The organism is Leptospira fainei serovar Hurstbridge str. BUT 6 (assembly GCF_000306235.2).
GTDB lineage: Bacteria > Spirochaetota > Leptospiria > Leptospirales > Leptospiraceae > Leptospira_B > Leptospira_B fainei.
In genome coordinates this window covers 115,343-230,685 of sequence record NZ_AKWZ02000001.1, presented here as the reverse complement: position 1 = coordinate 230,685, position 115,343 = coordinate 115,343, and the positions used below count along the sequence as shown (strand labels likewise).

General features: G+C 43.4%; 91 protein-coding genes and 1 tRNA gene (2 of these 92 running past the window's edge). 69 read left to right on the top strand and 23 right to left on the bottom strand.

Translation table 11 applies throughout. The features are described 5' to 3' along the window. A protein-coding gene (locus LEP1GSC058_RS00955) for a SpoIIE family protein phosphatase (protein WP_016547525.1) crosses the window boundary here: on the bottom strand, positions 1-692 show its start. It extends 2,455 nt beyond the left edge of the window; only the first 692 of its 3,147 coding nucleotides appear in the window; it begins with the start codon at positions 690-692; its stop codon lies off the left edge, out of view. Positions 693-951: 259 nt separating this feature from the next. Further along, positions 952-1,758 carry a helix-turn-helix domain-containing protein gene (locus LEP1GSC058_RS00950; RefSeq protein ID WP_016547607.1) on the bottom strand — a complete coding sequence of 269 codons (807 nt, stop codon included), beginning with the start codon at positions 1,756-1,758 and terminating at the stop codon, positions 952-954. Between the two features lie 471 nt (positions 1,759-2,229). Here LEP1GSC058_RS00950 and LEP1GSC058_RS00945 point away from each other — a divergent pair, with 471 nt between their 5' ends. The 9 genes from LEP1GSC058_RS00945 to LEP1GSC058_RS00905 all read left to right on the top strand — a co-directional run bounded on the left by LEP1GSC058_RS00945 (position 2,230) and on the right by LEP1GSC058_RS00905 (position 30,022). Further along, entirely contained in the window at positions 2,230-3,078 is an 849-nt protein-coding gene (locus LEP1GSC058_RS00945) for a 3-hydroxyacyl-CoA dehydrogenase NAD-binding domain-containing protein (RefSeq protein ID WP_016547551.1), read from the top strand. Positions 3,079-3,135: 57 nt separating this feature from the next. Then, complete coding sequence (locus tag LEP1GSC058_RS00940; protein ID WP_016547569.1) at positions 3,136-4,275, top strand: acyl-CoA dehydrogenase family protein; 1,140 nt, start codon at positions 3,136-3,138, stop codon at positions 4,273-4,275. 420 nt (positions 4,276-4,695) lie between these two features. Next, positions 4,696-14,748 carry a type I polyketide synthase gene (locus tag LEP1GSC058_RS00935; protein ID WP_016547572.1) on the top strand — a complete coding sequence of 3,351 codons (10,053 nt, stop codon included), beginning with the start codon at positions 4,696-4,698 and terminating at the stop codon, positions 14,746-14,748. A gap of 7 nt (positions 14,749-14,755) precedes the next feature. Further along, positions 14,756-20,695, top strand: coding sequence for a carboxyl transferase domain-containing protein (locus tag LEP1GSC058_RS00930; protein WP_016547759.1), 5,940 nt, complete (start codon positions 14,756-14,758; stop codon positions 20,693-20,695). Positions 20,696-20,980: 285 nt separating this feature from the next. Next, positions 20,981-23,038 (top strand): AMP-dependent synthetase/ligase, encoded by a 2,058-nt coding sequence (locus LEP1GSC058_RS00925; RefSeq protein WP_016547680.1) that lies wholly within the window; start codon positions 20,981-20,983, stop codon positions 23,036-23,038. A gap of 85 nt (positions 23,039-23,123) precedes the next feature. Next, the gene (locus LEP1GSC058_RS00920; RefSeq protein ID WP_016547713.1) at positions 23,124-26,306 is read left to right on the top strand and encodes a SpoIIE family protein phosphatase; all 3,183 of its coding nucleotides are present in this window, start codon (positions 23,124-23,126) and stop codon (positions 26,304-26,306) included. Positions 26,307-26,795: 489 nt separating this feature from the next. Beyond that, positions 26,796-27,830 carry a hypothetical protein gene (locus LEP1GSC058_RS00915; protein WP_016547561.1) on the top strand — a complete coding sequence of 345 codons (1,035 nt, stop codon included), beginning with the start codon at positions 26,796-26,798 and terminating at the stop codon, positions 27,828-27,830. A gap of 167 nt (positions 27,831-27,997) precedes the next feature. Continuing rightward, entirely contained in the window at positions 27,998-28,969 is a 972-nt protein-coding gene (locus LEP1GSC058_RS00910; protein ID WP_016547632.1) for a sterol desaturase family protein, read from the top strand. A gap of 240 nt (positions 28,970-29,209) precedes the next feature. Further along, on the top strand, positions 29,210-30,022 hold the full coding sequence (locus LEP1GSC058_RS00905; protein WP_016547587.1) for a fatty acid desaturase: 813 nt from the start codon (positions 29,210-29,212) through the stop codon (positions 30,020-30,022). A 99-nt stretch (positions 30,023-30,121) separates the two neighbouring features. On the opposite strand, the gene LEP1GSC058_RS00900 is transcribed toward LEP1GSC058_RS00905, so the two are convergent. The 3 genes from LEP1GSC058_RS00900 to LEP1GSC058_RS00890 form a co-directional block, all read right to left on the bottom strand. Next, positions 30,122-30,682 (bottom strand): heme-binding beta-barrel domain-containing protein, encoded by a 561-nt coding sequence (locus LEP1GSC058_RS00900; RefSeq protein ID WP_016547482.1) that lies wholly within the window; start codon positions 30,680-30,682, stop codon positions 30,122-30,124. A 306-nt stretch (positions 30,683-30,988) separates the two neighbouring features. Then, positions 30,989-31,195, bottom strand: coding sequence for a YgaP family membrane protein (locus tag LEP1GSC058_RS00895; RefSeq protein WP_016547539.1), 207 nt, complete (start codon positions 31,193-31,195; stop codon positions 30,989-30,991). A gap of 278 nt (positions 31,196-31,473) precedes the next feature. Beyond that, complete coding sequence (locus LEP1GSC058_RS00890) at positions 31,474-31,980, bottom strand: DUF1993 domain-containing protein (protein WP_016547696.1); 507 nt, start codon at positions 31,978-31,980, stop codon at positions 31,474-31,476. A 271-nt stretch (positions 31,981-32,251) separates the two neighbouring features. On the opposite strand from LEP1GSC058_RS00890, the gene LEP1GSC058_RS00885 reads away from it, so the two are divergent. Both LEP1GSC058_RS00885 and LEP1GSC058_RS00880 read left to right on the top strand, forming a co-directional pair. Next, positions 32,252-33,037: an acyl-CoA desaturase gene (locus LEP1GSC058_RS00885; protein WP_016547480.1), complete on the top strand. Its 786-nt coding sequence runs from the start codon at positions 32,252-32,254 to the stop codon at positions 33,035-33,037. Positions 33,038-33,684: 647 nt separating this feature from the next. Then, positions 33,685-34,605 (top strand): histidine kinase N-terminal 7TM domain-containing protein, encoded by a 921-nt coding sequence (locus LEP1GSC058_RS00880; RefSeq protein WP_016547671.1) that lies wholly within the window; start codon positions 33,685-33,687, stop codon positions 34,603-34,605. Positions 34,606-34,617: 12 nt separating this feature from the next. Here the strand turns inward: LEP1GSC058_RS00880 and LEP1GSC058_RS00875 are convergent, their stop codons facing one another. After that, on the bottom strand, positions 34,618-35,025 hold the full coding sequence (locus LEP1GSC058_RS00875; protein WP_016547590.1) for a helix-turn-helix transcriptional regulator: 408 nt from the start codon (positions 35,023-35,025) through the stop codon (positions 34,618-34,620). 185 nt (positions 35,026-35,210) lie between these two features. Here LEP1GSC058_RS00875 and LEP1GSC058_RS00870 point away from each other — a divergent pair, with 185 nt between their 5' ends. From LEP1GSC058_RS00870 to LEP1GSC058_RS00855, 4 genes are all read left to right on the top strand, one after another. Continuing rightward, complete coding sequence (locus LEP1GSC058_RS00870; RefSeq protein WP_016547552.1) at positions 35,211-36,137, top strand: histidine kinase N-terminal 7TM domain-containing protein; 927 nt, start codon at positions 35,211-35,213, stop codon at positions 36,135-36,137. 438 nt (positions 36,138-36,575) lie between these two features. Then, the gene (locus LEP1GSC058_RS00865; protein WP_039947806.1) at positions 36,576-36,950 is read left to right on the top strand and encodes a hypothetical protein; all 375 of its coding nucleotides are present in this window, start codon (positions 36,576-36,578) and stop codon (positions 36,948-36,950) included. Next, complete coding sequence (locus LEP1GSC058_RS00860; protein WP_016547665.1) at positions 36,934-37,386, top strand: hypothetical protein; 453 nt, start codon at positions 36,934-36,936, stop codon at positions 37,384-37,386. Before LEP1GSC058_RS00865 ends, LEP1GSC058_RS00860 begins: the two co-directional genes overlap by 17 nt. A gap of 258 nt (positions 37,387-37,644) precedes the next feature. Further along, positions 37,645-38,028, top strand: coding sequence for a TIGR04452 family lipoprotein (locus LEP1GSC058_RS00855; RefSeq protein WP_016547718.1), 384 nt, complete (start codon positions 37,645-37,647; stop codon positions 38,026-38,028). Between the two features lie 57 nt (positions 38,029-38,085). Here the strand turns inward: LEP1GSC058_RS00855 and LEP1GSC058_RS00850 are convergent, their stop codons facing one another. From LEP1GSC058_RS00850 to LEP1GSC058_RS00835, 4 genes are all read right to left on the bottom strand, one after another. Further along, positions 38,086-38,514 (bottom strand): hypothetical protein, encoded by a 429-nt coding sequence (locus tag LEP1GSC058_RS00850; RefSeq protein ID WP_016547767.1) that lies wholly within the window; start codon positions 38,512-38,514, stop codon positions 38,086-38,088. Further along, positions 38,511-39,014, bottom strand: a complete 504-nt coding sequence (locus LEP1GSC058_RS00845) for an SRPBCC family protein (RefSeq protein ID WP_016547709.1) — start codon at positions 39,012-39,014, stop codon at positions 38,511-38,513. The genes LEP1GSC058_RS00850 and LEP1GSC058_RS00845 overlap by 4 nt, the downstream gene beginning before the upstream one ends. 29 nt (positions 39,015-39,043) lie before the next feature. After that, positions 39,044-39,406, bottom strand: a complete 363-nt coding sequence (locus tag LEP1GSC058_RS00840; protein ID WP_039947804.1) for an ArsR/SmtB family transcription factor — start codon at positions 39,404-39,406, stop codon at positions 39,044-39,046. A gap of 522 nt (positions 39,407-39,928) precedes the next feature. Further along, positions 39,929-41,500 (bottom strand): hypothetical protein, encoded by a 1,572-nt coding sequence (locus tag LEP1GSC058_RS00835; protein ID WP_016547682.1) that lies wholly within the window; start codon positions 41,498-41,500, stop codon positions 39,929-39,931. A 767-nt stretch (positions 41,501-42,267) separates the two neighbouring features. Here LEP1GSC058_RS00835 and LEP1GSC058_RS00825 point away from each other — a divergent pair. From LEP1GSC058_RS00825 to LEP1GSC058_RS00815, 3 genes are all read left to right on the top strand, one after another. Continuing rightward, on the top strand, positions 42,268-44,574 hold the full coding sequence (locus LEP1GSC058_RS00825; protein ID WP_016547673.1) for a cyclic nucleotide-binding domain-containing protein: 2,307 nt from the start codon (positions 42,268-42,270) through the stop codon (positions 44,572-44,574). A gap of 493 nt (positions 44,575-45,067) precedes the next feature. Then, positions 45,068-47,500: a PAS domain S-box protein gene (locus LEP1GSC058_RS20430; protein ID WP_016547604.1), complete on the top strand. Its 2,433-nt coding sequence runs from the start codon at positions 45,068-45,070 to the stop codon at positions 47,498-47,500. Continuing rightward, on the top strand, positions 47,497-48,696 hold the full coding sequence (locus LEP1GSC058_RS00815; protein ID WP_016547652.1) for an EAL domain-containing response regulator: 1,200 nt from the start codon (positions 47,497-47,499) through the stop codon (positions 48,694-48,696). Before LEP1GSC058_RS20430 ends, LEP1GSC058_RS00815 begins: the two co-directional genes overlap by 4 nt. Here the strand turns inward: LEP1GSC058_RS00815 and LEP1GSC058_RS00810 are convergent. The 3 genes from LEP1GSC058_RS00810 to LEP1GSC058_RS00800 are packed head-to-tail and all read right to left on the bottom strand — an operon-like array spanning position 48,679 to position 51,758. Continuing rightward, a complete protein-coding gene (locus LEP1GSC058_RS00810; RefSeq protein WP_016547518.1) occupies positions 48,679-49,506 on the bottom strand; it encodes a glycosyltransferase family 2 protein in 828 nt (275 codons plus the stop codon). The two genes, LEP1GSC058_RS00815 and LEP1GSC058_RS00810, sit on opposite strands and share 18 nt — an antisense overlap. Then, on the bottom strand, positions 49,503-50,852 hold the full coding sequence (locus LEP1GSC058_RS00805) for a multiheme c-type cytochrome (RefSeq protein WP_016547722.1): 1,350 nt from the start codon (positions 50,850-50,852) through the stop codon (positions 49,503-49,505). Before LEP1GSC058_RS00805 ends, LEP1GSC058_RS00810 begins: the two co-directional genes overlap by 4 nt. 6 nt (positions 50,853-50,858) lie before the next feature. Continuing rightward, complete coding sequence (locus tag LEP1GSC058_RS00800) at positions 50,859-51,758, bottom strand: sulfurtransferase (RefSeq protein ID WP_016547479.1); 900 nt, start codon at positions 51,756-51,758, stop codon at positions 50,859-50,861. A 134-nt stretch (positions 51,759-51,892) separates the two neighbouring features. Here LEP1GSC058_RS00800 and LEP1GSC058_RS00795 point away from each other — a divergent pair, with 134 nt between their 5' ends. Then, the gene (locus tag LEP1GSC058_RS00795) at positions 51,893-52,657 is read left to right on the top strand and encodes a hypothetical protein (RefSeq protein WP_016547570.1); all 765 of its coding nucleotides are present in this window, start codon (positions 51,893-51,895) and stop codon (positions 52,655-52,657) included. Positions 52,658-52,784: 127 nt separating this feature from the next. Here LEP1GSC058_RS00795 and LEP1GSC058_RS00790 read toward each other — a convergent pair. After that, positions 52,785-52,868 (bottom strand) — tRNA-Leu (locus LEP1GSC058_RS00790). Positions 52,869-52,890: 22 nt separating this feature from the next. Beyond that, positions 52,891-53,295 (bottom strand): PaaI family thioesterase, encoded by a 405-nt coding sequence (locus LEP1GSC058_RS00785; RefSeq protein WP_010412271.1) that lies wholly within the window; start codon positions 53,293-53,295, stop codon positions 52,891-52,893. A 110-nt stretch (positions 53,296-53,405) separates the two neighbouring features. On the opposite strand from LEP1GSC058_RS00785, the gene LEP1GSC058_RS00780 reads away from it, so the two are divergent. From LEP1GSC058_RS00780 to LEP1GSC058_RS00740, 8 genes are all read left to right on the top strand, one after another. After that, complete coding sequence (locus tag LEP1GSC058_RS00780; protein WP_016547651.1) at positions 53,406-55,382, top strand: hypothetical protein; 1,977 nt, start codon at positions 53,406-53,408, stop codon at positions 55,380-55,382. 354 nt (positions 55,383-55,736) lie between these two features. Continuing rightward, positions 55,737-56,318 carry a peroxiredoxin gene (locus LEP1GSC058_RS00775; protein ID WP_016547506.1) on the top strand — a complete coding sequence of 194 codons (582 nt, stop codon included), beginning with the start codon at positions 55,737-55,739 and terminating at the stop codon, positions 56,316-56,318. A 180-nt stretch (positions 56,319-56,498) separates the two neighbouring features. Further along, entirely contained in the window at positions 56,499-57,914 is a 1,416-nt protein-coding gene (sufB, locus tag LEP1GSC058_RS00765; RefSeq protein WP_016547588.1) for a Fe-S cluster assembly protein SufB, read from the top strand. A 43-nt stretch (positions 57,915-57,957) separates the two neighbouring features. Beyond that, the gene (locus LEP1GSC058_RS00760; protein WP_016547544.1) at positions 57,958-58,833 is read left to right on the top strand and encodes a tetratricopeptide repeat protein; all 876 of its coding nucleotides are present in this window, start codon (positions 57,958-57,960) and stop codon (positions 58,831-58,833) included. Further along, positions 58,833-59,909, top strand: coding sequence for a 23S rRNA (adenine(2503)-C(2))-methyltransferase RlmN (rlmN, locus tag LEP1GSC058_RS00755; protein ID WP_016547776.1), 1,077 nt, complete (start codon positions 58,833-58,835; stop codon positions 59,907-59,909). Before LEP1GSC058_RS00760 ends, rlmN begins: the two co-directional genes overlap by 1 nt. 31 nt (positions 59,910-59,940) lie before the next feature. Then, on the top strand, positions 59,941-60,237 hold the full coding sequence (locus LEP1GSC058_RS00750; protein WP_039947800.1) for a Cys-rich protein: 297 nt from the start codon (positions 59,941-59,943) through the stop codon (positions 60,235-60,237). A gap of 43 nt (positions 60,238-60,280) precedes the next feature. Then, a complete protein-coding gene (locus LEP1GSC058_RS00745) occupies positions 60,281-61,996 on the top strand; it encodes an ArnT family glycosyltransferase (protein WP_016547532.1) in 1,716 nt (571 codons plus the stop codon). A gap of 288 nt (positions 61,997-62,284) precedes the next feature. Continuing rightward, the gene (locus LEP1GSC058_RS00740) at positions 62,285-62,968 is read left to right on the top strand and encodes a TetR/AcrR family transcriptional regulator (protein ID WP_016547633.1); all 684 of its coding nucleotides are present in this window, start codon (positions 62,285-62,287) and stop codon (positions 62,966-62,968) included. A 445-nt stretch (positions 62,969-63,413) separates the two neighbouring features. Here the strand turns inward: LEP1GSC058_RS00740 and LEP1GSC058_RS00735 are convergent, their stop codons facing one another. Further along, positions 63,414-64,331 (bottom strand): endonuclease/exonuclease/phosphatase family protein, encoded by a 918-nt coding sequence (locus tag LEP1GSC058_RS00735; RefSeq protein WP_016547495.1) that lies wholly within the window; start codon positions 64,329-64,331, stop codon positions 63,414-63,416. 284 nt (positions 64,332-64,615) lie between these two features. Here LEP1GSC058_RS00735 and LEP1GSC058_RS00730 point away from each other — a divergent pair, with 284 nt between their 5' ends. The 11 genes from LEP1GSC058_RS00730 to LEP1GSC058_RS00680 all read left to right on the top strand — a co-directional run bounded on the left by LEP1GSC058_RS00730 (position 64,616) and on the right by LEP1GSC058_RS00680 (position 77,083). Beyond that, on the top strand, positions 64,616-65,122 hold the full coding sequence (locus tag LEP1GSC058_RS00730; protein WP_010412238.1) for a cytochrome c3 family protein: 507 nt from the start codon (positions 64,616-64,618) through the stop codon (positions 65,120-65,122). A 19-nt stretch (positions 65,123-65,141) separates the two neighbouring features. Further along, positions 65,142-68,216, top strand: a complete 3,075-nt coding sequence (locus LEP1GSC058_RS00725; RefSeq protein ID WP_016547690.1) for a TAT-variant-translocated molybdopterin oxidoreductase — start codon at positions 65,142-65,144, stop codon at positions 68,214-68,216. 27 nt (positions 68,217-68,243) lie between these two features. After that, the gene (gene nrfD, locus LEP1GSC058_RS00720; RefSeq protein WP_156860625.1) at positions 68,244-69,611 is read left to right on the top strand and encodes an NrfD/PsrC family molybdoenzyme membrane anchor subunit; all 1,368 of its coding nucleotides are present in this window, start codon (positions 68,244-68,246) and stop codon (positions 69,609-69,611) included. Continuing rightward, entirely contained in the window at positions 69,611-70,162 is a 552-nt protein-coding gene (locus LEP1GSC058_RS00715; protein WP_016547566.1) for a DUF3341 domain-containing protein, read from the top strand. Before nrfD ends, LEP1GSC058_RS00715 begins: the two co-directional genes overlap by 1 nt. Before the next feature lie 10 nt (positions 70,163-70,172). Beyond that, a complete protein-coding gene (locus tag LEP1GSC058_RS00710) occupies positions 70,173-70,775 on the top strand; it encodes a c-type cytochrome (RefSeq protein ID WP_016547486.1) in 603 nt (200 codons plus the stop codon). Further along, the gene (locus LEP1GSC058_RS00705) at positions 70,775-71,998 is read left to right on the top strand and encodes a membrane protein (RefSeq protein WP_016547736.1); all 1,224 of its coding nucleotides are present in this window, start codon (positions 70,775-70,777) and stop codon (positions 71,996-71,998) included. The genes LEP1GSC058_RS00710 and LEP1GSC058_RS00705 overlap by 1 nt, the downstream gene beginning before the upstream one ends. Positions 71,999-72,009: 11 nt before the next feature. Continuing rightward, complete coding sequence (locus LEP1GSC058_RS00700) at positions 72,010-72,492, top strand: Lsa16 family lipoprotein adhesin (protein WP_016547675.1); 483 nt, start codon at positions 72,010-72,012, stop codon at positions 72,490-72,492. Positions 72,493-72,673: 181 nt separating this feature from the next. Further along, a complete protein-coding gene (locus LEP1GSC058_RS00695) occupies positions 72,674-73,462 on the top strand; it encodes an Lp29 family lipoprotein (protein WP_016547573.1) in 789 nt (262 codons plus the stop codon). Between the two features lie 154 nt (positions 73,463-73,616). Further along, a complete protein-coding gene (locus LEP1GSC058_RS00690) occupies positions 73,617-74,429 on the top strand; it encodes an Lp29 family lipoprotein (RefSeq protein WP_016547643.1) in 813 nt (270 codons plus the stop codon). 127 nt (positions 74,430-74,556) lie between these two features. Next, positions 74,557-75,489: a hypothetical protein gene (locus LEP1GSC058_RS00685; protein WP_016547545.1), complete on the top strand. Its 933-nt coding sequence runs from the start codon at positions 74,557-74,559 to the stop codon at positions 75,487-75,489. Positions 75,490-75,760: 271 nt separating this feature from the next. Then, complete coding sequence (locus LEP1GSC058_RS00680; RefSeq protein ID WP_232224580.1) at positions 75,761-77,083, top strand: phospholipase C/P1 nuclease family protein; 1,323 nt, start codon at positions 75,761-75,763, stop codon at positions 77,081-77,083. Between the two features lie 18 nt (positions 77,084-77,101). Here the strand turns inward: LEP1GSC058_RS00680 and LEP1GSC058_RS00675 are convergent, their stop codons facing one another. From LEP1GSC058_RS00675 to LEP1GSC058_RS00650, 6 genes are all read right to left on the bottom strand, one after another. Next, positions 77,102-79,399, bottom strand: coding sequence for a DNA polymerase domain-containing protein (locus LEP1GSC058_RS00675; protein ID WP_016547739.1), 2,298 nt, complete (start codon positions 79,397-79,399; stop codon positions 77,102-77,104). Further along, entirely contained in the window at positions 79,389-79,664 is a 276-nt protein-coding gene (locus tag LEP1GSC058_RS00670) for a hypothetical protein (protein ID WP_039947797.1), read from the bottom strand. The genes LEP1GSC058_RS00675 and LEP1GSC058_RS00670 overlap by 11 nt, the downstream gene beginning before the upstream one ends. Before the next feature lie 2 nt (positions 79,665-79,666). Beyond that, positions 79,667-80,311, bottom strand: a complete 645-nt coding sequence (locus LEP1GSC058_RS00665; RefSeq protein ID WP_016547594.1) for a hypothetical protein — start codon at positions 80,309-80,311, stop codon at positions 79,667-79,669. 470 nt (positions 80,312-80,781) lie between these two features. Continuing rightward, positions 80,782-81,795, bottom strand: a complete 1,014-nt coding sequence (gene corA, locus LEP1GSC058_RS00660) for a magnesium/cobalt transporter CorA (protein ID WP_016547753.1) — start codon at positions 81,793-81,795, stop codon at positions 80,782-80,784. Between the two features lie 55 nt (positions 81,796-81,850). Beyond that, positions 81,851-82,402: a TetR/AcrR family transcriptional regulator gene (locus LEP1GSC058_RS00655; RefSeq protein WP_016547553.1), complete on the bottom strand. Its 552-nt coding sequence runs from the start codon at positions 82,400-82,402 to the stop codon at positions 81,851-81,853. 3 nt (positions 82,403-82,405) lie between these two features. Next, positions 82,406-83,209 carry an aldolase/citrate lyase family protein gene (locus tag LEP1GSC058_RS00650; protein ID WP_016547625.1) on the bottom strand — a complete coding sequence of 268 codons (804 nt, stop codon included), beginning with the start codon at positions 83,207-83,209 and terminating at the stop codon, positions 82,406-82,408. An 86-nt stretch (positions 83,210-83,295) separates the two neighbouring features. Here LEP1GSC058_RS00650 and lepB point away from each other — a divergent pair, with 86 nt between their 5' ends. From lepB to LEP1GSC058_RS00575, 15 genes are all read left to right on the top strand, one after another. Next, complete coding sequence (gene lepB, locus LEP1GSC058_RS00645) at positions 83,296-84,276, top strand: signal peptidase I (RefSeq protein WP_039947796.1); 981 nt, start codon at positions 83,296-83,298, stop codon at positions 84,274-84,276. Positions 84,277-84,286: 10 nt separating this feature from the next. Then, positions 84,287-84,517: an AtpZ/AtpI family protein gene (locus LEP1GSC058_RS00640; protein ID WP_016547485.1), complete on the top strand. Its 231-nt coding sequence runs from the start codon at positions 84,287-84,289 to the stop codon at positions 84,515-84,517. Positions 84,518-84,528: 11 nt separating this feature from the next. Continuing rightward, positions 84,529-84,876 (top strand): hypothetical protein, encoded by a 348-nt coding sequence (locus tag LEP1GSC058_RS00635; RefSeq protein WP_016547630.1) that lies wholly within the window; start codon positions 84,529-84,531, stop codon positions 84,874-84,876. A gap of 119 nt (positions 84,877-84,995) precedes the next feature. Further along, positions 84,996-86,054 (top strand): F0F1 ATP synthase subunit A, encoded by a 1,059-nt coding sequence (atpB, locus tag LEP1GSC058_RS00630; RefSeq protein ID WP_016547707.1) that lies wholly within the window; start codon positions 84,996-84,998, stop codon positions 86,052-86,054. A gap of 40 nt (positions 86,055-86,094) precedes the next feature. Then, a complete protein-coding gene (locus tag LEP1GSC058_RS00625; RefSeq protein ID WP_010412179.1) occupies positions 86,095-86,388 on the top strand; it encodes an ATP synthase F0 subunit C in 294 nt (97 codons plus the stop codon). A 2-nt stretch (positions 86,389-86,390) separates the two neighbouring features. After that, positions 86,391-86,915: a F0F1 ATP synthase subunit B gene (locus LEP1GSC058_RS00620; RefSeq protein WP_016547618.1), complete on the top strand. Its 525-nt coding sequence runs from the start codon at positions 86,391-86,393 to the stop codon at positions 86,913-86,915. A 5-nt stretch (positions 86,916-86,920) separates the two neighbouring features. Beyond that, positions 86,921-87,481 carry an ATP synthase F1 subunit delta gene (gene atpH / locus LEP1GSC058_RS00615; protein ID WP_016547509.1) on the top strand — a complete coding sequence of 187 codons (561 nt, stop codon included), beginning with the start codon at positions 86,921-86,923 and terminating at the stop codon, positions 87,479-87,481. Next, a complete protein-coding gene (gene atpA, locus LEP1GSC058_RS00610) occupies positions 87,471-88,985 on the top strand; it encodes a F0F1 ATP synthase subunit alpha (RefSeq protein ID WP_016547585.1) in 1,515 nt (504 codons plus the stop codon). Before atpH ends, atpA begins: the two co-directional genes overlap by 11 nt. A 13-nt stretch (positions 88,986-88,998) precedes the next feature. Further along, positions 88,999-89,859, top strand: coding sequence for an ATP synthase F1 subunit gamma (gene atpG, locus LEP1GSC058_RS00605; RefSeq protein ID WP_016547603.1), 861 nt, complete (start codon positions 88,999-89,001; stop codon positions 89,857-89,859). A gap of 26 nt (positions 89,860-89,885) precedes the next feature. Further along, positions 89,886-91,289 (top strand): F0F1 ATP synthase subunit beta, encoded by a 1,404-nt coding sequence (atpD, locus tag LEP1GSC058_RS00600; RefSeq protein WP_016547504.1) that lies wholly within the window; start codon positions 89,886-89,888, stop codon positions 91,287-91,289. Next, the gene (gene atpC, locus LEP1GSC058_RS00595) at positions 91,289-91,672 is read left to right on the top strand and encodes an ATP synthase F1 subunit epsilon (protein WP_016547757.1); all 384 of its coding nucleotides are present in this window, start codon (positions 91,289-91,291) and stop codon (positions 91,670-91,672) included. Before atpD ends, atpC begins: the two co-directional genes overlap by 1 nt. A gap of 180 nt (positions 91,673-91,852) precedes the next feature. After that, complete coding sequence (locus tag LEP1GSC058_RS00590) at positions 91,853-94,552, top strand: midas domain-containing protein (RefSeq protein ID WP_016547563.1); 2,700 nt, start codon at positions 91,853-91,855, stop codon at positions 94,550-94,552. Between the two features lie 5 nt (positions 94,553-94,557). Continuing rightward, positions 94,558-96,753: a diguanylate phosphodiesterase gene (locus LEP1GSC058_RS00585; protein WP_039947795.1), complete on the top strand. Its 2,196-nt coding sequence runs from the start codon at positions 94,558-94,560 to the stop codon at positions 96,751-96,753. Between the two features lie 7 nt (positions 96,754-96,760). Continuing rightward, entirely contained in the window at positions 96,761-98,185 is a 1,425-nt protein-coding gene (locus LEP1GSC058_RS00580; protein WP_016547512.1) for an MBOAT family O-acyltransferase, read from the top strand. A 1-nt stretch (position 98,186) separates the two neighbouring features. Next, positions 98,187-99,296, top strand: coding sequence for a hypothetical protein (locus LEP1GSC058_RS00575; protein WP_016547667.1), 1,110 nt, complete (start codon positions 98,187-98,189; stop codon positions 99,294-99,296). 83 nt (positions 99,297-99,379) lie between these two features. Here the strand turns inward: LEP1GSC058_RS00575 and carA are convergent, their stop codons facing one another. Beyond that, entirely contained in the window at positions 99,380-100,489 is a 1,110-nt protein-coding gene (gene carA / locus LEP1GSC058_RS00570; RefSeq protein ID WP_016547629.1) for a glutamine-hydrolyzing carbamoyl-phosphate synthase small subunit, read from the bottom strand. A gap of 179 nt (positions 100,490-100,668) precedes the next feature. Here carA and thrS point away from each other — a divergent pair, with 179 nt between their 5' ends. From thrS to pheA, 16 genes are all read left to right on the top strand, one after another. After that, positions 100,669-102,606 carry a threonine--tRNA ligase gene (gene thrS / locus LEP1GSC058_RS00565; protein WP_016547685.1) on the top strand — a complete coding sequence of 646 codons (1,938 nt, stop codon included), beginning with the start codon at positions 100,669-100,671 and terminating at the stop codon, positions 102,604-102,606. A gap of 168 nt (positions 102,607-102,774) precedes the next feature. Beyond that, positions 102,775-103,362, top strand: coding sequence for a transposase (locus LEP1GSC058_RS20425; protein WP_016547727.1), 588 nt, complete (start codon positions 102,775-102,777; stop codon positions 103,360-103,362). A gap of 161 nt (positions 103,363-103,523) precedes the next feature. Next, positions 103,524-104,276 (top strand): transposase, encoded by a 753-nt coding sequence (locus LEP1GSC058_RS20420; protein ID WP_016547490.1) that lies wholly within the window; start codon positions 103,524-103,526, stop codon positions 104,274-104,276. A gap of 405 nt (positions 104,277-104,681) precedes the next feature. After that, positions 104,682-105,227 (top strand): translation initiation factor IF-3, encoded by a 546-nt coding sequence (gene infC, locus LEP1GSC058_RS00555; RefSeq protein WP_010412119.1) that lies wholly within the window; start codon positions 104,682-104,684, stop codon positions 105,225-105,227. Positions 105,228-105,261: 34 nt separating this feature from the next. Next, on the top strand, positions 105,262-105,465 hold the full coding sequence (rpmI, locus tag LEP1GSC058_RS00550) for a 50S ribosomal protein L35 (protein ID WP_010412116.1): 204 nt from the start codon (positions 105,262-105,264) through the stop codon (positions 105,463-105,465). Beyond that, positions 105,465-105,818 (top strand): 50S ribosomal protein L20, encoded by a 354-nt coding sequence (gene rplT, locus LEP1GSC058_RS00545; protein WP_016547697.1) that lies wholly within the window; start codon positions 105,465-105,467, stop codon positions 105,816-105,818. The genes rpmI and rplT overlap by 1 nt, the downstream gene beginning before the upstream one ends. Positions 105,819-106,086: 268 nt before the next feature. Continuing rightward, entirely contained in the window at positions 106,087-106,830 is a 744-nt protein-coding gene (locus LEP1GSC058_RS00540) for a hypothetical protein (protein WP_016547564.1), read from the top strand. A gap of 2 nt (positions 106,831-106,832) precedes the next feature. Continuing rightward, positions 106,833-107,135, top strand: coding sequence for a cell division protein ZapA (locus LEP1GSC058_RS00535; RefSeq protein WP_016547658.1), 303 nt, complete (start codon positions 106,833-106,835; stop codon positions 107,133-107,135). 1 nt (position 107,136) lies between these two features. Continuing rightward, complete coding sequence (locus tag LEP1GSC058_RS00530) at positions 107,137-107,724, top strand: 5-formyltetrahydrofolate cyclo-ligase (RefSeq protein WP_016547543.1); 588 nt, start codon at positions 107,137-107,139, stop codon at positions 107,722-107,724. A 115-nt stretch (positions 107,725-107,839) separates the two neighbouring features. Beyond that, the gene (locus tag LEP1GSC058_RS00525) at positions 107,840-108,334 is read left to right on the top strand and encodes a chemotaxis protein CheW (RefSeq protein WP_039947843.1); all 495 of its coding nucleotides are present in this window, start codon (positions 107,840-107,842) and stop codon (positions 108,332-108,334) included. After that, positions 108,335-111,517: a chemotaxis protein CheW gene (locus LEP1GSC058_RS00520; protein ID WP_016547662.1), complete on the top strand. Its 3,183-nt coding sequence runs from the start codon at positions 108,335-108,337 to the stop codon at positions 111,515-111,517. 29 nt (positions 111,518-111,546) lie between these two features. Then, positions 111,547-112,620 (top strand): protein-glutamate methylesterase/protein-glutamine glutaminase, encoded by a 1,074-nt coding sequence (locus LEP1GSC058_RS00515; protein WP_016547505.1) that lies wholly within the window; start codon positions 111,547-111,549, stop codon positions 112,618-112,620. Positions 112,621-112,624: 4 nt separating this feature from the next. Then, positions 112,625-112,987 carry a response regulator gene (locus LEP1GSC058_RS00510; RefSeq protein ID WP_010412092.1) on the top strand — a complete coding sequence of 121 codons (363 nt, stop codon included), beginning with the start codon at positions 112,625-112,627 and terminating at the stop codon, positions 112,985-112,987. A gap of 13 nt (positions 112,988-113,000) precedes the next feature. Then, complete coding sequence (locus tag LEP1GSC058_RS00505; RefSeq protein ID WP_016547672.1) at positions 113,001-113,777, top strand: segregation and condensation protein A; 777 nt, start codon at positions 113,001-113,003, stop codon at positions 113,775-113,777. Continuing rightward, positions 113,753-114,322, top strand: a complete 570-nt coding sequence (gene scpB, locus LEP1GSC058_RS00500; protein ID WP_016547763.1) for an SMC-Scp complex subunit ScpB — start codon at positions 113,753-113,755, stop codon at positions 114,320-114,322. The genes LEP1GSC058_RS00505 and scpB overlap by 25 nt, the downstream gene beginning before the upstream one ends. After that, positions 114,309-115,343, top strand: partial view of a prephenate dehydratase gene (pheA, locus tag LEP1GSC058_RS00495; RefSeq protein WP_016547549.1) — the 5' portion only. The gene runs 57 nt beyond the window's last position; 1,035 of the gene's 1,092 nt are visible here — the first part of the coding sequence; its start codon is at positions 114,309-114,311; the stop codon falls past the right edge of the window. The genes scpB and pheA overlap by 14 nt, the downstream gene beginning before the upstream one ends.

Genomic DNA, 115,343 nt, shown 5'->3' with positions numbered 1-115,343 from the left:
TTCGTAACGTTTGCATAAAGGATCACGATTAAAAATAAACCGATCACTAAGGACAAATCGGTAGTTTGCTGATAGGAAGCTCTCGATACCGAACCGTCCCTGCTGAGTGAGTTCATGATTCCCGGAAGAACACCGACGACGCAAAAGCCTATAAGAAAATAAATAACGGCTCTTCTTTCCTTGCCCTTGGATACGAAAGCTCTCCAGATTCCGGCGATGATAAAAAACAAAGTCATCAATAAGATAAAAAGCGAAAACCATTTGTAGAATCCGTGGCTTTCAAAGTCCCAGTAATGGCTTCCGATATTATATGCCTTCGGAGCGTTTAAGGAGGAATAAATATAATAAACGCCGAAGAATGAAGCGATGGTATATAGAATGATTCGAATCGTATTTCCGATCTTTACTCCCTTCGGCTCGGGAAAATAAAAGAAAAAGGTGAAGATCTCGATGAAGATGACCATTGAGGACGGGATAACGATTAATCTATGATAAACCGTCCATTCGGCCGAAGAACTGAACCCGATCACATAACCTAAGTGAAAGAGGAAGAAAAAAAAACTGAATAGACCCAGATGAAGAGCAGGTCGGGTTCTTTCCTTAAGTGAAAGGAAAAATTGTGAGACGAAAAGTCCGAAGGAACTCGCTAAAGCGGACCCAAAGAAATAAAAATTGCATTGAAACAAATCCATACTATCGAAATCCAATCAGCATTAATAAATGAAGAGAGAAAACAATAACGACGAGAAACGATATTTCAACTATATTTCTCTATTTCAATACAGCCGGGCCGGGAACGTATTTTTCTTTTTCGACGAAGTTTAGGTCAAAATTCCTTCACTTAATCAATGTTTCGCTGATCTATAGAAATAGCGATCGCTTAGAAGCTTTTTCCTTTCGAACGTACGATATCGTTTACGCGAATATGTCGGGAGCGAGAATCGATATCGGTCAAATTCCGGTCAACGATTCGTCGATCGATCGAATGCGAGTTCGTTTTGATTTTCGAAAAACGACGGAAGGTCTGTGACCGTAAGTCGCTCTGAACGTCCTGCTAAAATGAGCCGAATCTGAAAATCCTGCTATATGAGCCGCCTCGGTTAAATTCGAGCATCTCGGCATATTCTTTGCCGCTACTTTGAGCCTTAAATTCAATAAGTATTTTCTAACCGAAATGAAAAGTGTTTCTTTGAATAAATGTCTGAATCTATCTTCGGATAAATTTACCAACTTCGCTAAATGCCCGAGCTTAATCTCTTGAGGATGAGGTATATGCGCCAAAGAGTGCAAATGATTCACGACCGTCATAACCCGGTTATCCAGAGCTTTCGCTTCTTTATAAGGTAAAATCGATCCGAAAATCGTATTAACTAGATTTTGTAATATAATAAATGCTTCAGCGTCCGTGGTGTCGTCCGACATTGCTTTCTCAACGATTTCCGATAGATTCGGAATTTTATTCGAATCAAAGACTTGAATCCCTGCATTTAAGCTACCTGCGATTCTTTCGAAGAGCACCGAATCCGGATCTATATTTAAATTTAGAACGTGGGTCTGTTTAGCCATTTCGCGGTACATTTGGTTGGGAGGAATGAAGACTCCCGTGAACTCGATTGCGGGTTTGTTCGGAAGAAAAAGGTGAGCGGGTTTGTCTACCGCAATGAGAATGGAGGCTGCATATAAACTATGCATCGCGCTCGTTTCCTCCCAAGCTGCAAATAAAACATGGCAATCCCAAATATAAAGGGAATTCTTCATTCCAGATCCTCTTAACACAATGCTTCCAGTTTCTATTTTTAGCGAAAGCAAAAGAATTCAACGATCGAGTAAATGTCAATCGCTAGCCGAAACGTTCAAGTATATTTATCAACGCGAGCCGTTACATTCAAGCTTTATCGAAGCAACACATGTATCGTCCTAGTAACGCTGAAGGTAGGCGATCGGGATTGTACGGATGTTAATTATAAACGAATATTTCCATGACTAGCGCTATATTCGCTTCTAATGAAGTTATCTTACTTTTGGATCCGATTTGACATTCAAATCACTAAATATTCTAAAAACCGATCCAGGGGTTAAAATGCGGTATCGTTAAAGTGGCTATCACCCGTGCGGAATTCCGAATTTTTAGAATCTTCATTGATTCGAGGATCCGGGATTTCCGTACGGTTCTTCTTTCGTTAAGCGATCCGGCGATTACCGATCGAAATGTTCTTATAGGAGAGAATTATGAATGAGTTAGGGGTAGTAGGAGCCGGGCAAATGGGTTCGGGAATTTCACAAGTATTAGCGCAATTCGGTTATCATGTACGATTATTCGACATCAGTGAGCAGCAGTTGGAAAGGGCGATCGGCAGCATAGAGCAAAATTTAGGGAGACTGGCTAAGAAGGGACTATTTGCCAAATCGGAGATCAAGGCGGCAATTTCCAGAATCGACAAAGTCAAAGACCTCGAAGAACTACGGGATGCGGACTGTATCATCGAAGCCGTCAGCGAAGACGAAAAAATTAAAATAAGCTTATTCGAACGTCTGGATAAGATTGCAAAAAAGGATTCCATTCTGGCTTCCAATACTTCTTCCATTTCGATAACCAGGATCGCTTCGGCGACGAGTAGACCGGAAAACGTGATCGGATTACATTTCATGAATCCGGTCCCTCTAATGAAATTGGTGGAAATCATTCGCGGTCATAATACTGCCGACGGCACTTATGAAGCGGCTCGAGCTCTAGTACATAGGTTAGGAAAGGAATCCTGTGTGTCGGAAGACTATCCCGCGTTTATCGTTAATCGCGTACTGATTCCGATGATTAACGAGGCCATATTTGCGGTCTATGAAGGAGTCGGAAAACCGGAAGAAATCGATAAAGGGATGAAGCTTGGGACGAACCAACCGATGGGGCCGATCACTTTGGCGGACTTTATCGGACTGGATACGTGCCTTGCGGTTATGAATGTTTTGTTTAGCGGGTTTAAGGAGCCAAAATATAGACCTTGCCCCTTGCTCGTAAAAATGGTCGAAGCCGGACATCTGGGAAGGAAATCCGGAAAAGGATTTTATAATTATACGAATTAGAATTCGTTCATTAATCGAATGAACGGGTTTCTCGAACCAGTAAAGGAAGATGGAATTATGAATTTTGAATTAAGTGAAGAGCATGTAACATTAAGAGAAAGTGTTCGAGAATTCGTGGAGGAGAAAATCAAACCGATCGCCTCCAAAATCGACGAAGAGCATAAAATGCCGGATGATCTGATCTCTCAGATTGCCGAAATGGGATTTTTAGGAAGTTATCTGCCGGAGAAATACCAGGGAGCCGGCTTGGATATTCTTTCTTACGTTATTATAATAGAGGAAGTTTCGAAAGCTTGCGCCTCTACAGGAGTATTGATTTCCGGTCACACTTCGCTTGCTTGCGATCCCATCTATCGATTCGGTACGGATGCACAAAAAGAGAAATGGCTTCCTGACTTGGCGTTGGGTCGCAAAATCGGTTGTTTCTTGCTGACAGAACCGGACGCGGGAAGCGACGTGGCCAATCTTACTACGACATATAGGAGGGAAGGCGATTATTATATTCTGAACGGGAGTAAGAATTTCATCACGAATGGCGCACATCTTGGAACAGGCGTCGTATTTGCCACTTCGGATCGAAGCCTGAAACATAAAGGCGTCACAGCTTTCATTATAGATTTGAAGTCGCCGGGCGTGGTTATTTTGAAGAACGAAAATAAGCTCGGGATCCGAGGCAGTTATACAACGGCTTTCGCTTTGGATGAGGTTCGAATTCCTGCGGAGAATCTTTTAGGAGCGGAGCACCAAGGTTTTAAGATCAGTATGGAAACCCTTAACGGTGGGCGCATCGGTATTGCGGCTCAGGCCTTAGGAATCGGAGAAGGGGCATTCGAAAGATCGATATCATATGCGAAAGATCGTAAACAATTCGGAAAGCCGATCGCCGATCTGCAAGCAATTCAGTTCAAGCTAGCGGATATGTTCACCAGGCTCGAGCAAAGTAAGATGCTTACTTACCGTGCCGCTTGGGCCAAGGAAAACTTACCCAATTATGCCTTGGAATCGGCGATGTGCAAAGTTTCCGCCTCCGAAGCCGCGACATTCGTCACAAAGGAAGCCATTCAAATTCACGGTGGATACGGATTCATTACCGACTACGAAGTGGAAAGAATGTTTCGAGATGCAAAGATTACGGAAATCTATGAAGGGACCAGCGAAATACAACGAGTCGTGATTTCTAAGATGCTTTTACAATAAGGAAAATTCTATAAATCCTAGTTATCCCGGATTCACAAGAAAGGGAAGGTAATTAAGTCTTTACACCCTTCTGTGAGTTATTGATGTCCAATATTTTCGTCGGAAGGATTAAATTAATTATTACTATATACTATATAATTGATTTATAATTATTATGTCGGGCCGAATTCATTTTGAATGATTCGGCTTTTGTTTTTGATATGCTCAAGTTTATTGGAGAATCGAGTATTGAGAAGAGAATTTAATTTGAACGATTCGGCTATGGGTCATCGTTTAGCCGGGTCGTTCAAAGTTTTTTAATTCAATCTGGTTGACTTTGGCGAGGTATTAATTCAATTCATGGATATATCTAAAAGGATATTACTAGAATATTATTAATATATAATATAAAAAATGAAATTTAGAGGAAGGGGAATAGCGATGGAGACGGTGGAAAATCTAAAAAAAAATGAAGATATCATTATGGGTGAATCAGCGAGCGGGGTAGTTCGAAATTTTCTGCCGCGAGACGCGCGAGTAAGCGCTTTATTTGCCGGACAAGGAAATAATCCGTTACCGGAATTGATGTCATTATTCGAAACGGAGGGAGACGGGTCGGAATTCTTCCAGCGACTTTATGCAACCCTAGGAACTTGCATGTCTCAGGTTCAAAAAGAAGGATGGGCCTCTCTGTTCCCCGAAGGTTTCGCTTTACGTGGTTGGTTGCTTGACCCGGATTCCGTTCCAAGAGATTTAATTCAAAAATCTTCATTATACAGTGTTTCTCTCGTTTTTGCGGCTCAGGCTGGAAATTTATTCAGATTTCTCAGGAACGACTCGGATTGGAAACTATTTCGCTCGAATACTGCGGGTATTTACGGGCATTCCCAGGGAATATTCGCCGGGCTTCTCTTATCTTCCTCTCCTAATAAGGAAATCTTTCTAGACAATTTCGAAAAAACGTTTTCCGCTCTTTTTTTTCTGATACTTCGCGCACAAATCGTTTACCCGGAAATGGAAGTGGATCCGGAAGTCCTGAGGCGATTAGCGAAAAAAGGAGAGGCGTATTCTCCTATGGCTCAAATGAGATTTTCGGAGCAAGTCGATTCATTGGATGAAATCTTAAAAAATTATAACTCATCAATCGATTCATCCGATCGGGTTTTTCTTTGTCTGATAAACGGTCCCAACGATCGGGTTTTCGGCGGATCTCCGGAAGCCCTCTTGAAGTTTAGGGATTATTTAACTAGATCCGGATTCGAAGGCGTGAGGACTTGGAATTTTATTAGCGCCTCCATCCCGTTTCATTCTCCATTCCTTGTCGATGTTCCTGAAATGGTCGAAGCCGATTTCGTACGAATCGGATTTTCACCTAAACCGGAGGATCTGGAAATAGCCCTTTACGATACGCGTAACGGACAGGATCTGCGAACTTCCTCCTCCGGGACGAACTTGGCCAACGATTTTGCGTCGATGGTTTCTCGAGATCTATTGGATTGGAATCGAGCTCTTTCTTCTCTTATCGACAGTGCGGGAAAACAACTTCTTGTATCCTTCGGCCCCGGTAATTTTATAGAAAAGCTTTCCGTACCTTTTTTAAAAGGCCGTTCATTCGTAGCAAAAAATCTTACTCAGGAAGAGCGATTTCGCGCATTCTTGAAGAACGATTCTTTTTCCTTTCCTCCTGCTTGGGAAGATTATGCGGTAACGTTCGGAAAACTGGCTAACGGGGAGGAATTCCCTCTAAATAAATACTCTCGATGGACAGGGCGTCCACCGGTGTTCGGCGGCGGTATGACTCCGTCCACAGTGGAACCCGAAATCGTTATAGCCGCTGCAAAAGAAGGCTATGTGGTCGAATGGGCCGGAGGAGGCCAGGTTACGGAGGAACTTTTTAGAAAGCGAATGGAAGTGATTCGCAAAGAGCTTCCGCCGGGAAGAGGAATCATAGTTAACCTTCTTTATCTTGATGCTTATCTTTGGAATCTTCAAGTGCCTCTTGTTAAGAAATGCAAATCGGAAGGAGCCCCGATAGACGGAGTCACGATCTCCGCGGGAATTCCGGAGCCGGAGGAAGCAGTCAGGCTGTTGGAGGAATTTTCCTCATTAGGAATTTGGTTAAATTCATTTAAGCCGGGCACCGTCGATCAGATTCAAAAGGTATTAAGAATTGCTGATAAAGTTCCGCATATCACTTTTATGATGCAGATAGAGGGCGGAGCGGCCGGCGGACATCATAGCTGGGAAGATTTGGAAGAGCTGGTCCAAAGTACATATGGAGAAATTCGGAAAAGATCGAACCTGATTCTCGCAGTAGGGGGAGGAATCGGGTCGCCGGAAGATTCTGCTTTGTGGTTATCGGGCGAATGGGATCTCCGGAATAAAAAACCTGTGGATGCCGTCTTTCTTGGTACTCGTTTAATGGCTGCGAAGGAATGCAAAACATCGCTTGCGATTAAAAAGGAATTAGTAAGAAAATCCGGTCATACCGACTGGAGGAAAACAAAAGAGGGAAAGGATATCGGAGGAGTCATTTCCGGAAAATCTGGATTAGGAGCCGATATATATTATGCTTCTAATACTTGGACAAAGCTTTCCGAGTTGGCCGAAAAAATCACGAAAGGTAAAGAGCCGAAGGAAGCTAGAAACAACGTTTTAGACCATAAAACCGAATTGGTAGAACTTATCAACGAAACCGCCAAACCGTACTTTGGCGATATCGATTCCATGAGTTATAACGACGTGTTGGAAAGATTCGTGGAGCTGACATGTCCCGGGGAACGACTTCAGTCAAGTGAAGGCGATTGGCCGGATCATCCATTTATCGATTTTAGTTTTCGAACTCGCTTGCAAGAACTCTTCTTACGTTTCGAGGGAAGGTTGTTACTTCCTGGTAATGAAGTAGAATCCGCACTTCAGCGAATCGAGGATTTAGATGATCCTAGAGCATTCTTGGATCGCTGGCGAGAAATCTATCCTGTCGGAAACGATCTGTTCATACTTCCTGAAGACCGAGAATTTTTCCTGGAAGTATGCAAGCGTCCGGGAAAACCCGTGAACTTTATTCCGATTTTGGATGAGGATCTAGTGCGCTGGATTCGATCGGATTCCCTTTGGTATTCGCATTGTATCGACATGGATCCGAATGCCTGCCCTTGGATCCCCGGTCCTAAGGCTTTAGTAGGTTTATTAAAAGAAAACGAACCGGTCTGCGATATTCTGAAAAGTTTTGTAGACGGTTTAAAGTCGGGCGCGGAGCCCTTTGTGATAGAACTTTGGAAGGAATTCCTACCTCGGAAGAATTCGGAACCTCTCCAAGGAGTGGAGTTTGTTCGATCGGGAAGTAAGATCGAAGCAATCTTACCAGCGTTGGAGTTTATTAGTAAAGAAACTTGGATCACCTTTTTAAGCCGACAAGGCGAAGGTTTGATATCGGCTCTTCTTGCCTCCGCTAGAATGAATGGAAAAGTTTCCGACATACCCGATTGGTTTTCACCGACGCTATACCGTAAGTTTTCTTGGCGGGCCACGGACTCCGGCGAGCTCATCGAAGTGTGCGCGTATAAAGATGGAGACACCTTGCCGTCTATCATTCTTCGCTTGGTTGGAAAAACTTCCGCTGAGTTAACTCTTTTCTTCTCTCACCCTCAGAATGGAGATTATATCCCCTTTAATAGAAGATTTATGTCAGTGAGTCAACCGGATATTCTATTTCTAGAAGATTTGGAATTCCGTTCCGAATCGATTCGTTCTTTCTATTCAACCGTCTGGAAATTAGGAAATTATCGAGAATTCGAATCGTCCATTCAATTTCCATTATATGCAAACGGTGCTTACAAAGGGAAAAGAAAGGAAGGCGTTATCAACCGGACTGAGATTGTCGATTTCCGAAAGGCGACAAACGATTACTTTCGAAAAGATTTCGACGAAGAAAACGGTCTTCTTTCGCCCTTATCCATGGGTGCGGTTTTCGCTTGGAAAGAACTAGTCGGACCTTTGTTCGCTTTCCCGAAGGCGGATTTATTCCGACTTCTACATCTTTCCCAGAATTTCTCTTGGAAACCTGCCGCCGCAAGCTTGAAAGCGGGCGATGTCGTATCATCCTCGGCACGGATTTCAAAAGTGGAAAAACTTGCGGATGCAACGGCAGTCTTCGTGTCGGGTGAAATTTGGAATCATGAAGTCTGCATAGCAAGTTTCGAGACGGGCTTTTTACTGCGCGGATTGCGGATCGATTCGTCGAGTTTCGATTCTCGGCAGAAAGATCAAAGCATTCTCGTATCCTCGCTTGCGGAAGCCGATGTTCTTCGTCAAATTCCTTGGATTCGCAGAAAAGTCGATTCTACCGAAATTCAACAAGGTGATACTTTACGTTTCCAAACTCAAAAGCGCTTATCGGTTTCGGAAGAAAAGGGGGCCAGGCACGCAATCGAGGGCATCGTTCATAGATTGGACAAACTCGGTAATGAATCAGTATATGCTGATTTTATTATAAACGAAAGAACGATCGGAACCGAAATCTCGTCCTTCGATAGAATTTTTCAGGTCTTTGAGTCGGCTGAATCGCCGATACCTTTGAAGAAAAAATATAAAATCGCATCCGAAGTGTTTCGCGCTCCTAACGACATGAGTTCATATTCCGCCGCTTCGAAAGATGCAAATCCGATTCATACTGATCAGAATTTTGCCCGTCTGGGCGGCTGGGAAAAGCCTATCGTTCACGGACTTTGGACTTCCTCCCAAGTGACGAACTTACTTGTTCGATTTGTATGCGGCGGAGATTCGTCCAGATTGGTTTCTTTGAAGGAAGCCTTCGAAGCTCCGGTTTATCTAAACGAAGAGTTGCGATTGGAGGCCTTTCACGTAGCGCAATCATCCGGGAATAAGGTTATCGAAATTTCCCTCCAGTCCAAAAGCGGCGAGATCAAATTGAAAGCCGAGGCGCTAGTTTCTCCGGCCAAAACTTCGTACGTTTTTACCGGCCAAGGTTCACAATCTCAAGGAATGGGAATGAAACTTTTGGAGGAATTCCCCGAAGCGAGAGAAATTTGGGCGCAGGCTGAACGTACCGCGAACTCCGACTTAGGATTCTCTTTGTTGGAGATAGTCCGCAATAATCCGACTTCGATTCGGTGCGGTGGAAAAGATTGGGTTCATCCCAAAGGGGTTTTGCATTTAACCCAATTTACTCAAGTCGCTCTTGTTGCAAAATCCCTCGCAGACTGGGCTATCCTGAAGAAAAGAGGACATTTAGTTCCTAATTCGCCGTTCGCGGGTCACTCCTTAGGAGAGTTTTCAGCGTTAGCGGCCAGAGGGTTTATCGGTTCGGAAAACGTATTTAAAATCGTATACAATCGCGGTTTTACTATGCAGAGACTGGTTCCTAGGGATTCGGAGGGAAAAAGTAACTATGCGATGAGCGTGGTATTGGGAAACCGCCATGTCGGTCTGAATGAAGCTAAGATCCTGGAATTGGTAAACGAAGCCAAGCAAGAGACAGGCCTTCATTTGGAAGTAGTAAATTATAATATTCGAGATAAGCAATATTCTGTAACTGGTAATATTCCGGCTTTGGAATTATTGGAGGCGAAATCTAAAAAATTTGCGAGAGGCAAAAAGACCACGATTCGGCTGGAAGGAATAGATGTGCCGTTCCATTCGCGCATATTATTTTCAGGCGTTCCCGATTTCCGCAAAACGTTGGAAACGAATATTCCTTTAGATCTACCCTTGCGGGATTTGGACGGGAAATATATTCCGAATTTGGTCGCTCTTCCGTTCGGCGTATCGAAAGAATTCCTTCAAACGTTAGCGGATGTTTCAGGAAGCGAATATATTTCGGCTCTTTTAAACAAGGATTCCGAAGAATTAGATTCGAACGAAGTTAGACGAACGATCTTGATCGAATTACTGGCATACCAATTTGCCATGCCGGTGCAATGGATTAAGACGCAAGAAGTGCTCTTTGGAGAACTCGGAGTCAATCGTTTGATCGATGTCGGAGCGAGAGGAGACCTATCCGGTATGGCAAGGCAGACTCTTAAAGACAGAACGGATTCTTCTAAATTTCAAATCCTACATTTGGAAGAAAATAGAGATGAAGTTTTTTATGAAAGAGAAGACGTTCCCGAAGCAGAATGGAGCGAGCAAATCGAGGATTCCGAAACGCTTTCTTCCAAAGAGAAACAATCCGTTGCTATAGAGAATAATGTCGGAGTTCGGCCCGATATTAAAGAAGAAGTAACGATCGAATCCTCCAGGGTTTCATCTTTCGAAATCCCGAATGTAACTCTGGATCGAAAGGATGCGCTCTTCTCGCTGCTCTCACTTAAAGCAGGCGTTCGTGTGGATGAAATTTCCGAATCAGGGACCATCGACGATTTATTCGGTGGAAATTCCTCGAAACGAAACCAGGCTCTCGCGGATATAGGTTCCGAATTTAGGACCAACGCTTTGGAAGGAGCGCACGAAAAACCTTTGAAAGATTTCGTTCAAGTACTGGCGGATAGGATGCCGTACGAGCAACCCGGGCCGTATTTGAGGAGCGCGTTTGACGAGATGATAAAGAAATTTTTCCCTCCGGAATTCGGACGAAAGGAAATTTTTCAGCATTTAAAAGAAGAACGTATGTTAAACGAAGGTGGAGTCTTTGCCGTAAGCATTTATCTACCGTTAGCGGCTCGTGACGGAGAATCTATTGGAAAAGGATCCTTGAGTTCGATCGGACTCAAAAACAGACTTACCGGTGCGAAAGAATCCTCACGATGGCTGGATCAAGCGGTGGATCTATTCTCTTCCTGGAAAAATATCCAAATTCCTAAACGATCGGCTTTTTCCGGTAACGGCGGTGGCGGAGCGAAAGTGGACGCCGCAGCCTTAGATGCATTGGAAAGAAAGTATTTCGGCCTCGAAGGCGCCTTTGCCAAATCCATACGGGATTTAAGAAAACGACTTTTGGAAGACGATCCATATTCGGAATACTTAATTCAAGATTTGGGTAAGATCGAAGAAGGCCGCTCCATTCCCGACAAAAACGAAGATCGGATCCCTCCGGTTTTTTCCGAAAAGAAAATCGTCTCTTTTCGAAATTCGCACCAATGGGCGAAGAAGAGAATCTTGGCTCTCGCGGCGCGATTTTTGAGAGGTGAAATTCGAGATTTTTCAAAGGAAGATGCTCTCTATTTCGGGAACCAATCCCACTCCGAAATTCTTGATATCTTGGAATATTGGAAAGCGTTTTTCGAGAAGAAAGCCGACAAAACCGTTTTATCCGACGAAAAGAAAAGATTCGAAAATGCGAGCCTGCAATTTTCCCGATTAAAAAACCGTCTTTCCGAAAGAATCGATGAATCTCCGATCTTCGTTTATCCTCGTATCATTCACAGACCGGATTTGAAAGACGGAGAAAACGGTTCCTTGGTTTGTGACGAAGAAGAAGTGGAATTAAATCCGGCTGTCAGTTATTCCAGATTCTCCTTTCTGGAGTCCAGCGAAGATTTCGGATCCACTTTTGAGAGAAACGAATCGGAGACTAAAGAATATTCTAAAATTCTAAACGATCTCTGCCGAAGCGGAATTTCATTTTCAGGAAAGAAAGTGCTAGTCACGGGAGCGGGACCCGGATCCATCGCGTCGGAAATAGTGAAGGCCTTTTTACTAGGCGGGGCGGATATCGTTCTAACTACCAGTTCGTATTCTTCCGAGAGAATTCGGTTTTATAAAGAACTGTATCAGAGATACGGCGTAAAAAATTCCTCTCTTCAAGTCGTTCCATTTTCGCAAGGATCATTTGCCGATATTCGATCTCTTGCGGATTGGTTGGACTCTAAAAATTGGACTCCGGACTTTCTATTTCCATTTGCGGCGATCGGAGAGGAAAATACGGTTTCTGCCTTGGATGATACTTCGCTTCTTTCGATTCGGATTATGCTTGTCGGAGTTGAAAAATTGATCGGAGAACTGGGAAAACGAAGAGCGAATTTAGACGACTCGGGCCGTAAACTAAACGTTATCCTACCTTTGTCTCCGAATCACGGAATATTCGGCAGAGACGGAATGTACGCCGAGACCAAGCTCGGCTTAGAAACTTTGTTTCGGAAGAAATTTTCGGAATCGGCAGATTGGGGTGGCTCGGTGCGAATACTCGGAGGAGTGATCGGATGGGTACGCGGAACCGGTTTGATGGAAGCGAACGATTTGCTGGCTCCTATTTTAGAGGATCAAACGGGGATAAGAACTTTCTCCCGATCCGAAATGGGATTCTTATTGATCGGTTTGGCAGCATGGAGTCTGCAAAACGATTCGTTAGGCGTTGTGAAGGCGGATTTGACGGGAAATTTACGAGATGTAAAGAATCTAGGAGAACGCCTGACTAAAATCCGCGCTGATATAATCGCTCGGAACAAACATACGACGGAAATCCAAAACTTAAACTCGGCATTGCATCCGACTCGTCAGGCTAGAAAGGTTAAGTCCCTTCCGAAACACGGTTTGACATTTCCGGAAATCCCCAATGCGCCGGATTTGGACGAATTTAAAACGATCGCTAAAACCGATCTAAGTAAACTGGTTTGCGTGGTCGGATACTCCGAACTTGGTCCAGGTGGGAGTTCCCGCACACGTTGGGATTTGGAAAAGTTCGGTATGCTTTCTCTCGAAGCGAGTTTGGAGATGGCTTGGATGATGGGTTATATTCAATATCGAACCGGAGAGAAAGGGAAGGTCTGGGCGGACGTAAAAACCGGAGAGGAGGTCCCGGAGTGGGAAGTTAAGGAGAGGTATGAAAGCGAAATCCTAAAACACTCGGGGATTCGAATAGTAGAGGTTAAAAGTTCCGGATTTGATCCGACGGAGATTTCCGTATTCGCCGATGTGGTATTGGAAGAGGACTTCTATATCCCCGTATCCGGTCCGGAAGAGGCCGAAGAATTTCGAAAAGCCGAGCCGGAAATTACGGAAGTCTACAATAATCAAAAATCCGAAAAATGGTTCATTAAAAGGAAGAAGGGATCTATATTAAAAATTCGGAAAGCGTCCGCGATCAAAAGAAAAATCGCCGGTCAAATTCCTGACGGCTGGGATCCCGAAAAATACGGAATTCCTAAAGACCTTATCCGGCAAGTCGATACAATTACGATATATAATCTGTACTGTACTTGCGAAGCATATTTACGTGCCGGACTGGACCCATTCGAACTTTTTGAAACTATTCATCCTAGTCAAGTCGGTACTACCGTCGGATCGGGTATGGGCGGCATGAAGATGCTCAAACGCCTATTCTTGGATTATCGTTTGGGAGATGAAAGACAGCATGACGCGCTTCAGGAAGCTTTGATCAACGTGACCGCTGCCTGGGCTGTAACCTCGTACGCCGGAATTTACGGAACAATGCAGACGCCGGTTGCAGCTTGCGCGACAGGCGGGATTTCCATCGAACTTGCTAGAGACGCGATTCTTTCCGGTAAGGCGAAATTTATGATCGCGGGTGCATTCGACGATATCGCCGAAGAAAGTATGATCGGTTTCGGAGATATGAATGCTACGGCAAATTCGGAAGAAATGACCGAACAAGGAATCGAACCATCCGGTATTTGCAGACCGAACGATATCCGTAGAAACGGTTTCCTAGAGTCGCAAGGCGGGGGAATTATTCTTCTCTCAAGAGGAGATATCGCCCTGCAGATGGGATTACCTGTTTACGGAATCGTAGGATTTGCCGCCTCTCGTACGGACGGTATTCAATCTTCGATTCCAGCTCCGGGAATCGGACTTCTTTCCTTGGCTGCCGACTCCGAAACGGAGTCTTCGCCTCTAAAGGATGCGTTGTTAAGCTTCGGACTAACCGCGGACGATATCGCTTTAGTATATAAACATGATACGTCCACGAAAGCCAATGATAAGAATGAAAATAGGCTCTTGCATACGCTGATGAGAAAATTGGGAAGAACGGCGGGTAATTCCCTCGCAGTCGTTTCTCAAAAAGCGCTTACCGGACATCCGAAGGCGGGCGCGGCCGTTTGGCAAACGATCGGGCTTCTTCAATCCTTAGAGGAAGGAGTGATCTCGGGAAATCGTAATTTGGAGGACGTAGATTCGGACATGAACGTCTATTCGTCGCTTAGTTTTACCGATGAGTCTATTTTCTTCGGAAAAAATTTCTGGAAAGCCGGCATCTTGAGTACATTAGGTTTCGGTCATATAGGAGCATTAGTTCTTTTATTGCATCGCAATTTCTTTTGGGCCGCTCTGAATGAATCCCAAAAGCAAGAGTATAAAAAATTACGAAAGAAAAGGGAGATTTATGCGGGTCGTCGCTACAACGAGATCCGTTTGGGCGCCGGTGTGAATCTCTATGAAAAGAGAACTCATTCATTTGTGGAATCCGACCAAGAAGAGTCCGCTCTTCTGGATGCCTCTTTCAGAGTTACTTCTCCGTCTGCTAAACATCTCTCGGAAGAATCGAAAAAATCCAAGGAAGTCGTCGGGAAAGGTTGAGGAATTTATGAAGAGTGAAGAAAAGATAAACATAGATAATACTCACGATTTTTCCGATATCGAATCGTTCCGCAGCTTACTCCGAACGAAGAATAAGAGTTTATCGGATACTGTCAGAAATCGCAGGGAACGGGAAGGAAGACTTCAGAAAGTCCTTATCGCAAACAGAGGAGAGATTGCTAAACGATTTTTTCTCGCCTTGCATGAGGAGGGAATTCGATCCGTTGCCGTGGTCGCGGATCAGGATCGAGGCCAGTCTTGGTTTGAGTTTGCCGACGAAGTGATCTATATTGGAGAGGCTAAGAATTACGCGAATATTCCGGCGATTTGTGCCGCGGTTTTGGAAAGCGGCGCGAATGCGGTTTATCCAGGGTACGGTTTTCTCTCCGAAAACTATCACTTTGTCGATCGTCTTTGCGAAATTGAGAAATTCTACGGACACGAAATTATCTTCATGGGTCCTAAAGCATCCGTTATGCGAAGTGTCGGAAATAAATTGGATGCGCGAAACTTGGCGATTCAAAATGGAATTCCCCTTTTTCAGGGTTCCGGTTCGATCACCGGTTTGAAAGAGGCGGAATCGGAAGCGGAACGTATCGGTTTTCCGGTAATTCTGAAATTGGATGCGGGGGGAGGAGGAAAAGGAATGATCGTGATACGTTCGATCGAAGAGCTTCCGCCTGCCATCGAGAGCGCCGTTCGAATCGGTAGGAATTCCTACGGAAACGATACTTTCTACTTAGAGAAATACATAGAGCATCCCGCGCATTTCGAAGTTCAGATATTTAACGGGGTTGCGGTCGGTATAAGGAAATGTGCAGTTCAAAGAAGAAACCAAAAGATCATCGAAGAATCGGGAGAATCTTTCTTACCGCCTAACACTCAATTGCAGCTACTGTCTAGCGCGGAAAAACTAGCAAGTATCTCCGGATACTCGGAACGTTGCGGCGCGGGAACGGTCGAGTTCCTATTGGATCGACAAACGGGGCAATTCGGATTCTTGGAAATGAATACAAGACTGCAAGTCGAATACGCAGTCACCGATCAATCCTTGGGGATAGATTTAGCGAAATGGCAGATCTTTCTCTTCGACGAAAGAGAGCAAAAGATTCCGTATCATAGCGTATTACGAATGAGATTCAGAGAGCGCGATCATTCCATACAGTGTAGAATATACGCAGAGGATCCTTATCAAAATTATTCTCCGTCGCCTGGGAAAATACGAGAACTGGAATTGCCTACGTTTAACGGAATTCGTTGCGATTTCGGGTTCAAGAAAGGGGACGTCATACCAGGAGACTTCGATCCGATGATCGGTAAACTCGTATCGTTCGGAAAAGATCGTCCCGAAGCTCTCTTGAGGATGGAACGAGCATTAAGCGAATTGTATCTGAGTGGAATCACTTCCAATATCGAACAATTACTTTCGATCGTTCGACATCACCGTTTCATCGAGGGCGACTATGACAATCGTTTGCTCGAGGAATATCCGGAATTGACGGCGACGGACCATTCATTATTCGAGGATTCCGTTACTTTCGCATGCATCAGCGAGACATTACGATGTAATGGGGAATCCGTTTCGGATGTCTTTAGAAAAAGAGATTTAACAAAAATATTATATTCTCAGGATTTGGACGAATCTCCCTACCGTTACAAAGTATGGATCGACGAAACTTCATATCATATATTTCTGTTAAGGGTCGGCTTGAGGGAATTTCTCGTGGGAGGAGATTCGTTGCCTGCAAGAAAAATCCAAGTGAGTCGTTCTTCATCCGATGGCAAACAATTTTTGGCGGAGTCGAACGGAAGATCGGTGTCGGTCCGAATCGACGCGAAACCGAATTTTCATTTGATTCGATTTTCCGGTTCGAGCGGAAAATTGCATTATTCCCGCCTAAGAATAACCTCGGAGGGCCAAAAGGAAAGCGGAGACGAGCAAGGAGTCTTACGATCGCCGTTTCAAGGGACGTTTGTAAAACTCTTTGAAGATCCTATAAGCAAAAAAAATTGGGCTGAAGGAAGCGTTATTAAACGAGGAGATCCTCTTCTCGTCATTTCCGCGATGAAAATGGAGACCGTATTGAAATCCCCCGCGGACGGCATTGTCAGTTATTTAATTGAAAATGGAAACCTAAGTAAATTGATCCGAGGGGCCACCGCAGCGGGGCAGATTCTCGGGAAAAGCTTTTCCGAAGGCGAGGTTCTTGCAAAAATTACTTCGGAAATTCTTACCAAGGAGATCATATCGGGAAATTCCACGATTGCCGATCGAACTATTTCGACGGATCGATCTCTCATAGAACAGTGGAATAAAATTCCCGAGGCGACGGAAGATCAACTTTCCTTGGCTTTTACGCAGAATCTTGACATAGGAAAACAAAGAAAAGAAATATTAAGAATCCTTTATTCAGTGATTTTGGGATTTTCCGGAGGATCGGAAACCGAAGCAAAAATAACGAATCTGTTTAGTGCGATGGATGTCACTAAAATAGCAAAGGAAAGGAAGGAAGCCGACGAATGGGCCGCGCTACTTACTTTTTTACTCAAATATGTGGTCCTAATTCGGCGATTATTCTCCTCCGACTTCGGATCCTCTCATTCCCATTTCGGAGAATTACAAAGGTCCTTGTTAAATTGGGATACGGAGGGATTCAAACCGTATAAGGGTACATCTAGATTACTCTCGCGAGCCTTTTCCTTTTACGAAGTAAAACCCTGGGTCTCTTTCCGAAGATTGAGAGAACAGGGAGAAGCGTTTTACTTTATATTGATCGCATATAAGAATTTGATGAATTATTCCAAATTATACGCGGATATTTTGGAAAAGCTATCCTTCCTCTTGCCTGCTTCGAAGATCGTTAATTTACATTTACATGAACTTCTCGCTCTTGAGGAAAGAGAAAGGGATCCGATGTTCGAAGCTGTCGTGCGGAGAATCCTTTCGGTGCGTAAAGCCTCCGATTTTAACGCACCCGAAGGAGTTCGTACATTATCAAAACGACATATTTCTAAATATATCCAGTTTATGAAAGATCCTTGGGCTTTGGCGTCCAATTCATCTGCAAAGAAAGATCGATTGCTTTTATCTTTTAGCGAGACTCTTCCTTTAATTCCCGAGAATATACCGGAGAAAATTAGGTCTACGATAGATAGTAAGCTGGAATATTGGAAAAGTCAGGGAAAAATTTCTAGATTGGATTCCTTGATCGAAAACAAATTTCTATATTCTTTTGAAGTTAAAAATAAGATAGAATACGTTTTATTCGTCTTCATTCCCGTAACAAGTTTAAGACGAGAATGGAACGACTTAGATCAAGCATTCCATTTCCCTGAATTGGAAGACCAGGCAATTTCCGGAGCCGCATTGCTGCAATCCTTGAATGCGCTTAGGTCCGCCTCCTCGTTTCGTTTGGAATTGATTGCAATGGAATCTGAAGCACCTTCTAGCGAGAGGCGGATTGATTCGTCGCTAGATTATGAAACTCTAAATCAAACAGCCTCTTCTATGATGGAATTTTTTCTTCATGGAGCGTTCAGCAGCTTAACGCTCGAAATTGGAGACGGCAAGGGCATTCCGAGTAAGAGATATTCTTTCTTTTTCCGCGACGGAAAGTTGCGGATCGATTCGCTTGGCAAGGACGATTTCCGTTTTCCTTATGCCGAGGTATGCGACCCAAAGGATAGAAAGCTTTATGAAAAAGGAAAATGGCCTTTGGAAAGATGGGTCGAGGAAAGTTTTGATCCGGATAGCTTTGAGGAAGTGCTCGTCCCTAATCTGGATTTCGGAGAAACCGAAAACTCCGATTCAGGCGAGCGAATCCCGATCGGTGCAAAGATTTACGTCGGGAGAATCGGCGGAAGCGAAGCTGTTTTCTTTTTAAAGGATTCCCGGATAGCGGGCGGCGCTACGGGAGATAAGGAAGGAAAAAAATATCTGGCCGGGGCTTATATTGCCTACAGAAAAGATGTTCCCTTTTACGTCTGGAACGACGGGGCGGGTGCGAACATTAAGGAAGGAATGGTTTCCTTAAATAGGGCAGCGGAAGGATTCTTTATAAATGCGCTTCTTTCCCATCGGGTGAGCGCTAAGGAATTTCAGTCTGCAATCCGTTCGCATAATGATTTGGAAGTTCGAAAATTGTGCGATCAGTTGGAGAAGACGCTCGGCTGGCGATTTAAAGCGTATCAACCGGAAGATAGGCCGAAACTATGTTTTGTCGTGGCGGTCGGCGTCGGCTCTTCCACAGGATTGGACGTCTATGGATCCTCTCAGGCTTCTTTACAAGTGCTGCTTGACGAAGAGCAATCCTATCGGGTTCTAACCGGCGCGGCCGTTATCGAATCGGTAACCGGAGAAACATTCACGAATTATGAGATCGGCGGCGCAAAGATCATGGGTCGAGGAACCGGGACGGTCGACTTTGTCGCAAACGATAAGTTGCATCTAATCTCCTATATTCGCAAAATTCAATCGGTACTGCGAGAAGTTAATAATGATCCAGGAAAATTAAAAATTAAGAATATATTAAAAATTAGAAATTCAAACTCGGTCGAAGAGATCATTTCCGAATCGGCTTTGGCATCCGTATCGGATGCGGGTGAGTTCCTACCTATAAAAGCCAATTACTCCGGCTCGGAGTCGTTAGTTGCCGGTTTACTCAGATTTGGAGGGATGCCGATTACTGTCTTGGGACCTAGAACCGAATTCGGGTTTCATTCCTTTGCCGCCTTGGTAAAAGCTAAAGAAACGCTGAGAATAGCGAAAAAAACCGGAACAGGCCTATTATTGGTTTATGGCAAAAAATGGTTTAGAAGCGAATACATCGAAGATTCCGAATCATTTCGGGTGCGAAAGGATTTTCAAAAATCCTTGCAAGAATTTGCCGAACCGCTCCTGCATATCGTTAAGGATATTTCCGGAATTTCTTTAACCGAACTCTCTTCGGTCGGAGATGCTTGGATTCTGGTGCGTCCGAACCGACAAAAAAATCGAGGAAACGATGATGCGTTGCGTCAAAATTCCGAAATGGAAAAGGCGGCGACGATAGTAGTGGACACCGACGACGAAGCATATTCTAAAGCCGCTTCCATATTCCAATTAATCCATTACAGAACTATAATGGATTCGGGTTCGACTGAAAAGGAACCTGCATTACCGGAAGATCCTGCAAAATCGTATGATATGCGTCATTTTTTGACGGAATCGATTTTAGATCGGGATTCATTCGTAGAATTCTACGCAATGGATCCTGGGACCAGTTTAGTGACTGGTCTTGGCAGGATTTTCGGAAGAACGGTCGGTATTATTGCGGACCAACCGAAGGATGGAGGAGCTCCTGATGCTTATGGAACGGATAAATTCCGAGTTTTTATGGAGTTTTTAAATAAGTATGATATTTCTCTAATTATGCTGTCCGATGCTCCCGGCTTTGTGCCCGGGACCAAACAGGAAAGATTGAGAATCCAGCAGATCGGCGGCGAGTCGTTAGATGTGAACGTGCTTTCGAAAAATCCGGTGGTTTCGGTCGTGCTTCGGCAAAATTACGGAGGTAGGCAGATACACGCTTTCAGCGGATTCTTAAGGCCGGGGATATCCTACTATTCTTGGCAATCAGGAACATTAGCGGTAATGGGGGCATTCTCCGCCTTTGATCTATTTCAAGGCGCCAAAGTCGCTAAATTAGAGGGAGAAGGAAAAACCCTGGAGATAGAGAAACTTCGAAAAGAATTTCTAGATTCGTTTAAGCAAAAAGCTGAGGCCTCGAACGACGCATTAAAGTCCGGAGTCTTGGACGGAGTATTTGGATCCATTTCCGAATTACGAAGCGTAATTCTCAATGGGCTGGATTCCGCGGCAGAGAAAAGAAGGGCCTGGATGGAGGAAAAGAACGGCAAGCCAATGGAAGAAGTATTTTCAAAATCCGACACTGGAGTTATTGGGTGAGTTATATCGGCTCTTCTAGGAATAACAGTCGCGCCCTTTTTGCCGGATTTCCACCTGCTTATCAATAATGTATAATATATATTTAATATATTGATATTGGATCTCTATCGTAGGATTCTTCACTGAATTTTCAACTATAGCCGCTTCGTACAAACAATTACTTTGCATTAGCCGCTCCGTTCAAGCAATCGGGAAGGAGCGGCTGTATATTCTATTCATTCGAAACGGGTGCTGAATTTGCCTGTTTTAATTATAACAAGAATTATGCTAAAAAGGTTTAGTTAAATGGAAAACTTAGCTCAATTATTCCAACAGTCTGCCCTTAAGTTCGGCGAAAAAAACGCATTCCGATATAAGGATGTTCAAAAAAGACCGGCTTTCCTTAGTTACAAAGAGCTTTATGAATCCGGGTTAAGTCTCGCCGAGGCTTTGATCGAATCCGGACTGGAGGCGAAGGAGAATGTGGCGATATTTTCGGATAATCGCGTCGAATGGATGATTGCAGATTGCGCGATCATCTTATCGGCAGCAGTCACCGTGCCGCGCGGATCCGATATAACCGATTCCGAAATCACTTATATAATCAATCATAGCCAGAGTAAGATAGTTTTCGTGGAAAACGGGAAAGTATTGGAGAAAATTATTAAACAAAAAAATAATATAGATCATGACATAACATTGATTATGATGCAATATTCCCCGGATCAAAACGAAGCGAGCGATGTTTACGAGCTTTTAAGAAGAGGCCGGAAATTGCGCGAACAAGGAAGTCGAAGCGCGGAAGAGCGTATTTCATCCTTGCAATCGGATGATTTATTTACTATCATTTATACGTCCGGAACGACCGGCAAGCCCAAGGGCGTCCAATTAACCCATTCTAATATGATTTTTCAAGTTAGCTCCGTCGCCCCTATCTTGGAAATCACCGAGAATGATCGCGCAATCTCCATTTTACCGATTTGGCATATATTTGAAAGGTTTTTGGAATATTGCTTTTTGCATGTGGGAGGAACGACATACTATTCCAATGTTCAGGATTTAAAACAGAATTTTGCGGACTTTAAACCCACTTTTTTCGGTGCAGCGCCTAGAGTATGGGAGATGATCTGTAACGGAATTCTCGCTAGAATGACCGACCCAGAACGGACTTCGAGATTGGGTCGAATCTTATTCAGCTTAGCTTATACCTATTCCGAAAAGAAGAACGAGGCAAAAGCGTTCTTTCTCGGAAACGAACTGGATTTAAACGGAAGAAATTCTTTCGGAACCTTTTTGAAGGGATTGCGAATGACCTTCGAATATCTTTTTTTCGGTCCATTTACGTTATCCGCCATTTCCTTTCTATGTGCTATGCTGATTCCATCGACAGATGTGACGAACGAAATCAAGATTCCATTATATACGATCGGATTAATCGGCCTTTTATTAAATAGTTTTACGTTGGATAAGCTTGTTTTATCGAAAATACGCAAGGATATCGTCGGAGGTTTTTTGAAAACATCCGTTTCCGGCGGAGGAGCATTGCCTAATCGGGTGGATAGGACGCTCAACCATTTAGGCATCCGCCTATTGGAAGGGTACGGTATGACGGAAACTTCTCCGGTAATATCGATAAGAAGGACGGATAGATTCGTAATCGGTTCCGTCGGCCATATCTTGCCGAAAACAAAACTCCAAATTCGAACCGAAAAGAACGAAGTGCTATCCGAGATAGACGAGAACGGAAAATTTACAAAAGGGAAACCCGGCCAAAAGGGAGTCGTTTTTGCAAGCGGGCCGCATATTATGAAAGGTTACTATAGAAGTCCAGAAATTACGGCGGATGCTCTGAGCGCAGGCTGGATGAATACCGGAGATATAGGAATCGTCAGTTATAATCGGACCTTAACCTTGGCAGGAAGGGCAAAAGAAACTATCGTGCTAAGAGGAGGTGAGAACGTAGAGCCGGTCCCGATTGAGGCAAGACTACAGGTCTCAAAATACATAAGCCAATGTATGGTAATCGGACAAGATCAGAAAAACTTGGGAGCGATTATAGTTCCCGATTTTGAGTCTCTTATCAGTTGGGCGAAGGAGAATTACATTTCCTTCGATTCCAGAGAGGAGCTGCTTCAAAAAAGGCAGGTCATAGATCTATATCGTAGCGAAATAAGAACCCTGAATAACGCTAGAAACGGCTTCAAATCTTTCGAGCAGGTAACGCCTTTTTTCTTAATAGTCAAACCGTTCGAGGTGGGAGACGAGCTGACGAATCTTCTTAAGATGAAGCGAGCAACGATAATGGAAAAATATAGGGATCGCATCGAGGATTTATATACGTCAGGAGAAGCAACCAAGGTTTAAATCCGAAAGGTTTCCTTAGAGCGGAACATTACCGCTTTGTTGCGTATCAAATATTTTTCGTATTAGAAATTAGGAAAGGCTTAAGATGAAATTCGGTTATTTAAATTTCTATTCTTTCGGTTCCATTTTGGCCGCTCTCTTTTGTTTGTATGTCGCATTTTTCTTTTTGAGAATCAAAGAGAGGAGTCAAGCCGCGTTGCATTTGGGAATTGCATCTGGCTTTGCTTTCTTTTTTCATTTCGGATATACGATCGGTTTCTTCACTTTGGAACGATGGGGAATTTATCACCGATGGATAGTTATCCCGTCGGCGTTACTTGTATTCGCTCAGTTTTCCTTAGTCTTCTTTTATTTTCCGACGCCGAGAAAAGAAAGGATCGGAAAATACATTTATTTCACTCTAATCTTAATCGTCATTGCTGTGGAAATTCTGTTTATATTAAATTCCCGTAATTCGGTCGGGCGCTTCGTAAAAGGAAGTCATTATTGGGATTTTGAAACATATTCCTTTTATATGCTATATTCCATACTGGTTCTCTTCTTTAACCTTCTTTGTATATCTTTGGGAGTTTGGAGAGCCCTCGTAGAGAAAGGGAAAGAAAGAAGAGCAGTTATCTATATGCTTTTTGCATTTTGCATTATTCTCGTAATTCCGGCAGTAACCAACGCACTAAATAGAAACGGCTCCATATCTAGAATCGTTTATCAACAAGCGGTGGATTTATCATTCGTAATCGGTTTTTTTCTCCTTTTGGTAATCTATCTTAATATCGCGAAGGAAAAGACCACGATCCTGAATCGTATTGTCGGCATTTCGATGGCTACGTTCTTTCTTGTATTTCAGATAATAGCCTATTTTATTTTGATCGAGTATGAGTTGGTATTCGATCGAATACAATATCAAGAGGCCAAATTAGCGATCGCGACTCGAGAAAAAGCGAAAGGACTCGAATATATAGTTTCGTACGACATGTCCGCAGGAAGTTCGAATCAAATATTCGGAAAATCTGATCCGATTTCGGAATCGGAAAGGGGATTGGAAACAAATTACATACGTCTCTGGAATTTGATTTGCAGTCTGGGGGATCTTCCCGCCGAAGAACGATTATTAAAATCAAAGTCTATACTATTAAATAGTCCTCCTGAGTTCTTCGCATATAAGGCAGGGATTCTGGGATTTCTTTCATCCAAGAAAAATAAAGTAGTATCGAACGTCGAAATGGAAACTTTCTTGAAACGTTTATCTCAGAGGTTGATCGTTTTGAATAGTCAATTCTCTCATGTTCAGGATAAGAAGGACTCGATTCGTATTTCAAAATTGTTTTCCGCCAACGAGCCGGGAGTGGCTGAAATGTTAAACGAACTTTCCATCGTTTATAGGCTTGAACTGAAGACAGGTATGTCAGAGGAAGACTTAAAGCGCCTCGTATTTAATTCCACGCTCCCGGTCTATCGAGAGGGCGAAAGAATATATAGGGGAAACGATTCTTCGATTATCGCCGAAAAAAGTACTCCCTTTAAATACTATGTGGCGTATTATCTTTTGAATAAAACTTCCGGTCGATTATTCGAAACCGGATTCGATTACCGTATTTACAGGGCTTATCTACATTACCCTTCGTTAATTTTGCTTCTCTGCCTCATTTCCATAATGTTCCTAGTCGTTTTTGGTTTCGAACTTTTCTTTAGGTATGCATTAATTATTCCGATGAAGGAAGTTGTGTCCGGTTTGCAGGAAGTATATGCAGGGAATCTTGAATACCGATTGGTCCCTAAAGTCGAGGATGAGATAGGGTTTATCGCGAGGTCATTTAATCATATGGCTGAAAGTATGTTATCTGCGAGAAATAGCCTTCGAAATTATGCCGAGAATCTAGAAATAAAAGTTAAGGAAAGAACGAACGAACTTGAAATAACTTTAAACGAAGTTAAAAATCTTAAGGAACAGCAGGATGGCGACTATTTCCTGATGTCTCTCCTATTGAAATCTTTAGCCGCTAATCGTGCGAATCAGGGAAATGTGAAGGTCGATCTATTAACGGATCAAAAAAAGAAATTCAAATTTCGTAACTATGATTCGGAGATCGGAGGGGACATCAGCGCTTCGAATCGGATCCAATTAAGAGGGAAAAATTATACCGTTTTTTTAAACGCAGATGCGATGGGCAAATCCATGCAAGGTGCCGGCGGCGCATTGGTATTCGGAGCCGTTTTCGAAGCTATTATCGAGCGAACGAAAATCACGGATTCGATCCGAGACTATTCCCCTGAAAGATGGTTAAAGAGCACCTTCATGGAGCTTCATAAAGTTTTCTTAAGTTTTAACGGATCTATGTTGGTTTCTGCCGTGATCGGATTAGTGGATGAGGAAGAGGGTATACTCTATCATTTAAATGCAGAGCATCCTTGGACGGTCTTATACCGAAATAATCAAGCTAGCTTTATCGAGAACGATTTGACGTTCAGGAAGTTAGGAACCGAGGGAATGAACGGTCGAGTCTATGTGAAAACATTTCAGCTGCGACCGGGAGACGTCATTGTCGCTGGTTCCGACGGAAGGGACGATATTCATATCGGATCGAACCAAGCCGGTGAAAAAATGATAAATGACGATCACACTCGTTTTCTGGAGTTTGTGGAATCCGGTCACGGAAATTTGGAAAATATCTTTCATCTTATTTTATCGGAAGGGCATTTAACCGATGATCTATCGCTTATTAGAATTTCATTTAAAGAGAAGGATATAAAAGAAGCGGCTGACGATACTGAAGGAATACAAGAGAATAAACACGTTTTGAACTTAATCGATAAAGCTAAGAGAAATGCGAAAGACGAAAATTTCGACGAGGCAATTTCGTTATTTAGGGAAATCGAAACTTTAAACGGAAAAATTCCGATAACTAAGAAATACTTGGCGTTTCTATTCATGCGGAAGAGATTATTCGAAGATGCCGCCCATCATGCAGAAGAGTATCTGAAGCTTCATCCATTAGACAATGATATGCTATACTTCACGTCTTTTATGCTGCGCCGAAGCGGGAAAATTGAAAAGGCCGCGGATTTCGGCGAAAGGCTTCGTCTCAGGGAACCGAATCATGTTAAGAATTTACTCAATCTTGCACGCATTTATTTGGTTTTGAAAAATTACGATAGTGCACTGGCAATCGCCATGGAAGCTTTCGAATTGGATTCCAAGAATGAGAGAATTGCAAAACTGCTTGATCTACTTAAGAATTTAAGAAGGGAACCGACGAACAAAAATTCATAGCTTTTGTGCTCGGAATTTCCACAATTGCGAATTTTCATCGCTATCTTTGGAGTGAGTTTAGCGATTGAGTTCAATTGGATTTTCTTTTGTTTTATGGACGATACTTTGTCCGGCTTTTCGACAGATTAACCTTTCACTCTTGAGGGAATGTTTCCATTCTTGATACGGATTTTGTCCTTCTTTAAATTAGCAGGGATTTCTCCTTCTAATACCGACGTATATTCCGGACTTTCGGTTTTCCTTCCTCAAAAATATCGATCAAGTAACACGTTCTTTCTGTAATTAAATTGAAATTCGATCTCTGTTAGGAAAACAACATTTTCGAAAATGACGCAATTTTATATGTAAAAAATCAATTCTTCCGCTTCGAGATGGATTGTACTATTTTACATTAAGATAAAATAGTCGTTCGGTTGCGAAATACAATTTCGTCAGATATTAGATCAATACCGATCGTAAGCTTCGGTTGAAATTGTTGCAGGAGTCCGCGTGTCAGCTTTTCCGTCAGTAGATTCGATTTATGAGGAGAGAAAAACACCTCGAGGATTTTTGGTCAAGATCAAGCTTGCCAAAATGAACTATGTGGTATTTACCGCGAACGGTCCTGAGATCCCGAAAGGTTCGAAAAATAATTCTATCATCGTGCCCGTACCTAGGATCGCATTTCTTGGGGACGGATTTGATTTATCTCACTTTCGGACGGGAGAATTGAGTTTCGTCAACGTAAATCACGGAAAATTGATAATTCCGTTTCAACACGCGAATACTGGAAGCGAAGTTCGATCCGTTTTTTTTAAAAGCGGCAGCGAGTGCGATGTTCTTCCCGTAATTATTCTTCATTACCGGAAATGTGAAGACCTACTACGAGCTCGAGGGGCAGGGGTTGAAATTCACCATTTAGTTTTGGATGAAAATTTTCCCCGCGAAGATTTGATATCTCAAAAAATAAGATTTCCTTCGCTTAATATGTTGATTATCAGAAGTAAGGCCGCGCTTTCTGCGAGCGTCCATGCGAAAAATCAGATCCGGGAAGGGGATGAAATCGGAAAGAGCTCGAACGTTGTTGATTTCAAAGCGGTTCGCGCATCGGACCTTTCCGAGAAGGGCAATTTAAATTTGCATTCCATTAATCCCGTTTTCTTAGCTCAGGTTCATTTACAGAAGAATGAGCTCGAGAAAGTTAAACAACTTCTTTTGGATTTTTCGCTGATACCCGAAGAAATAGCCTTTATCCGAACGTTTCTCGAGCTGATGATTCGAAACGATGAGAATAAGGAAGAAAGCAAAAGTCGGTACAATAAACTATTAAATTTGAACGAAGGATTTCGCCTTGCCGAATTAATATTAGGAATGAGAGAAATCGAGTTTGAAGCCGAACTCAAGAAGGGATTCTCGCTCGAAATTGCAAGTATGGTATTTGCTCTTTTGGAGAAAGAGCAGGCAGAGTCTAACGGCATAGAGAAGGAAATTATATTATGGGAATGGAAGCTTAGGACAAAAAGACTGCTCAGAAAAAATGCGTAGCGAGAAGGATCGTTTCCCGAATGCTGATTTTCCGTAAAGTCAGATCGGCGGTTCTTTCATTGGAATCGTTCTAAAATTCATATTTCATATTAACTGCACTTCAATTCTTATCGCCCAAATTCAATTGACTGGGAAAAGATAGAATGGTTTTTTGAAATGGAAATCCTATGGATTTAAATTTCAGTAATATCTACTCTGCTTTACTAAGTCCGATCCGGATCGTATTTCTCCCCTCGGTAAAAATATATTGGTTATATCTTTTGAGTTCCGTCATTATCACGGCGCTTTTCATTGTATGGCAGAAAATATACGTAAAAGATTTTAGTGTCGGAAATTATCTGAGTAAGATTTTATCTAAAGAATATTGGTTTCATAAATCGGCTCTATTGGATTACAAATATTATTTTTTTAACACCGTTTTGTTCAGTTTCTACTACGGTTATTTTGTACTATCCGGCGCGACTGTTTCTGCTTTCGTCAATAAAGGCTTGGTCAATTTATTCGGGATCGTTCTTTATGAAATCCCGTTCGATTCGGCTGCGGTAATCGGTTTTTATTCCGTTTTATTTTGGCTGATGAATGATTTTGGAAGATTTCTTGCGCATTGGCTTCTTCACAAGAACTCTTTTCTTTGGGAATTTCATAGACTTCATCATTCTGCGGAAGTTTTAAACCCGCTAACGGTTTATCGAGTTCATCCTGTGGAGGCAATTCTAGTCAATTCTCTGGGAGCCCTTTTTTCCGGAATCGTGACAGGTATCGCGATGTTCGTTTTTCCGGAAAAGATTACGATGATTTCCTTTTTAGGGGTGAATGCGGGGATTTTTATTTTCAATCTCTATGCAAATTTAAGACATTCGAATATCGCCGTCTACTTTCCGAAATGGCTTAGTTATATTTTTTTAAGTCCTGCTCAGCATCAGATTCATCATAGTGTTGATATACGACTTCAGAATAAAAATATAGGAGTTACGTTCGCTTTCTGGGACGTATTCTTAGGAACCCTTTATATCCCGGATCGAAATGAGGCGGAAGAAATAACTTTCGGATTAAAGGATGCGAAAAAAGAGGATTTCGATAATTTCTTCTCCATTTATTTTTTACCTTTCAAAAGAATCTTGGATAAACTTAAGAAATAAATTTACTATTATTTTTCATGAAATCGTTTAGGAACGCAATCTTTCGTACGGTGGTCCAGTTTTCTTTGTTCCTTTATTTTTACCTTCTATTGCTTAAAGTCGGCTCCATCATAGTTTCAAGAATAGATAGAACGAAATCGCGTTGACCTCTCTTTTAATTTAACTTATTCTAAATCGAGTTATTTTAATCGAACGATCAGTCCGTTGATTTCCAAACGGGAATTGAATTGAGGGTAAACTGTGATATTCATTTTGATTTTCTTTGCGGGGCATTGGCTACTTTCCGTCTTTATTCAATCCTTCTTTCTGCATAGGTATTCCGCGCATAGAATGTTTGAAATGAATAAAGTTTGGGAAAGATTTTTCTACTTTTTTTCGTTTATTGGTCAAGGATCTTCTTACTTAAATCCGAGAGCATATGCTATAATTCACAGAATACATCACGCGTATAGTGACTCTGAAAAGGACCCGGTTTCTCCGGTCATATCGAATGGATTTTTCGATATGGTGAATAGAACGGCCATCGCTTTTAAAGGGATTGCGAGTGGAAGCGCAGAAGTCGAACGAAAATTCAGGGGTCGCTATCCTGAGATTGTTTGGTTTGATAGATTCGCGGACTCTTGGCCTGTCAGAATATTCTTTGGAGGTTGTTACACTTTAATCTATGTTAAGCTTGTACCGATCGATATGCTTTGGATATACATCCTTCTTCCGATACATTATTTTATGGGACCGATACAAACTGCGATCGTGAATTGGTGCGGCCATAAGTACGGGTACAAAAATCATCCCAAGCAACCGGATCATTCTAAAAATACGTTGCCGATTGACATCCTTATCTTGGGCGAACTATATCAAAACAATCACCATGCCCATCCTAATTCACCGAACTTCGCTTATCGTTGGTTCGAATTCGATCTTACCTATCAGATCATCAAGTTAATGCACTTTTTCAAAATCATTCGGATACGTAGAGCGGTGTGGACTGAGCGCGGCAGGGCGGTAGTTTCAGGAACCCTCCTTTTTCCGCCGAGTGATATTGCCAAAGTTTGATTGCAAGCGCAGGGTTAACATGTCGTTTGAGAAATGTTCGATATCGTATAGGACTCTCAGATCATATACGACCAAGTCATCCATCGATTTTCATACCCTTTATTTTTGTAATTGTAACGTGTTATCATCCGTATGGGTAAACGTTTTATCGTAAATCTTCAGTATTGTCGATTGAGAATAAGAGAGAAATTCACCTCGTACAGTCAAAGTAATTTGGAACGAAAGCGTTTGCGCGGTTGCGTTCATAAACGGCGATTGTATGATTCCCCAATCCGCATCGCCCGCTTTCGCAGATAAATGAAATTGGGTTGCGCCTGCTTCCTGCTCCGATTTTTGAAATCGTCCGCCTGCGAGCACGCAAACGCCCCGAGGAATCGCGAATGTATGAAAAATATTTTGCGATTTTTCTTCCCACATCCAATAACCCGTTTGGTCGTGAAAAACCTTTCCGTCCGATTTTCTACTCACGAGTTGTCGATAGTGAAGCCCAGCTAAAATTTGCGATTCTGCGTTGGTAGTTAAACCGATAGGTTCGAATGAAATCGTTTCAAAATAAGGATTTACTTCTTGGCCGATAGGAAGCGGAGAAATATCTAATCCTTTATCTCCCCGCCAATTGCCGATCAGTGCGGATAGGGGGCCGTATATCGCTTCAGTCATTGTTGATCCTTGCCGTAAATTGCAAACCGATTGTCGATCAAGTCGAGATTTAGTAAACAAGAATACCATTCTGAGATCGATTTGATATAATAGCATCATAAACGTCGATAAGGCATTTATAATATTTAGGAGTATTCCGTTTGCTTAAAAAAGGACCTGCTGATTTGCAGGCCCGTTCCTATTCCAAGTTTTATTTCGTTCGCACGCTTCCAATTTACGAAAGTAAGCGGAATGTGATATGGATAGGAATATGTTTAAATCTTGGTCTCCAATGCAAGCCCAAAGGATCCGCTTCGACTTAAAGCTCTAAACGCTCTTCCGTTTAGAATCGGTGCTGAATCCCAGGAATTGATAGAGCGGACACCAGCCGATTAAGCCTGTTAGAAGCGGAATCAGACCGACAATAACCGCCATAATTCCCAAGGAATTATGCGCCCAAAATCCCCAAGCTACTAGTCCTAATCCAACTATAGTTCTTGCGGATCTGTCGAACATTCCTTCGTTGATTTTCATTGTCTTCCTCCTGATAAGCATATTAATTATGGCATTAAAGGAATTATTGTCAAGTTATAGTAGTCGTAAGGTTCGATGCAGATATCCGATTGTCGTCTCTCGGATAGAAGTAATATATTATAATATGTTTATGTAATATTTTATTGGAATTAAGATATATTGAATCGAGACGTCCGTTACGACTATCGTATCTCGACTGATTTGAGCCGGGAATTTTTTCGACCTATTGCCCTCGGTTAGGAACTTCGGGCAATTTATGAGAGATTTCGTTCGAAGGATTAATTCTTAAACGGCATTTCTCCTAAATAATCTTTTTTGCCCACTTCGACCCCGTTGTGTCGTAAAATATCGTACGCGGTCGTCACGTGAAAATACATATTCGGAATGGCGTGTTGAATCGCATATTCCAATCCGGTTAAGTACTTTCCTTCCCAGCGAGGTTGTGAAATTTTTCTGCTATTTGCTTCGTTAAATTCTCCGACGGAAAAGGTTCCTAAATATTTGACTACATCGTCGATCCTAGTTTTCAATTCGGGAAGAGTTTTTTCTAAGTCTTCGTGAACAGGCGCTTGTTTCCCTGTCAAACGGGCAGACGCGAGTTTTGCAGTATCGCATGCAATTTGAATTTGCCTAATAAGGTTGAACTGATCCGGGGCTAATCTTGAATTTAACAACACTTCGACGTCGATTTTTTTGGTTTCGGCGAAATGAGTCGCCTTATCTAAAATTCGACTTAGGTTTTGCAGCATTTTTGTAAATTGCGGTACGGTGATTTCGTATAACATTGATCCATCCATAGAATCCATTGAACGTTGAAATGGACAGGCAGCAAGTCTTTTACACGAATGAGTCGCCTTGGACTCTAACACTTTCTTGAATCGCGACTCTCAGACTTACGTAGATCAACCTTATCGATCCGAAAAGGTTTCATATATTACAATCAGTCTTTTTAAATCGAAATGATCGTTCGTTTTTGCAACACTTTCCGGAAATTGAACTCCGATAAGTTGAGATTTAGTTTTCTATTCTCAGAATATGGATCGGAAAGGAGTTCACATGCCGATTATCTTGAGTTTCTTTATTGGACATTGGTTTCTTTCGACGTTTCTTCAGTCCTTCTTTCAGCATCGGTATTCCGCACATCAAATGTTCACGCTAAGTCCTTTGTGGCAAAAATTCTTTTATATTCTAACGTTCCTTGTACAGGGATCCTCGTTTTTAAATCCGAGAACGTATGCGATTTTGCATAGAAGGCATCATGCATTCAGCGATACTTTGAAAGACCCTCATTCTCCGGTTACTTCCAAGAGTTTTTTCGATATGCTTTTAAAAACTGCAAGCGGGTACGATGATATTCGAAATTATAAAACCGACGTTGAAAAGGAATTTAAGGGGAATTATCCGGAAATGCCGGGACTAGATAAATATGCGGAGTCTCTGTGGGTGCGATTGATATTTGTTTTCGCTTATTCGGCTTTCTATATTTATTTCGTTCCTAAAAATGCACCTTGGCTTTACGCTCTGCTGCCGATTCATTTTTTTATGGCGAAAATTCAAGGATCCGTCGTTAATTGGTGCGGTCATCTTTATGGGTATCGCAATCACTCGAAAAATCCTGACAATTCTCGTAATACTCTGTTTATCGATTTTATAATCCTGGGCGAGCTCTATCAGAATAATCACCATGCTCACCCTAATTCTCCTAATTTCGCTTTTAAATGGTTCGAGATCGATTTCACTTTCCAAATACTAAAAGTTTTACATTTTCTTAAAATAGTAAGAATTCAAAGAGCGGTTTGGTCGGAACGAGGAAGAACCGTACTTCCCGGATCCATAGTTTAATTGAGGATAGCGCAGAACGCTCCGCAGACGAAAGCACCGGTGTTCATTTTCGAAGCGTTCGTGAAGGATGATTCGAATATCTCCGGTCGTTTTGTGCGTTAGGGTTAGCTCATTAAAGTCTATAGGCGGGAATAAGCTTTACCGGGAAATTTGATCCAGTTAAGTGACGCTCACTATATTGAATCGAATTTTAGCCTATTCATATTTAATTTGCTGAAATCCGTCTATATCCCCGATTTCCGGACAATGTTTCCGTTACTCCAGCCGTAATCGACATCCATAACTGCTTATGTGTTTAGTCTGATTTACCGTGTATCCGCAAATTAGGAAACTCCTTCAATTAGAATTTAAAATCCACCAAACAAAATAGCATTGCAAAAAATATGCGAAATATTTTAAAAAGCTTAGATTCAACTTGAAAGTAAGGCGGTTAACGGATTGGTTAAGAATGTGTATATTTCAGCCTCCTTCACAAAATTCAACGCTTAGAATGCTTGATGATGTTGCTCTCTATAAAGTGTGGTTATCAATTTCATGAGTCTTTTCAAGCTGAATAGAAAGATTTCGAACAAAAATACGAAAAAAAAATTAAATATCCTTTTTTCACAAAGAATCTCATTTGAAAATTCGATTATGCGGAGGTAGCATTGGCTCTATTGACTTTCATCCTGCTTTTTTCTTCAGCAGTTATTTTTTATAAGTACTCGAACAAAAATACTCTATCTAATGCGTTTACTCTTTTATCTTTGTGCCTAGCATTTTGGAGCCTATTTCTATTTCTTTGTGATATTCATTTTCCGCTCTGGATTCGAATTCCGATAATAGATTTAATTACTTTTTTTCCCTTGCCGATTCCGATTCTAGTAACCTATGTAACTCATAATTATACTCGGCCTAACGATCTTTCTTCTCCTCCTAGGGTCGCTATTCTTGTTCATACGTTACTATTGGCTTTTTTTATTTGGTTTTCTTGGGAAGGCAAAGTAACCCCATTTAAACTGGAAAATGGAGAAGTGGTCTATAAAGGTAGCTTTTATTACTATTTATACTGCGGATATTTGTACGGTTCGATATTTATCTCTTTAGCTTTAATAATACGGAATATTTTCGACGACGAATATTTTGTCCGACTTCATTCGATTTATATGTTTGCGGGAATTGCAATCGGTCTATTCATATCGACTGTTCTTACCGTAGTTTTGCCGTTGCTCGGAATATCTTTGAATTCGATATCCGTTATCGGATTACTTATTTTTTTGTGGTTAACCTGGATTCCGATCGCCCATTACAGACTTTTTAATATAGCGCTAGTGGATTTTAAACAGGATTTTCGAAATCCTAAAATCTCTTCCGCGATTCTGTCCGTTAACCGATATTTGCTGAATAAGTTAAATCCGGTTAAATATAAGGAAATCTGCGATCAATTTGAAAATATCCAGAGAGAAGAAGTCTACGCTTTGCAGGCCGAAATGCTTTTGGAGGCTACATTTAGTAAGGAAGGAGGCGTCTCCAATCTCGTTCGGAAATACGCCAAGAAAGTTACCGACCTCTTTATCGGTCCAAAATAATAATCGTTTTTTTCAATATTTGTGATTCCCGCCTTTTTTCGCTAATGACTCGATTAGCATAAAGACAGCCTCGCGATCGGAGTCGGAAAGTTTTGAAAGCAAAAGTAAAATATATTTGGAAGCATCTGTCTTTGAAATTAGTCGCAAAAGTTCTTCCTGATCCTTCGGATTTCGGATTTCGTAAGAGCGGCTAAGTAGTCTTGCCGGCTTGGAGCCGTCTATCAGCCATTCGGCTCGATATTCCGTTGCTTTTTCGATCTTTAATGCAATCGCATAGGATAGAGGTTGCTTATGTGATTCGATTAAGCTGAGCATTGCCTGCGTGATTTCGACGAATTCTGCAAACTCTTTTTGGTTGAATTCCTTGTTCAAGCCGTGTAATCGCACGAATTTGATTCGTTCTCCTGCGGTTTTTGACATATAAATTGTTTATATAAAAAGATTGTCAAAATTTAACAATTTATACATATTTGAAAATATATATATGTCAATTTCAAGCAAATTAATGATAGAAAATGTTCTAATTCAGTCCGGCAACTTAAAAACGTTCGGTCCTCTAAGTTTCAAAGAGTTCAAGTTTGCCCGTAGAGTCCTGGAGAGTTGAAATGGAGGCAACCTTAGCGATTTTTACTTTTATCCTGCTATCCATATCGGCGTTTTATTTTTACAGATGGTCAGAAAGAAATTTACTAAGTTTGTCTTTTTCGGTTCTTACGTTTTTATTGGCTGTCTGGTGTGCGCTTCTAGCATTAAGCGAAATTCCTTTCCCGACAGCGGCTCAAACCATTCTTGTAAACGTAATTCCGATTCCAATCATCTGTATTCCGATATTGTTAACGTACATCATTTTTAATTACACGAGACCGTATTCGTTAATATGGCCCCCATATTTACTGACTGCATTTCACGGGATTGCGATTCTATATTTTTCTTGGTACGCACTTAAAGGGATAGTCGGTCCTTACCAAATGCTGAGCGGTGCGAAAGTTTTCCACCCAGGATCTCTTTATTATCCTGCTTGCGCATATATTTATATTTCAATCTTCGCTAGCGCGGCTATACTTGCGCGAAATATTTTCAAGGGAAATTACTTCGTTAGATTGCATTCCATTTATTTATTTGCCGGCGTTATGCTTGGCGGAGTCGTATCCGCTATTTTTGTAATAGTACTTCCGTTGTATGGAATTTCCTTAACGTCAATGGCCGTTTTAGGGATCATCGCTTTCCTTTGGTTTGCTTGGATTCCGATCACTAAATATAGATTATTCAATATAGAATTGGCCGACTTCAAGTATGATTTCCGTAATCCACGACTATCATCTGCAATCGTGTCAATTAATCGATATCTATTAAACACAATGGATCCGAAAGCGTTCAAGGAAATTTGCGATCAATTTGAAATTAAGAGAAGGGAGGAAATCTACGCTTTGCAAGCGGAAATGCTTTTGGAAGTCACTTATAGCAAGGAGCGAGGTGTTTCCAGTCAGGTTCGAAAATATGCCAAGAAGGTAACTGACCTTTTTTTAAGTTAGAACCGGAACCGGCCTTTAATATCGGCTCGACGAAGATTAGATTCGAAGCTCTAAGCTGCTTTTCCCGCGCTCCTGGGGGGCTTCGATAGGGAAGGATTGCGTATTTAAGTCCTTTTACTATAGCAGGATAATTGATCATGAAGCTGGAAATTCTTTTTAATTCGCAGAAAATCGATACTCCGCTAGAAATGCATCGCCTGTTTCGGACTTTTATACCCGGAAAATTGCGGATCATGAATAAGCTCGCATGAATAATTTTGTGGCTATTTATACATTTTGATAAAATTAATTGTTGATAAATGTTAAAATGTTTTTTAATCATGATTATTAAGGAAAACGGCCTGATAAGTGAGCTATGGGCATTTAATAGCCGTAGTGTGGAGAAATCCGGCTTTTGAAACGGAAAGAGAGAGAAAGTGGACTCGATATATTAATCGTATGTATTTTGCGAAATGGTATAATGTGGAGTATTTCGAAGAGCAATTGGGAAACATATCTCAAGTACAGGCTTTACGTAAAATTCTGACGATTCGGGATAAAACTCTCAACTTTACGACCCGACAGAGAACATCTAGAGTCTTAAAGAATAATATCTTCATTTATAGATTACTGGTTAAAGTAAGATTGCAAAATCAACAGATAAATTGGCTGCGTTCTCAAGTGATGGAACAATTAAGGGAAATTTCTTCCTTGAAGGATGAAATGAGTTCCTTGCGATGGGAATCCGCGAATTTGAGAACCGAGCTTTCATTAGCGCGAAAAGCCCTATCATTTTTTAAGAATGTCAAAGGCATTTATGAAAAAGAATCTTAGTTCGGAATTTTGGAAGAAAATCCAATCGTTGCTCTCTTCGGAACGTATCGAAACCGCAACTCCAAAATTCGATTCGGCTCTCGCTCTAACGGAGATTAATATTCGGACGCTTCGAGCATTTGAGGATATTTCGGCATCCAATTGGAGATCCTTCAAAGTCGGGGATATATTGAGACAATATGAAACAGTTGCCGGCTTTAGAATTCCAAAGAACCAAATAGTCATTGTTACTAAAGTTTATGAAGCGCCAAAGACGAGGATTGAAAAACATACCGGAATTGCTCGAACCGTTCACGGATGGATTATTTATCTAACGATCGACGGAATGATCGAAATTGAAATTGATTTTCGTTTTTTTAGAAAGAGTTCGGAACCGGCGAAGATTTTTGAAAATGGAAAAGCTTACTCGGAATTCAAGTCGCCTCGAGAGAGTTGAGACATAGAGTAATCCGATTCTTAGTATCTTCTAGTAGCCTTCGTACAAAAATTCATTAAAGAAATAATAAATTCGATCGAGTCGAAGAATCCCTTTCGACCGTTTAAAAATATATTAACAAAATATAAATTATTCTGAGATTACGATCGTAGCTCGTTCGCGCGAACCGAAAGAAATAATTATACAAAATGATAAAAATATTGATATAATAATATTATTTTGACAAAATGGTTTTAATATTACATCAAAGGAAAAGATATGAAAAAGATAATATCATTTATAATTTTAAGTTTGGCATTTGCACTTTCGAATTGCATTGTCCTGGATATGACAGGGTTAAGTGGAAGTTATAAGGGTTCTGAGGCTAAGAAGAAAATACACGACGCAGCGTTCACTTCCGACTTTCTTTACTACGGCTCGACTCCGTCTACGTCGAAGTATGCGGGTCAGATTGCCATGATAGATGCCTTTCTTGCCGAAATTTTCTCGAATATCGAGGACGGTAAATATTATAAAAAAACGGACGTTGATAAATGCATAAAGGACGTTCAAACTATCGGTTTGTTAGTACTGGATGCGTCTACCACAGTTCTTACAAGCAGCGATTGCTCCAAATTGAAAGCCGACGCTACGATTCTTTAGGTTACTTAAAGGTTATAATTTTCCTAAAGTTAGAAAAGGATGCGCAATACGCATCCTTTATGTATTAAGGCGGCTCTCTATTATTCCACCCAACCAGGTGCAAGGCAAAGCCGTTATCACAAGTGATATCGGATACCAAGCGGGGCCTAGATCGTGCTGGGTAACTGTCACAATCGCACCAAGCGAACTAAAAAAGATTCCAATTCCTCCGAGTATTATCACATGTCGCATAGGGTTTTCGGGGGCAAACTTAGCGGTAATATAGCCTCCTAAAATCGTATAGACGATTCGATACGAAAGTGCCAATGCGTTTAAGCTTGGATCATACATCGGTTCCCCCCAGGGTGGATATACGTCTAAAATATGTAATATTTGATCGGTGCCGAGAGAAAGGACAAAGACAGCCACGAATCCAAGAAGTACGGACCAAATGCTTTGCAAAATGAATCTCGAAGCCGCATTCGTTTTTTCCGATTGAGATGTCATTTTACTGCTTCCTGTGCCTTTGCAGATTCCAAAATTTCGTCCAGCCTATCGTAACTTGGAGCGAGTCCTTTTTCCATCGGAGAATGAATCACCGCGTCTCGAGCTTCAGTCGAAATGTAGAGCATCGTTGATGTAACAATAGTTCTTCCCGAGTTCTCCGTTAAAAGTGTGGTTATTACTGACTCGCCTGGATACCATGCTTCGTCAAACTTTTCGGTATGAACGATTCGTTCCGGAGATTTAACTTCCCGATAAATTCCCCCCATCCCCATTGATGTTCCGTTTTCGCTTTGCCAAACGTAACGGTATTTGCCTCCGGTCTTCAAATCGATTTCGCAGATTTCAAGCACCCATCCGGGAGGTCCAGTCAGCCAACGTTTCACTAAATCCGGTTTCGTAAATGCCTCAAAAACCAAGGAGGGTGAGGCGTTGAATTCGCGGGTGATCACGATTTCCAATTCACTCTTTGCCGTTATCTTCAAATTTCCCGTATTCTTCATTTTATATCTCCTGAATATATTTTACGCTTTTATTCGATTTCTTTTTCCGTGCGATAGGAGTTTAGCTCCTCCAATAATGTGTCGAGTCGTTCAAAACTGCCCTCCCAAAACTTTCGATAATTTTCCAACCATTGGCAAGCTTCGGCCAACGGTTGTGCCTGTATTCGGCGAGGACGTCTCTGCGCATCCTGACTTCTTGAAATTAAACCCGCCTGTTCCAATACTTTTAAGTGTTTGGAAATTGCAGGCTGGCTGATTGCAAATGGCTTGGCTAGGTCTGTAACCGTCGTGTCTCCCGAAGCAAGGCGAGTAAGAATAGCTCTTCGGGTGGGGTCGGACAGGGCCGCGAATGTGAGATTAAGCCGGTCGGAAATGCCTGTTGAATAAATCATATATTATATAACCATATGGATATATAATAGAATTTTGCAAGTACTTTTAGCCCTCGTCGATTTTAATGTTAGAAAATAAAAAACTCGATTCTTGAAGCGACCGTTGTTTCCCGGATATCCTAGGTTTCTGTTTGAAAACTACGTTACATAAACCGATAAGTTTCGGGATGCAATCGGGAAGTTAGGATAATTAATGGAATTAAATCGGCAAATTCAGCGGTGGTTTAGGCATCGACCATTTCTTAAGCGATAGACTGCCAACGATCGTGATTCCGACAAAAATCGATTGGCTTATCTAAACCCTCTGCGTAAGCCTTAAGAGAGGAATTAATAAGTTAAGGCGTCTGAATCCGTTCGTCGATAAGAAACCGACAAAACCGAATCTGTGGATGGTGCCGGATGCGAAAGTCGCCATTCCTAAATAGAGCCTTCTTTCTTTATTCAAGGAAATTGAATTGAATCGATAGCCTCCGTATTTAAAGGAAACGCTTATGAAGTCGTAATGAAAATTGAAAGGATCTATTAGATTCCTTCCGGATACTGTTCGTTACTATAAATCATATTACGTACTTCCTCGACCAATTCCTTTCTCAAATCGGTTTTTATGGCGCTCAATTTCTCTTTGAACTTAAGTCGTTCATTCAATTGTTTATGCTGAATGTTTCCTAACTCTCGCAATATGCTGGAAAGCATGGCGCCTCTGAAGCCGATAAAATACGATAATCTTACGTACCAAGGGAAATGATCGGCGATGCATGAAAATGCTATGCTGCAAAACGAGGATTGCACATCGGAATCCGATAAAACCGAAAGTAATTTTTTCTTATATTTATTGAGTAATAAAATGAAACGATAGCTAGTCGGATTGCCGAACGAATAGCGTTCTGCTAAAGCGAGAATTACCTCTCTGATTGTGGATTCATCGGAGCGACATATGCAGAGTTCGGGAAATTCTTCGCCGTAATAAACGTAACTAAGTAGACTGTTATCCTCTTCGGCATTCATAATGAGAGGGGAGTCGTATGGAAGATCGGTGCCTAGGGAGAAAGTTAAAAATTTATCCAGAGGTTTCTTTCCGCTTTTTATTAAGGATTTTATTTTATTAATATTCGCCTTTTCGTTCGCGTCACTCTCGTATTCTTCATAGGTCAGAGATTTTTTCGTGATGAACGCTCCTATTCGAAAGAAATCGTTTATGGGAGTATCCTTCGGAAGAATTGCCGATAACTTAGGAAATTCTGCCGCGTATATTTTCTTATATATATAAGAAAGGTTACCGGAACTCATTCTTGTTTCTTCCTGCAATACTTCTTCACGAAAAGAAACTAAGTCCAACGCTACTTGCGGGTTCAGATCTACGACCGTCCTGATCGCTTTGCTAGAATATAGTTCCGCTATTATTTGGTAGGTCTCTTCGACGTTCTGTTCGGGAATGTATACGTAACCTGCATTCTTTGTAAGAGCTAAAAATCCGTCCTCGAAGATTAGATTCCGAATGATGATCTTGGAATCTTTGAGCATCTGCGGACTGCAGAGCCCCATCTCGTGAATCTTGCGTAAACACTTATCCAATGCGTCTTCTACCTTCGAGCTTTCTGCCGGAGGAGTATTTTCCGCGAGACTTTGGAGTAGATTCGGAAGCTGTACGTCCCTTTCGGTTTGTCTGAGAATTTCGTAATTACGGATCGACCATGCGGATCGTCTCATGATTTCTAGAAATAGAGTTTTAATCGAAAACGGATCAAGACGACTCGTGCGATCCAGCGCAATTATATAAACGATCTGCCCGAGTTCTTTAGAATCCGAATTAAAGCTGATTCTAGGAATTAATGCGATTAAGCGATCTTTCACTAAGTTTAAAATGTTTTCTTTAACCTTTCTATCCATCCCCTCCGTATTTGCGATATAGGGAATTTTTCCGGCCTTCAATCCTTCGAGATTCGAATAGTCACTGGCAGCTATTAATAAATGTTCTGCCTCTGGGTCGTAGTAAGGTCTTTCACCCTTTTTGAAGCTGTCTTTCGAAAAAAGGTTTAGATAAGGCAAATCGAGGCCTGTGGTCACGATTTTAAGCAGTTCTACAGTTGAGCTCATGTCGATAATTCCAAGTTTCTAATTAAAAATGTTCTAAAAGTGAGATATTATAGTATAAATAACTACTAAAATATTGAAAATAAAACATGAAAAATATTTAATTCAATAAATTTCAATTGATTAAAGTTGTGAATTTCTATCAATTAATGATACTTGAATATTAATTTAATGTTGAACTTTCCTCGCGGGATTTTTTGTTAGAAATCCGATAGGATCCGAATTCGGTGATTTTCTAATTGGTTTCTAGAATCCTCCTTATCGCCTCCCGCAGTATCGCGTTTTATTCGAAACAATCTAAGCGTAGTTTTTTCGTTTCGGATTGGTTGAAAGGGGGTTCTTTTTTTATATTTCGAGACGGGTTTTAAACGGTTTTATTGGAATCGGGTCCGAATCGGAATGAAGATCCCAGGAAAATTTATCACTTCGAACTTCTTTTCTTTGATTATGAGACGGCAAAAATCCCTCGGTAACGAAGGTCCTTTTACGGGCAACCCGAGAAAATATAATGATTTTTAAAGAAAAATCCTCGTCGCAAATACTTTCCTCGGTAGGGAGAAGATGGAAATTTTTCAAATTCAATTCTATTTTGATCAGTAAATTTGCTTTCTTCCGGTCGATTTTGTGAACAGATTGATGTTCGCTTTGTTCTCCGTTCGCTGATTTGAAAGTGACGCTATGTATTTTAATTCTGTTCGACGCAGCTATGGGTTGTTCAGGCTATAGCGGTAATTTCAAGTAAATGCATCATTCTAAAGTGTTAGATATCCGTGCCCATTAAGAAGATTAAAATTCCCCCACGTTGGTTCGACTCCGTCCTTCAAGCCAATCCGGAACTATTTACGGAATGGACAGAGTCGGAGCTGCGCGCATTTGCTTCGGCGTTTGAGATTCTGAAAATTCCCGCCGGAAAAACGATCGTAGATCCGCGTAAGAATTCATCAAAATTATATTTCGTAATAGAAGGAGTATGCGAGGAATTCTCCTTTCGCGATGCTTCTTCGACGAGAGAAATCGGTTCGGGTGCATATCTTGGTGAACCTAGTTTTTTTCACTGGGAAGAGGCTGTTTTTGGCGTTCGCACGAGAACCGATTCTACGTTAGCGGCAATATCCAAACAGGAGTGGAATCGTCTCGAAAGAAAATTTCCTCAACGGTTGGGACTGCTTGCCGCTAGAATAAAAAGCCGCCGATTCTTTCGCTTAGCGATCGTACGACCTAACCAGAAAGAAATTTTGGATTTTCTTTCCAGTATCGAAATACTATTTCATTTCGATCGTAACAAAGTTTCGAAATTGCAATCCTATTTGGAATGGTTGTATGTCCCCGGCGGCGAACGGCTGATTCGTCAAGGTGATCCGGGAAATTCCCTATATATAATTGTTTCAGGACGTTTTCGATTTGTTACGGAAGACGGGAATGGGAAGAGAATTAGCGAAGGCGAATTTGGAAAAGGGGATATCATCGGAGAGATGTCCTTGCTTACAGGTGAGCCTAGATCTGCCTCTGTCTATGCTCTCCGTTCCGGACAAGTTATTCGGATATCTCGGGACGGCTTTCGTAAATTCATATCCCGATCTCCCGAAGGTTTATTTCACATAACGGAAACGATTGCGCGGCGCCTAAATGAGAAAAATCGAGGAGGGGTAAAACTCGGACGAAAGGTGCATACGATCGCGCTCGTTCCGCTCACTAAGGGCTTTCCTCTCAAGGAATTTTCAAAAGAGCTATCCAAAAGTTTAAAACCTTTCGGGAGTTCGCTTACAGTGAGTAAGGATAAATTCGAAAGATTCGTTCAACAACAAAGGTCGAAAAGAAATCGCGGAGAGAATTTCGGAATTTCAGAAATTCTCTCCTGGTTTAACGGGCTCGAACGGGAATATGATAAGGTATTTTTCGAAGTCGAACACGAAGATTCACTTTGGGTGGAGGCCTGTCTCCGGCAAGCGGATAGAATTCTTATCCTGGTCGAGCCGGGAAGCATTTTGGAAGAAGACTGTCATGCCTGGAAAGTGCTTCAAGGAGGAGGACTTCATGAGACTCTTCGTGAAACGGTTTTTTACGTAGAGGATGGTTATTCCCGTTGGCGAATTTTGGAGGATTTATTCAAAAAACTTCCGGGCCAAAGACATATAGTAAGAAAAAATAGAGCAGGTGAATTCGATCGAGTCGCTAGACGTATGGAAGGGAAAGCGGTCGGAATCGCATTGGCCGGCGGTGGGGCGAAAGGTTTTGCGCATTTGGGTTTTTTGCATAGCATTCGCGATCAAGGAATCCCGGTGGATCTTATCGGCGGAACGAGCGCGGGATCGATTATGGCTGGCTTATTCGCCATGGGATATGATTTCCCTGAAATACTTCGTTTAATAAAGAAGGTTTGGATTGATTCTAAGTTAACGAGGGACTACACGATTCCTTTCGTTTCACTTTTAAACGGCTTGCGCTATTCGAAAGCCGTTAAGGATTTTTTCGGCGATAGAAAGATCGAAACATTATGGATTCCTTTCTTAGCGGTGGCTTGTAATTTAACAAAGTCCGAACCGAAAATATTTGATCAGGGAGAATTATGGAAAGCGATTCGGGCGAGTACGTCCATTCCGGGTATTTTTCCTCCTTTTTACGACGAAGGATCGCTCTATGTCGATGGAGGTTTATGGGATAATCTCCCGGGACTTCTGCTAAGGGAGAAAGGAGCGGACATATTAATATCGGTAGATTTGGGAGCGGGCTCGCAACCGGCAAAAGATCAAGCTTATGGTTCGCTGGTAGAAGGACGTTTTCCGGGCGCGGCTCCGTCTGCCTGGACACTCATTATGAACAATTTATTGCCTAAGGAGCAAAGATTGGATTTTCCGCATATTGGAGAGATCTTTATGCGTTCGATGCTTATTTCCAGCCAAAATTCCCTGAAAAAGACCAAGGAATCTTCCGACCTTTTCGTCGAGTTGCCGGCTCGGGATTTCTCGACTTTCGATTGGAATGAATATTTGCGATTGTACGACCTCGGTTACGAGTCTTCCCAGTTGAAAGCGAAAGAATGGGCTAAAATCATTCAGGATAAGATCTATTCGAAGTAGAAGTCCGTTCGTGCAATATCCAATATAACATTCAAAATGATCATTTATCCGGAAATATCTTTCTGACCATCTTCCCGCTAATTCTAAAGAACTAATAAATCAATCTTTCGTAAAGAAGAAAGGGTATTTTATAAGTTCATGCTATACTTTCGGATTAGAAGTGATACTCTAAAAATAATAGTTGGATTTCCGGCGCGAAAAAATGCGGATTAACTTCAAACTCGGTTTTTTTCAATATTTTTCGTCCTATAGTGGAGCATGGATTATGAGTTTTTCATTGAGGGTCGAATACGCGATTTAAAGAAATAAGCATGCACGATCTTTCGGGCGCTATTTTTTCCTCGATTTTGAATTATTCATTAGGCGTAGAACCTAATATTTTGATAACCTGTTCGGATTTATTGGAGAGTTGGAAATGATTGAACGAAAATCGGTGGATCTGATTTATAGCAGGTTCGACGCGTTACTCTATGATTGGAGTCCGGTCTAAAATATGAGTTTAAGTTTGATGCGTAAATTGATTTTATTAATTGAAAACAAAGAAGCGGGAGTTCCCACACTTCATGATTTATTGTCCAAAGCCGACCAGGATAAGACTTTTTACGTTCAAACCGTCGCAACCGAATCGGCTCTTGAACAGATAAAATCTTTAAATTACGATCTCCTTATCGTCGATTATCACTCCGTTTTTCCGAACAACCTCAATCTGCTTGAAGAGCATAAAATATCCAACGCAGCAACCTCGTTTATCGTCATAAATAAAGGGACCGATTCTGCCGCTAAATTGCGATCTTTCGAGGCGGGCGCTTCCTATTACATCGATAAAGCGAATATCAACTCATTATTTTTGAACGAAACAATTCGAGCCTGCCTTAAAAACAACGAGTTTGGAAATATCTTTGCGGAAGATTCTCTTAGGCTTAAAGAAATCATCCGGCTAAATATAGAGGTAGCGACCACAGAGTTAGATACGGAAGAATTCCCGGACTTTATCGCCGAAAAAATCGGTCGCTTTGTGGAATGTGACGGCGTTTCCGTCGGAAGAAAGGAAGACGGGGAATTCGTTTATAAAGGAGCTTACGGCAAATTAGTTTACCCGAAAGGACTTAGAATTCCGACAGAATGGAGTTTTTCAGGTCAAGCAATCGGAAACAAACGAATTTTGTTTCACGGCGAATTGAGTTCGCTTTCGGCGGAAGCGGGGAATGATTTTTCTTTGAAAGGCAAGGTCGGTAGCGGTATCGCGATCCCGCTTATCTTCGCGAACGAAGCCGTCGGAATCATCAATGTGTTTTCGGAAAAACGCGATGCATTTGAACGGGAAATCGAGAGATCCTTAGAGTTAGTTTCCGTGATGCTTGGATCCATACTTTACAAAAAAAACGTAGAGCATGAACTTCGCTCCGGCAGAAATATGCTAAAAAGCGCTTTAAAAATCGCTAATCTTGGAAGTTGGGAATGGAACGTAATCGAAAATAAAATCACTTGGTCGGACGAAGTCTATTCTATATTCGGAATTTCTAAGAATGAATTTCAGATATCGGTCGATGGATTCTTTTCATTCGTTCATTCGGACGATCTCGTAAGAGTTCGGAAATTCGGGGAAGAATTACTTGAATACGGAACCATCACGGAAATCGATCATAGAATAATAAAACCGGACGGCGAAACTCGCTATGTAGTGGAGAGGGCCGAGTTGGTACGAAATTCAAAGGGAGAGCCCATCTTTATAATCGGTACGGTTCAGGACGTTACGGAAAGAAAGCGTTCCGAAGAAAACCTAAGATTGCTGCAAATTGCTATTGAAAAATCCACGGATATCTTTCTAATCACCGAGTCGGAACCGATCGCCGATCCAGGACCTAAAATCGTGTATGTGAACGAAGCATTCGAAAAACTTACCGGTTACACTAGGGAAGAGGTCGTCGGTCAGACTCCCAAAATATTACGCGGACCGAAATCTGACCTAAAAATTCAGGCAAAAATAGAAGAGTATATGTCTCAATGGAAACAGATTCGGGAAGAAACATTGAATCATCGAAAAGACGGGACGGAGTTCTGGACGGAGCTAGATATGTTTCCGATCAACGATTCCACCGGACGATATACCCATTGGATTTCCATTCATCGGGACGTGACTGAAAGGAAGCAAACCGAGGAGCGGTTGATGCAATCCCAAAAAATGGAGGCCGTTGGGCAGCTCGCCGGCGGTCTTGCTCATGATTTTAATAATTTATTAAACGTAATACTGGCAAATCTTGATCTTCTCGAGCTTAAATTGAAAGAGTCGCCGGATTTGCTGAAGCGGGTAACGTCCGCTCAAGATGCCGTGCAACGCGGTGTGGAAGTAAACCGCAGGCTATTATCCTTTTCTAGAAAGCAACCTATCAATCCGGAAATCGCCGATGTAAATCAATTACTCCGCGATTTTTCACCGATTCTTGAAAAAATACAGACCGATAAAGTGAACGTTGAATTAGAAATTTCGAATGAGTCTTTGATTTGCGAGATCGAAAAAAGCGGATTAGAGAACGCTCTTTTAAATTTAACGATCAATGCCAGGGATGCGATGCCGGAAGGAGGAACGATTCGAATTTCTTCGGGACTATTAAAGAATGCCTCATCGGAAGGGATTCGAATATCGGGGTTGGAGCAAGCCGATTACTGTTTAGTAACGGTAACGGATTCCGGGGTCGGTATGGAAGAGACGATAAAGGCCCGGATATTCGAGCCTTTTTTTTCAACTAAAGGCGCTGGAAAGGGAACCGGATTAGGCTTGGCGATGGTTTACGGTTTCGTAAAACAATCAAAAGGATTCGTTAAAGTGATTTCAGTTCCCGGACACGGAACGAGTTTTCTTATTTTCCTGCCGATACTTGGTCCTGACCACTCGATCCCTGCCGGAGAGGGAGCCATACTTCCATGAATAACCTCAAAGCTAAAAAACTTCTCATTCTTGATGATGAGGAGGAGATTACGAAGATTTTGGGCGAAATCGCGGAAGATTGCGGGTTTAACGTTTCGCTTACTTATGATGCGCCCGACTTTCTTAACAAGCTCGACGATTCGTTTGATTGTATTATTCTCGATTTGATGATTCCCGGAATGGACGGCGTGGACGTGATTCGCGCGTTGTCTGAAAAAGAAGTCGATCCGGATGTTGTTTTAATTTCCGGAGCGGATCGTCGGACTTTGCATAGCGCTCAAACGTTGGCGGGCGAATACGGATTGCGCATTCATTCGGTTATGGAAAAGCCGATTCGCATAGCCGATATGCGATCTTTGCTTCTGGATTTATTCGGGAAATCTGATAGAGTTCCACGCTCAAAAAAGTCTATCGTTGGAAAATCCAGGCATTCCTTTAATTCGGAGGAACTCTACCATGCGGTACAGTCCGATCAATTTGTATTGCATTATCAACCTAAAATCGACCTAAAGACCGGCAAAGTCGAAGGCTTTGAGTCGCTCGTGCGTTGGAGTCATCCGGAATACGGATTACTCTATCCGGATTCTTTTCTACCCAACATGGAAAAGGAAGCAAAAATACTAAACTTAATGACCGACAAGATAATAGATGTCGCTTTGGCGGAATGCGCCAAATGGAAGTCTATGGGAAAGGAACTACGAATGGCGGTTAACGTTTCTCCTGTAACATTGACTGAGTTGGATTTTCCGGAAAGGATTTATTCAAAAGTAAAAGAGAGCGGAATATCCCAAAGTAACTTTCAAATGGAAGTGACCGAAACAAGCTTCTTGGAAAACATTCGATTCACTCAGGATATCTTAACTCGTCTCAGGATTCGGGGAATCGGTTTGTCCATCGACGATTTTGGAACCGGCTATTCTTCCTTAAAACAATTACATAGATTCCCGTTTACTGAGTTGAAAATCGATAAATCTTTCGTAATGGATTCTCCGCAAGATAGGGAGTCTTTGTTTATCTGTCAGGCTTCTATCGATCTGGGGCATAAGCTTGGAATGACTGTGGTAGCGGAAGGGATAGAAACTCCCGAAGTCGAGAAATTGATGAAAGATGCCGGTTGCGATATCGGACAAGGATATTATTATTCCAGGCCGATTCCTCCGGAACGCATTCCCGAATTGTTAGAGAATTTTGGCTGAACCTTGCTTGCCGTAAATTTTGCGGACAGTTTTAGGAATGCGAATGATCGTCGATTCCTTAGAACGCCTGCCACTTGCTAAAAACGTTAAATAGAAAAATATCCAAAGAATTTTTGCCCCTGCACGCAGACTGCCGATCAGTGTCCCGCTGATTTTCGATTCACCTCCTTTTCGTCGTTCGTAGCGAACCGGAACTTCCGCAATATGAAACCCTTTTTGAACCGCTTTGATTTGCATTTCAAGATTCCAGCCCCATGTCTTATCTTTCTGTTCCAACGCTAAAAAAGAATTCCAGCGTAGTACTCTAAACGGACCTAAATCGGTGAATTCTACTCCGTAAAAGACTTTGAGCAGAAAGCAGGATAGGGCGTTGCCGAATTTTTGCAAAAACGAAAGAGATCCCTTTTCCGCACCGCCTTGAGTCCTGGTGCCCAATACGAAATCCGTCCGAGCATCCATTACGAAAGGTTGGAATAGTGAAAAAAGATCGTTTAAATCGTCCGATCCATCGCCATCGATGAAGACTAAAAACTCGGGAGATTCATTCAGCAGTTTCAAAAAGGAGATTCCAGTCAAGCAAGCGATTCCATAACCTTTATTCGGTTCTCTTACGACGAAAACTTTTTGTTCGGCCGCAACTTTAGCAGTTCCGTCGATGGAGCCGTTATCGATTACCAGTATATGAGAAGGTTCGATTCCGAGATTTTTTAGCTCGATCAATACCCCCGGCAGACTTTCTTCTTCGTTTAACGCGGGAATAATAAAATACGCCCTTTTCCAAAGATGATGTCGGATTTGTTGCTCGTTCACTCTCCTTTTCTCCCTGCGGAAATTTTAAAGAGATCTTTCTTGGAAAAGATACGACTCTTTCCGGTCGTCAGATCCACCTCTTCCTTGTGAACGAGAGTCGAGAAAGGATAAAATTTTTCGATATTGCGGATTTTGTCCGCGTATTCCTTCGAAGCTTTGTCTGCTATCATTCTCATATGGGCCGCGTTTGATTCTTTTAACCGTACATGAAAAATTTCTAGAACCAATATTCCTTTTGTCTCGGGTCGTAATGTTTCGTGCCAAGTTCGAGTTTCGCCCGGACGTATTCGGTTGTCGGATATCAGCTTTGCTTTCGGGTACCATTCCCATTCCTGGCCGATTTTTGCTTCCTTTCGTTGTATCTCGATTCCGGAATCATTCTGAACCGAGATTATTAATTTCAAAAATCGTTCAGGGTCTCCGGAGGGGATATAATGAGAGGATCGAAAATTAGAAAATTCTAACGTAGTTTTAATGCTGTTTTTCGCTATCTTCCATTTTATCGGGTCTATTTTTAGTCCGGATTCGTATCCGTGGGTGACTTGAGCGGCGTAAAGTTCGAATCGTTTCGGAACTCCTCCACCGATAAACGCATGCTTGTGTGAAGCTCGTTTTGGGCTTCCTAAATTCGATTTTACGAATTTTCTCTCGATTTCGGGCATATGACAGGTTCCGCAAGTTTTCTTGCCGTAGGAGTTTCCCGGATCGTCGGATTCGTTTCCCGTATTAAATGCGCAGACGAGTTGGTCGTCCAGCGTATAGGATACATTATGACAGTCTAAACATCGATTTCTTAAAAGATCCCGTTCGATTCGAACAGGATGCGGCGGGCTTGTTCCTCCGGTTGCGCCAAGCACGTAGGAATTCCCCTTGTCATCAGATCGAATATGACATGTTGCGCAAGTAACGCCTTCCGATTTCATTTTTGCGTCAAAATTCGGATTTGCCTCTTCTATTGGACGGCGATAATCCCCATCGGATAAAAAGTTCACGATCGTTTCTCGCTGATTCGAGACCGGAATATGACAGTTAAGACAAATCCAACTCGGGGAAGAGGATTTGGAAAGCTCCGATTGGAATTGAAGGTCGGTAAAAGCATTTGCGTGAGTAGAAGTCTTCCATTCACGATATATTTCCGTATGACATTTCCCGCAATTTTCGGCACGGACTTCGCCGACCCCTTCCAATGGCGGAAGATATGGAATCGGTTTTACCCAGGGATGATTTCCTAAAGCGGCTTCTACCGAAACCTTCCGATTTCCGGAATAAATAATGTAGGAGAGAAGTCCTACGGAGAACGTCAAGCATAGGAAGATAAGACCTCCCCAAAATTTAAATTTCGCCATTGGTCCTTAATTCGATCCTTTGACCAAGGGGAATCGATCGGGATCTAACGACGACCATTCCCACATGGATCCGGCATAGTTTTTGGCGTCGTATCCGAACGAGATTAACACCGCTACGAGCCATGCTGAGCGAATTCCACCCGTACAATACGTCACGACGGTTTTTCCGGATTCGATGCCCACCGAAGAGAATTTCCGTCTGAGTTCGGTCTCGGAGAGAAGATATCCGTCCGAGTTCAATAGATTTTTATAATATAACGATCGAGCTCCAGGTAAATGCCCTCCATGCGATTCTCCGTAGGGCGTCCCGCCTTCAAACTCGCGTTCTTCCCTGGAATCTACGAATATGAATTTTCTATCCGACAAATGCGATTTCACGAAGTTTGCATCGGCTGACCAGTCGGTTGTTTGTCGGGTGGAATTTATTGCAAAAATTTCGATTTTAGAATCGCTTACCTTTTTAGATTCGCGAGCTTTTATAAGCGCTCGAATTCTGCCGTCTATGATATAAGTATTTGAAAAACCTAATGTACGAAGGGACCAGACTATTCTTCCTTCTTCTCCCCAACCTGAGATCGGATCGGCGAAAACGAGGATGACTCTGTCCTTTTGAATCCCTTTCCTTTGCAAAATTTCGATCGCTTCGGATTCGGGTAATAAATAGCCGCGTAAAGGAGAATCTTTCCTGGAAATTTCTTTCCACTTTAGAGAGATGCTCGGGAAATAGGACTTAAATTTAAAACCCTCCCTTGCATCTATCATAGTTGCTCCTTGTTTTTCGAGCGAAAGGGCGTCTGCGGCGTTCAGAAACCAGCTTTTGCCGATCTGCTTCTTTTCCTTGGAAGCTACGGCATATGTGGTCTGAGAAAATACGAAGAGTAGCAGTAAGAAGATTTTGATCTTCATCTAGAAAAGCCTCTTTATTAATCGCGCTTAGTCAAGGACTAATACGATGATCGTGTTTTGAACTTATCGAAGCGTAAGATTTCTAAAACGTAAAAAGATTTTCAAAATGCGCGAATGGCCGACCATTACCCGAAATGGCTTCCCTTTTGAATGATCCCGAATTTCCTAAATTAATTCGAGCATATAGGTCGTCGCTACGCCGTCGTTACTCGCCGGAAAATATAAAACGATATCCTCGCTTTAGCAGCATTTCTTCCGCAAAAGTCGAACTACTCGTTAAATATTTTTTAGAACTTTTGTATCCTGAGTTGGAAGGAAGAAAGCGCTTGGACGGCGCTTTTTCGTCGCTCGCGGGGTTTGTTCAATCTCCATCCAAAGTCTTCGGAGTATTGGGTTCTTTAGGCACTGCGGTTTTTAAATTGGGAAGACATTTGAAGTCGGCCTTTCAAGCGGGCTTTGCGGCGCTTCATTCGTATGTGACTGCGCATAAATTCGAAGACCTAATGTTTACAAAAGCAAAGGAATTATTAGGCGAGGGGGCGGATTTGGAAAAGCCGGAAATCTTCGATTACGTTTTGGCGTCAGTTTCTCCTCACGACGCCGACTCATTTAGAAACGATATCGTAAAATTGTTCCGTACTCTGTCGAATCGAGAGCTATTATCGAAAATCAGAGATTTGATGGATGCAGTCGTCCGCACCATGAAAGCAAAACCGAAACTTTATTCTCAGGAAGACGTCTCAGGCATTCTTTTAGGCGCCGGAATTCTTGCAAGGGGAGAGGAATTATTTCAGGGAATGTCGCGCGGCGAAATGGATCTAATCTTGGACGCGATCGAAACGATCGAAAAGGACAGTTATTACGAAGCCTTGGAAAGAATAAAATTCTCCCGAAAATAAGAACCGGCTGCGAACCGCTTTCCGGACAGTAAATTAGGAAAAGATAATGTACTTAAGCCTGGATGGATTTTCCTCAAGAAAGCAATGACCTATACTTTGAGAAAATTCAGAAGAGAGGAAAAAACCCTGCCGACGGTCGGAGTCGAACCGACACGAGGTTGCCCTCGCTGGATTTTGAATCCAGTGCGTCTACCAATTCCACCACGTCGGCGGGTCGTATGAGTCCTAGAAGCTCAGGAATCGAGCTCGATATACTTGCCCTTGCCTCGGGCAACAATCTTGCCGATTTCATTCTCGATTTCGGCCCGGTTTTCGATTACCTTCTTGTTCTTCTTTACAAACCAACCGCGTAGATGCAGGGGTTGATTTATTTGCGCCGGTTGAAGAAAACGAATCGTTAATTCGCCGGTCGTAGTTTTAAAATTCATGGCTTCGTTAATCTTAGCCATAATTTCGTCCAATATGGTAGCTATGATTCCGGGATGAATGACATCCGGGGAGCCTTGAAACTTTTCTGGGACAGTATAATCGCCATAAGCGGTTTTTGTGTCCTCATCAAAGGTGATCTTGAGTTGAAGACCATCCGGGTTGTCAGGGCTCGACCCGAAACTCAGGTTTTCCCGAACCGTTGATTTCATAAATGTCAACATATTACTTAACATTCATGGTGTCAATCGTAAAAACTGTACGAGCTTTGATTAAGAACGACACAATCCGTTGTCGAAACTAGTTAGGAAGAACACTTTCTATGACAACTGCCTTACTTTTACTTCTCGGCTTGCTCTCGGCAGGTGCGGGAGCATACACCTTATTTCGGGATCCGAACAAATCCCAACCGGGTGGGGGCGGCTCTAGCGGGGGCTCGGGAGGAGCTCCAGGTTCAGGAGGTGGGGGTTCGCCAAGCGCTCCTTCGGCGGATCGCGGAAAGTTAGTCAATGTTGGGGAGCCCGGGACGCCTCCATCACCTGCCGGAGGATCTCCTACCAGCTCATCTCCCGGAGGTCAGGGACCGTCGCAAGGAAAACAAGAATGGGAACCGCCTACTCCCGCCGAAGGCGAACAACCTCCCCAGCCGAGCTTACGCAAGAAGAAGAAAAAATTAGACCTCCCTCACGCAACCGACGATATAATTCGGAATAACTCCCGTTATGCTCACCATCGCAGACCGTTATTGCATTCGGAGGCGCTCGTCGATAAGGAGAATTTACACGGCGCCTTAGAAATTCTAAAGCGAACGAACGCGCGGATTCCGGATCAGGAAATTAACGGCAAGATCGGTGAGAATATACAGGCGATTGAAGATCATATTCAGGCCCCCGACGAGGATGAGACTTACACGCCTGATGATCCGAATTATAGCGGACAACCGATTCCAATGGGGGATCTAGTCCGCGCGATCAAGGAAATCAGTCAAGCATTAGGAAATACTTTATCACAAGGATTTAATCAACCGATCCAGATCCAAGCGCCAGCCTCGGGAGAAGCGCCTAAGCTTCCCTCAGAATTACCTCCCGGACCGGTATCTTACACCGTCGTTTCCTATGCGCCTTCTTCAGGCCCTATCCCTCCACCACCTCCTGGAGCTCCTGCGAGCTACTCTCCGGCGGGAATACCGGGACCTCCCGGGGCCGGCGGGCCTCCTTTCGCTCCGCCTTCTCCTCAGGGGCAACCGCCTCAAGCTCCCTCCAAACCTCCCGGATCGGATCATCTGGATCCGAACGAATTGGATTTACCGGAGGATACTTTCTTTACCGACGAGTGGGATAAGTTTAAGGACCTCCCGCTCGTCGATCGTCGAACGGGAGAGGACAGACGATCTCGCGGAGAACGCCGGGGAGATAATGCGACAAGGCGAGATAGAAGAGCAGGCGATGACCGCAGACAGGAAGATCTGTTTGCGTTACGTGATGAATATTTAAAGAAGAAAGCGGAGGAGAAGAAAGAGGAGCGCGAACGCGCGGAAGAAGAATATGAACCTTCGGCGGAAGAATGGCCTCAGCCTCAAGTTCCGTTATCCGATCAACTTCCCCAGTATGTAATGCCTGCGTTACCGCAGGTCGAGTTGGTTCCCATTCGTCTTCCGGATCCACAGGACAGGACGATTCATGGAGAAGTTCCGCCTAACGCACCGATTATTCCATCGGAGTCTGCTCCTTCTCCTTCTGGTGAACCCAGAGCGGAAACGGGGCGGGTAGAACTTCCGAAAATAGATCTTCCCGATCCTGTCGATGAAAGGCGAGGGGAGGAATCTCGGCCTGAAATACCTTCCTTAGCTCCCGCAGCGGCGCAATCGGATGACGAGTCTCCTGAAATAGAGGTTTTAGAAGGAGGATTAGAGCCTTTGGACGAAGATCGTCCGGAGTCTCCCGAGTCTTCCGGAGGCGGAGAAGAAGAGCCTAAAATGATCCACGGGATCTTGGAGCTCAAACCGCCCGAAGTAGACGACGCTCCCTTTCTCACATTAACCTACGATTTCGATAAAATACCGCATTCATTCAAACTTTCTAAAAATTACAGTATTATGGAATACTCATATTATAAATATAAGCCGATGCTGATAAAAGCTCAGGAATTCGCCAGGCGAAAGATGTTGAAGAACGCCTTAAACTATTATCGTGTGATAAAATCCCAGAATATTCCTCCTGAGTTACGTAAGATGATCAACAGGAACATCAAAGACATCACCGAATTTATGGAAAAATATCTGATGGCAAAAGGCGGATAACCGGGAAATTATTCTGCTGGGGTCTAAATTTGCGTCTCCCGTAAATTACAAAGTTCCCGATCATTTTTCATTGAGCGATTTCCTTTCGTCTATTTACATTCGTTACTTTCTTCAGATTGATAGAATTCTCCATCGAACGAAATCGATACTTTACTTTCTCATAGCGCCTTTGCGAATGCTGGCCCTAAAAATGATTCCTGCTAACATCCCCTCTATCAGGGGCGCTCAGAGATGGAAAAACTTGCCAATCTGACGTTTTTTTCAAAGAATTGTAGATCTCCAAAAAAATAAAAACTGCTTCACAAAAGACTCGTCTAAATTTAGAATGATTCTAAAATAAAGGAGCGTATCCCAATGCCTCAAGTAACCTCACTTGCACCGGACTTTAAAGCCGAGGCCGTAATCGGCCAACAGATTAAGGAAATCAAACTTTCCGAATATAAAGGGAAATGGGTCGTACTATTTTTCTGGCCGTTAGATTTCACTTTTGTATGCCCTACGGAAATCATCGAATACGATGCGAAATTGGATGAGTTCAGGAAGCTAGGCGCCGAAGTTTTAGGCGTTTCCGTTGATAGCGCTTTTACTCATCTTGCCTGGAAAAACACTGCTCGGAAGCAAGGCGGACTCGGTGAAATTCGTTACCCGTTGGTCGCGGATATCACTAAATCCATCGCTCGTGATTACGGCGTTCTAACCGAAGGGGGAGTCGCACTCCGTGGAACCTTCGTAATCGACCCGAAAGGCGTAATTCGCCAATCCACAATCAATGATCTTCCGGTTGGACGCAATATCGACGAAGCAATTCGTTTAGTGAAAGCTTTCCAATTCGTGGAAAAACATGGGGAAGTTTGTCCTGCAAACTGGGATGAAGGTAAAAAAACCATGAAAGCGGATCCGGAAAAATCCAAAGAATATTTCTCCTCGGTCAACTAATCGCTGCCGCTTCTTGCCCGGCTTTCCTAAGCCGGGTTTTCCCGGAATTTATCCTGGTCTGGGGAGACTTCTCCGTGAATTCTGGTAAAAAGACTCGAATAAAACGTCCGAATCGGTTTAACTTCGATTTGAATCGTTTTTCCCGATAGGGAAGGTCTAAATAGTAAAGGGGGATTTGCAATGGCACAAACACTGGAAACCCTTGGTCTAGATGAAGAAAAATATTATCGAGCCGATAATTTTCCCAAAGGTCTGACCCGTAAAGTCGTCGAGTCGATCTCTCACATAAAAAATGAGCCTACTTGGTTAACGGAATTTAGGCTGGAAGCTTTCCGGATATACCAAAGTAAACCGATGCCCACTTGGGGTTTTTTCCCTAATTTTCACGTGGATATCGATGAATACGTTCATTATATAGGCGCCAATCATAAGAAAAAAAAATCCTGGGACGAAGTCGATCCAGAGGTCCTAAAAAGTTTTGAACGTTTAGGTATACCTGAGCACGAGAGAAAGTATCTAGCCGGGATCGAAGCTATGGAAGATTCCGAAACCGTTTATGCGAACGTTAAGAAAGAACTTACCGAACTAGGAATCATTTTTTGCGATATCGATACCGCTATCCGCGAATATCCGGAAATCGTGCGTAAACATATAGGAACCGTAGTCTCCATCGGAGATAATAAGTTTTCGGCATTGAACTCCTGCGTTTTTTCCGGAGGATCCTTCGCTTATATTCCAAAAGGAGTTAAGACTCCTATGCCGCTTCAGGCGTATTTTAAAGTCACTGCGGCTTCTTCCGGTCAATACGAACGTACTCTCCTCATTGCGGAAGAAGGCGCCGAGTTGGAATATTCGGAAGGCTGTTCTTCCGTGCAGGATAAAGGAACGAATTTTCATACTGCTGTTGTGGAGTTGGTCGCACATAATAAAGCGAAGATATTCTATACAACGATTCAGAATTGGAAAAAGAATATGTATAACTGGACGGTGAAGCGGGGAATTTGTCATGAATCCGCGCATATCACTTGGACGGACGTCAATATCGGGGCCAATACTGTTAAATATCCCGGAATTATTCTTCAAGGAGATAATTCAACCGGAGATATACTATCTCTTGCATTTGCCGGATCAGGTCAGATTCAGGATACAGGAGCCCGTATAATTCACGTAGGTAAGAATACGCGAAGCAATATTTTAGCGAAAGGAGTTTCTCTGGACGGAGGTACGAACTCTTATCGCGGCCTAGTGAAATTCGCATCAGGTTCTTCTAATGCGTATAGTCACGTAAAATGCGACGGACTGATGATGGATGATCGTTCTCAGTCTCATGCATATCCGTACAACGATGTTAGCGGACAGAACGGCACATTGAATTATGAAGCGACGGTGTCTAGAATCGACGAAGATCAGCTGTTCTATTTACAATCAAGAGGATTGTCGGAGGACGACGCTAAGTTGCTAGTCATTAACGGATTTTGCGAAGGCGTTACTAAACACTTGAATGTCGAGTATTCCGTCGAAATGACTAGACTGATTCGCATGATTTTAGAGGACGGTAAGGTAATCGCCGAGCATAGCGACTCTGTCGTAACCTAAAAAGAGCTGGAAGTTTTCTTCCTTTTCGCCATAATTTATTTCCATGATCAATCGCTTCCTTGGTTTTTTTCTTCTCCTCGGCTTACTTTTAGCGGTTTTCTCCGTTTTTACTCGTACTACGGAAAATCAGGTGGATGCCCTAAGTACGTCGTCATCTGCGCGTTCGGAGGATACGTTTCAATTCTCGGAATTGCTTCGAACGATTTGGGGAGATCTAACTTCTAAAAGCCCCGAACCGTCGGATTCTAATTTAACCGATCCGTCCGAAGAACCGACCGATATTTTCAAAGCCGGTTTTGACGCATACGAACAGAAAGATTATGAAAAGTCGATTCGGGAATATGATCGCTATCTTGAAAAGATTCCCTCGGATACGTCCGCACTTTATAATAGAGGATTAGCAAAATATAGCCTCGGTAGGTTTTCCGAAGCTGAAATTGACTTCGATACCGCTCTCAAAATTCAACCGGACAATTTCGATATACTTTTGTATCGGGGATATTGCAAAAGCGAATTAGAAAAGAGAGACGAGGCTTTTAAGGATATCGATCGTGCCATTAAGCTTGGGGCGAAATATGCGGAAGCTTATGTGAATCGCGCCATCTTGTACAATCTTTCCGAGCAACCGACTGCGGCTTTGAAGGATGCAAAGGAAGCGGTGCGACTCGATGCACAAAGTTCTCGCGCAAACTTCCAGATCGGCTACGCATATTACGGCCTGAAGAAATACAATGATTCCATTAATGCCTATTCAAAGGCCATTCTTTTAAATCCGAAAGACGGAGGCCAGTCGTACTATAATCGAGGACTATGTTATCTGGCCGTTCGCAAAAAGACGAATGCATGCGATGATTTCAAGCTTTCCCTCGAGGGTGGATATGCCACCGCAAATGAGATGATTCAGGAATATTGCAAGTGATGGAAGCTTATACCGAGCAATCCTCGTCTTCCAAACTGTCCGCCGGAGTTTTGACCCCGTTAAAAGGTAAAACGTTAGAGGAACTTGTCGCTCTTTTTTCTTCCTTAGGAGAAAAGCCGTTTCGAGCAAAACAAATTTATAATGGACTTTACGCTAATCGTTACGAGTCCTGGGATCAATTTACCACCTTAGGAAAAGACCTTCGTAGAAAACTTCAAGAGGTCGCTTCCCTTACAAAACTCAACGTAGTCAAGCATCTGAAATCCATAGATGGAACTCAAAAATTCACCTTCGAATCGACTTTAGGCAGCGGTAAAGAGTTCGAGTCGGTATGGATTCCCTCTGGAGACGGTGGAAGAAAGACGATTTGCATTTCTTCTCAAGTAGGATGCACTCTCAATTGTAAATTTTGCGCCACAGCAAAACTTCCCTATCAGGGAAATTTGAAGGCCTCGGAGATCGTGGATCAGATTTTACAGGTGGAAAGTATCGTCGGCGATAGGGCAACGAATATAGTATTTATGGGAATGGGTGAGCCTATGCATAATTACTTTAACGTTATTCGAGCCGCAAAAATTCTTCGCGATCCCGAAGCCATCGGATTGGGATCCAGAAGGATCACTATTTCCACTTCAGGGGTAGTAAACGGAATCCGTCGATATATAGAGAATAAAGAACCTTATAATCTAGCAATTTCCTTGAATCATCCGGATCCGGCCGGCAGGAAAGAAATTATGGATATCGAGGAAAAATTCTCGTTGCCGGAACTACTCGAAGCTGCCAAGGACTATACTAGAATTCTACGCAGAAGAATTACTTTCGAATATGTGATGATTCCCGGCATAAATATGAGCAGTGAAGATGCCAAAAAATTGGTACGAATTGCCCGAAAGCTGGACTGCAAAATTAACGTTATTCCCTTGAATACTGAATTCTTCGGTTGGCGTAGGCCGACCTCGGTTGAAGTGGACGAATTCATCGCCCAGCTGGAACCGGCAGGAGTTCCTATTTTAAATCGTCGTTCTCCCGGTAAGGATATTAACGGCGCATGCGGCATGCTCGCTTCAAAAAGTTGACCGTCTTTGAGCGGTCGAGAAAATGGAGAGAATGAAGCCGATTCTCTATCTGCGAATCTTTCCTATTTTGTTATTCATACTTACGTTTTTCTCCTGTAAGAATCCTTATGAGCGAAAATGTCAGGAAATCTGTAAATTTTATCTTTCCTGCGCGGAAGAAGAATTTAAAGGAAAACAAGTCATTACCGATGCCGATCGAACTCTTGTCACGATCGATTGTGAATCGGGTTGTCTCAGGGAACAAGGATTTGCGGTTCCTTGCTATGAAAGTGAAAAAACCTGTAAAGGGTTCAATCGCTGTATCATGGAATCGGGGTTAATGGATTGATTTTCCGTTCCCTCTTATACGTTTCTTCCGGAGCTTAGCTATTATGAAATCAATCGTTCAAAACGATTCTCTCTTCTCAAGAAAATTCGTAATTTGGATTCTACTAGCAATTGCAATCCTACCAATGTTGTTGACGTTTCCTTTGGACGTTATCGATATCGATTCCTCCCAATATGCCGAAATTTCCCGAGAAATGACGGATAGCGGAGATTGGTTTTTTATTAGGGATAATGGAAGACGCTATCTTGATAAACCTATCCTAACGTTTTGGAGTATTTCGAGTTCTTTCGTTTTATTCGGACAAAATAATTTCGCTTTCCGCCTACCCGCAATACTGCTTACGTTCCTCTCTCTTTGGGGAATTTTTACCGTCACAAAATTGTATTCAGGAAGTGTAAAGCAGGGATGGTTGGCAGTTCTTTTGTATGCGTTGTCTCCCGGCTTGTACGCGATGGTTGTCGATCCGAAAATCGACGTATATGTGACCCCGTATATCATTTTGGTTTTTGCGTTCTATTATTTAGGAACTAAGAAAAATTCCGCATACTATTATGCGATGTATGTTGTGATGGGTTTAGGATTCGTAACTAAGGGCCCGATTGCAGTCGTAATTCCGGGAATCGGAATCGGAGGAGATATTCTCTTCCGCCGAGATTGGAAGCGCTTGTCGGGAATGAAGTTGTTTCCAGGCGTCATCATCGCCGCGCTGCCTCCGCTTCTATGGTCGATTCCTCTCTATCTTGAGTTTAACACTTACGGGCCCTATTTCTTCCTATGGGTACAATCGTTCGGTCGCTTTTACGTTAAGATGTACGATCAGAAATTTAATCCTGGATTCTTTTACGCGAATTTTGCTTGGGCTTTCGGAGTTTTCATTCTTCCTTTTCTGGCTTATATTTCAGGGAAAGCGGTACCGTTTCTTCGACAAAAGGGGACCGCTTTATTTTCCTCCGTTCGAAGTAACGTTTGGAAGGAAGCGGATTTTGTTCCGGCTTTTTGGCTGTTTGTTTTTCTCTTCTTAATCAGTTTTTCGAAATACCAGTTACCTCAATACATTTATTGGTGCTTGCCGGCCGCTGCAGTCTTGGGTTCGGGATTTTTAATGAATCTCATCTCCGGAGAAGAAAGTCGCTTAATCGACTGGGGACGAATTCTTACCTGGGCTACATGTGCGCTTTTCTTACTTGCCGGAATTCTTTTGCCGGTTTTGTCGGTGACTGTCGGCTTCGGATATATCGGGTGGACGCTATTTTATGCAGCGGCTGCTACAGCGCTTTGGTTTTTATCCGGTAAAAAAGAGAGAATTTTGAGTGCTCTGATTATATCCACTTCCTTTTTCTTTACATTAGTTAGCGTTTATGCATATCCGCTTCTGATTTCCTATCAACCTTCTAAAGAAATCGGGAAAATCATTCAAGAAGCAGAACCCAACAAGGATAAACTTTTGTTATTCGGCGTTCCCGCATCCAAGCGATCTTACGCTTTTTACGCAAAACGATTTGCAAGAACCTTATTCGATCCGGATGTTTTATTTGAAGCTTTGAATAAAGACGGAGAAAGATTGATCGTTGTTTCCGAGAAATTTCTACCTTCTTTCTCCGAATTTATGCAAGATAAAGTGGATGTGGATATTTTGGCCGAATTTCCAAGCTACAAAGTCGCGACACCGGAAGGGAAATTTTTCCTGAAGTCAAAACGCGAATCCGTAGTATCCAAAGTTTACTTAGCGAAAATCCGGCTTAAAAATCCGGAAAAATAATCGTTTATCAATCGATTTCTAATCTTCCGTCAGTCTTAAATTTAATTTAAAACGGGCGTTTTCGTTTGATTAGTTACCGATCGATCGGTGGTATTTAGAGTTCGAGTAGTATTCGACGGTAATCAATCGTAATGAGGTTGAATTGAAGCGATTTGCAAAAGACGGGAGGGGATTTGCCGTAGATCGGCTGTACTCGATCGTTTGCTAAAGGCTTGTATTTATTTAAAAAAAATAATGTGGATCGAGTCGGATGGCGAAATCCTTCCCCCGTTAGTCCTTTGGAGGCTTATGAAAAAAGTTGAAACTGCTACGCATATTTTGCGTGGAGAAGCGACTCGAAAACGGGTGCTCGATCTAGCCGTAAAAGTGGCAACGATTGAAGGTTTAGAAGCCCTAACAATAGGAAGAATGGCGGATGCGGCCGGAATTAGTAAGGCAGGATTGCTTGGACATTTCGGTACAAAGGAAGATTTGCAAATTGCGACAGTCCGAGCAGGCCGAGAAAAGTTTATCCGAAAGGTAATCTATCCGATTCGCTCGATGCCTGAAGGGATCCAGCGTCTCGTTGCATTGATTGACAGTTGGTTGGATTATGTAAGGCAATCGGAAGGGGGATGTTTCTTTGCATCCGTATCAGCGGAGTTTGATTGCAGGCCCGGAGCGGTTCGAGATGCGGTAGCCGCCATGATCAAAGAGTGGCAGTTAGGACTATCGCAGGTAATTCAGGAAGCGAAGAGCTTGGGACATTTAAAATCGGAAGTCGTTCCAAAGTCGCTAGCCTTTGCTTTTCTCGGATTTGAATTAGCGTTAAATTTAACGTTCCAATTATTGGGAGAAAAAGAGGCATTGATCGAGGCTAAGTCAGCGATGCATCGATTGATTTCGAATTCCGCCTCATTATCCGGGAAACGGGCTTTGGCTAAAGATTCGAATTTCGAAAAAAATCCGATTCTGAACGATATGTACCGCTAACCTTTGCAGTCTGACTGAACTTTTTTTACCGAATAAATTTGATTCGGGAATGCAATCGTCGGAAAAAAAGTAGAGGAAAATTCGAAACCCCGCCGAATTCTTAAGTAGGCTATTTTGTGGCCTGGTTTGGTTTTGGTCCCAGGGTTCCCTGGGATCACTTTTCCTTTCCTTTGATTTTCTCCCGAGATTCTATTTAGAGAATATCTCTTTCATGATTTTAGTCGAATGAGTTTTTTGTTAGCCCCACCCTTCCTGGGCGGGGGCTGGAGCGCAAGCGGCGGTACCCGTCGAACCCAATAACACATTTTCATCCGGTTTGCAAGAGATTTTTAGGCCGCCCATTCTTGTTGGAGCTCCCACAGAAAGGGATTTAAGCGCGCATTTGCCGCTTTCGGCTAACACCTTTAAAATTTTCGGAAAGAAAGAGGGCCTCGTTCTTACATTTTTAATTTCTAATATAGGAATTGCGACGGCTTCTATCGTTCCTCCAAATCAATTCTCCCGATATCGGACAATGATCGGAGAGTCTTAGTTCTTCCGGTGGATTTCCGTCATACTGTCCGTCGTCCGTTTTAAATTTAAATTGTCGAAAGCTTTCCGGCTTCCATTCCTGATCGGTAATTAGGTAATCGATAAATCCCTTCTTATGCTGCCAACAATTCGACTTCGCCTTATAATTTGCCGTCGTTAAACGAAGTTCTCCTTTCAATATGTTCCATGAGGATCGTCTCGATTTTAAATTCTCGTTAAAGTCTCCCAAGAGAACGAATCTTCTCTTTCTCGCTAAAATTTCACCCAATACCTTTATTTGCTCTTGGCGTTCCGACTGGTCTTCGGCGGATTGACCTGCCTTTAGATGCACGGAAATCACCGTGAATTTTCCCTGCGGAAAAGGAAACTCCGCCATCAATCCTTTTCTTAAGCCCGGTCTGAGCGAAAGTTGGGGAAGTTCGCTTAACATCGGATTCGGCAGAGCTTTTTTCCAGCAAAGTCCCACCTCCTGGGAATATCCGTGGGTTCTGGTCGCGGAACAGTTGTAGTTTTCATTTGTAATCATTTTGATTGCCGACTCGCTTTCGATTTCCTGAAATCCGATTATATCCGGTGAATTTTGTAGAACTAAAGCTCGAATCGTTTCGAAATCCGCGGGTATTCTCGGTTGACGATTTACCGGAAATTTACCCGTATCTCCCTTTTCATCGTATAAGAACATCGCGTTAAAGCTGGAAATTACGAGGTTGAAAGGAGAGCTATCCGCAGCAACGGAGCAGGTTATTGTCAACGCGGACAGAGTAATCGATAGAAATTGAAAAAATATTTGTCCTCGATCGTCGCATTTCAGAATTTTTTTTGCCCGTTTCATTATGATATTCGTCCCTCTATTTTAAGTTTTATGCAAGTTCTTAAGAACGATCGTTCTGATCTTTTGCGCATAGAACGCTTTTCTCGACTCTATAGGAGCAGATAAATCAAAAAGTTGCGTTTATCATTCCTCTTTTTCGCCCGCTTTTAATTGATACTTAGTCTCAAAGAATTTTTGCAAGGATCGCCGAATCCTTCGCGTTTTTAGGCGTTTACTTGCAATTTTAACCCGAGCCGAAATCTTTGTTCCAAACCTTATTTTGGACTCCACGGGACTTTTCACGAATGAATAAGAAAGCTTTGAAACTTTCGGTTCCGCTCATTGCTATTGCAGCGGTGGCCTACCTGATTTTTTCTCCCTCCAAATACGTGGGCTATTCGCCAGATCAGCCCATACCCTTTAACCATAAGATACATGCCGGAGACAATAAGGTAGATTGCCGATATTGTCATACGGGTGTGGAAACGGGAGCTCATGCAACCGTTCCGAACACATCGACGTGTATGAATTGTCACTCTATGGTGGCGACTCAAAAGCCCGACATTAAATATCTTATCGAAACTTACCAGAAGAAGCAACCTCTTGAGTGGGTTAAGGTCCATGACCTTCCCGATCATGTTCAGTTCAATCACTCCCGGCATATTCAGCGCGGTGTAGACTGTTCCCAATGTCATGGCAACGTAGCCGAGATGGTAAAAGTCAAACAAGTCGCGTCCTTGAATATGGGGTATTGCGTGAATTGTCACCGGGAAAACAATGCTCCAACCGATTGTTCCACCTGCCACAGATAACCAGGAGATAGCATAACAGATGGATAATAAGAATTTCCAGAAAGAAAAGAAAGCGCACTGGCTCTCCTTCGAACTCCGCGATAAAACGGAAGAGACGAAGGAACTCCAACGTTCCGAATTCTTCACTTCTCCGGATCCGATTATCGCTAGGATTAAATCCGGTGAATTCGACCGAAAAACTTTCCTTAAATTAATGGGCGCGGGAGTAGCGATGACTTCCCTTAATTGCGTCCGTAAACCCGTTGAAAAAATCGTTCCTTATGTGGACTTGAGAGTCGGCGACGAAGGAGAAACATACGATTTCGTTAAGCACGGCCATTCTTACTATTACGCAACCGTACATCGTGGAAACGGGATTCTTGTCAAAGCAAGAGACGGTCGACCTCTAAAGTTAGAAGGAAATCCGGAGCATCCGGTTTCTCAAGGGGCCTTAGGCGCGACTGAACAAGCGGCAATTTTCGATTTATACGATCCGGATCGCGCGCAAGATCCCGCGCTGATCGAGGGCGGGAAAGAATCCAAATTGGAGTGGTCGGCTTTAGATTCGAAAGTTCGCGAGGCGCTAAATGCAAACAAAGGCAAAACAGTCATTGTAACTCGCCCATTGGATTCTCCGGCAACTAAAGGACTCATCGGCGAGTTCTTGAAGGCGGTTGGCGGCGGAAAACATTACGAAGTTTCCTTAACTTCCGCCGAAGAAGCGGTTTCCAAAGGTCAGGCGGCTTCTTACGGAAAAGGCTTAATTCCTAACTATCATTTTGATTTAGCGAATGCGATTCTCTCCATTGATTGTGATTTTATGGGCGGATGGCTTTCAGGAGCTGAGCACCAGAAAGATTTTTCCAAACGTAGAAATCTCAGAAAGGGTGGAAAAGACGTAAACTTCTACGTTGCGGCGGAATCCATTCCGACTTTATCGGGATCCAACGCCGATCTTCGCCTTCCGATTCGTCCGGGAGACCAGACAAAGTTCGCGCTTGCGATCGCTGCCGCCCTAGGAGAACTGGGAGCTAATACTAAAGACGCTCTGAACGGAGCTACGTTAGCCGGTTTGGCTACAGAGCTTGGATTAGATGCGGAAAATATTAAGAAAACCGCAAAAGCTCTCTGGCAAAATAAAGGGAAATCGTTAGTCGTTGCGGGTGGACTTTCCGCAGCCACTAAAGATGCCGTGGATCTTCAGATCCTCGTGAACTACTTGAATTCCGCGTTGGACAATGACGGAAAAACCGTAGATCATTCCAATCCGAAAAAAGAAGGATTGGCCGATTATTCCGGAAATCTAAAGGAACTGAGCGCTCAACTCAAGCAAACTAAGGTTGGGGTTCTTTTCTTATACGATACCAACCTGGTATACCAAGCGGGCGAGGAATGGAAAAACCTTCTTCACCAAGCCGCGCTGGTTGTAAGTCTTTCGGATCGCGCGGACGAAACCGCTCTCGCATCCAATTACTTGGCACCTACCACGCATTTCTTGGAATCTTGGGGAGACGAGGAAGTAACGAAAGGAATTTTCTCCATTCAGCAACCTGCAATCAGGCCTCTTTTCCGTTCCCGTTCTTTCGAAGATAGCTTGATTCAATTCGCAGGCGGCTCGCTCGGCGGAGAAAGCGTATTTTACGAATACCTAAAGAACTCATGGGTCAAGAAGCTCGGTTCCAAACAAAAATGGGAAGATTTACTTCGCGTAGGAACTACCGTAAAAGCATCCGATCGTAAGATTGCGACAGGTGCGTCCCGCGGATTTAACCGCGGTGCACTGAAGAAAATTTCTTCAACGCCTGCCGGAATCCGATTGGCTCTATACGAGAAGATTGCAATCGGCGACGGTAAAGGCGCAAACAACTCTCTTTTACAAGAACTTCCCGATCCGGTTACAAAAGTAACTTGGGACAACTACGTTTTGATTTCTCCTCAACTTGCAAAAGAGAAGAGCATTCAATCCAACGATGTTGTTATCGTAAAAACTGCGAATCAGTCGATCGAATTGCCTGCACAAATTCAACCGGGTATGCATAAGGATACGATCGGTATTGCAGTCGGCTATGGAAGAACGGCAGCAGGTGTTGTCGGAAACGGCGTAGGAAAGAACGCCTACCTTCTATCGGAAAGCGGCGTGTTCTCCGGAATTTCCGTGACCTCAATTGAGAAGACCGGAAAGACATATAAACTTGCCTGTACTCAGCACCATCATATGCTATCGCCCGGTTTCGGCTATCCTGATCGGCCTTTAATTCAATCCACTTCGATTGAAGACTATCGGAATGATCCGGCCTCCGGAAAAGCGGAGTCCGAAATCCCGAAAATCAAGAAAGACGGAAAGTTGGTCGATGCTCGAGGCGGAAATCCCGTATTCGAATATCCCGGCTACCGTTGGGGAATGAGTATCGACTTAACTGCTTGCACCGGCTGTTCTGCCTGCGTAATCGCTTGCCAAGTCGAGAATAATATTCCCGCAGTAGGTAGAGACGAAGTTCGAGTCGGTCGCGAAATGCATTGGATTCGAATCGATCGTTATTATATCGGTAATCCCGATAAACCTGAAGATTTGCAAATCGCTCATCAGCCGGTCATGTGTCAGCATTGCGAAAACGCTCCTTGCGAAACGGTTTGTCCGGTTCTGGCAACCGTTCACGGTTCGGAAGGAACGAACGACATGATCTATAACCGCTGTGTAGGGACCCGTTACTGCTCGAACAACTGTCCGTTTAAAGTACGTCGCTATAACTGGGCGCAACACTGGTACAACGAAACCGGCGCCCATAAAGGCGGACGAGTTCCTCGCTATCTGGGTCTTAACCCGGAAGTTACCGTTCGTGGTCGCGGGGTCATGGAAAAGTGTACGTTCTGTTCTTCCCGTATCGCCGAAAAAAAGATCCAAGCCAAGAACGAGGGTCGCACTTTAAAAGACGGCGAACTTAAGACTGCTTGCCAGCAAACTTGTCCGGCCGACGCGATCAGTTTTGGAAACGTAAATGATAAAGTTTCCGAAGTCGCAAAACTCAGCGCGGATCCAAGAGCTTATCGCTTGCTAGAATATCTAAACGTCGGTCCCGCGGTCGCCTACCTGACCAGGGTCAGAACCAAGATCTAATCCGGAGTAAAACGAAGCGCTATGTCTATACCTAACGCAATCAAAGAAGCCCTGGATATCCAGCCCCTGGTCACCGGCGGCAAATCCGTTCGTGACGTAACGGAGGATATCCTCAAGCCGGTCGAAGCCTTTCCTACTTCCCTATGGTGGAAAGCCTTTCTTTTGGCTTTAACGATTACCGTAATCGATTTGGGTATCATTGGATACCTTGTATATGAAGGTCTTTATATCCTGGGGATCAATAATCCTGTTGGATGGGGATTCTTTATCGTCAACTTCGTATTCTGGATCGGTATCGGTCACGCAGGGACACTGATTTCTGCTGTTCTATATCTATTCCGCCAAGAATGGAGAACCGGTATTAACCGGGCTGCCGAAGCTATGACGATCTTTGCAGTATTAACGGCGGCATCGACGTTAATCATCCACATCGGACGTCCGTGGATGGGTTATTGGTTGTTTCCGTATCCGAACGAACGCGGACCTCTTTGGGTTAACTTCAGATCCCCCTTGATTTGGGATACATTTGCAGTTTCGACCTACTTAACGATTTCGTTAGTATTCTGGTATATCGGACTTATTCCGGATATCGCATCTGTTCGCGACAGAGCCACCGGCAAAGTTCGTAGAATGGTATACGATATTCTCTCCTTCGGATGGGTTGGTTCCAATAAAGCTTGGTCGCACTTGGAAACGGTTGCGATGATTCTCGCCGCATTGTCCACTCCGCTCGTTCTTTCTGTGCACACGATCGTGTCCTTCGACTTCGCAGTATCGATACTTCCAGGCTGGCATACGACCATTTTCCCCCCATACTTCGTTGCAGGAGCCATTTTCTCCGGTTTTGCCATGGTGGTGACTTTGATGGTCATCGCGAGAGAAGTCTTTAATCTCAAAGACTATATCACTATGAAACACCTGGAAAACATGAACAAGGTGATTATGGTAACCGGTTTGATCGTAGGATTAGCCTACTCAACTGAGTTTTTCATGGCCTGGTATTCCGGTAACGAATACGAAGGATTTGCCTTCGTAAACCGAGCGTTCGGACCGTACGGATGGGCTTATTTCATTATGTTTAGCTGTAACGTTTTTGCTCCGCAGGTCTTCTGGTGGAAGAAATTACGGACCAGCATTCCTGTTATGTTCATCATTTCGATTATAGTAAATATCGGAATGTGGTTCGAGCGTTTCGTCATCGTAATGACTCTTCACAGGGACTTTTTACCTTCGAGCTGGGACGTTTATATTCCGACGGTTTACGATTTCATGATGCTCCTCGGAACGTTCGGTATCTTCTTCACTCTCTTCCTTCTTTTCTGTAGATTACTTCCGGTGATTGCAGTAGCGGAAATAAAAACGGTTATGCCTCATAAAGACGGGGGTCATCACTAATGTATAAACCATTTAAAGAACAATTCCATTCTTTCCAAGAGACGGAATCGGGAGTATTCGGATTATTTGATACTCCTGCCCAAATTATCGAGGCTGCGAAAAAGACGAAAGATAAAGGTTACACCGGATTCGATTGTTTGACTCCGTATCCGGTTCACGGACTCGACGATGCCATGGGCCTTGCTCGTTCAGGATTACCTTGGGTAACTTTCTTTATGGGGCTCTTCGGTTGCGTTGTAGGGTTCGGAATGCAATACCTAACTCATAAGTATGATTGGTCTCTGAACATCTCCGGCAAAAATTTGAACGCTTGGTTTGCATACATTCCGATCACTTTCGAATTCACCGTTTTCATGGCGGGGGTTTCCACGGCTGTAGCGCTCTTCATTCTTGCTAAGTTGCCGAAGTTAAATCGGAAAGTCTTACATCCGGACATTACTAACGATAAGTTTGCTCTTTGGATTCCGTCCAACTCAGCAAACTATTCGGAAAGTTCCGTCACCGAGTTCATTAAAAGTCTGGGCGCTAAATACGTCGAGACGGTGAAATAGGAGAAACGAAATGATTTCCCTGAAAAAGTTTTCCATTCTTTCATTCTCAGCGCTCTTATTATGGAACTGCGAATCAAAGACTCCTCCTCTAGAATACATGCCGGATATGGCCGATTCGATCGCAAGGGAAGCACAGGAAGCCGAACCGTTCTTTGCGAACAATTCTGCGGTTCGTCTTCCTCCTAAGGGCGCCGTACCAGTCGGTTACTTTCCTTACGAATATAAAGGTCTGGATATTTCAGTAATTCCTAATAAAGGTCTTGCAAATCCTTTCAAAGCGGATTTCGCAAATCTTAAACGCGGTGAAGATAAATATCAAACTTATTGCAGTCCTTGTCACGGAGTCCGTGGCGCCGGAAACGGTTTCGTAGTGGGACCGGCTCCGAAATTGAATGCCGGACAGAGTGACGGAAGTCCTATGGCGGCTCTAATATCCGCAAGTGCAAAAGCATATTCGGACGGACAGATTTATCACGCGATCACCGAAGGGAAGGGGCGCATGAACAGTTACGCTTCACAGATTGATCCCGTAGATCGTTGGAAGATCGTCCTCTATATCCGGAAGCTTCAGGATCACGACAATAAGACCAACAAGGAAACGGCTAAGAAATAATGGACGTTAAGGTAGAACAAAACCTCATCAACTATAAGCTGGATTCCAAAACCAGGACGGCACTGATCGGAATGATTATTGTCGGTCTCGTTAGTCTCGCGATTGCGGCCTTCGGCTTCGGTCACGAAAATCTACGTCATGACGGCGGACATTCCAATCCGGCTTGGTCTGCTTATCTGGTTGGAACCTTTTTCATTCTCGGTATTTCGATAGCCGGAATCTTTTTTACTGCGCTTGGTCATATCACGGGAGCACATTGGCCCGTAACTTTGCGGAGGATCTCGGAGGGATACGGTATGTTTCTTCCGGTCGCGGGCGTATTATTGGTCATCCTAACCTTAGGCGCTCACGATCTATACGAATGGACCCATGAGGAAGCCGTCGCGCACGATCATCTTCTTCAACATAAAAAACCGTTACTGAACATGGGATTCTTCACGGGAATTCTCATTTTCTTAAGCGTAGTATGGTCCGCATTCGGCTATCTATTCTATACGAGATCTATCGCACAAGATAAGGATAAAGAAGTAAAGCATACTCAATTCAATGCGAAGTTATCCGGCGGATTTATCGTTTTCTTCGCTTTATCTTTCTCGCTCGTCTCTTTCGAAGTGATCATGTCTCTCACTCCGCATTGGTTCTCCACTATGTTCGGAGTTTATTGCTTTGCAGCCGCCTACCAAGCCGGACTTTCATCCTTCGTCGTAGTGGCCTATTTCCTAAAGAAGAAGGGATATCTGGGAAATCTCGTGAATGAAAATCATATTCATGACTTAGGTAAGTTCATGCTCGGCTTTACCGTGTTTTGGGCTTACGTAGGATTCTCTCAATTCATGCTGATCTGGTACGCGAATATTCCTGAAGAAACTTTCTTCTTTGAACAACGCTTAACCGGCGGTTGGGAATATCTTACGTTGGCAATTCCGGCGATCAAGTTTGCGGTTCCTTTCCTACTTCTATTAAACCGCCCCAATAAACGAGATATAAACTTCTTAGTGAAAGTCGCGGTTTGGATTCTTTTTACCCAAGCGACGGAAATTTTCTGGTTAGTCTATCCGGCAAACTTCGTGGACTTCTCGCTCGGAGGTTATATAGCAAGTTTAGGTTCCGTAGTCGGAATGATCGGTCTGTTCGGACTGGTTCTTCTAAAACGTTTGGAAAAAGCTCCGCTGATTCCGGTCGGCGATCCGAGGCTGGAAGATTGCCTCCATCATCACCAATAGAGGAAGGATCCATGAAAAATAGAATAACTAATTTAGCGATCCTTGGAACGTTGACCCTCGTGTTGGTTGCATGTTCCAGCTCGGCACAGATTGTCGGTAATGTAAATTGCCCGACTTTAGAAAAAGGATTGGAACCGGCGGTCGGCATTCTTTCCGACGAAAAGGAAAATCCGGTAGTTGTCGGAAAATTAGCCGTCGGGACCGTAGTCAGAGTTTATGATTACAGAAATCATGCCATTCATCCAAGATCATTGGTTCGAATAAAAACCGAAAAGACGGAAGGTTGGGTGAGTCCGACATGTTTGGTCGTAAACCAAAATCCGGAAAATTCCGTTTTTGCATGGGGTTATCGTAAGGATTATAAATATTTCTACGAACCGACCGATTTGGATCATTATTCAAAGGGATATGAATTCGAAGTTTATAAAAATCTGCCGAAGGAAAAAATTCCTTTAGCGGAATTAGCTCCGGAATTGAAGGAAAAGAAAAACTAATATATTAGATTTAGTCGGCTGGGATTCAGCAGGACTATTTTTCTGCGATCGCAAGTAGTCGGTTAACGAAAGCCGCTGAACGAATTGTTCGGCGGCTTTTTTATTTTAATCGGCTTTTATAATTTGTCCGAATTTCTCTTTTTCTTGTCTTTATCTCCGAAGTAAAGGGTTAGATAAAGTGATGAAACTCAGTATAAAAAATTCCACGCGCATTCTGCTCGCCCTTCTTCTTTTTTCGTGCAATTCTCATTATATTCTTAAAGAGGCAAAAGCGGATATCCCTCCTATAACATTGAAAAAAAACCTGTCCGTTGTCTTTGTCGGTTTTTTACCTTATAAAGTCACATCTGCCGGTAGGACCTATACTGCGACCGTGAATCGTTCACAACGAATTCAACTTTCGGAGAAAATTGGAAAGCCCGCCGAGAATTTTAAAGTAAAAGGAATCAGAAAAGATATTCCCCCGGAAAAAGTAAAAGCCTTTGCTGAAACGTATATCAATGCCGTCAAGAAATCGGGTATAGAAGAGGTCATGTCCGTCGTCCAAGTATCTAAAGAGGATCCGAATGCAAAAGAATCCACGATTCAATTAAAGGATTTAGGGGCGGATTATTATGTTTTGGGAATTCTTAGCCCTGCTTTCCAGGAATCGAATATAGGTTTAACTTTCATACATGTTCTCACCCACTTATTTTCCATGGTAACAGTCGGGTTAATTCCATCTCTCTTATGGTCGGACGCGACCACTAAAGTTTTAGTTTATGACAAAAATTTGAATCAAGTCTGGTCAAAAGAATATGATTCATCCTATTTCGTTTATCGAGCGGTTTGGGCGAGTCCGAATCCCAAAGGATGTCAAGCCGGAAGCGGATGCGATTTTCAGCAATTCGACTCGGTGCCGGCTTTTGCTTTCAAGCCAGTATTACCGGAGCTTGAATCGGATTTGGTGCAGTTTTTAAATTCAAAGTGAATGTTGTTGAAAAATAATGATGTGAGCGATTTAGAACAGCTTAGAAAGAAAATCGCCGTATCGATACGCCGATTTTCGCAAAATTGAAGAACGATTTTTTGGTAGATTTGTTTTTGAATTTCATTTTAAATTCTATTCATCGGAAATGAAATTTATGCCAAGAACGGTCCTGCTTACTTTTTTAATCTACGTAAGTATTTGTGCCTGTGCCTCCCGTTATTACACAAAGTTGCCTCAAGGAACGCCGGAAATTCCGAAAGTAGCCCGCAGTTTGAGAATTGCATATATAGGCTTTCATACGTTTCGGGCCTCGACGATCAAGAACAAGGATGGCACGGTCGCTTTTGAAGCATTAACCGAGCCAGATTCCAGAACTTTAAAGAGCCCTTCGATCGGTAATTTTCCGTCGAACATTGACCTCAAATCTACAGGTACTCGTGCGGATATTCCGACAGAAAGAGTTCAGTCGTTTATGAAAGCTTACCTATCCGAAACCGGGCCTTCAGGGATCCGAGAATTGGAAAAATTTTTAGATATCAAAAAGGAGAATCAATCTTATACGTATACCTTAAAAAATCTTCCTTTCGATTATTATATTGTAGGAATTCATACGCCGCCCTTGGAAAATTCATCCCGAATATTTTGGAATTTTGTTACATTGATATCCGAACTGGCGAGCATTGCGAGTTTAGGAATCCTTCCGTCTTACGAAACGTTCGAAGCTTCCACTATCGTTCTTATCTATGACGCAAATTTGAATCGGCTGAAGGAACTGCATTATAATAATGATTATTCCGTCCTCAGAGCTCTTTGGGCAAGGCCTAATCCGCCGGAATGTAAAATCGGAAATTTAAGTTGCTTAGGAATGTTTAGCCCGACGATTCGAGCGAATCACCCAATCGTTTTTGAAGGAATGATACCTCGCATTAATGCGGATATCGTGGAATCGCTGCGCACCCTTAAGTAAATTGGGACTAAGAAATTTGTTTGGAAAGATCCAAAAATTTCCGCCATCAGAAACGCCGGTCTTCTGGGTCCCGATCACTCCGGCATATTGATCTTGCAAATTTACGAATGATATTAAAAATTTAATTATGGGACTATTGCGTCGGCTCCTTTTCACTTTACTCGCATTTTCGACCATTGCACCGATTTCGGCCCAAACCCTTTGGGATAATTTGAATTCGATGGTGCCCGACGGGAGCGGATTTGTTTATAGTTTCGATCCCAATAAAAAGACCGAGGCTTTCAATAAGACCGCTTTTTTTCTTTCCGATTACCTATATCGGGATCTGTTTTATATTACGGATTTGGATAGGAGAATCGAAGATAATTATAAGTTCAAAATTATCTCCGCCGTATTACATAATTTAACCGAGGACAATCCTCAAGTTCTCATATATAAGAATTATATCGCCGGTAAATCGCTGAACGTGGCTATCCGACTTGTTTCGAATAAGGAAAAACCTTCCGAAAAAGCCATTCTCTTTATGACGAACCTTATGCAGGGGGGTAAGTTGGCGGAGACTTCCGAACAGCTGGACGAATCCTTCGGACGAATTTTCGTCCTTACACCTACCGGAAAACTGGTTCAATTGAATGATTTCGAAGATAAGAAAAAAGATGAGAAATTGGATCGTAATCAAAGAGCCGACGCTTATCTTTTCGACGAGAAATTGGAGAATGACCAGAATATTCTTCCGCTTCTTACGGAACACTTAAAGGAAGAAAAGGATCCGTATCGCTTCTTTGTGGGACATGTTACGATGGCTCAGTATTTTCTCTCCGTAAATAAGTTTGAAGATGCGAAGAATTGGATCGAAAAAGCCGAACAGTTGCGTATGCGGGCAAAAGACGGGGATCTAAATTGGGATGCGCCTTTGCGTCTTGTGACATTCAATTACAATTATCTTAAGTTATTTGAAGCCGACGGAAATCAAAATCCCGAAGGCGATAAGAGTGAGTCGTCTGAGAATTCTAAGTCTTCGCAGAAATCAAAGAAAAAAAGTAAGAAAGACAATCCGTAATCGCATCAGAATTAATAATACGATTTATTCGAAGAGCGGGCACTCTTTAAATTCCGATTTGAGTCGGAAAAAAATCCGATCATCGATATCAAAGAAAGCGTTACGTGTGAAAGTTCGGAATCGAAACTGGATTGATCCAAGTTAATCGGACTCCCTTGAACGAGTAGGTGATTTTTTCTTAATTCTTTTTTGACTTTTCTTTAGATTTCAGGAATTTATTAAGACTGTTTCACTTTGATATTCCAATAAACTGACTTGCAGAATAAATAACGTGTGGAAGTTTAGATGGATGTACGGTGTGAAATCTCTTTCTATTCTAATCATGTTCTTATCTTTCCCTATTTTTCCTTGGGGATCTCATTATTTAATCATGGACCGTGTTCTAGAACATAGAACAGCTTCTTACGCGAATGAAGAAGTTCCTGTTGAAGAACTAGAGACGTTTGTTGCAACCGAGGCAAATGGGCTGAAGGGCGTTTTCGATGATTACTTTATCTGGTTAAAAAATCGCGGTTCCGAGCGATTTATAAGTTATGAATTCAAAGTAGACGTTGCCCGTAAGTCGCCTTTGGCCGAATTCTTACGTGCGTCCAGACTACGACCCGCTCATAAATTTTATTCCGTTCGTCGACTTCTTCCTGGTGAGACCGCCAAATATAATTTAGTTAATTCCTTTTTGGTATATCCGTATCTTGAGAAAAGGGAAATGGACCGGTATTCGTTCGAGAACGTCAAGGCGCGAAAAGTAAGTATACGATCTATTCTGACTACTTTTGTCGACGAACCGGATTGGGGAATGGATCACGAGCTCTGGAATGTCGCCGAATACGGTTATGGTAAGCAACCATTCGGAAAGCCGAAAGGAGAAAGTAGTAAGGCTCCGTTTCATATGTATTTTCAGCACGAAAATTTCTTCGTTAGCAAATTCGCACCCGAAATGACCAACGGCAGCATGTTACCTGATCGTGTAGAGTTATTTCAAAGACTTTCCGAATTTGCGGGAAAAACAAATCATCCTTTCTGGAAATACAGATTTGCGGCCTGGGCTGCTCATTATGTTCAAGATATCGCCCAACCGTATCATTCTAAAGCGGTTCCTTCGGCCGGATATTATTATTATTTAAAATACGCATTGGCTTCGAAGGAAAACAAGATCAAAATAAAGAAAGATACGACTCAGATCGTCGCTAATCGTCATTTTATATACGAAGATTTCGTAGCCTATGGATTATATAAATCTTATTCGGATAAGAATCCGATTTTTGAAAATTTAAAGTCGTATTTAACCGGAGGAGATGCATTTCTTACAGGTGCTGATTCTGTGGGCAAGCTATTGCAGGAAGTGGGGGCAAAAGCATCTAATCATGCTCCCGATATTGATTCGACTATAGTGGCCATATTCGGAAAAACCATTACGATGGATCCGAATTACGATTTGGAACATGATCCTCATTATGAAATTTCGGCTTTTATCCGCGATATCAATCCTGAAAAAGGAAACGAACTCGTTAAGGAATCGGGAAAGGATTTCCAGACGGCGGCACAAGCAACTAGATCTTTGTTGAAATTATTGGGAGCTTATGGACCTCGATAAAGGCTTTGCGGATCGTGTTTAAAAGGGAAGTCTTCCTTGATCATCGATAAGAGAATCGAAATCGTTAAAGGAAGCGAATTCGGACCAAACTTCCCGAAATGCGTTTAATAGAAGTTTGCGATAGAATTTTTTATCGTAATGGATCTGTTTATCGGAAAGTTGGAGCTCTTCTTCGGGAGTATATCTGAGTCCTTTGGATTTTGAGGCTTGATTCAGGACCAAATATTTGACTTTTTCCCCAGCCTGGACTTCCATTCCCAGCTCTCGAAGTTTATGCAACGACAATGAAGTCGCACTATCTACTTCATATTCCTCCAAATCTTTTGTAGTAGATCTTTTTACTAACAACTCCTTCCAACTAACTTTTTCATGTCTTAATAGGGAGTCATATTTGGAATAGATCGATAGTATTTCATTTTCCGAATGTTTTAAATCCTGCGCCGAAATTTTTGTGCGCATCCATTCCAGCATTTCGGTTTGAGCGGCTCGAATAAATATGGGAAGATCCTTTCTCCGTGCACCGATTCCTCTGAATTTTAATTTTCCGGATTCGAATCTTCCCATATATCGATTCGCAACCGGCATAAGAGGGTCCTGGGAAGAGGGCGGGAAAGCCAACCAAGTATAGATCCCGTCCACTTCGATTTTTACGTCCGTCCGTTGAAAGATTTCAGAACAAAGATTTTGCAATTCCTCCGAAGTAAATGCCGACGAATCTTCCTTACGGATAAAGATGCTATCCGTAATTGCGTGTATAAAAACATAACCTCTTTCCTCAGTCGCTTCTTTGGCCGCTAATAGCTTCTCTCTCGCGAAAGCGTTGACGCTTTCATGGCTTTCTAAACGACCGAACTTGGCATTTCTATAACCTAAATAACCGAACGAAGTTACCAGCATCCACTTTAAACTGGATTGCTTGGCATCATATTCCTCTCGCCTGTCGTCATTTTCGATTACTTTTCGTTTGTAATAAGCCCTTCGATCCAATACATGTTTTAAGGCTTCAGAAACGATACCGATTCTTTTATTGCAAATATGATAGCCGATACCCGGAGCAATCGGTGCGCTCGGATCCGATTCGCAGCAGGAACAGTTTACGCATTCGGGGGAAATGTTATGCAACACCATTATGCTCGGATACATTTGCGCAAAATCGAGTTGTGCGACGTTCTCGGCTGTTTTTCCGCAGGAAATATCGGGTTGAAAAACCAAACCTCCTTTGTCGGCTTCTAATAATTGAAGCGCTGTTTTTGGGGATTCGACGGCGCTCTTTTGCCAAGGGACAAGATATCCTCTTCTTAAGGCCACATCCGTTTCTATATAAGTTAAAGCTTTGCCCGTAGAAGCTCTTGCCATTCTTTGAATCGGTAATCTGGATAACCTAGCCAATTCCACGATTCCGGCTAAGTACGCTTCCTTATAAACGAAGCTATTGGCGGAATCTATATGCCATCTTCCGAATAAAGGATAAGAAGGGGCCCGAAAGACTATATTGCCGTAGGTGAAATAGCTGGTTCCCTTTGTGGTAATATGTCGCCGAATGGGAGCCGTCTTATCCCTATCGAAACAAGGAAGAAAACCCACTTTTTGCGCATAAGAGAACAGTTTCGGAAAAATGACATGGTCTCCATAGGATGAAAATATGATATCCGGATCTTCTTTCTGAAGAATCGAATCGATTTTCTGTAGGAGTTCCTTCGGACTTCCGACAGATAGCCTATAGGAATGTTCGTCGGTTTGCAGAATCAACGGATTATTTTGAAATCCTATTCTATAGCTTTTCTCCAATTTCATGTGTATTGATTTAAACGTGGGGATCTTATAATCCATATCGGGAACAGAAGAACGGGATTTTATTTTCTTGATTTGTCTTCCGTTGTTATCGGTGACTGTGTAGCTTAATTTCACTTCGCATAACGGAAACAGCCCTTTGTGAAACATATAACTCGTGGGAACGTCTATATCGGAATGATAGATATCGAATTTTCCATAAAGAGCATATAATTTTTTCGTAATCCTTGCTAGAATCGAAGGGCGAGAGACGACTAATTTTAAAACCGGAACAGTTCGATTCTCATAAAAAAGATTTCGTTCTTCGTACTGAGGATGATCTCCCAACGCATCCAGTTCATAGAGTCTCCGAACTAACTTTTTAAGTACGCCCTCGTCTCCTCTCGCATAAATGATCGGTTGATAGGAATCGAAGAATAAAAGAGATTCTCCCGTATACGTTTTTATCCAGAGATAGATTTTATCTTCGGTATGATATACGTCGAATAAATACCCTTTCGCGAATTTGGATCGCTTAGGAAGCATCTCCCGCGTTCCCATTCTTTAATTTATCAATTTCTCTTTTCAAAAGAGACGTTTCCTTTTTTAAATCTATGACCATCGTAAGTAACATGGAATCGATCGGGTAAGGAGACGAAGCCATAACTCCGGCTTGCACTTGCATTTTGGCGATGCGTATGAGCTCGTCAAAAATCGCCTGGTCCGGTCTTCGCAAGCCCCTTCTGAATTCATTTAAGCTGGATTCCACTTGTTGCATTTGCCTAGAGTAAGGGATAACTGTTCTTCCCATATTTATTCCTCTTCTTCGTTTTCTAAAGGAGCACTTAACGTTCTATCCGAATGCATTAATCCTTTTCTTGTCTTTAAATAGGAGTGACCGCTCTCGATTTTAAGCTCCCAGAGATCGTCGGCTGCCGCCACTAATTTCGGGAAAAAACGTTGGAATGTGGGGTGGGAGTATCCTAAAGATTCGATTACAAGGATGGGTAATTCTTTGTCCTTGAGAACCTCTAAAACCAAATGCATTTTATCTAATAGATAGCGCCCTTCCTCCTCTTGTACGTCTCCGTCGAAGAATTGTTTGCATGGAGCCAAAAGGAAGTAGATAGTGTCTTCCGTTTGATTTTTTGCAATGGATCGTAATGAATCCAAAATTTGATACGGCGTGAAAGCGCGTTGGATTAAGATATTTTGTAGGAGTTCCTCGGGTGGAAGTTGATTCATCCGTGTTTCCCGAGTAATCGTAAACGGGTTGAAGCGTATCGCACAATCCAAGTTAAAGACCTTAAATCCTGACGACGCAAATGCATATTCCCAGCGTAATGCTAAGCGGTAAATGCCTTCGCGACCTGTAAGCATACCGATTCCCTTACGATTCCAGCCCAGTATCGGGCGATATAAATCGGTACCGAAATCTCGGATAGAGCCTATTTGCATATATACTATATATATGATATCTACTTAAATGTAAAGTAAAAGATTTTGGAGAGAATCCCACCCTTTTTTGGGTGGGGGACGGGGGCGGCTTTTAAAAGACGCGATTATGTATCATAAAAAATAGAAATCGTCAATCTCGAATTTACGAAAAAGTTTGTTGGAGCTCCCTCACGGCTCTAAAGAAAAAAAAACTTGAAGTCAAGAGAGAATCTATTACACGTTGCGATTTAATAAGCGCAGAACTTTAAGCATCCGTGAGGAAAACTATCGAGAATCGTAAAGATCGATTTTGGCTCAATGCGCAATTTAAACGGAACGGAAGGATAGATTTAATAAAAATAATTCTTTTCGACGATTTTAAGATCACTCAAATCTTTCGGGTTTTATTTTTCCGAATCGGAGGATTATTAGGGCGTTCGAGAGAATTGTAGACTAACGATAAGAAGCATAAAACGGTTTAAAATTGTAACTCACTCGTTGAACCATTTTTTTCTACGGAAATATAGCATCATCGAGGCCGGTATGCTTCCTATGGTTCCGATTGTGATCCAAAACATAGTATTGCTGGAAAAGGGCAGGTCGGTGAAATTCATTCCGAAAAAGCCGGTTAAGAACGTTAACGGAAGAAAGACCATCGATACTAAAGTCAGTTTTTTGATGATCTCGTTCGTTTTCTGAGACAATAGCGAGAAATACGCATCCATGGAGTTCCCGATAAGATCCCTGTCCATATCGATGGTTTCCACCAATCGACTTAGATGATCGTAAACGTCCCTGAAATAAAATCTAATTCTTTGCGTCAGGAATTTATTCTCATGCCGCATAATCAGATTCAGCACTTCTCTTTGAGGAGAAAGAACCCTTCGCATTCGCACCAAGTTTCTTTTTAGGAAGAGCATATCGGTAACGAAGTCGGGTTGGACTTCTTTAGTGAGAATTTGGTTCTCCAGATCGGTGATCCCTTCGGATACTTCGTCCAGAATCGGAAAATTCGAGTCCACCAAAAAGTCGAAAAGAACGTATAAAAAATGGTCGGTTCCTTTAGCCACCAGGTTCGCTTCCGTACAACATCGACTCCAAAGGTTATCTATTATATTTTCATTATGCTCATGCACGGTTACGATGAAATTATGGTTGAAAAACGCATGAGTCTCTCTCGCTAAAAGCTGTTTGCTCCCGGACGGGGACGAAAAATTATGCAATACTATGAAAGCATGATCTTCGTAATCCTCGAATTTAGGCCTTTGGTTTCGATTAACGCAGTCTTCGATCGCTAAAGGATGGAATCCGCAATTTTGCGAGAGAAAATAAAGATCTTCTTCGTTCGGATTTTCAAAGTCGATCCAAATCTTAGCTTTTTTACTTTCCTTATGTAAATCGAATTTTTGCCGCTGATCCTTCCGGATTTCCAGCGGAGAAGCTTTAGAGCCGGAGGGGAATTTCCCGTTTCTAGTAATTGGCGGAAAAATCAGGATTCTCATCATAAAAAAACTCTTTATACAATCCGACGAGAAATCCGATTTTTCTCAAATATTGATCTTAGGTGTTTTCGAGTGCATACACTATATAAGCGCGAAAATCTTCCAGACTGAATTCTTTCCTATTCGTAAGATAATTTATCATATAACCGATCGTAGATGAAGATAAATTTTTCACTTCGAATTCGGTATAATTCGGCTTTAATGCGAGAATGACTTTCTTTGAATTTTCGTAAAAGATCAGATTTACAAGGTGAATATTCCGACGCTTCAATCTGTGTATTTTCGGTTGGAGCATCAGATTCCAATACAGTCTTAGATATTCTTCGTTTTCCTTTACTAATTTTACGATCTGCCCGGCAAGAAATTCGATCAACTCCTTTCGATCGTCAGGGGAAGTGAGATTCTCGGGTAGGTACTTCTTTAGAATTTTATCATGCGATTGGATGATGCCGACTAAAATTGATTCCTTGGATTCGAAGTAGCGATATGCTAAGCCTAGGGATAAACCGGCTCTTTGCGAGATCTGCCGCATTGTGGTGCCGTGATATCCCTGCTCCGAAAAAAGGCGAAGAGATGTTTTTAGGATTAGATCTTGTGTATCCTTCGCCATTTTTTACCGGATAGAATAAAGAACCTTACGAGACCCAATTCTTTCACGGTTTGTTTCCATCCGATTTTTATAAGCGAATGCCTTTTCGGGTTTTAAGATCGAAAGAAGATCGTAGAGTTCGATTTCGAACTGAAGCATCGCTTCCGCTACTTCTTCGGCCCCTTTCTCTACCGACCGTTTTGCATCCACACAAACGTGTCTCGAGTTTATTTTATCCGGTCCGATTTCTTCGGCAATTTTCCGAAAGTTCTGTTTTGTAATCGTTCCGCCTACGGATGTTTTTTTACCGCGATCCTTGGAAATGGTCACGATAGTTTTGGTGACTTTCATGACCTCGTCATCGTCGGGAATTAGGCCCATGGAAGCTGATAAGTCGGAACGAGCGGCGGTAACTTGATCCAATTCTTCGAAAGATTTTGAATCCACGATTTCCAGGAGATTCTTATATCCCGTAATCGTTTCCAAATTCATGGCTTTGAATACTTTTCGAAAGGTAACCGGCGGGAGCATGCTTCTGAGGGTGGCAATGAAGTTCTTGAGAGCATAGGCCGATTCGATCATCGGCGCCGAAATGCCTTCGATTTCCTCTTTTACAAGCATTCGGATATCCGTCCTTGCTTCCGGCCCCCCGATTTTGACCGTTACTGGAACCACGTCTTTGGCGACCAGGTGGAGAACCCTGATTTCCTCGGCGTCCATATCCTCGGTTTCCGTTCCGCCTTTTAAGCCGACGATAGGATAAGTCGTCGTCAGAGATACTAGGTAGCGGCGAAGTTCGATGATTTTACGGTCAATCTGCTCTTTCACCTTTCTAGTATCGTCCTTTCTCTGAAAAGCGTAAGGATTTTTGGTGCGTGATTGACGGGAAATCCTAATCTCCTATCAATAGACCTATGAGCGAGCCCCAGGGCATTCCATCTAAAAAAAGCCTAATTTCCGGATTTGTCGAAGACGAATCGATTTCTTCCACTTTTTCATTCATCGTAATCGTTGTTCTGGTTTTAGCCTTCAAATCCTCGGTATTAGATGCCAATAATATCCCGTCAGGATCCATGATACCGACTTTAAAAATCGGGGATTTCCTATTCGTAAATAAGATGCGCTATTCTTTTAGAATGCCCTTTACCGAAAAGGAGCTGTTTCGATACGACGATCCTAAAAGAGGGGATATCGTAACGTTTATCCCTCCACAACGAGCCATGACGGAACCCGGAGACACCCGAGACGGTTTTTTCCCCAAACGTTATGTAAAACGGGTCATCGGTTTACCGGGAGATACGATTCGGATCACTTTGACGAATATCCGTAGAGATAATCACTATTCTACATACTCCGCAATCGAGTATAAGGAAAAGGGGAGTTCCGAATTTAAGAAATATAAATATAGGGAAGTCGAACCCGGCACCCTCCTTTATGATTTGGATAATACCAGAGCTTTGAGCGGTTTTCTGTACAAAGAAGAAAAATCCGGCTTTGAACATTATGTTTTAGAGGGTAGCGATTCGCTTTATTATCACGGGTCTGATTGTTATAAACCCAGCGGATGTGAAATTCCGGTCGACCATTATATGATGGAAGGGGACAATCGTCCCGATTCTTCCGATTCGAGATATTGGGGGTTCGTTCCTAGGGAGGACGTACTTGGAAAAGCTGCCATGATTTACTTTTCCGTAAATTGGAAGGATTCCGTCTGTCAGTACAAAAGCGGCCGGGAATTAGCCGAAAAAGGGGTGCAATATGCGGAGCAATATGAAGGTTCCGAACTAAAAAGTAGCTGCGGAGATCCTTCGGCAAACTGGCTAATCAGAACGATTTTATATCGAATCCCTAGGATGGAAGTTCGATGGTCCAGAATCGGGACTATCTTACAGTAGGCAAACGTTTATGTCCGAGCCTGAATCTAAGAAACCGAAAGAAGCTTCTCCCTGGGAGCTTGCCGGGCTTGGAATGGAGTTTTGCTTTATCGTTGTAGGTTCCATCTTTATCGGGAATTACCTGGATTCCAAATTTGGGTTTTCCCCCTTCGGAATTTTAGGCGGCTCCGTGATCGGCTTTACTTACGGGATTTATTACATTCTCTATCGTGTGGCAAAGCATGAGAGAGGAGAAAAGTAGCTCTACCTTCGATGCAAGAAGGTCTATTAAATCCTAAGAAATATCTTTTCGGCGCCTTGCTAGTAAGCCTTGTTTTCCTTATTCTATTTCAGTTCGGACCCGACTTAAATTTCGGTTTCTGGAAAGGCGTGGCCTCATCTCTTCTTCTTTCTTTTTTCTCATATTCGATACGATTTTATATCCTTTTGAAGAATTCTACGGGAGCTCTGAATGCGCAATTAGGAACGAACGTTCTATTTTTTTTCATTCAGATAGCTTGTTTGTTTACGTTTTTATGGATGGGGGAACGTGAAGGTTTTATAATCGGTTTTTTTATTGCTCATTTCGCGAACATATTAATATTGGTATTCGCAAGGTGAAGGGACGAGCACCGTTTAGAAGTGTTTTCGACCGATCCGAGCTTGAACGTTAGAACCCCGGAGCTTTCTTCCCGGAAACCAGTTTCCCGCAAAAGGAAACCGCGCATCTTTTTAAACGTATGTTGAAACGACTCTTTGCTGCAATCCTACTTCTTTCCGCCCTACCTGCGTTCGCATCCGAATCTGCCGGAGAGGGATTTGATTTAAACGAAGTCTTGGTTCATCACTTGATGGATCACGCCGAGTTTCCTTTGAACATCGGCGGCCATAAGATCTATGAAGATCAAGAAGGGTTCGATCCTTCCAACGAAAATATTTTCCTGGACCATCATCATAATAAAAGGTTCCATTTCGTGGGAGGTTTCGATCTGCATATCACTCGCAGAGTGACCATGATGTGGATCGTAGCATTTTTATTATTCGTAATATTTATTCCGGCTGCTCGGATCATTTCCAGAAATCCTTTGAAGGTTCAAGGTCGATTCGCGAATACCGTCGAGACCTTTATTGATTTTTTAAAGAAAGACGTTGTGGATTCCAATATGGACGGCCACGGACATGGATATTATCATTATATCTTTTCACTCTTCTTTTTCATTCTTTTCTGTAATCTTCTAGGCTTACTTCCTCCGGTCGGCGAAGTCGTTCAGGTCGGTTCTGAAATCGTTCAACATTACGTAAACGGCGAGGACGCGGCTACGGAAGCCGTCGAAGAATCCGCTTCGCATCACGAGCCGATCTGGCTTGCGAAAGTTTGGAACGGGATCACTGTTACGGGAGACGTATCGGTGACCATGACCTTAGCGCTAATGACCATGGCGATGATTTATGCCGCCGGGTTTATATACCAAGGACCTAAGTTCGTGATTCATTCGGTTCCGAACGGAGTTCCATGGCCTTTATATTTCTTAATGTGGCCCCTGGAGTTTGTCGTTTCTCCGGCCGCAAAGACCTTTGCGCTAACTGTGCGTCTTTTAGCGAACATGACAGCGGGGCACGTTATCATTTTGGCATTGATGGGCTTTATTTTCCAATTCAAGGCCTGGGGAATTATTCCGGTGTCCATGGTCGGAGCGGGAGTGATTTACGTTTTGGAACTCTTTGTTGCGTTCCTGCAAGCGTATGTCTTTGCCCTTTTAACTTCGCTCTTTGTGGGCTTGAGTATGCATAGGCATTAATTTTTAATCATTGTTAGTTCAAACAGGAGATAGTAGCAATATGGAATTCGGACTAGGATATATCGGAGTAGGAATCGCAGCTGGAATCGCCATCCTCGGTGCAGGTTTAGGAATCGGAAGAATCGGTGGATCTGCTGCAGAAGGCATTAGCCGTCAACCGGAAGCTGGCGGTAAGATTCAGACTGCGATGATCATTTCTGCGGCTCTTATCGAAGGTGCTGCACTTTTCGCTCTCGTAATCGCGTTCCTCGCGGCTGGAACCTTAAACGACGCTGTTAAGTCTAGTGTTGAAAAGGCTAAAACTGCAGTTTCCGCACCCGCCGAAGGTAAATAATCTTGTTTCTCTTAGCAGCTAAGGGGCTGAACGGTCTTCTTGACGTAAATCCGGGTCTAGTTGTTTGGACCCTGGTTACTTTCGGGATCGTCGTACTAGTCCTAAAGAAATTCGCCTGGGATGTCATTCTCAAAGCGCTCGATGAACGGGCAGAGACCATTCAAAACGATATTCGGAAAGCTGCGGACGTCCGCTCTGAGGCGGAGGCACTGCTTAAGGATTACGAAGCGAAGATCGCGGTAGCCCGTGATCAGGCGAACGGAATCGTTTCGGAAGCGAAATCGGATGCGACGAATCTTCGAAATAAAATGTTGGAAGAAGCGGCTAAAGACGTGAAGCACTTAAAGGATAGCGCAGTGAAAGATATTGAACTGGCAAAATCCAAGGCCTTGGCGGAACTCCAGGAACAGATCGTCGGTATGACCGTCCAAGTTGCAGGCTTAGTGTTGGAAAAACAACTGAAAGCGGACGACTATAAGTCTTTCATCGAAAACGAGCTAGGCAAGATCAAGAAACTGAGCGCTTAATTAATATGAGCTATTCCGCGATCCCTAAAACCTACGCTACCGCATTTGCGGAGGCAAGTACTTCCCTGGAAGAGGCCGAGCAAGAATTGGACTCGGTAATCCAAATCATAAAATCGGAACATCAGTTTCGGGACTTTTTCGACATTCCTTCCGTAACGAAGGAAGAGAAGGAGCGCGTCCTAACCAAAACGTTTAAAGGGAAGATTTCGGATATCACTTTAAATTTTCTGCAAGTGCTATTAAATAGAGGAAGATTCTCCTTTTTATCCGAGATTCACGACGCTTTCAAAGAAGAATTGGATCGTAAAGCGGGTCGGGTTCGCGCGAAAGTACGGAGCTATCCCGCTCTCGATGATTCGCAACTTGCGAAATTGCGTGATGTTCTGAAGGACAAATTCAAGTCAGATTTCATTCTGGAAGCTACGGAGGACCCAAGCCTAATCGGTGGTTTTGTGGTCCGTTTCCATGACCTGGCGATCGATTCTTCCATGAAGAACCAGCTAAGGAAGTTAAGACAAGCCTTGCTGGAAACTAAACTACCGGTCGGAGTTGTGTATGAAAATTAAAACGGACGAAATTGCGTCGGTTCTTAAACAAGAAATCCTAAATTATAAAAAAGACCTAAGTGTAGAAGAAGTCGGAACCGTTCTGGAAGTAGGGGACGGTATCGCGAGAGTCTTCGGACTTAAAAACGTTATGGCCGGAGAGCTCGTTGAATTCCAAAACGGCGTTCGCGGACAGGCGTTCAACTTGGAAGATAACTCGGTAGGTGTGATCATTTACGGGGAATACAAGAATATCCAAGAAGGACATACCGTAAAAAGAACGAGTAAAATTCTGGAAGTGCCGGTAGGACCGGAACTTTTGGGCCGAGTCGTAAACCCGTTAGGCGAACCGCTAGACGGAAAAGGCCCGATCAACGCGAAGCAGACTCGCCCGGTGGAAAGCCCGGCACCCGGTATCTCGATGAGACAACCTGTCGAAGAGCCGATGCAAACCGGTATCAAAAGTATCGATGCAATGATCCCGATCGGTCGTGGTCAACGAGAGTTGATCATCGGTGACCGTGGAACGGGTAAAACTTCCATCGCACTCGATACGATTATCAATCAAAAAGGATCCGGAGTGATTTGCGTGTATGTGGCAATCGGTCAGAAAGCCTCTACAGTGGCAACTACCGTCGAAAAACTCAAAGCTGTCGGCGCCATGGACTACACTATCGTAGTCTCCGCCACGGCTGCCGACCCGGCTCCTATGCAATACATTGCTCCTTATTCAGGTTGCTCGTTCGCAGAATACTTCATGTATAACGAGAAAAAAGCGACTCTGGTGGTATATGACGACCTTTCTAAACAAGCAGTCGCATATCGTCAGATGTCCTTGTTGCTTCGCCGTCCTCCGGGTCGTGAAGCTTACCCCGGAGACGTTTTCTATCTTCACTCTCGCTTATTAGAGCGTGCTGCGAAATTAGATGAAAAATACGGTGCCGGGTCTTTGACCGCGCTTCCGATCATTGAAACGCAAGAGGGTGAGGTTTCTGCTTATATTCCTACGAACGTGATTTCCATCACTGACGGACAGATTTATCTCCAATCCAACTTGTTTGCTTCCGGAGTAAGGCCTGCCGTTGACGTGGGTATTTCAGTATCCCGGGTAGGTTCAGCCGCGCAAATTAAGGCGATGAAACAAGTTGCCGGAAAGATGAAGTTGGAATTGGCTCAGTTTCGGGAACTCGAAGCGTTTGCGCAATTAGGAACGGAGTTGGATCCGATCACTCAATCTCAGTTGGATCGCGGTTACCGAATCGTAGAAGTCCTGAAGCAGCCAGTATCGAATCCTTATCCTGTAGAAGAGCAGGTCGTGGAAATTTTTGCGGTAACTCGCGGGCATATGGATAAAATTCCGGTATCGAAAGCTCGTGAGTTCGGAGTACATCTTTTAAATACTATTCGGGAACAATATCCGGAAGTTTTCAAAGCGATCCGTACCGAGAAGAAGATTGCCGACGAAGGCAAGCTCGGCGAAGTCGTTTCCAAAATCGCTGGCGAGTTCGTCAGGAACCTAAAGTAAGCGGGAGAATATCTTGGCTACACAAAGGGAAATAAAAAAGCGGATCGTATCCGTTAAAAATACCCGAAAGATCACTCGGACAATGGAGATGGTGGCAACCGCTAAATCCAAGAAATTGAGCGATCGGGTAAACGCTTCCCATCCTTTTTCCAATAAGATTAAGGAGATGGTTGGATCTCTTGCTTCTCTTTCAGAAGTAGTCAAGAGTCCTTATTTGCGGAGACCTCAAACGATCCGAAGCATAGCGCTTCTCGTGATTACCGCGAACCGAGGACTTTGCGGCGGTTACAACTCGAACGCAAACCGTTTGGCAAAAAGCAGAATTCTCGAACTAAGAGAAAAGGGCATCGACGTAAGGCTGTTCGTAGTCGGGAAGAAAGGAACTTCCTTTTTCAAATTCGCGGGTGAGAAGATCGAGAAATCGTATACTCATATCAATGATAAATCGGGATACAAGGAAGCGGAAGAATTTGCCGACTTTTTCCTGGATTTATTCGCGAGGGAAGAGGTGGACGCGGTTGAAATCGTATCTACGGTTTATCACTCTTCAGCTTCCCAGCGTGCGGAAGTAACCAAGATTCTTCCTTTTGAACCGAAGGGAGAAAGTTCTGTCGGAGACAGCGTGGTTTATGAACCGAGTCCCGAAAGCATCTTGGAATCTTTACTTCCTTTGGTGGTTAAGACGGCATTTTTAAAGGCGATTCTGGAAGCGAACTGTTCTGAGCAGATCGCACAGCGCATAGCTATGAAGTCCGCAACCGACGCGGCCTCCGACATGATCAAGGTTTTGACCCGCGGATATAACCGTGTTCGTCAAGCCAAGATCACTCAAGAGATCTCGGAGATCGTTGCAGGAGCGGATTCGCTAAACTAGTTTTTATTGGAATTGGAGTTATTTGGATGAGCAAAGGTAAGATCAAACAAATCATCGGGTCGGTTTTGGATATCGAGTTTGAATCCGGGCACCTGCCTGAAATTTTTAATGCACTTGAAATTCAGTCCGCGGCTGGAGGAAAAAAGGAAAAAATCGTAGCGGAAGTCCAGCAGCACATCGGTGGTGCAACTGTTCGCGCGATCGCTCTTTCTTCCACTGACGGATTAATTCGCGGTCAGGAAGTGATCGATACGGGGACTTCAATTTCTGTTCCCGTAGGTGAAGTAACTCTCGGACGGATTTTCAACGTGTTAGGAGAGGCGATCGACGAAGGTCCGGTAGTTCAAGTAAAAGAACGCAAGCCGATTCACCGTGCCGCTCCAGGATACGAAGATCTTTCTTCTCGTACTGAAGTCTTCGAAACCGGAATCAAAGTCATCGATCTTCTTGCTCCTTATATCAAAGGGGGAAAAACCGGACTCTTCGGAGGCGCCGGAGTCGGTAAGACGGTTCTCATCCAGGAATTGATCAATAACATCGCCAAACAACACGGCGGTTTTTCCGTATTCGCAGGAGTCGGTGAAAGAACCCGTGAAGGAAACGACCTCTGGCGTGAGATGAAGGAATCCGGGGTTATCGACAAGACCGTCCTTTGTTACGGCCAGATGAACGAGCCCCCAGGCGCTCGTCTCCGAGTGGCTTTATCCGCCCTTACGATGGCGGAGCATTTCCGCGATTCGATCGGGACAGACGTACTTTTATTCGTGGATAATATTTTCCGTTTCTCTCAAGCAGGATCGGAAGTATCCGCTCTTTTAGGAAGGATGCCTTCTGCAGTGGGTTATCAACCGACTCTATCTACCGAAATGGGCGCTCTTCAAGAGAGGATTACCTCTACTCGCAAAGGTTCTATTACTTCAGTTCAGGCAATTTACGTTCCTGCGGACGACTTGACCGACCCGGCTCCTGCGACTGCATTCGCGCACTTGGATGCGACTACGGTTCTTTCTCGTGCAATCTCCGACAAAGGAATTTATCCTGCGGTTGACCCATTGGATTCGACCTCTCGGGTCATGAATGCCGAAGTTTTAGGCCAGGAACATTATAGTGTTGCTCGAGAAGTTCAAAGGATTCTGCAGCGCTATAAGGACCTTCAAGATATTATTGCAATCTTGGGTATGGACGAACTTTCCGAGGATGACAAGGTTCTCGTGGCTCGTGCGAGAAAGATTGAAAAATTCCTGTCTCAACCGTTCCATGTGGCAGAGGTCTTCACCGGATTTCCGGGTAAATATGTCAAATTGGCAGACACTGTCCGTTCTTTCAAAGAAGTGATTTCCGGAAATTACGATCATCTTCCCGAGCAAGCCTTCTATATGGTGGGAACCATCGAAGACGCGATCGAGAAGTCTAAAAACCTGAGGGCATAATGGCTAGTCCTAAACTTAAGGTTTCCGTTATTTCTCCGGAAAAGCTTCTCTATACCGGAGAAGCGGATAGTCTGATCGTTCCAGGAAGCGAGGGATTTTTTGGAGTTCTTCCAGGACATACCTCCCTTGTCTCCCTGCTAGGTATCGGTGTTTTGGAAATCAGACAAGGAAACAAAACTAAGATCGCGGTTATCGAAGGCGGTTTTTTCGAAATCCGTAATAATAATGTTACGATCTTGACGGACCATGGCAGCTTGAAAGAAGAAATCGATTTAGAAGCCGCCAAGAAATCTCTGGAAGATGCGGAAGCTCTTCCTCTCTCTCTGGAGAAAAATCTCCTCCTCCAAAAGGCAAAAACCCGAATTTTAGCGGCTTCCCGCTAACTTTTAGGGTCCTCATATTCCGAAAATCAGTATAAGAACTCTTCTTTCCGAGGATATCGGAAAGAAGAATCTGAACTCACACGGACTCTCAATCTTGGGTATCCCTGTGAGATAATTTTCGGATTGTATTTCCCTGGAAATTTAGGGATCTTCCGGTATAAGTGATATATTGTAGGAAGCATGGCGGACGATTTTAGGATAAGCAAAGGAAAGGATCTTCCGGAAGGAAGCGAGGACGAATTTGATCCGAATGAAATGAGTTTGGACGATATAGATTCTCTTCTCTCTTCAGGGGACGATCCTTCGGCCTTTGACTTCGATTCCATTCCGGTGGCTGAAATGTCGGATTCCGGCAATTTCGAGGAGTTATCAGCTTCTTCAGGAGAAGAGTTTCCGGACGCGTTCGGCGATTTAGAACCGGCGCAAGATTTCACGGATAACGATCTAAGCATTAATTTAAATGAATTGGACGAAGAAGTCCATCTTGACGAAGATTTCGACTTTGAACTGACAGATCCTCTTATCGATGCGGAAATAGATCGCCTTTTAGATATAGAAGAAGAGGAAGATTCTGACACTCCTAACGAAACGGCGGCGCCGTCCTGGAAAGATAACTCGGCCGCGACTTCCACAGCTACCGACGTCGAATCGGAACCGAATACGGAAAACGCATTTTCCGATTTGGGATCCTTAGACTTGGGCGATTTTTCTCAACCTGGCGAAGTCCCTTCCTCCGCTTTCCATTCCGACGACGAACCGTTTGAAACGGAAGAGCACGAAACCGGCTTTGGCGATCTGGAATTAGAAGAAGAAACTCCGATTTCTCTTTCGGATGATGAATTACAAGATATTAATATAAGCGCCAACCTCGCCGATTTCGATATGGGAGAAGAAGAGGTTGAGGACGCAGTCGGATCGGCTGCCGCACATCCTGTCGAGGAGGAGTTTCTTTCCGACGACGAAGGTCCGATCTCCCTTTCAGATAGCGAATTGGGAGACTTATTAGGCGAGGCGCCGACTACGATCGAGCCTCGCAAGTCGGTTGACGATGCTTTCGGCGATATCGGCGGAGAAGATTTCCCTGCTTCCGGCTCGACCCCTTCCACATTAGAAGAATCGAATGAAGAAGAGGGGGATATCGCGCTCTCTATCGACGAACTCGATCACTTGCTTACGGACGAAGATACTACTTCCGAAATCGATTTCGGCCCGGATATAATCGCACTCGAAGAGCCGGAGGAGTCTACGACGGGGTGGGCGGATTTTGAGCCTTCTTCCGAAGAATCGACTCCCGCTATCGCTGAGGATTTTTCCTTTGATGCACCAAAACAAGATTTATTATCCGAAGAAGATTCGGACGAACCGATCGCTCTCTCGGACGACGAATTAGGCGATTTACTATCCTCAGGATCGGAAGAACCTTCCGATACGCTTTCATTAAACGATTTGGAAATCCCGGAGGAAGCGATTCCTGGGACGGAAATGGACTTTGCCTTAGACGAACCAGGTGAGGAGTCCACGGAGGAACCTGTCGCCTCCGACTTCGATTTCGGAGCCGACCTGGAGGCGCCGATCATTTCGGAAGGAGAGGAATCGATATCCTTGCCTGTGAGCGAATTCAGCGATTTTACGATTCCAGAGGATGAAAACGATCCGTTCGCACCGAGAGCGTTGGACGAGGAAGAGGACATAGATGCAATTCCTCCCGGATCCGATTTTTTGACCGAGGAAACGGAATCCGAGGAACCGATCGCTCTTTCGGACGACGAATTAGGGGATTTACTTTCTTCGGGAGAAGAAGAAGACGCTTCAGTTCCATCCGCTGAACCGGACTTCCTTTCCGAAGAAGAGGCCGAAGAGCCGATCGCTCTTTCGGACGACGAACTGGGAGATTTACTTTCTTCGGGAGAAGAAGAAACTGCGGAAGTTTCGACGGATGCCGATTTTGGAGATTTATCATTTTCTGATATTGGTGACGGTGAAGAAACGGATCTTCTTTCCGACGGCGCGGCCGACGAGCCGATTGCTCTTTCGGATAACGAGTTGGGTGACCTACTCTCTTCCGGGGATGAGACCATACCAGTCGCTACGAATGAACCGGATTTCTTTGCCGATGCCGATGAACCGATTGCCCTTTCCGAAGACGAATTAGGAAATTTGTTATCCGAAGAAGGTAAAGGGGAAGCTAGCTCCGAGTTCCTGTCGGAGGAGGAAGACGAACCGATTGCGCTTCCAGTTAACGAGTTGGATGAGCTTGGAGTTTCTTCAGAGCCTAAAACCGATTACGACATAGATTGGGACGGACCGGTAGCAGACTTGAACGAGTTGGCGGAAGTCGAACCCGTGGCTCCATCCGATTGGGATCTCGGAGAAGAAGCCGATGAACCGATTACTCTCTCCGACGACGAGCTGGGCAATTTACTTGCCGACGAAGAACCGAGCGGAATGGAATCGGGGGAATTGGACGCATTACTTTCCGAGCCGCCTCCTGCTTCCGACCTTGATGCGTTAGGCGCAACTGGCGACGAAGCTCTCATTGCGGATTTAAATTTCTCAGAAGAAGCAAGCCATTTGGATACCGTTCCGACGGTCGAAGCATTGCCGCCTGATCCGGAGCTACTTATCGTACTGGATGAATTTGCGGACGAGGGCGAATTATCGCCGATCGAAGAAATTCGCCAGACTGCGGTTCCCACGAACGAAGGAGCTCCCGCAAGCGCGGAAGGCGGCGAAGTTCAACCATCTCAAGAAGAGATGAAGAGAATTTTATTGTATCTGGACGAATTGCTGGGCAATTTACCGGACGATATGATTCGGGAATTCTCTCGTTCCGACTATTTTGAACTTTACAAGAAATTAATGAAACAAATCGGCGTCTGACGATTATGGGTCTTCTAGACAAAGTCAGTCGTATGATTCGTTCCGAGGCGGCTGCCCCTGCCGAGGATTCCGGTTCGCCTTCGAAGTCTACCGCTGTTTCCGAAAAGCCCTCCTTATTAAGAAAGTCAATGGCGGCCCGAGCCAAAGGCCTTCTCGAAAGAGCAAAGGAATTTACTAGTAAAAAAGAACCGCAAGAATTCAACTCTGCATACGGAGATCCGGCGGAATTCAAGCCGACCCCTATGTCCGCATCCAGCGAAGACGAATTTTCCTACGATTCGCCTGACGCAGCGTCGGAATTTGCGCCGAATGCAGAATTCGAGTCTATGGAGGAGGACCGAGAGACGGACTCCGAGCCCGCAGAATTCGATTTTCCCGATTCTACGTTCGAGGATTTGACGATCGATTCTGGAAAAGAGGATCCGCTTTTAGACGACGAAATGCCGTCTGCACCAAGCCATGCGCCCGATACTTCTTTTGACGATCTGCCTTCTTTCGAACCGGATGAAAAGGAAGCGATCGCGAAGTCGGAATTTGAATCTTCTCATTCGGAAGCAGAGTCGCTAACCGAGGCGGACAAAATCGAGGATCCATTCTCGGATTGGATTAAGGATGCGGAGACCCAGGCGACTAAGGAAGCCGGTCGTCCTCATCGCCGAGAGCAGGAAGAAAGAGAGAAAGCCGAGTTCTTGTTTGATGACGATTCCGATTATTCCACGATGCCCATCGATCTGCAGATCGCTTCTCGGAAGAAACTTGAAAACTATCTATCGGTCTTTGAAATTTCGAAGGAAATTGCCGCATCCAAGGACTTTACCAGCTTTTTTGAAAACCTATCGTATTCTATTTTAGGTCAGATTGGAGCCGAAGCAGTAGTGATTTTCTCATCTACCAACGGCGATTTTGATGCGCTAAGAGTCGTGGATGCGCAAGGATTGGACGCTGATCCCTCCTGGGTTTTGGAATCGGGTGACGAAATTTACCAAGCGGTTCGGCGAGCTCCTTCCGTGATTTATGCTAAGGAGATGATTAAGCTAGTCGTTCCTAAGAAGGAAAAAGAAATTCTTGAAAAAACCTCGGCAGAACTCCTAGTGCCGATTCGGAATCACGAGGAATTTTATGGAATCATTCTTCTTACTAAAACGGTTGCCGGTGAAGATTATACGATCGAAGATCTTGAATTTCTCAAAATCGTCGGCGAGATATCTGGATCAGTTTTCAGACGTATTATGGATTTGGAAACTGTCCATCAGGAAAACGATCATCTAAAGGAAGTTTTAAAAAGTAACGAAAGGATTTTATCGACCGCTCGCGATTTGGCGCAAGTTCGCGATATGGACGAAGCTTACGATCGATTGATCGAAATTCTGAAGAAAGAGCTCGGCTTGAGGAGATGGACTTTACTTCTTTTAGATCGAACAAACAGAAAAGAATATAAGGTTTTTGGAACGAACCTATTGACTCCGGACACGATCGGAAGATTTAGATTAGGATTGGATTCCAATCTAGTCGGGATCGTCGCGAATGTCCCCGGCGTTTTCAGGATCGCAAATTTTAGAAAAAATCCGGAATTGCTCGCTCAATTGACGAACGACGAGCTGGGGCTGATGCAAGAGTTCGATATCCTTCCGTTTTTAAATTTGAATTGGCTTGTCGGAATGCTTGTGATTCATGAAACCGAATTTCCTTGGACGGATACCGATCGAGAATCCGCCGTCGGTATTTCCGAAATAACCGCGCCGATTCTTTCCAATCTATTAATGTTGGAAGAACGCGACGCCGTTTTCAGAGATCCGTTCAGTCCCGTAGAATCAAAGATTAACGAAGCGATTGCTCGCGCTTCTAAAATAGGAACTCCGTTTAGCCTTACGATTTTTAAAGTTCAGAACGCGACCCGTGTCGTTAGAATGAAAGGAGCCGGCTATTTTGCCTACTACTGCGAAGAACTAAGAAACGCCATCCAAGAAAATTTGGGAGAGAGCGACTACTGTTATAGAGTGGGACAAGGGAAATATGTCGTAGTGTTGGACGGTAAGGACAGAGAGGAAACTCAAATCGTAGTGCGGAAAATTCGCAATCGAATTGTCGAGCTGGATCGTCAAAGTAAAGACTTCCAGACCTCGACCGCAAATCAGACCTTATGCTTCCCTGCAGATACGAAAGAAAAAGAACGATTACTTGAACTGATCGAAGAATCATAATTTTCTTATGCTATTTCATTCGCTGGGATTTTTGCTCTTCTTCGGAGTAGTTTATTTCCTGTACAATCGCTTCAATACTCGAGGTCAGAATCTTTTATTATTAGTCTCGGGTTTGGCGTTTTACGTTTCTTGGGGTTGGGAGCCGACCTTGATTTTGATATTCTCGGTACTGGGAAACTTTCTCGGAGGACTTTGGCTCTCTAAAGCAACCGATTCTCGCAAAAGTTTGGTTGCAGGAGTCTTAATCGGATCGAATCTCGCTCTTCTCGGTGTCTTTAAGTATAGTTCTTTCGGCGCTCAAGTATGGAATGATCTTGTTTTTATGTTCGGCGGAGAGGGAATTCGCGTACCCAAGCTTCTATTTCCATTAGGCATTTCCTTTTACACGTTTCATAATATAAGTTATATCGTCGAAATTCGAATCAATCGAATTCGAGCTTCGGCCGACTTGGTGCAATTTTGCGTTTATGATTTATTTTTTCCTTTGCTTCTCATCGGTCCGATCGAAAGGCCAAATTCCCTGCTTCCTCAAATCGCAAATCCTCGCGCGATAGTAAGCGAGGAGGTCTGGGCCGGCATTTGGCTGTTTTCCTGGGGGATTTTTAAGAAAGTCTTTGTCGGAGATAATCTGCTCTTCTTCGTGGAAAAAGTTTTGCAACCGGGAGTTGTTTGGCCCGACGGGATCGTATGGTGGTTGGCTTTCGTGATGAGTTTACAATTGTACGCAGATTTTTCCGGCTATACGGATGCCGCAAGGGGACTGGCGAAGATGCTAGGTTTTAAACTTACGAACAATTTCAATTTTCCTTATTTAGCGTCCAATCCGGCCGAATTTTGGAAGCGCTGGCATATTTCCTTATCGAGTTGGCTTAGAGATTATATATATATTCCCTTGGGAGGAAATCGTTTAGGCGTCGCTCGTCAGATCCTTAACATCATGCTTGTCTGGCTCTTAGGCGGTTTATGGCACGGAGCGGCATATGGGTTTTTAGTTTGGGGCCTGTTTTGCGGACTCCAGATTTCTTTCTATACGATAGGTGCGAGGGCGTTTAGTCGACTGGAATGGACTTCGAATATCTGGGTTCAAAAATCGAGTAAATTTATCGGAACAATTCTGACATGGACTTTGTTTTCGTTCGGTTTAATTCTTTTTAATATTACACGCCCGAGTGATTGGATTCCGTATTTCCATAACGCATATTCCGGATACTATTGGTCTACGGAATTGGCGGCTAAGGTTCTCTTTTTCGGAGCTCCTTTGGTATTTGTAGATATTTTGCAAATCAGGGCGGGAGGTTCGGATGAATTTTTCTCCCGATGGAGTCAATCGGGATCATTCTTAAAATATTCGGTCATTGCCTTTTTCTTTGCCCTACTGTTCATGAGTGCGGGAGTTTTTGAAAAAAAAGTCTTCTTCTATTTCCAGTTTTAATATGAGAAAATTAGAGAAAAATAAAATTATTATATGGATGGGAGCATTTCTCCTTTCGCTGATTTTGGCGTCCAATTTTCTCTTTGAACTTCTATTGCCGTTTCAGGAAAAGAACGCTTTTTTATACGAATTATTGCGGAAACAGTTTGAAAAACAGCTAAGTTACGATAATGCCAAAAGCAGGGAACCTAGTTGGCTTTTTCTCGGAGATAGTCAATTGATGAGCGGTATGGATCCGCAGGTCTTGCAGAGATCGACGGGTAAAAGGATTGTTTTTTTACCTCGACCTTCGGAACAACCCGAAGGTATCCTGATTCGGATAAAAGAACTCCTTTCGGCAGGATTGAAGCCGGAAAAAATATTCCTGAATGCGAACTATTTCAATACTGCCGATGTAGATATCGTTCCCGCGCACCGTTCGCTAGTGCTGAATTACGATTCTTTTCGCTGGAGTATATATTGGAATTCTCAGGAAAGAAATTTCTATTTTCGGAATGTAGGAGACGCTTTATTTTTTGCTCTGGCCAGAATATTTCCGTTAATGAAATTGAATTCGGCAATTTCCTCGGAAATTCGCACGATTCCTAAGACGGAACAATTTTTGGAAACCGATCCGAGACTGGCGGAAATCTTATCCATAAATCCGGTGGAAAGATGGAAATCGAATCGAAAAAAGAATGAGCAGTTGCGCGCAGAACTGGAACGAAGCGGAGGATTTCTGGAATGGAATAATTCGAAGACCTATACCGGCAACTGCGTTCCAAACACTTCACCTCAAGCCTTGCCGGGTTCGGGCTGGGAATCGAATTATAAAAGAATGCGATCGTCCTCCCTAGTAGCTTGGAAGTTAATTTTCAAAATATTACAAAAGGAGAATATTTCTTTCGAAGTATTATTAATTCCATCCCGCCCGGATTTTGTTGCCGCCGTCGGCGGAGATAATGCATTGTCCGAATTCGAAGGCATATTAAAGGCCGGCGGGATTCCGGTTATAAAGCCGGATGAGCCTTTCGAAATTTCCGTCTTCGGGGATTATACGCACCTAAATGCTTGCGGAGTGCAAAAATTAACTCGCTGGTTTTTGAAACGGGAAAACGGATCAGTTTTATAATGAAAAAAGAATTTTCCCGTCTAAGAACGGTTTTGAAACGCTTATTTACCTGAAAGTCGGATCGGACAGATTGAAATCCTGAGTTATAAGATGCTAGTTAACCTCAGTCCGTTTTTTGTAGAGTCCACCAAGTCATAGAACTTCTTGAACAAATACCTGCTATCATTCGGTCCCGGTGCGCTTTCCGGGTGATACTGTACAGAGAGTAACGGATAACCGGATTTTAAAATTCCTTCCACCGTTTGATCGTTCAGATTCACGAAAGATATGGGTTCTTTTTCCGAAGATTCTGCAACCACCGCGAAGCCATGATTCTGAGATGTGATTTCCACTTTGCCGGTCGCTATATTCTTAACCGGTTGATTTCCGCCTCTATGACCGAATTTCATTTTTTCGGTTTTTTTACCCATGGTTAAGCCGATGATTTGATGACCGAGACAAATACCGAAGAGTGGATATCCTTTTTCTAAAATAGCTCTCGTGGATTCGATGGCATAGGTGCATGCTGCGGGATCTCCTGGGCCATTGGAGAGAAAGAATGCATCGACGCCGTCTTTCATAATTTCGTCAGCTGGAGTTTCTGCCGGATAAACGGTCACTGCAAATCCGACCGCATCTAACAGTCGTAGAATATTGGTTTTCACTCCGTAGTCATAAACGGCGAGTTTATATTTCTTTCCTTCTAAGCTACCGAATTCGTATTTATGATTGGTACTGACTACTTTTGCGAGATCCGCATTCGCGATTCCGGGAAATCGCTTCACTTGCTCCAAAAAGGAGTTCGAATATTCTTCGGCTACGAAGATGCCGCCATTCGGTGCACCGTTTGTCCGGATAAAGCGAGTTAATTTCCGGGTATCTATGCCTTGAATTCCGGGAATTTTATATTCTTTTAAGAATTGTGAGAGGGTTTTTTCAGACTTGAAGTTGGAAGGCCGATCCACATACTCTTTTACGATCATCCCGCTTGCTTGAATCTTAGAAGATTCCATATTTTCGGGACTGATGCCGTAATTCCCGATCATTGGGTAAGTGAGTGTGACAATTTGATCGGCGTAAGAAGGATCCGTTAAAATTTCTTGGTATCCTGCCAATGACGTGTTGAAGACGATTTCCCCGACAGATTGGGTCTCGTAGCCGAAGGACTCGCCTTCGTATACGTCCCCGTTTTCCAAAACCAAGAACGCTTTCATATACGGACAGGGTTGCTCGCCTGAGATAGGGGTCAATCGAGAAATAGAGAATAGGAAGCACGCGTCGATTCCGATTAATCTTCAAACCTTTGGATGAGTAGCGCGGACCTTATAAGTTCTAAATGGTTGAGGAAAAAACCCACTTTTGGCGTTATGGAAGAAGGGCTGGGTAAAGAACAGTGGAAGTTAGCAATAAGATCGTAAAATTCGTTCTGCCTGACGGCAGCCAAAAAGACGCCGCATTCGGTTCCACCTACAAGGAATTTATAGAATCGAATCTCCCTTTTTTAAAGAATAAGGCTTTGGCAGTTCGTTTAAACGGCGCCCAAATTCTGGATTTAAGCCGCACGATCGATACGGATGCAAAGCTGGAAGTACTCACGTTTCAAGATAAAGAAGGCTGGGAAACCTTTCAGCATTCTGCGGCTCACTTACTCGGAATGGCGGTCCAAAACTTATACAAGGACGCAAAGCTAACTGTTGGCCCCGTTATCGAAAACGGACCGGGTTTCTTTTACTACGATATAGATTTCGGAGATTCGGTAATTACTCCGGAAGACTTTCCCAAGATAGAAGTCGAGATGAAAAAAATCGTTGAAAGCGATTATGAGGTATTTCGTAAAGTCTGGGATAAAAAAGAGGCAGTGTCCACTTTTTCGAAGATGGGGGAAAATTATAAAATCGAGATCATCGCTCAAATCCCGGAAGAACAAGTTTCCATCTACGGAATGGGAGAATGGTTTGATCTTTGCCGCGGTCCGCATGTTCCGCGTTCCGGTTTTTTGAAAGCGTTCAAGTTAACCGCACTTTCCGGGGCGTATTGGAAAGCGAATAAAGAAAATCGAATGCTGACTCGCATTTACGGAGTTGCGTTTCCTTCTAAAAAGGAATTGGATGAATATCTTTTTCGATTAGAAGAGGCAAAGAAGAGGGACCACCGTAAGCTCGGTAAGGAATTGGATCTCTTCTCTTTTCAACCCGAGGCTCCCGGATTTCCGTTTTGGCATCCTAAGGGAACGATCCTCTGGAATTCGCTGGCGGATTATATTCGGAAAGAATGCGCTAAACGCGGATACCAGGAAATAAGGACCCCCGCCGTTTTATCCTCGGAATTATGGCGTAAAAGCGGTCACTGGGATAACTTTTACGAGAATATGTATTTCGTATCGATTGATGAAGAGGAATTCGCCATCAAGCCGATGAACTGTCCGGGTTGCAGCCTGATATATAGACATCATTTGCATTCGTATCGCGAGCTTCCGCTTCGATTCGCCGAATTAGGAAGCGTGCATCGTCACGAATTGCATGGAGTCCTGCACGGACTCTTTCGAGTGCGCGCGTTTACCCAAGACGACGCGCATATTTATACTCCGTTAGATTTCCTGGAATCAGAAGTCGTGGATATCATCGACTTTACGTTTCAAGTATATAGAAAATTCGGGTTTACTGAATTTAAGACTTACATCGCGACTCGGCCGGAGAAATCTCAGGGCAAAGACGAGGATTGGGAATTTTCAACGAACGCGCTCAAACAAGCTTTGGATAAAAAGGGAATTCCTTTCGAGATTAAAGAAGGGGAGGGCGCTTTTTACGGACCGAAGATCGAGTTCAATATTAAGGATTCGATCGGAAGAATGTGGCAATGTGGAACCATCCAAATCGATTTTTCCATGCCTGATCGTTTCGAGTTGGATTATACCGATTCGGACGGATCAAAAAAACGACCGGTAATGATTCATAGGGCCATTTACGGATCTTTGGAGCGCTTTATCGGAATTTTAACGGAGCATTACGAAGGGAAATTTCCATTATGGGTCTCTCCGAACCAAATTCGAATCCTGACAGTAACCGATGCGGTTCAACCGTATGGGCAAGAAGTCTTAAAGAATTTAATAGATCTTGGTTTTAGAGTTGAGGCGGATTTTCGAAACGAAAAAATCGGAGCGAAAATCCGAGATTCGATACTAAAAAAAGCCAATTACTTACTCGTATTGGGCGAAAAGGAAAGAGAGTCGGGCAGTGTCGCCGTTCGGAAAAGAGGATCGGAGGAAACAATAAGCCTTTCATTTGCAGAATTTGTAAAGCAATTGGAATCCGAGATTCAATCCGGCAATTAATCGTTCGTTGCTTGTTGGAGCTCCCACAAAAAGCTAACTGCAAAAATGCTTGGCGAATCCGAACATTTATGATATAGAGCCGAGCACCTCGCCCACGTGCCCTCCACCACCACCCGAGAGCCTGTTGAAAAAGGGATGCAATTTTAGGGAACTTGCTAGATTTACGGAATGGCAAAGTTCAAGAATACGGATCCGAATCAGCTTAGAATGTACGTTTTAGAGTTCAAGGAATTGTTCGGGGAAGAACATCCGATTCACGGTTTTAAGAAAGTCATTGATCGGTTAGATTTCGAAGATTTCGAAAAGAATTACCAGAATGATGAGACTGGCAGACCTGCAATTTCACCGAAGAAAGTTATTTCGGCTCTTTTTTATTCCATTTTAATCGGCAATATCTCGATGCGGGAACTCTGTAGGTTATCCAAACTCAGAGCTGAATTGATCTATCTTCTGGATGGAGAAGAGCTGGATCATAGTTTTATCTCAAAGTTCAGAAAGACTCACAGAACTGAAATCGAAGATCTATTTTCTCAAACGGTATTTCTCGGTTACGAAAGCGGTTATATAGATTTTGAAACCGTTTCCATAGATGGCACTAAGATAAAGGCGAATGCGAATCCCGATGATATAGGGGACCTGGAAAAATTCGAGCTTAGACTTGAACAAATCGAAAAGGTAAGTAAGGTCAAATTTCAAGAATGGGAAAAGTCTGCCGATATGGATCGTTCTCAAATTCGAGACAAAAGAAAGAATTAGAACTAAAGGCAGAAAAGCTTCAGGATGCGGTAAAATTCCTAAAAAAGCACAAAGACCGTCGTAGAGTCCATCTCTATGAGAGAGATTGCGATCTACAGAAAAAAGGAAACGTATTCCTGGTAGGTTACAATGCTCAAGCGGCGGTCGATTGCAAATCCAACATGATCATTTCTCACAGTGTGGAAACGGAACAATCCGATACTAAGTTTGCGGAGAAAATGATTCGAAAAGTCGAATCTTGCTACGAATTCTTAAGATCGGAAAAACAAGATTTAAATAGAATTCAATATGTCTTAGATGCCGGTTATGCAAGCGAAAGTAATTTCCAGAGATTAAAAGACTTCGATCTTTATTGTCCCGATCAAAAAGTAACAAGGTTATTCCAAGCAGGGAAGATCCCAAAAGTTACCGATTTCTCCAAACGAAGGCCTCCGTTCATCAAATTTATCTATGAAAAGAAAGCTAACAACTTCGTCTGTCCATCGGGCAGAACACTTAAATTCCGATCCGAAAAGTATCTTCATGGACAATACAGTTATTCGGATTACAGATCGACGGGTTGCAACGGCTGTAAGTTGAAACATTTCTGCACAAAAGGTCGATCTAAATCCATTTTGGTGAATTCTAATAACTTGAGAAGAAACTACATTCATTTAAGTCCAAGTAAAAACTACCATCCGAGCGAGCTGAATAATTTCTACACGATGGAAATGCGCAAAAAGTTACAAAACCCGAAATCGAGAAAAATTTATGCCAAACGGTTTTCTTCGATTGAAGGCGTCTTTGGTGCAATGAAAGGATCTCGTGCAGGAAATAGATTCATGACAAAAGGATTGGAAAAAGTTTCTCTTGAATGGTCCGAAAGATGCTCCGCTCACAACATAGGAAAAATTTGCGGATTTCGGTATATTTAAACGATCTGCTACGGCAGTCCCTTCTTCTTTTTGCCATTCGCTTTAAAGAGGAAGAAGAATTTTCAGACAAACCAGGCCTCTTTTTCAACAGGCCCCCGAACCAGGGCGGGGGCTCGCCGGAAAATCCACTAGTACGACCTAGTGTCGCGCCAGGGATGTGTAGGGCAACGTCCCGCATGGTCGACACTCTGAATTCTTTAGTGCATCGGGTTTCCATGCGGGATGAGGCGATTAGCCGAACCCGAAACAGCCCGGCCCTGCGAGCGCAGGGAGGCGCCCCCCGGATTCCTCACTAGATCATGTAAATTCTACTTGATGAGAGGCCTACTCTTCCTCTATGCTGGGAGAAAATCGCTTGAATGCAGGCCCAAGAGCCAAAAAATTGGAAAAATAGCCGGAGACTGAATGCAGAGGAAGCCCCAACCTAAACCCACGGATAAACTGTTTAGCCATAGAATTAATGAAAAAATTACTGGGGTTGCCCAAGTAAGATTGGTCACAGATGACGGTGTTATGATCGTCGGCTTTGAAGAAGCGCTCCGGAAGGCGAAGGAAGAAAACCTGGACTTGGTAGAAGTATCTGGAGACCAGGAAATTCACGTTTGCAAGCTGATTGACTACGGTAAGTATAAGTTCGAGCTACTTAAAAAAAGCAAAGAAGCGAAGAAGAAGCAACACGTAATTAATGTAAAAGAAGTGAAGATCCGTCCTCGGATCGATCAGCATGATTATGAGATTAAAAAGCGCCACGCAGTCGAGTTCCTTCAAAAAGGGGATAAGGTTAAAGTGAGCCTCCGCTTCCGGGGTCGAGAAATGATGCACTCGGAATTAGGGATGAACGTAGTCAATCGAATGGTTGAAGACTTAAAAGGTCATGGTACGCCTGAACGGGAACCGGTGTTAGACGGACGGCAAATCGTCGTTGTGATCACCCCCGCTGTCGCGAAATAGTGAGCAGGAACTTAGGAGTTATTGAGGTAGGAAAATGCCCAAGCTGAAGACAAACAGGGCCGCAGCAAAACGGTTCAAGTTTTCCAAAAATAATAAGATAAAACGGAAGAGCATGAATACCCGTCACATTCTTACCAAAAAAGGACCTAAGAGACGCCGCCGTCTCCGGGGAATGACTTTGGTCGTGGATGCCGATTGGAAATCAATCGTTAGACTAATGCCTTACGGAGTGCGCTAATGCCAAGAGCTACAAACGGAACCATTCATAAGAACCGTCGCAAAAAAATCCTGAAGCAAGCAAAAGGATTTAGAGGCGCACGTTCTAAACTTTATAGAACAGCTAAATCTGCCGTAATGAAAGCCGGTCAGTGGGCTTATCGCGACCGTCGCGCTAAAAAACGTGATTTCCGCAAGTTGTGGATTATCCGTATTAATGCTGCTGCGCGGGAAGCTGGCCTTTCCTATTCTCAATTCATGTACGGTTTGAAAAAAGCTAGCATCGATTTAGATAGAAAAGCCTTAGCCGAACTTGCATTTAACGATAAAGAGACTTTCAACGCTCTGGTCGAAAAAATCAAAGTAGCCGGTTAATTCAAATCATCGAATTTTCTTTCTCCTACTCAAAGAGGAGTTTGGAAACACCGAAAAACCTTATTTTTTGGTAGGAAATCAAAAAAGAGCCCGGATTCTTTCTGGGCTCTCTTTGTTTTTCTAAAAAAAGGTTTTTCTCTTTTGCCGAAAATAGAAAAATAGGATGGATTTCGCCGAATTGGCGGTCCAAAAAGATTCAGGTCGTTTTTACGAATGATCTTTATGCGTCCTATTAAAAATCACGTACCGGAAGGATGAGGTTCTCAGTATGCTAACAATGGAGACCATCGAAGAACTCGAAAGTAAGGTCATTAAAGCTCTCGAACTGATTAGCGATCTCCGGGCCGAAAACGGCCGGCTAGAATCGGAAAATGAAACTCTCCGCGCGGAAAATGACCAGATGAAACTGGCCATGGAGGAAAAAGAGAAAGAACTCGCTTCAGTTCGCGAGCAACTCCAAAAGACTACGAAAGAACTCGAGGAAATGAAAGAGAGGGAGCGAGCTCTCGAAGGGAAGATCAATCAGCTTCTCGGACGCTTGGATGGTTTGCCGACATCGCCTGCCAGTGCATCAAGTTCCAACGTCTCCCCATCTTCATCGCCTGCAGCTAGCGCACCTCCTCCATCAGCTAGTTCTGCACCGGCGGCCGCTGCTTTTGCCGGAGGTTCCGTAACTCCGTCCGCTAGTTCGATGCCGATTCCTTCTATGGTTGCCGATTCCACCGAAGAGGATTTTAACGAAGACGATGAAATTATCCTTCTGGACGACGAAGACGATGATATCGCGGTAATTTCAGAATCTTCGGAAGATAGCTCGGGCGGAGATGATGAAATCATCATTACCGACGAGCCGATCGACGATTTTAGTCCGGTATCCGCAGACGATGATGATATTATCATTGAAGATGATGACGACGCAATCAGCGTATTCGACGCGGATGAAGACGATGATTTTTTGGTTATCGAAGACGAACCGAAAGATCACAAAGATCATAAAGACACTAAGCCATAGCAATGAGCGAAAAGATTACGACACGCATCTTAGGAGACGATTATACGATCGTCGGGGATGCGGATCCGGAATATATCAAACAATTAGCCGAGGTCGTTGATCGTAAAATCCGGGAATTAAGCTTGGGAATGCCGTCTTCCTCGAAGCTGAAGTTGGCAGTCTTGGCGGCTTTGAATTTTGCGGACGAATTAGAACAATTGAGAAATGCCCAACCTTCTTCTTCAGGGCCGTCCTCTCCCGAAGCGGAAGAGAAAACGCGAAAATTGATTACCCTTTTGGAAGAAGGTCTCATAGGGGACCTTTAATTTGCTGTCAAAGCCGGAAGCGAGAAAGATCAGTAAAGACTCTATTCTGCGTCTCCCTGATCGAACGAAAAAAGAAAATCAGATCCGAGAACGGTTGCGAGAAATTATTATTTCCTTTTTGGGAAATAGAACTTCTCTCAGGATAATCGCGTTTGTCGCGGACGAATACGAAATCGATCCGTTTCCGTTCGAAGAATCTCCATTGATAAGCGAACAAAACGTATATTTCTTTTTCCCTAAAGTCCAAAATCAGGATTTGGCATTCATAAAACCCGAACGATTCGAAACCGGAGCTTTTAGCATGCCTGAGCCTATCGGGAAAGAAAAAATTTCGCCGAAAGAGGCCGATTTGATCCTAGTGCCTGCCCTGGCTTGGTCTTTTGAGGGAGCTCGGTTGGGTAGGGGTAAGGGATTTTATGATCGTGCACTTTCCGGGGTTCCCAAAGAAAATCTGATCGGTCTAACGTTCGAGTCTCTATTTCCCTGCGATTTTTTAGCGGAACGGCACGACATTCGCGTCGGAACGATTCTGACTGAGAAAAAAAACCATTGCTTTCCAAAGAAAAGCGATGAAAATTCAGTCCGATAAACTGAAAATCTGAGAATTCCGCGCTTCCCGAATCCGATTGTATTACGGGAGCCGTCAAATAACCCCCGAAAGGAGCTTTTCCTTTTTTCGGGAATTTTACCTACGTGGAGGACCGGTGAGAGCTATTGAAAAATTGAATCCCGCAGAAGACGATCAAACCGGTAAAGAAGTAGAAGGGTTGAAGGAATTCTTGACCTTCGAAGTGGATAAAGAGCTTTTCGGAATCGATATCCTGCACATTCATGAAATCTTAAAACCGGTTCCTATCACCCGTATTCCAAACGTGGAGGGTTTCATTCTCGGAGTGATTAACCTGCGCGGTGAAATCATTCCGATCATGGATTTAAAGGAACTTTTCGGTCTTGGATTTTGCGATGTCCTTTCTTCCACGAGAATTATCGTAGTCGTTAACGGTGAAAAGCGAGGCGGTTTACTAGTCGATTCCGTAAAGCAAGTAGTCAAGATTCATAGGGATAAAATTAGCGAAGCCGGCGCGGAATTGAGCGTGAGCTATAGTGAATTGATCGAATCCGTAAGCCAATATGAAGATACCCTGGTTCTTAACTTGAATCTCTCCAAGCTAATCGACTTCACTGCGGAGGAAAACTAAGTGGCAGGAGTATTAGGCGAATATACCGAACTCTTTCTGGAAGAATCGGAAGACCAGATTGAAGAACTAAATGCCAATTTATTGAAGTTGGAGAAAGACCAGTCTGACCCTGCCACGATCAACGATATATTTCGGGCTGCACATTCTCTTAAAAGCTCTGCCGCTTTCGTAGGGTTATATAATCTATCGGATTTAGCTCATAAAATGGAGAACCTTCTCCAAAGTATTCGAGACGGAAAACTCGCCGTAAAACTTTCTCTCGTAAATCTATTATTTCAATGCTTTGATCTTATTAAGAACGTAATCGTGAATGTTTCTCAAGGCAAGAAGGTCGACACACCCTATACGGATATGATCCGTCGCTTGGAAGCGTACGAGCACGACCCGGAGGCGGCCAAGGAATCTAACGCTAAGTCTGATTCGCCCGCGGCAACCACTTTGACGGAACAAAATCAACAATCGCATTCCTCGTATCTGCAGCTTGACGGGGACGATCAGAAAGAACTGGAAGAAATGCTCAGGGCTAACGGAGGAAATTTCTGGATTCTCAAAGTGGGCTTAAAATCGGATGCTCCGATGAAGGGACTCCGCTATTCTCTTATTCTTCAAAATTTAAAACCCATAGGAACCATCTATCGAACCAATCCTAATTTAGAGGATTTGGAAAAAGGAACGGAGGCCGCCGTTCTAACGATTCTTATCCTGAGTCATAAACCGCAGGATGAATTGACCAAAGCCGCTAATGTGGATATGGTCGAAACCCTTACGATAGAGGAATTTCATCCTAATTCTCAGCTCGGTTATGGCGCCGAATCGAATGCTATCACTTCTTTCCAATTAGATGAGGAGGAAAAAACCGGCGATGCGAAAATCACGTTAAAGAGCATTAAAGTTTCATCGGATAAACTCGATCAACTTATGAATAACGTGGGAGAATTGGTTATCACCAATTCCGGATTCCAGAAAATCTACGATGACTTGTTAAGAACTTTCGGAGAGGATCAACTCTTCAACGAACTCAAAGGTCGAATCGATTTAATCAATCGAATTTCAAAAGAACTGCAATCCGGAATTATGAATATCCGGATGGTTCCGATCTCGACGGTCTTTCGTCGCTTTTCTCGCCTTGTACGCGATTTGTCGCTCGAGACCGGAAAAAAAGTGGATTTGATTCTCAACGGAGAATCCACGGAACTGGACAAGAAGGTGATCGATGCGTTAGGAGAGCCGCTTCTACATCTCATCCGCAATTCGGTCGATCATGGGATCGAGTCTCCGGAAGAAAGAAAACGTATCGGAAAACCGGAACTAGGAATCGTAGAATTAAACGCCTATCAAGGCGGCAGTAATATTATGGTGGAAATTCGGGACGACGGGAAAGGTCTCGACGTAGAACGAATTCGCCAGAAGGCCGTAGAAAAAGGTTTGGTCTCGGATACGGATGCCGCAGCTCTTTCCGAAAACGACGTTTATCAATTTATCTTCGCCCCGGGGTTTTCTACGGCGGAAAAGATTACGGACATCTCCGGTCGCGGAGTCGGAATGAACGTGGTAAATAATTTAATTCAGGAATTTAAGGGTAAGATTTTAATCCAATCTCAGAAAGGTCAGGGAACTTCTTTCGTACTTTCCTTCCCGCAAGCTTTAGCGATTATCCCCTCCATTTTGGTCATGATGGAAGAAGAGGTTTACGCATTTCCATTATCCGAAGTGAACGAAACTATCAAGGTTAGTAACGAGCAAATCACCACGTTGGAAGGAAACGAAATTATCAATCTTCGCGGGGAAGTGTTACCGATCTACCGATTGAATCGGATTCTCGGATTGCAGGATAAAACGGATCGGGAAGAATCCCCGGTCGTCATAGTCCAATTCAAAGGAAGAAAACTCGGCTTCATGGTGGATGAACTTGTCGGAAAGCATGAGACCGTCATTAAATCCTTGGAGAAGAATTTCAAAAATATCAAAGGACTCACCGGCGCTTCCATCATGGGAGACGGTACTATTATTATGGTCCTCGATATTCCCGGTCTCGTCGAAATTGCGTCTTATTTGGATGAAACCGGAAGGTATATTAGTTATCATTTAGAGACGATGAAGCGAATCAGTACGATTCGGACGATCGAAACTGAAGAAGAGATGTACATTCAAAAAACATCCAATCCTACGAACGTATACAATCATAAGCTGCACGAGATCACGACCCGCGAGAGGGCAAAACGAAAGAAAACCGAGCGTAAAAAGGAAGATGATTCCAAAAAGATCATCGCAGGGAAAGACGATCTGCATCGGGAAGGCGCAGGAAAAACAGAAGGCGCATTCTCGGTCGAACTCAATATCGGCGATGACCGTCTTTTACCCAACGGAGGAAAAGCGGCGGAACCTTCCGCCCCGTCCGTTTCGAACACAGCCGTAATGGATAAAACCACTCCACCCGCTCCTAAGTCCGTGATGGAGGACAAATACAGATCTCATATCTCGGAACTCATTTCGGATTCGGTGAACACTGATGAGGAAAAGAAGAGAGCCGAACATATTATCGAAGGATTTCTGGAACAAAAAAAACAGAGGATGATGTCCGTTTCGCATTCAAAGGATTTTACCGGAAATTTAACGAGAGAACAGATTAAAAAAATCGAAGCAGTCGTTAACACCGGGATGATGAACGCCGGAATGGTCCTATCTCAAATTTTAAATCGAAATGTGGATCTCTTTATTCCCGAAATTATAATGAACGATAAAGAGGGTTTGGCTTCCGAAATTAGATTTTCCGACGATAAATTTTACGGGATGAAAGTTCGGATGAATGGAGATCTGAACGGGAATCTTTTGATGATGTTCTCCAGAGAGAACGCGAAGAATCTTGCTAAAGAACTTTTAGACTCAGTTTCTCCGGGCGACAATCTCGACGATGATACTAAGAGCGTTTTATCAGAAATATCGAATATAGTCTGCGCATCCGTTCTAAATTCCATTTCTAATAAGGCGAAAGTAAGCGTCATGCCGGCCGTCCCGGAGCTGGTAGAAGGTACTTTTTTAGAGGTTCTAGATGCGGTAAAACCCGAACGTACGAAATTTTTGAGTATGTTAACCGAGTTTAACCATGAAGGAAATAACTTGCTCGGGGTTCTTCTATTCCTTCCGGATTTCGATGAGCTGATGGAGCTCATTCCTAAGTTCTAAATCTGACGGCTTTCGAAGGCTCATAAAGAATGAATTCTAATACGCCCATACGAGTCGTGATTGTCGACGATTCCCTTCTTGTACGGAATATTATTTCCGATCAGATACAAAAGGATGAAAAAATCCAAGTCATTGCGACCGGAAAGACAGGCTTGGATTGCATCGAATTAGCGGAGAAATTGAAGCCGGATCTCGTTATATTGGACGTTGAAATGCCCGTATTGGACGGTTTATCGGCGCTCCAAGAATTACAGAAACGAAAGCTCGGAATACCGGTGATGATGCTTTCCGTATTAACTCAGCATGGTGCCGAAGCTACTTTTAAGGCCTTGGAATACGGAGCGATTGATTTCATTCCGAAACCTTCAAGTTCGAGTCAATTCAACCCCGAGGAGTTGGGAGCCGTCCTACGTAGTAGAATTCTTTCCTATTTTGAAAGCGTCCGTACGATTCTGCCTACCATCGATACGCATCGACTCTACGATGCGGTTAAGGCCAAGTTTTCTAAGGGCGAAACGAAGGCGATTGAGGCGGTTTGTATCGGTACTTCCACCGGCGGGCCAAAAGCTTTGCAGACAGTTTTTTCCACTTTTCCGGAAGGATTTCGTTTACCGATTTTCGTCGTACAGCATATGCCAGTCGGTTTTACAAAAGCATTCGCTTCACGTTTAAATGATAACTCCAAGATCCGGATAAAAGAAGCGGAGGACGGTGAAGCGGTCGAGGCGGGTGTCGGTTATGTTGCACCTGGCGACGCGCATCTTCGCATTGAAACTAGAGCTGGTCGGAAATGGATTGCATTAGGCAAGGAAGCCCTTGTAAATGGACACAGGCCCTCCGTCGAAGTTCTTTTTGACAGCGCAATCCGGGAATACGGTAGCGCCTTGATCGGTGTGATAATGACCGGTATGGGAAAGGATGGAGCCGCTGCCACTCTTCGCATGAGAGAAACGGGAGCGGCTACGATCGCCCAAGACGAGGCAAGTTCGGTGATTTTCGGAATGAACCGCCAAGCTATTGAAATGGGTGGGGTTCAATTCGTAGAACCGGTCAGCGCAATTACAACTAGGATACTTTCTATTCTTAAAGAAAGGGGAAATTAAAAATATGGCCAGAATTCTCGTAGTGGACGACGCAAAGTTTATGAGGACCATGGTGAAAGATGCCTTGGTAGCGGGAGGCCACGAAATCGTAGGTGAAGCCGAAAATGGTAATATTGCCGTCGATCAGTACAAGGCGATAAAGCCGGATCTCGTAACCATGGATATCACCATGAGGGAAAAGGACGGTATCGAAGCCGCCCAAGAAATTTTTAAAATAGATCCGAAGGCACGAATCATTATGGTTACCGCATTAGGTCAGGAAGAACTTCTTGCCAAAGCGATTAAAATGGGTGTCAAAGATTTCGTCGTTAAGCCTTTCTCTCCGGAGAGGTTGCAGCAAGCTGCAGACAAAGCTTTAAATTCATAAAGGTTTTTGAACTATGGAGAGGGAGGACGGTGGGAAGACCTTCGTGGTCCAATGGAATAATACGGAAGGTGGAATTACCGAGGGCCCGTTAAATCTCCTTTGGTCTTTGATCGAAAGTTATAAGGTCGATATATTCGAAGTTTCCCTTTCGAGAATTACGGAAGACTTTCTCCGCTTCTTAAAAATTTCGGAAAATATCCACATAGACTTTGGCGCAGAATATGCGCTGATGGCTGCGAACTTAGTATATTTGAAATCGAAAGCTCTGTTACCCGATCCAGGCTTTGAAGAAGAAGATTATGATCCGCCTCTTCCACCGGAATTAGTCGAAAAACTCCTGGAACACAAGAAATTCCAACTTACGGCTCAGAAGCTATCTGAAGTCGATAAATCTCAATCGGGTGTTTTTGCCCGTGAAAGCAACCAAGTCATCGACGAGGAAGATTCTTGGTTGGATTTAAGCCTACTCGACCTTATCTCTGCTTTTAACGAGATACTGGAAAAACGGGAGGAAGAAGGGGAGATTCCCGCTTTACTTACCGCGCCCCACCGATATTCTGTCGAGGAAAAGATGGAGTCGATTTCCACGCTCCTCGTCGAAAGATCCGATATTTCCTTTGAGGAATTGTTTTCGTCGGTCAAACCCGAGAAAGCCGAAGTTGTCGCCGTCTTTTTGGCAATGCTAGAACTCTGCAAACAGAGAATCCTGGCAATTCGCCAGCATAAAACCTTCGGCGAAATCCGTATTTTCTTGGTGGGAGAACCGTGGAACGCGAAAAATCCGGCTTAAAGGGACTGATAGAAGCCCTCCTTTTCCTTTCCGGGGAACCGCTCAAGCTTGCCAGCATCGCCAAATCGGTCGAGTGCGAGAAGCACGAGGCCAGGGAAATTCTAGACGAACTAATTTTGGATTATCAGGAAAGGGACGGCGGATTTGTTCTTCGTGAAATTGCCGGTGCCTACCAATTCGCAACAAACGAGCGTTTTTCGGATATATTGGGGAAACTTTTTAAAGAAAAAAAAAGAGACCAATTATCCCGTTCTAGCTTGGATACGTTAGCCATCATTGCATACAAACAACCTATCACTTTGTCGGAAATAGACGATATCCGTGGAGTTTCTTCCCGAGCGATGGTTACTTCCTTGATCTCGAAAAAATTGGTCAAACCGGTCGGCAATAAGGAAGTACCCGGCCGCCCCGCACTTTACGGCACCACGAAAGAATTCCTACTGCATTTCGGCTTAAATAAACTTTCGGATCTACCGGCTCCCGTCGAAGTGAAAGAGCTAAAATTCGAAAATCTGGACGACTTAATCGAAAATGGCCAAGAATAACGACAAACTAAAGGAGTTCAGAGAAAAAATAGATTCTCTGGATAAAGAAATCGTCAAAGCCATCTTGGCCAGAGCGGAGATCGCGTCCGCAATCGGCGAGATCAAACGTGAAAACAGGGATCCGATTTATCGACCTGATAGAGAGAAGGACGTATATGAGAAAATTTTAAATCTCAACAACGGACCGCTCCCTGATAAAGTTTTGATCGCAATTTACCGTGAAATCATGTCCGGATCCTTTTCGGTGGAAAAGGGACTTTCCGTAGGATACTTGGGGCCGGAAGGATCGTTTTCTCATCAAGCCGTTCGAGCAAGATTCGGAGCTTCGGTGGAAGCCAGCGAGTTCCCTTCCATTCCGGAAGTATTTCGCGCGGTAGAGACGGATAAGGTGGATTATGGAGTCGTTCCGGTCGAAAATTCTTCCGAGGGATTGGTTAATTCGACCCTGGATCAGTTTTTAGTTTCGGATCTTAATATTTATTCTGAGATTTATCTTAAAATTACCCTGAATCTTCTGGGTTTCGAGCATGATCTCCATAAAATCGACACTCTTTACGGTATCAAGATCGCGAATTCGCAATGCAGAAATTGGATTGCTGCCAATCTTCCTCACGTACAAATCTCCGAGACCCCATCCACATCCAGAGCAGCTAGTATCGTTGCGGAAAAAAAAGAAGGATGCGCGGCCATCGCATCTTCGATCGCTGCAGAAATCTACGGGCTCGATGTGGTTCGGGAGTCGATAGAAGATATGTCAGGAAATTCCACCCGATTTCTGATTATCGGTAAAAACCAATGTCCTCCGACGGGGAATGATAAGACTTCGATCGTGCTTTCCGTTCCGGATAAACCCGGATCCTTATATTCGGTATTGAAACCTTTCTTCGATAAAGGAATAAATCTCTCTAAGGTGGAAACGAGGCCGACTAGACGAACCTCCTGGGAATATAACTTTTTCATCGATTTTCATGGGCACAGAAAAGATCCGATCATCGAGGAAGTTTTGAATTCACTTAAGGAA

Bases quoted from the DNA above. Each gene is read 5' to 3' on its own strand.
- LEP1GSC058_RS00950 (WP_016547607.1), bottom strand. From the start codon at position 1,758: ATGAAGAATTCCCTTTATATTTGGGATTGCCATGTTTTATTTGCAGCT.
- LEP1GSC058_RS00945 (WP_016547551.1), top strand. From the start codon at position 2,230: ATGAATGAGTTAGGGGTAGTAGGAGCCGGGCAAATGGGTTCGGGAATT.
- LEP1GSC058_RS00940 (WP_016547569.1), top strand. From the start codon at position 3,136: ATGAATTTTGAATTAAGTGAAGAGCATGTAACATTAAGAGAAAGTGTT.
- LEP1GSC058_RS00935 (WP_016547572.1), top strand. From the start codon at position 4,696: ATGGAGACGGTGGAAAATCTAAAAAAAAATGAAGATATCATTATGGGT.
- LEP1GSC058_RS00930 (WP_016547759.1), top strand. From the start codon at position 14,756: ATGAAGAGTGAAGAAAAGATAAACATAGATAATACTCACGATTTTTCC.
- LEP1GSC058_RS00925 (WP_016547680.1), top strand. From the start codon at position 20,981: ATGGAAAACTTAGCTCAATTATTCCAACAGTCTGCCCTTAAGTTCGGC.
- LEP1GSC058_RS00920 (WP_016547713.1), top strand. From the start codon at position 23,124: ATGAAATTCGGTTATTTAAATTTCTATTCTTTCGGTTCCATTTTGGCC.
- LEP1GSC058_RS00910 (WP_016547632.1), top strand. From the start codon at position 27,998: ATGGATTTAAATTTCAGTAATATCTACTCTGCTTTACTAAGTCCGATC.
- LEP1GSC058_RS00900 (WP_016547482.1), bottom strand. From the start codon at position 30,682: ATGACTGAAGCGATATACGGCCCCCTATCCGCACTGATCGGCAATTGG.
- LEP1GSC058_RS00895 (WP_016547539.1), bottom strand. From the start codon at position 31,195: ATGAAAATCAACGAAGGAATGTTCGACAGATCCGCAAGAACTATAGTT.
- LEP1GSC058_RS00890 (WP_016547696.1), bottom strand. From the start codon at position 31,980: ATGTTATACGAAATCACCGTACCGCAATTTACAAAAATGCTGCAAAAC.
- LEP1GSC058_RS00885 (WP_016547480.1), top strand. From the start codon at position 32,252: ATGCCGATTATCTTGAGTTTCTTTATTGGACATTGGTTTCTTTCGACG.
- LEP1GSC058_RS00875 (WP_016547590.1), bottom strand. From the start codon at position 35,025: ATGTCAAAAACCGCAGGAGAACGAATCAAATTCGTGCGATTACACGGC.
- LEP1GSC058_RS00870 (WP_016547552.1), top strand. From the start codon at position 35,211: ATGGAGGCAACCTTAGCGATTTTTACTTTTATCCTGCTATCCATATCG.
- LEP1GSC058_RS00865 (WP_039947806.1), top strand. From the start codon at position 36,576: ATGTATTTTGCGAAATGGTATAATGTGGAGTATTTCGAAGAGCAATTG.
- LEP1GSC058_RS00860 (WP_016547665.1), top strand. From the start codon at position 36,934: ATGAAAAAGAATCTTAGTTCGGAATTTTGGAAGAAAATCCAATCGTTG.
- LEP1GSC058_RS00855 (WP_016547718.1), top strand. From the start codon at position 37,645: ATGAAAAAGATAATATCATTTATAATTTTAAGTTTGGCATTTGCACTT.
- LEP1GSC058_RS00850 (WP_016547767.1), bottom strand. From the start codon at position 38,514: ATGACATCTCAATCGGAAAAAACGAATGCGGCTTCGAGATTCATTTTG.
- LEP1GSC058_RS00845 (WP_016547709.1), bottom strand. From the start codon at position 39,014: ATGAAGAATACGGGAAATTTGAAGATAACGGCAAAGAGTGAATTGGAA.
- LEP1GSC058_RS00840 (WP_039947804.1), bottom strand. From the start codon at position 39,406: ATGATTTATTCAACAGGCATTTCCGACCGGCTTAATCTCACATTCGCG.
- LEP1GSC058_RS00835 (WP_016547682.1), bottom strand. From the start codon at position 41,500: ATGAGCTCAACTGTAGAACTGCTTAAAATCGTGACCACAGGCCTCGAT.
- LEP1GSC058_RS20430 (WP_016547604.1), top strand. From the start codon at position 45,068: ATGAGTTTAAGTTTGATGCGTAAATTGATTTTATTAATTGAAAACAAA.
- LEP1GSC058_RS00815 (WP_016547652.1), top strand. From the start codon at position 47,497: ATGAATAACCTCAAAGCTAAAAAACTTCTCATTCTTGATGATGAGGAG.
- LEP1GSC058_RS00805 (WP_016547722.1), bottom strand. From the start codon at position 50,852: ATGGCGAAATTTAAATTTTGGGGAGGTCTTATCTTCCTATGCTTGACG.
- LEP1GSC058_RS00800 (WP_016547479.1), bottom strand. From the start codon at position 51,758: ATGAAGATCAAAATCTTCTTACTGCTACTCTTCGTATTTTCTCAGACC.
- LEP1GSC058_RS00795 (WP_016547570.1), top strand. From the start codon at position 51,893: ATGGCTTCCCTTTTGAATGATCCCGAATTTCCTAAATTAATTCGAGCA.
- LEP1GSC058_RS00785 (WP_010412271.1), bottom strand. From the start codon at position 53,295: ATGAAATCAACGGTTCGGGAAAACCTGAGTTTCGGGTCGAGCCCTGAC.
- LEP1GSC058_RS00780 (WP_016547651.1), top strand. From the start codon at position 53,406: ATGACAACTGCCTTACTTTTACTTCTCGGCTTGCTCTCGGCAGGTGCG.
- LEP1GSC058_RS00775 (WP_016547506.1), top strand. From the start codon at position 55,737: ATGCCTCAAGTAACCTCACTTGCACCGGACTTTAAAGCCGAGGCCGTA.
- sufB (WP_016547588.1), top strand. From the start codon at position 56,499: ATGGCACAAACACTGGAAACCCTTGGTCTAGATGAAGAAAAATATTAT.
- LEP1GSC058_RS00760 (WP_016547544.1), top strand. From the start codon at position 57,958: ATGATCAATCGCTTCCTTGGTTTTTTTCTTCTCCTCGGCTTACTTTTA.
- rlmN (WP_016547776.1), top strand. From the start codon at position 58,833: ATGGAAGCTTATACCGAGCAATCCTCGTCTTCCAAACTGTCCGCCGGA.
- LEP1GSC058_RS00750 (WP_039947800.1), top strand. From the start codon at position 59,941: ATGAAGCCGATTCTCTATCTGCGAATCTTTCCTATTTTGTTATTCATA.
- LEP1GSC058_RS00745 (WP_016547532.1), top strand. From the start codon at position 60,281: ATGAAATCAATCGTTCAAAACGATTCTCTCTTCTCAAGAAAATTCGTA.
- LEP1GSC058_RS00740 (WP_016547633.1), top strand. From the start codon at position 62,285: ATGAAAAAAGTTGAAACTGCTACGCATATTTTGCGTGGAGAAGCGACT.
- LEP1GSC058_RS00735 (WP_016547495.1), bottom strand. From the start codon at position 64,331: ATGAAACGGGCAAAAAAAATTCTGAAATGCGACGATCGAGGACAAATA.
- LEP1GSC058_RS00730 (WP_010412238.1), top strand. From the start codon at position 64,616: ATGAATAAGAAAGCTTTGAAACTTTCGGTTCCGCTCATTGCTATTGCA.
- LEP1GSC058_RS00725 (WP_016547690.1), top strand. From the start codon at position 65,142: ATGGATAATAAGAATTTCCAGAAAGAAAAGAAAGCGCACTGGCTCTCC.
- LEP1GSC058_RS00715 (WP_016547566.1), top strand. From the start codon at position 69,611: ATGTATAAACCATTTAAAGAACAATTCCATTCTTTCCAAGAGACGGAA.
- LEP1GSC058_RS00710 (WP_016547486.1), top strand. From the start codon at position 70,173: ATGATTTCCCTGAAAAAGTTTTCCATTCTTTCATTCTCAGCGCTCTTA.
- LEP1GSC058_RS00705 (WP_016547736.1), top strand. From the start codon at position 70,775: ATGGACGTTAAGGTAGAACAAAACCTCATCAACTATAAGCTGGATTCC.
- LEP1GSC058_RS00700 (WP_016547675.1), top strand. From the start codon at position 72,010: ATGAAAAATAGAATAACTAATTTAGCGATCCTTGGAACGTTGACCCTC.
- LEP1GSC058_RS00695 (WP_016547573.1), top strand. From the start codon at position 72,674: ATGAAACTCAGTATAAAAAATTCCACGCGCATTCTGCTCGCCCTTCTT.
- LEP1GSC058_RS00690 (WP_016547643.1), top strand. From the start codon at position 73,617: ATGCCAAGAACGGTCCTGCTTACTTTTTTAATCTACGTAAGTATTTGT.
- LEP1GSC058_RS00685 (WP_016547545.1), top strand. From the start codon at position 74,557: ATGGGACTATTGCGTCGGCTCCTTTTCACTTTACTCGCATTTTCGACC.
- LEP1GSC058_RS00675 (WP_016547739.1), bottom strand. From the start codon at position 79,399: ATGCTTCCTAAGCGATCCAAATTCGCGAAAGGGTATTTATTCGACGTA.
- LEP1GSC058_RS00670 (WP_039947797.1), bottom strand. From the start codon at position 79,664: ATGGGAAGAACAGTTATCCCTTACTCTAGGCAAATGCAACAAGTGGAA.
- LEP1GSC058_RS00665 (WP_016547594.1), bottom strand. From the start codon at position 80,311: ATGCAAATAGGCTCTATCCGAGATTTCGGTACCGATTTATATCGCCCG.
- corA (WP_016547753.1), bottom strand. From the start codon at position 81,795: ATGATGAGAATCCTGATTTTTCCGCCAATTACTAGAAACGGGAAATTC.
- LEP1GSC058_RS00655 (WP_016547553.1), bottom strand. From the start codon at position 82,402: ATGGCGAAGGATACACAAGATCTAATCCTAAAAACATCTCTTCGCCTT.
- lepB (WP_039947796.1), top strand. From the start codon at position 83,296: ATGAGCGAGCCCCAGGGCATTCCATCTAAAAAAAGCCTAATTTCCGGA.
- LEP1GSC058_RS00640 (WP_016547485.1), top strand. From the start codon at position 84,287: ATGTCCGAGCCTGAATCTAAGAAACCGAAAGAAGCTTCTCCCTGGGAG.
- LEP1GSC058_RS00635 (WP_016547630.1), top strand. From the start codon at position 84,529: ATGCAAGAAGGTCTATTAAATCCTAAGAAATATCTTTTCGGCGCCTTG.
- atpB (WP_016547707.1), top strand. From the start codon at position 84,996: ATGTTGAAACGACTCTTTGCTGCAATCCTACTTCTTTCCGCCCTACCT.
- LEP1GSC058_RS00625 (WP_010412179.1), top strand. From the start codon at position 86,095: ATGGAATTCGGACTAGGATATATCGGAGTAGGAATCGCAGCTGGAATC.
- atpH (WP_016547509.1), top strand. From the start codon at position 86,921: ATGAGCTATTCCGCGATCCCTAAAACCTACGCTACCGCATTTGCGGAG.
- atpA (WP_016547585.1), top strand. From the start codon at position 87,471: ATGAAAATTAAAACGGACGAAATTGCGTCGGTTCTTAAACAAGAAATC.
- atpD (WP_016547504.1), top strand. From the start codon at position 89,886: ATGAGCAAAGGTAAGATCAAACAAATCATCGGGTCGGTTTTGGATATC.
- atpC (WP_016547757.1), top strand. From the start codon at position 91,289: ATGGCTAGTCCTAAACTTAAGGTTTCCGTTATTTCTCCGGAAAAGCTT.
- LEP1GSC058_RS00590 (WP_016547563.1), top strand. From the start codon at position 91,853: ATGGCGGACGATTTTAGGATAAGCAAAGGAAAGGATCTTCCGGAAGGA.
- LEP1GSC058_RS00585 (WP_039947795.1), top strand. From the start codon at position 94,558: ATGGGTCTTCTAGACAAAGTCAGTCGTATGATTCGTTCCGAGGCGGCT.
- LEP1GSC058_RS00580 (WP_016547512.1), top strand. From the start codon at position 96,761: ATGCTATTTCATTCGCTGGGATTTTTGCTCTTCTTCGGAGTAGTTTAT.
- LEP1GSC058_RS00575 (WP_016547667.1), top strand. From the start codon at position 98,187: ATGAGAAAATTAGAGAAAAATAAAATTATTATATGGATGGGAGCATTT.
- carA (WP_016547629.1), bottom strand. From the start codon at position 100,489: ATGAAAGCGTTCTTGGTTTTGGAAAACGGGGACGTATACGAAGGCGAG.
- LEP1GSC058_RS20425 (WP_016547727.1), top strand. From the start codon at position 102,775: ATGGCAAAGTTCAAGAATACGGATCCGAATCAGCTTAGAATGTACGTT.
- LEP1GSC058_RS20420 (WP_016547490.1), top strand. From the start codon at position 103,524: ATGATCATTTCTCACAGTGTGGAAACGGAACAATCCGATACTAAGTTT.
- infC (WP_010412119.1), top strand. From the start codon at position 104,682: ATGCAGAGGAAGCCCCAACCTAAACCCACGGATAAACTGTTTAGCCAT.
- rpmI (WP_010412116.1), top strand. From the start codon at position 105,262: ATGCCCAAGCTGAAGACAAACAGGGCCGCAGCAAAACGGTTCAAGTTT.
- rplT (WP_016547697.1), top strand. From the start codon at position 105,465: ATGCCAAGAGCTACAAACGGAACCATTCATAAGAACCGTCGCAAAAAA.
- LEP1GSC058_RS00540 (WP_016547564.1), top strand. From the start codon at position 106,087: ATGCTAACAATGGAGACCATCGAAGAACTCGAAAGTAAGGTCATTAAA.
- LEP1GSC058_RS00535 (WP_016547658.1), top strand. From the start codon at position 106,833: ATGAGCGAAAAGATTACGACACGCATCTTAGGAGACGATTATACGATC.
- LEP1GSC058_RS00515 (WP_016547505.1), top strand. From the start codon at position 111,547: ATGAATTCTAATACGCCCATACGAGTCGTGATTGTCGACGATTCCCTT.
- LEP1GSC058_RS00510 (WP_010412092.1), top strand. From the start codon at position 112,625: ATGGCCAGAATTCTCGTAGTGGACGACGCAAAGTTTATGAGGACCATG.
- LEP1GSC058_RS00505 (WP_016547672.1), top strand. From the start codon at position 113,001: ATGGAGAGGGAGGACGGTGGGAAGACCTTCGTGGTCCAATGGAATAAT.